This is a genomic window from Enterobacter sp. TMH.L2 (assembly GCF_050847315.1).
Lineage (GTDB): Bacteria > Pseudomonadota > Gammaproteobacteria > Enterobacterales > Enterobacteriaceae > Cedecea.
Window position 1 is genome coordinate 1,256,675 of sequence record NZ_CP193791.1, and the last position, 113,674, is coordinate 1,370,348.

The window sequence follows — 113,674 nt, forward strand, 5'->3', positions numbered from 1 at the left end:
CAGCGATGTGGTCCGCAAGTTCCCGGTGACCGAACTGGCAGCAGAGCAGCTAAACGACGAATCCCGCGAGCTGGGCTTCTACCTGCAAAAAGGCCTGTTTGAGGAATACGCCAGCTTTGGCCGCGGGCACGGGCACGATCTGGCCCCGTTTGACGAGTATCACAAAGCCCGGGGCTTACGCTGGCCGGTGGTCGACGGGAAAGAAACCCAGTGGCGCTACAGCGAGGGCCACGACCCGTACGTTAAGGCCGGGGAAGGCTTCAAGTTCTACGGTAAACCGGACGGGAAAGCGGTGATCTTCGCGCTGCCGTTCGAGCCGGCGGCAGAAGCCCCGGACCAGGAGTACGACCTGTGGCTATCTACCGGGCGTGTGCTCGAGCACTGGCATACCGGCAGCATGACGCGCCGCGTGCCGGAGCTGCATCGTGCCTTCCCCGAGGCCGTCACGTTTGTGCATCCGCTGGATGCCCAGGCGCGCGGTCTGCGCCGTGGCGACAAAGTGAAGGTGATTTCTCGCCGTGGTGAAGTGGTTTCCATCGTCGAAACCCGTGGTCGCAATAAGCCGCCCCGAGGCCTGGTCTACATGCCGTTCTTCGACGCCGCGCAGCTTGTGAATAACCTGACGCTCGACGCCACCGACCCGCTCTCCAAAGAGGCGGATTTCAAGAAGTGCGCCGTAAAGCTGGCGAAGGTGTAACGCGCAATGCCCTTCGGTCGCGGCATCGCTAAGTGTCCGGAGGGTGTTTTCAGAATAACAATTCGATGGAGCCTGGGAGCTAAATCATGAATAACCAAGGCCTGATGAAGGCGTTGTTTCAATGGGGAGCGGCATTCACTCTGGTTGTCAGCGGTGCGCTTTGGGCGGCAACTGGCGTGGATCTTAAGCAATCGCCTGAAGTGTCCGGCACCCCGGAAGGGGCTGTGCTGATGCCAAAGCAGCAGCAGCGGATGGCGCTGAACTACGTTAACCAGCCGCCGATGATCCCGCACAGCGTGGACGGCTACCAGGTCACGACGACCAGTAACCGCTGCCTGCAGTGCCACGGAGTTGAAAGCTACCGCACCACGGGGGCTCCGCGCATCAGCCCAACGCACTTTATGGATAGCGACGGCAAGGTGCTTTCGAACGTGGCGCCTCGCCGCTATTTCTGCCTGCAATGCCACGTGCCCCAGGCGGATGTTGCCCCGATTGTTGAAAATACCTTCGAGCCATCCAAAGGGTTTGGGAAATAAGTTATGGATAAATCAACTCGTCAACCCGGCATCATTAAACGCGTGTGGCAGTGGTGGCGCAGGCCGAGCCGGTTAGCGCTAGGCACGTTGCTGCTGATTGGCTTTGCTGCCGGGATAATTTTTTGGGGCGGTTTCAACACCGGGATGGAAATGTCCAACCGCGAAGAGTTCTGCATCGGCTGCCATGAAATGCGCAATAACGTGTATGAGGAATACATGGGCACGGTGCATTACAACAACCGCAGTGGCGTGCGTGCGACTTGCCCGGATTGCCATGTGCCGCACGAATGGGTGCCGAAAATGATCCGTAAAATTCAGGCCAGCAAGGAGCTGTACGCCAAGGCCTTTGGGCTGATAGACACGCCGCAGAAGTTTGACGATCACCGCCTGGCGATGGCGCAAAACGAGTGGCGGCGGATGAAAAACAATAACTCCCAGGAGTGTCGAAACTGCCATAACTTCGACTATATGGATTTCACCGCGCAGAAAACCGTGGCGGCCAAAATGCACGATGAGGCGATCAAAGACGGAAAAACCTGTATTGATTGCCATAAAGGCATAGCGCATAAGCTGCCGGATATGCGAGAGGTTGAGGCGGGGTTTTGATTAATATTCTGGATTTCTTATTTCTGTAAGCCAGGCATATTTCCGTTCACCCGTAGATCGATTCCCCATGTACGCTCAGAGCACGGTGAACGTGTCAGGTGGCATTACGCCATGCCCCCTGACAACCCCCGGCGCCCGGCGAGCTCATCGCCGCTGAAGCGGTAAACCCACCGGCTATCACCCAAACATTCGGGGTCGTTCGCGATTCGTTCCCGACGATCGCTCTCTTTCGCTGTTCCCGACAGCTCAACCCCGCCTGAGTTGGGTCATAGCCGGGGGCGATGAGAGCCGGGAACAAGGGCGTGGCTTTGAGACCTGAAGCAACGTTAACGTTCCGTGTGGCTGCGGGTATAAAGCGAGGCACGGTTCCGGCTTAAATCGCCTTCGTTTTCTCTCCGACTGGCCAGGGTCCGGCCGTCGGGAACGGCCGGAGGCTGAGAGCGTCGGGAACGCATCTCAGCCGACCCAGGACTGGGAGATAAAACGGAGGTCTGCCGCTTCAGCGGTCGATTTATTTGGCCGGGAGTCCGGGTTCTTAGGTGAGTGACGGTGACTCCCCTAAGACGTTCACCGGTGCGGGGGCTATATATAAAAAAGGGCTGGAAGTGAACGGAACTACTATCTGGTAAACATAAATAAAATCACCCCCAAAAAAACACACCCAACAAACAAACCTAACGCCACGCGACAACGCTCACAGAACGGCATATGATTGTCGGCTCCCTTACCGCCTTGTGGAGACCGTATGTCGTTACGTATCGAAGTCATCAAAGATAAAGTCCTGTCTGATAACTACTTCATCCTGCGCAATATTACCTATGACCTGTCTCGTAACGGGGCCGAAAGCGTGCGTCATAAGCGCGAAGTTTATGACCGGGGCAACGGGGCGACCATTCTGCTTTATAACCGCGAAAAGAAAAGTGTGGTGCTAACACGCCAGTTCCGCGTCGCGACCTGGGTTAACGGGAATGAAGACGGCATGCTGATAGAAGCCTGTGCCGGGCTGCTGGATGCCGACGAGCCAGAAGTCTGCGCCCGCAAAGAGGCGATGGAAGAAACGGGCTTTCAGGTAGGAGAGGTTGAGAAAGTCTTTGAGTTGTATATGTCTCCCGGCGGCGTGACCGAAATCGTCTATTTCTATCTGGCAGAATACAGTGATTCTCAGCGAGAAGGCGCCGGCGGCGGCGTGGAAGATGAAGATATCGACGTGCTGGAAATCCCGTTTAGCCAGGCAATGGCGATGGTGAAGAATGGGGAAATTCGCGACGGGAAGACAGTGATACTGCTTCAACAGCTACAGTTGCGCAATATTATGAGGTAAAACTCCATAAAATCATGTTATTGCGATTTTTAATATTGATATAAAGCTATCCGACAAATCCGATTGAGCAGGCTGTCTCGTGGGCCGAAGATAGGTCGCACCATCGTACGTTTTTCACGCTTCGCTTTTTAGGGCTGCCTTCAATGTTCTATCGGACATCCTCCTTGCTTATGCTTGCATTGCTGGTAGCCAATGCTGCATTTGCCGCGCCAGCGCAAAAGCAGTTTTCCGACTGGCAGGTGACCTGCAATAACCAGAACTTTTGCAGCACCCGTAATACCGGACTGCATCAGGGGTTGGTGATGACGATTACCCGGGGTGCCGGGGCTCGCACTGACGCCAGTTTGCGCATCGACCTGGGGAATATGGAGAGTGCGGACGTTAAAGTCTCGCCTGTAGCACCGAGGCTGCGGTTTGACGACGCGCCGCTTGCTATCCAGCCCAGCGAGTGGAAAGTGTCGCCTCATCATTTGATGACCAATAATCCGGAGGCGATTAACGGTCTGCTAGACGCTGTTATGAACGGCGATAAAATTACCCTTACCGACGGCAGGGGCATCATTTCACTCAGCGGGCTCAAAGCGGCGCTGCTCTTTATCGACAGCCAGCAAAAGCGTATCGGCAGCGAAACCGCATGGATTAAAAAAGGCGACGGACCTCCGCTCAGCGTGCCTCCGGCTCCACCGCTCAAAGAAGTGGCTGCAGCTACGGCACCAACAACGCCACTTTCACACGATGAACTGAACGACCTGTTGGATTACGGCACATGGCGGATGAATAACAGCCAGTGTTCGCTCGATCCGCAGCGCCGGGAAGTGCGCGTTTTCCCTCTGACTGACGATAAAGCCTTGATGCTTACCAGCTGTGAAGCAGGCGCCTATAACGTGGTTTATCTGGCCTGGGTCATCTCCCGGCAAAAGCCGTTTGTCGCCAGGACGATTCACCTGCGATTACCCTTTATACCGGACGGCGGCAGCGCTGAGCTGGAACTAATGAACGCGGGATTTGATGAGCACGATAAAGTGTTAACCACCCTGGCGAAAGGGCGTGGGCCTGGCGACTGCGGCGTGGCCACGCGCTGGCGCTATGACGGACAGCGCTTCCGGCTTGTGCGTTATGCCGCTGAATCTGCCTGTGATAGCTGGCATAAAGCGGGCGGCTGGCCGACGCTGTGGGTCACCAAATAGGGTGGATTCATGGAATAAGAAGAACCCTCTCCCCATGAGGAGAGGGCTGGCAGTGTAGGCTATTTCTTGCCGAGTGATTTTTTCGCTACGGCTACGATGTTTTCTACCGTAAAGCCAAAGAATGGGAACAGCTTCCCGGCAGGGGCGGATTCGCCGAAGGTTGTCATACCCACAATCCCGCCTTTGAGACCGACGTATTTGTACCAGTAGTCGGCTATACCGGCCTCTACCGCCACTCGAGCCCGTACGGCATAAGGCAGGACGGACTCCTGATACGCCTCATCCTGAGCATCAAACACGTCGGTGGACGGCATAGACACGACGCGAACCTTATGCCCTTCTTTGCTCAATGCTGCCGCGGCCTCGACGGTGATTTCAATCTCAGAGCCCGTGGCAATCAGGATGAGGTCTGGTTTGCCGTCGCTGTCCTTCAGAATATAACCCCCTCGGCCGATCGCTTTCAGTTGCTCGGGCGTACGGTCCATCTGGGCCAGATTCTGGCGAGACAGGATCAGCGCAGTTGGGCCGGTCTGGCGCTCAAGTGCGGATTTCCAGGCCACGGCGGCCTCAACCTGATCGCAAGGCCGCCAGGTGCTGAAGTTGGGCGTCAGGCGCAGGCTGGCTAACTGCTCGACGGCCTGGTGTGTCGGGCCATCTTCCCCAAGGCCGATGGAATCATGGGTATAAACCATGATCTGCCGCGCTTTCATCAGCGCCGCCATACGTGCCGCGTTACGGGCGTACTCCACAAACATCAGGAAAGTGGCGGTGTAAGGGATAAAGCCGCCGTGCAGGGCGATGCCGTTGGCAATGGCGGTCATACCGAATTCGCGTACGCCGTAGTGGATATAATTCCCGGCGGTGTCCTCTTTAATCGATCTCGAGCCTTTCCAGATGGTCAGGTTACTCGGGGCCAGGTCGGCGGAGCCGCCAAGCAGTTCCGGCAGCGACGGACCAAAGGCGTTAAGGGTATTCTGCGAAGCTTTGCGGGTGGCGATTTTGTCCGGGTTCGCCTGCAGTTGTTCAATGTAGCTTTGGGCTGTTTTCTGCCAGTTATCCGGCAGTTTACCTTCGGTACGGCGTTTAAATTCGGCGCTCAGGGTAGGGTGAGCTTTTGCGTAAGCGGCAAACTTCTCTTTCCAGGCGGCCTCCGCTTTTTCGCCTGCCTCTTTGGCGTCCCAGGCGTGATAGACCTCTTTTGGGATCTCAAACGGCGGGTATTTCCAGCCGAGCTGCTTGCGCGCCAGGGCGACTTCTTCTTCACCCAGCGGTGCGCCGTGAGCCTCTTCTTTGCCCGCTTTGTTTGGCGAACCAAAACCGATCACGGTGCGGCAGATAATGAGGGACGGTTTGTCCTTCACGCTCTGGGCTTCTTTGATGGCTTTTTTCAGCGCAGCCGGGTCGTGACCGTCAATCTCATGGATCACGTGCCAGTGATAGGCCTCGAAGCGTTTGGCCGTGTCGTCGGTAAACCAGCCATCGGTTTCCCCGTCGATGGAAATCCCGTTATGGTCATAGAAGCCGATCAGCTTGCCTAAACCCAGCGTTCCGGCAAGGGAAGATACCTCATGGGAAATGCCCTCCATCAGGCAGCCGTCGCCCATGAACACATAGGTGTAGTGGTCAACGATGTCATGGCCCGGCTGGTTAAACTGCGCGGCCAGCGTGCGCTCGGCAATCGCCATCCCCACGGCGTTGGCTAACCCCTGGCCCAGCGGGCCGGTGGTGGTTTCCACGCCGGGGGTATAGCCCACTTCCGGGTGACCTGGCGTTTTGGAGTGAAGCTGGCGGAAGTTTTTCAACTCGTCCAGCGGCAGGTCATAGCCGCTCAGGTGCAGCAGGCTGTAAAGCAGCATCGACGCATGGCCGTTCGACAGCACGAAGCGGTCGCGGTTGGCCCAGTGCGGGTTAGACGGGTTATGGCTGAGGAAATCATTCCACAGCACCTCGGCGATATCGGCCATGCCCATGGGCGCTCCGGGGTGGCCGGAATTGGCTTTCTGGACCGCATCCATACTGAGGGCGCGAATGGCGTTGGCAAGCTCTTTACGTGATGACATGTTTCACTCCAGGTCTTGTTAAAGTTTGGCGGCGAGCAGGTCTTCCAGTTTGCGTTGATCTATGGCGAACAGGCGGATCCCTTCGGACAGTTTTTCCACGGCCATAGCATCCTGGCTATGTTCCCAACGGAATTCCGCTTCGCTCATGGGGGCCGGACGGCGGAAGCCCTGTGAGAATGGGATCAGTTTACGGATAACTTCTTCTTCACTGTCCTGCAGCTGCTGCAGCAGGTTAGGGGCGATGGTCAGCCGGTCGCAGCCCGCCAGGGCGAGGATTTGTTCCTTACGACGGAAGCTGGCGCCCATGACGATGGTTTCATAGTTATGTTGCTTGAAGTAGTCGTAGATATTGCGCACGGATTTCACGCCCGGATCTTCTTCAACGATATACGGATCCATCGGTTTACGCGCCTGATACCAGTCGTAAATACGGCCCACGAACGGGGAAATCAGGAAAACGCCCGCTTCCGCACAGGCACGCGCCTGAGCAAAAGAGAACAGCAGTGTCAGGTTGCAGTTGATGCCTTCTTTTTGCAGCTCTTCCGCCGCGCGGATGCCTTCCCAGGTTGACGCCAGCTTGATGAGAATGCGGGATTTATCGATCCCCTGTTCGGCGTACAGATCCACCAGGCGACGAGCCTTGCTGATGCTCTTTTCTTTGTCGTAGGAGAGGCGGGCATCCACTTCGGTAGACACGCGACCTGGAATGCTTTTCAGAATTTCCGCACCGACATTGACCGCCAGTTTGTCACTGGCTTCGGCCACAATGTGTTCCCTGCTGCCGCCGCGCTGTTTGCCGTAGGCCAGCGCGTCATCAATCAGCGGCTGATATTGCTCAAGCCCCGCGGCTTTTAACAACAATGAAGGGTTGGTGGTGGCGTCTTCAGGCTGGTAGTGGCGAATAGAGTCGATATCACCGCTGTCTGCAACCACGGTGGTGTACTGTTTAATGCTGTCTAACTGATTCATTACTATCTCCTTGAAAAAGCAACGTCTTACCTGAGCGTTCCGTGTCGCTCGCCGTGAAAACTTACGCTTTGCATAACCCAAAAGCATAGCAGATGGGGGCGATGACGGGGCAGCCGCTAACATTGGTTCTATAGTTAGCTAACAATAATCACGCCTAATCTTAATAGTATGGCTACCTTCAAAGTTTGCGAAACGTGCCCGCGTGATACTAGGCGGCTGACGTAACAATAAAGAAGACCCAAAAAGGAACGATGCAATGGATGAACAACTGAAGCAAAGTGCCCTCGATTTCCATGAGTTTCCAATTCCGGGGAAAATCCAGGTTTCTCCGACCAAACCCCTTGCTACCCAGCGTGACCTGGCGCTGGCGTATTCGCCGGGCGTAGCGGCACCTTGCCTTGAAATTGAAAAGGACCCGCTCGCCGCCTACAAATACACCGCGCGTGGCAACCTTGTGGGCGTGGTTTCTAACGGTACCGCGGTGCTCGGGCTAGGCAATATCGGCGCGCTTGCAGGCAAGCCGGTCATGGAAGGTAAGGGCGTCCTGTTTAAAAAATTTGCCGGTATAGACGTTTTCGATATCGAAATTGATGAGATGGATCCGGACAAGCTTATCGACGTGGTGGCCGCGCTGGAACCCACTTTCGGCGGCATTAACCTGGAAGATATCAAGGCACCGGAGTGTTTCTACATAGAGCAGAAGCTGCGCGAGCGCATGAACATTCCGGTGTTCCACGACGACCAGCACGGCACCGCGATTATTTGTACCGCCGCGGTGCTGAACGGCCTGCGCGTGGTTGAAAAGAACATTACCGATGTACGGCTGGTGGTTTCCGGCGCGGGGGCTTCGGCAATCGCCTGTATGAACCTGCTGGTCGCGCTGGGAATGCAAAAACACAACATCGTGGTTTGCGACTCGAAGGGCGTTATTTATAAAGGCCGCGAAGAGAACATGGCCGAAACCAAAGCCGCCTATGCCGTTGAAGACAGCGGCAAGCGGACGCTGGACGACGTGATTGAAGGCGCGGACATTTTCCTCGGCTGCTCCGGTCCGAAAGTGCTGACTCAGGAGATGGTGAAGAAGATGGGCAAAGCGCCGCTGATTCTGGCGCTGGCTAACCCTGAGCCTGAAATTCTGCCGCCGCTGGCGAAAGAGGTGCGTCCGGAAGCCATTATCTGTACCGGCCGTTCGGACTACCCGAACCAGGTGAACAACGTGCTGTGCTTCCCGTTCATCTTCCGTGGCGCGCTGGACGTGGGTGCCACGGCAATTAACGAAGAGATGAAGCTGGCTGCGGTACATGCGATAGCCGAGCTGGCTCACGCTGAACAAAGCGACGTGGTGGCCTCCGCCTACGGCGAGCAGGAACTGACGTTCGGCCCGGAATACATCATTCCTAAGCCATTTGACCCGCGCCTGATCGTGAAAATTGCCCCGGCGGTAGCCAAAGCAGCGATGGACTCCGGCGTGGCCACGCGCCCGATTCAGGATTTCAATGCTTACAGCGAGAAGCTGGAAGAGTTTGTCTACAAAACCAACCTGTTTATGAAGCCGATCTTCTCCCAGGCGCGCAAAGAGCCGAAGCGCGTGGTGTTAAGTGAAGGGGAAGAAGCGCGCGTGCTGCATGCCACACAGGAGCTGATCACTTTGGGGCTGGCGAAGCCTATCCTGATTGGTCGTCCAAGCGTTATCGAAATGCGTATCAAAAAGCTGGGCCTGCAAATTCAGCCGGGCAAAGATTTTGAGATCGTGAATAACGAATCCGATCCGCGTTTCAAAGAGTACTGGCACGAGTACTACAACATCATGAAGCGCCGTGGGATCACTCAGGAGCAGGCGCAGCGGGCGGTGATCAGCAACACGACTGTGATCGGGGCGATCATGGTGCATCGTGGTGAAGCAGATGCGCTGATATGCGGGACAATCGGCGAATATCACGAGCACTTTGACGTGGTAGAGAAGCTGTTTGGCTACCGCGAAGGCGTGAAGGCTGCCGGGGCGATGAACGCGCTGCTGCTGCCGAGCGGCAACACCTTTATCGCGGATACCTATGTGAACGATGACCCTACGCCGGAAGAACTGACGGAAATCACGCTGCTGGCGGCGGAAACGGTGCGCCGCTTCGGCATTGAGCCGAAAGTTGCGCTGCTTTCCCACTCCAACTACGGTTCTTCCAACAGCAAAGCCGCCTGCAAAATGCGCAAAACGCTGGATCTGGTGCGTGAGCGTGCGCCTGACCTGGAAATTGACGGGGAGATGCACGGAGACGCCGCGCTGGTTGAAAGTATTCGCCATGAGCGTATGCCGGACAGCCCGCTGAAAGGCTCTGCCAATATCCTGATCATGCCGAACGTTGAGGCGGCGCGTATTAGCTACAACCTGCTGCGCGTGTCGAGTTCTGAAGGGGTGACCGTTGGACCGGTCCTGATGGGCGTGGCGAAGCCGGTTCACGTGTTGACGCCGATTGCTTCGGTGCGCCGCATTGTGAATATGGTGGCGCTGGCGGTTGTGGAGGCGCAAACCGCACCGCTGTGATTGAACTCCCTCTCTCCCCGGAGGGGCGAGGGGGAAAACCGAGTAAAGCGGATAATAGAGTCATCTTTCCCCAAAGGGATATGGGGTACAGCGAGCACTAAAAATCCCCTCTCCCTTTTAGGGAGAGGGTTAGGGTGAGGGCAAAAACGCGAAAGCTACACCCACTCCTTCACTGGCAGAAAATCACGATACAGCACAGCCTCCGGGCTGCCTTCTTCAGGCTGATAGTCATACTCCCAGCGCACCAGCGGCGGCATCGACATTAAAATCGATTCGGTGCGCCCGCCGGTTTGCAGGCCAAACAGCGTGCCGCGATCCCACACCAGGTTGAACTCAACGTAGCGCCCACGACGATACAGCTGGAAGTCACGCTCACGCTCGCCGAAGGGATGATCCTTGCGGCGTTCAACAATCGGCAGATAAGCGTCCAGGAATCCCTGTCCGACGGCCTGAATAAAGCGGAAGCCGTAGTCAAAGTCTGGCTTGTTCAGATCGTCGAAGAACAGCCCGCCGATACCGCGCTGCTCGTTGCGGTGTCTGATAAAGAAGTAGTCATCGCACCACTTTTTATAACGCGGGAAAACGTCGTCACCAAACGGCTGACACAGGTCACGCGCCGTGCGGTGCCAGTGCACCGCATCTTCTTCGAAGCCGTAGTAAGGCGTTAAGTCGAAGCCGCCGCCAAACCACCAGACCGGATCGGCGCCAGGTTTTTCGGCAATAAAGAAACGCACGTTGGCGTGGCTGGTCGGCACATAAGGGTTGTTCGGGTGTACCACCAGCGAAACGCCCATGGCCTGAAAGCTTCTGCCCGCCAGTTCCGGGCGGTGGGCCGTGGCAGACGCCGGCATGGCGTCGCCGTGAACGTGAGAAAAGTTCACGCCAGCCTGTTCGAACACCGCGCCGCCGCGCAAAACTCGACTGCGCCCGCCGCCGCCGCCTTCTCGCTGCCAGTTGTCTTCCTGGAAGACGGCGCCATCAAGGGCGGAAAGCTGCTGGCATATCGTATCCTGCAGGGAGAGCAGGAACTGTTTTACGGCGTGGATATCGGGCTCAGTCATAAAAATTAACGCTTCTTACCGTGGACTTTATGGTTATCAAACCAGTTGAAATAGCTCATCACGCCGGAGGCGATGGCGGTGGCAATCTTCTGGCGGAAGGCGGTGGTGCCGAGCAGCTTTTCTTCGCCCGGGTTAGTGATGAACGACGTTTCAACCAGCACGGACGGAATGGACGGCGACTTCAGAACGACGAAGGCTGCCTGTTCCGTGTTGCGGCTGTGCAGCTTATGCACCGGCTTTATCTGTTTCAGAATATGCGAGCCGAGCGTCAGGCTGTTTTTAATCGTGTCGGTCTGCACCAGGTCAAACAGCACCTGCTGCAGGTAGTGATCTTTGTCTTTCACTTTGCTGCCCGCTACGTCATCCGCGGCGTTCTCTCTGTCTGAAAGATATTTCGCCATGGCGCTACTTGCGCCTCGGTTAGACAGGGCGAATACGGAGGCACCTGCGGCGGTTGGACTGGTGAAGCCATCCGCGTGGATCGACATAAACAGGTCTGCGCCGTGCTGGTGGGCGATTTCAACGCGATCGTACAGCGGAATAAATTCGTCCGTGGTGCGAGTCAGCCTGGCATCGATCCCGTTGCTGCGCAGGATGCTGCGCACGTTTTTGGCAATGGCCAGCACCACGTGTTTTTCTTTCGAGCCGTTGTGGCCGATGGCGCCGGTATCAATCCCACCGTGGCCCGGGTCGAGCATAACAATGCGTTTTGCCCCGGATTTTTTGGCCACTTTACTGTGGGAATTGGTGGTTTTCAGCGATTTGGCTTCTTCCTTTGCCAGCGCTTGGTTCATACCGGTTAGCGTCAACGCTGCTAAACCCGTGAGCAGGACCTGGCGGCGCGTCGTAAGTTGCGTTAGCGATTTAATTTTGCTCATGCGGATGAATTATTTATCTTATGGAGTCCAGATGGGAAGTTATAACGTATCGGCTTCATGCAAACGACACTCTGGCGTCAGAAATGTATATCCATTCGTTTCATTTCATGACTGGTCGGAGATTATGCCATTTTTTTCGCGCTTTTGCGGCAGTTATTGGCTTAACGGACGGTTAACGCCATAATCAACCTTTTACGGCTTAAGGTGGCTAATACCATGGAAATTCGCGTTTTTCGCCAGGAAGATTTCGAAGAGGTCATTACCCTTTGGGAGCGCTGCGATTTACTGCGCCCATGGAATGACCCGGAAATGGACATTGAACGTAAGCTGCATCACGATGCGGACCTGTTTTTAGTCGCTGAGGTGGGTGGCGAGATCGTCGGTTCGTTGATGGGCGGGTATGACGGCCATCGGGGGTCAGCCTATTACCTGGGCGTGCACCCGGAGTTTCGGGGCCGCGGCATTGCTAACGCCTTGCTGAACCGGCTGGAAAAGAAGCTGATTGCCCGCGGTTGCCCGAAGATCCACATCATGGTGCGCGAAGAGAACGATCTGGTTATCGGCCTTTATGAAAAGCTCGATTACGAGCATCAGGACACCATTTTGCTCGGCAAACGGCTGATAGAAGATCAGGAATATTAATTTTCAAATGTGTTCATGCCATGTATTTGCCTGCTGATTATGATTCACAGGGCAACTTAAAAGCACCGCTGCTGTTCTGGGCGGTGTTGTTGTTACAGGCCCGCACCTGGGTTTTGCTGGTGCTGGCGGGGGCTTCTCGTCAGCAGGGCGATGCGCTGCTGGGCCTGTTTTATCCCGATCGCGATAACTTCTGGCTGGGGCTGATCCCCGGTATTCCGGCTGCGCTGGCCTTTTTGCTCAGCGGACGTCGCCACCTTTGGCCCCGGTTCTGGCGGGCATTTCGCTGGATATTGATTGCCGCCCAGGTTGGGCTGCTGGCGTGGCAACTGGCGCTGCTGGCCGGGGATGAAACGCTGACCGGTACCACCGTTGTTCTGCTGATTATCGATCTGTTCGCGCTTTGGTGGCTGCTGACTAACCGCCGGCTGCGGGATTACTTTGCCCTGAAAAACGAGTTAAGCGGCACTTTTTGACGTCCCCGTACTCCAAAGGCCGTTACCATTTTTTGAAAAGGAATGATCAATGAAATCTCTGCGCCTGATGATGCTAGGCCTGCCGCTGGTTCTGAGCGGGTGTTCCACGCTGTCCTCCGTTAACTGGTCTGCGGCTTATCCGTGGAACTGGTTTGGCTCTTCCGTTGAGGTGAGCGAGCAGGGCGTGGGGAAACTGACTTCAGCCACCGCGATGGATGAGAAGGCCGTGAGCGAGGGGTTGAATGACAATTATCGTCTGCGCAGCGGCATGAAAACTGAAAACGGCACCATCGTGCGCTACTTTGAGGCGATGAAAGACAAAGACGTTAAGCTGGTGGTGAACGGCGAAAAAGGCACCGTGAGTCGCGTAGATGTGATGGATGCTGACATCAAAACCGCCAGCGGCGTGAAAATCGGCACGCCTTTCAGCGATCTGTATCAGAAAGCTTTTGGGGTCTGCGAAAAAGCGACCGGCGACGATGCGGCAGGCGTTCTCTGCCAGGCGCCGAACAGCCAGCACATCAGCTATCTGTTTACAGGCGAGTGGCACGGGCCGGAAGGATTGATGCCGTCGGATGATACGCTGAAGAAATGGACGCTTAACAAAATTATCTGGCGTCGATAAAATTTGCGCCGGGTTTGCGCCGTCGCAAGTCGGCGTGAATAAATCAGGTTAGAATAGCCCGATAAATGCCTCCGTTCGGAGTCATCATAGTTATGTGCCACCTTTGGTGGCATTTTTTTAGGAGGAATCATGTCTCGGGTTCAAAGCGGCATTCTGCCGGAACATTGTCGTGCCGCCGTTTGGCTGGAAGCTTCTGTCCAGGGCGACTTCAGCGCGCTGAGCGCAGGGTGCAAAACCTTTATTGAAGCGTTGAATGCTTTCCAGGAACAATTCCCTGACGCGATGCTGGGGGCGACCGTTGGCTTCGGGCACGACCTGTGGCGCGACCTCAGCAAAGGCGAAGGTGCCGCAGAGCTGAAAAACTTTACGCCACTAGGCAAAGGCCTGGCGCCCGCGACCCAGCACGATGTGATGATCCACATTCTTTCTCTGCGCCATGACGTGAACTTCTCCGTGGCTCAGGCCGCGCTGGCCGCGTTTGGCGATGCGCTGAAAATTGAAGAAGAGATTCACGGTTTCCGCTGGGTAGAAGAGCGCGATCTCAGCGGCTTCGTTGACGGGACCGAAAATCCACAGGGCGAAGAAAATCGTCGCCAGGTGGCGGTGATCAACGAAGGCGTGGATGCCGGGGGCAGCTACGTGCTGGTTCAGCGCTGGGAACACAACCTCAAGCAGTTTAACCGCCTGAGCGTGCACGACCAGGAGATGATCTTCGGCCGTACCAAACAGGAAAACGAAGAGATTGACGGCGACGCGCGGCCAGCCACTTCTCACCTGAGCCGGGTCGATCTGAAAGAAGACGGCAAGGGGCTGAAAATTGTGCGTCAGAGCCTGCCTTACGGCACCGCCAGCGGCGTGCACGGTCTCTATTTCATCGCCTATTGCGCGCGTTTGCATAACATTGAACAGCAGCTGTTGAGCATGTTTGGCGACGCTGACGGGAAGCGTGACGGTATGCTGCGCTTCACTAAGCCGGTCACCGGCGGTTACTACTTTGCGCCGTCGCTCGATAAATTACTGAGCCTGTAATCCCCTCCGGCGTAGCGTTTGCTACGCCGCTTTCTTATATCCCTTTCTTCTTGTAAATCGCCAAACGGTATATAAAAGCGTTACAGCTTTATCGCTCGTTATAAATACACTGACTGTCATGAGTTTATGGCATTCATCACATTTATAAGGGCGAAGCATGGCAATCAGGTCAGTTAAAAAAGTATGGAACGCGCTCGCTGTCTCTTTGCTGCTGGCAGGCTCTGCCCATGCAACCGAGCTGCTGAATAGCTCTTATGATGTGTCCCGCGAGCTGTTTGCCGCGCTTAACCCGCCGTTTGAAAAACAGTGGGCGCAGGAGAATAACGGCGACAAGCTGACGATAAAACAATCTCATGCCGGGTCATCAAAACAGGCGCTGGCCATTTTGCAGGGCTTAAAAGCTGACGTTGTAACTTATAACCAGGTGACCGATGTGCAGATCCTGCACGACAAAGGCAACCTGATCCCGGCGGACTGGCAGAGCCGTCTGGGCAACAACAGCTCGCCTTTCTACTCCACCATGGCTTTCCTGGTGCGCAAAGGCAACCCAAAGAACATCCACGACTGGAGCGATCTTGTGCGCCCGGACGTGAAGCTCATTTTCCCGAATCCGAAAACTTCTGGTAACGCTCGTTATACCTATCTGGCAGCCTGGGGTGCGGCAGACAAAGCTGACGGCGGCGATAAAGCCAAAACCGAGCAGTTCATGACGCAATTCCTGAAAAACGTCGAAGTGTTTGATACCGGCGGCCGCGGGGCGACAACCTCCTTTGTCGAGCGTGGGCTGGGCGACGTGCTGATCTCTTTTGAATCAGAAGTGAACAATATCCGCAACCAGTACGCCAAAGACGGTTATGAAGTCGTAGTGCCGAAGGTCAACATTCTGGCCGAGTTCCCGGTTGCCTGGGTGGATAAAAACGTGAAGGCCAACGGCACGGAAAAAGCGGCCAAAGCCTACCTGAACTATCTCTATAGCCCTCAGGCGCAGACCATCATTACCGATTACTACTACCGCGTGAATAACCCACAGGTAATGGATAAGCTGAAAGATAAATTCCCACAGACCGAGCTGTTCCGCGTGGAAGATGCGTTCGGCGGCTGGCCGGAAGTGATGAAAACGCATTTTGCTACCGGCGGGGAGCTGGACAAGCTGTTAGCGACGGGGCGTAGTTAATGTTTGCCAGCCGTTCAAAACGCGTATTGCCGGGGTTTACGCTTAGCCTCGGCACCAGCCTGCTGTTTGTTTGCCTGATCCTGCTGCTGCCGCTGAGCGCGCTGGTGATGCAGCTGGCGCAAATGTCGTTCTCCCAGTACTGGGACGTGATTACCAACCCGCAGGTCGTGGCCGCCTATAAAGTCACGCTGCTTTCCGCCGCGCTGGCTTCCGTGTTTAACGGCGTGTTCGGCCTGTTAATGGCTTGGATCCTGACGCGTTATCAGTTTCCGGGGCGCAGCCTGCTAGATGCGCTGATGGATTTACCCTTTGCGCTGCCCACCGCGGTGGCGGGTTTAACCCTCGCCGGGCTGTTTTCTGTCAACGGCTGGTACGGCGAGTGGCTGGCGCAGTTTGGCATTAAGGTGACTTACACCTGGCTGGGTATTGCCGTCGCGATGGCGTTTACCAGCATTCCGTTTGTGGTGCGCACCGTTCAGCCCGTGCTGGAAGAATTGGGGCCAGAATACGAAGAGGCTGCTGAAACGCTCGGCGCGACTCGCTGGCAGAGTTTCCGCCGTGTAGTGCTACCGGAGCTTTCTCCGGCACTGATGGCGGGCGTAGCGCTTTCCTTCACCCGCAGCCTGGGGGAGTTTGGCGCGGTTATCTTTATCGCCGGAAACATCGCCTGGAAGACGGAAGTCACCTCGCTGATGATCTTCGTGCGCCTGCAGGAGTTTGATTACCCGGCGGCCAGCGCCATTGCGTCAGTGATTCTGGCGGCGTCGCTGCTGCTGCTGTTCACCATTAACACGTTGCAGAGTCGCTTTGGTCGACGCGTGGTAGGTCACTGATGACGGACGTCACTGCTTTGAAAAACTATACCCGCTCCCGCATTAACTGGGGAAAATGGGCGCTGATCGCCATCGGTGTGCTCGTCTCTTTCCTGATTCTGGTGGTGCCGGTCGCGTCTATTTTTGTAGAAGCCTTTTCCAAGGGGCTGATGCCCGCGCTGCAAAATATCGCTAACCCGGACATGCTGCACGCCATCTGGCTGACGGTGATGATTGCCCTGATTACCGTGCCGGTAAACCTGGTGTTCGGCACGCTGCTGGCCTGGCTGGTGACGCGTTTTAACTTCCCTGGCCGCCAATTGTTGCTGACGCTGCTGGATATCCCATTTGCCGTTTCCCCGGTGGTTGCGGGCCTGGTTTATCTGCTGTTTTATGGCTCTAACGGCCCGCTGGCGGGGTTCCTGGATGCCCACAACCTGCAAATCATGTTTGCCTGGCCGGGCATGGTGCTGGTGACTATCTTCGTCACCTGCCCGTTTGTGGTGCGTGAGCTGGTGCCGGTGATGCTAAGCCAGGGCAGCCAGGAAGATGAAGCCGCGATTTTACTGGGCGCTTCCGGCTGGCAGATGTTCCGCCGCGTGACGCTGCCCAATATTCGCTGGGCCCTGCTTTATGGCGTGGTGCTGACCAACGCCCGCGCCATCGGTGAATTTGGCGCGGTGTCGGTGGTGTCCGGTTCGATTCGCGGCGAGACGTTCTCGTTGCCGTTACAGATTGAGTTACTGCAGCAGGATTACAACACCGTTGGTTCGTTTACCGCCGCGGCGTTGTTGACCCTGATGGCAGTCCTGACCTTGTTCTTAAAGAGTGCGGTGCAGTGGCGTCTGAATAATCAGGAAAAACGCCTGAAGCAGGAGGAAAATCATGAGCATTGATATTGCCAATATTAAGAAGTCATTTGGACGCACCCAGGTGCTGAACGATATCTCGCTGGATATCCCTTCTGGTCAGATGGTGGCGCTGCTTGGTCCGTCCGGCTCTGGTAAAACTACGCTGCTGCGTATTATTGCCGGGCTGGAGCACCAGAACAGCGGTCGCATCAGCTTCCACGGCACCGACGTCAGCCGGATGCATGCCCGCGATCGCAAAGTCGGCTTTGTGTTTCAGCACTATGCGCTGTTCCGCCATATGTCGGTATTCGACAATATCGCCTTTGGCTTAACGGTGCTGCCGCGTCGCGAACGGCCTTCCGCCTCTGCGATCAAACAGAAAGTGACGAAACTGCTGGAAATGGTGCAGCTTTCCCATCTGGCCGACCGCTACCCGGCGCAGTTGTCCGGCGGGCAGAAGCAGCGTGTTGCCCTGGCGCGTGCGCTGGCGGTGGAGCCGCAAATCCTGCTGCTGGATGAACCGTTTGGCGCTCTGGACGCACAGGTTCGTAAAGAGCTGCGCCGCTGGCTGCGCGAGCTGCACGAAGAGTTAAAGTTCACCAGCGTGTTTGTGACGCACGATCAGGAAGAAGCGATGGAAGTTGCCGACCGCGTGGTGGTGATGAGCCAGGGCAATATCGAGCAGGTCGATACGCCTGAGCAGGTCTGGCGTGAGCCCGCGACCCGCTTCGTGCTGGAGTTCCTCGGCGAGGTTAACCGCCTGAAAGGCGTGATTCGTGGGAGCCAGTTCCACGTCGGCGCGCATCGTTGGCCGCTGGGGTTCACGCCGGCCCATCAGGGGGATGTTGATTTGTTCCTGCGTCCGTGGGAAGTGGACGTCAGCCGCCGCACGAATCTTGATTCACCTCTGCCGGTGCAGGTGCTGGAAGTCAGTCCGCGCGGGCATTACATGCAGCTGGTTGTGCAGCCGCTGGGCTGGTATGACGAACCGCTGACGGTGGTTCTGAAGGAACAGCAAATTCCGCAGCGCGGTGAGCGTCTGTTTGTGGGATTACAAAACGCGCGCCTGTATGAAGGTGCCAACCGTATTCAGGGTGTAGACCTGGCGCAGTCCGCCTGATAATTTACCCCGACAGGACACGCACTAGCGGCCCACCGAGGCCGCTTTTTCATTTATTGCGGGCAGGCAAGTGATCACTTTAGAAAGCACTATTGGCAATACTCCTCTGGTCCGGCTGCAGCGCAGCGGGCTGACGAACGGCAGCGAGATTTGGGTCAAACTCGAAGGAAATAACCCGGCAGGTTCGGTTAAAGATCGCGCGGCGCTGTCGATGATTGTTCAGGCGGAAAAACGAGGGGAAATACAACCCGGCGATACGCTGATTGAGGCAACCAGCGGCAATACCGGCATTGCGCTGGCGATGATCTCTGCGCTCAAAGGCTACCGTATTAAGCTGCTGATGCCGGACAACATGAGCATGGAGCGCAAGGCGGCGATGCAGGCTTACGGCGCCGAGCTGATTCTGGTCAGCAAAGCTCAGGGCATGGAAGGCGCGCGTGAGCTGGCTCAGCAAATGGCCGACCGTGGCGAAGGCAAGATCCTCGATCAGTTTAATAACCCGGATAACCCGCTGGCGCATTACACGACGACCGGGCCGGAGATCTGGCGGCAGACCGAAGGGCGAATCACGCATTTTGTCTCCAGCATGGGCACGACGGGTACGATAACCGGCGTGAGTCGTTTTATGCGCGAGCAAAGCAAGCCAGTGAGAATTGTCGGGCTGCAGCCGGAAGAGGGCAGCAGCATCCCGGGGATCCGCCGTTGGCCAGAAGAGTGGTTGCCGAAAATTTTCAACCCGACACTGGTGGATGAAGTCATCGACATGGCGCAGACCGAAGCCGAGCAGACGATGCGCCGCCTGGCGATGGAAGAGGGGATTTTCTGCGGCGTAAGTTCCGGCGGGGCAGTGGCGGGTGCGTTGCGCGTAGCCAAAGCAAATCCGGGGGCCGTAGTGGTCGCTATTATTTGCGACAGAGGCGATCGCTATCTTTCTACCGGCGTGTTCGGGGAAGAGAGCTACGTTCAGGGCGCTGGCATCTGACGCTGTAAGCCAGGAAAAGGTCGCCTGAGGCGATCTTTTCCTGAGAGCAGGCTTACTTCACAACCGGGTTTTTATGCAGGCTCAACGCCTTCATAAAGGTATCATCAAGCTGTAAATGCTGTTTCACCAGCTCAGGCGGCGTGCTGGCCAGCCACTGGTTAAGCGAAATATCCGCGTAATAGTCGCTTTTAAACAGTTCCAGGAAACGCAGGGTTGTGGTGCCGGTATTCTCGATATAATGCCCCATCGCAAAGGGAACGTAGCCGACATCCCCGGCGCGGTAATCAAAGGTTCTGGCCTGACCCGAAGAGGCGAAAACGCCCATTCTGCCTTCCCCTTCAAGATAGTACTGCCATTCATCGTTATTTGGGTGCCAGTGAAGTTCTCTCAGCCCGCCGGGCTCTATTTCCACCAGGGCTGCCGCAATAGTCTTCGACACCGGGAAATTAGATGAATCCGTTATTCTGACGGTGCCGCCAGGGGCTTTGATCGGATCCTGAGCCAGCATATGGTGGGTGAAATTAATCTCTGATTTAGCTGCGCCATTAATACTGTCTGAGGCAAGGCTGCCGGGTACTGTACCCGCGAAAATATATTCATCAGCAGGTGAAGGCAGTTTAGAAAATGTAGACACGGGCACCTGGAAGTTTTTTGCTAATATCTCCGGAGGGATATGTTTAAACCAGTCGGATAACAGGAACGTACTGTCTTCATCAAATCCGCCGTCGTCGAAAGCCAAAAGAAACTCACAGCCGTCAGGCCCGATACCCTGAATGGAGTGAGGAATGCCCGGCGGGAAATACCATAAATCACCGACGCCGATATCATCCACAAACCAGCCTCCTTTTGCATCGAAGGCCGTTACCCGCGCATTGCCGTAGGTCATGTAGGCCCATTCACCCTCTTTGTGCCAGTGAAGTTCGCGGATGCCTCCGGCATTCAGGCGCATGTCTACCCCGGCGATGGTGGTTGAAATCCCCAGCTCCCGCTTGGTGACTTGTCGGGTCCAGCCGCCGGTGCCTTTTCTGACATGGGCATCGCTGAAGGAGTAGCGCAGGTTCGGCAACGTGCCGCTGTCGGTAGCGGGCGGGTTAACAATGTCAGGGTTTTCAGCTTCCCAGATGGGGTCGTGAGGGCCCGGATCGCGCACGCTTGCCGGATAGGATTTTACTTTGTCATCGTGGGCATGGGCCTGCCCGGCCGCTAATACGACGGTACCGCCTGCGGCAAAGGCCATGAAGCTTCTTCTGGATATATCTTTCATATAATAGCTTCCTTATATTCATGCAGAGTGAGGTTTATTCTCCGGAGGGAACTTTTGTTATAGGTGAAATTATGGAGTTTAACCTTGTGGAATTGTAAGGCAGGCATGAGTCGACAATGTAAACAGCGGGTGGTGAAGATATATCCTTATGATGTAATGGATATTTTGTTGATGTGATGTTTAAGTGGTGGTTATTAATTTCCAGGTATCCAGCACTAATCGGTAATAATGTTTTCTTCATCATTCAGGTGATACATTTTCAAGGTGTAACGGCTGAAAGAAAATATTACTTTTGTCGTTAATTCGATAAATCTGAAGGATGGTAGCTGTATCTCTGCTATTACCGGAATAAAGAGGGCGCTCTTAGCATGGTTGTACCGCCCGGGTCTGGCTATAATGGCCGCTTCGCAATTCAGACCTTAGCTGTCTGGCGGGCAAGGGGAAAATATGAGTCAGGATAACGATATACAGTCTGTACTGTTTCACGATGCAGGCCGGGCGCTGCAGGCCGATATTGTGGCGGTGCAATCTCAGGTCGTTTACGGCAGCGTCGGGAACAGTATCGCGGTTCCGGCGATTCAGCAGCATGGCTGGCGGGTGATGGCGGTGCCAACGGTGTTATTCAGCAACACGCCGCATTACGATACGTTTTATGGCGGCGTGATCCCGGCGGACTGGTTTAGCGGCTATCTGCGAGCGCTCGAAGAACGGGATGCGTTGCGCGAACTGAAGGCCGTGACGACGGGTTACATGGGCAGTGCGGAGCAAATCCATCTGCTGGCGGAGTGGCTGCGTCAAAGACGCAAAAGCCATCCTGAGCTGTTGATACTTGTCGACCCGGTAATGGGGGACACCGACAGCGGTGTTTACGTCAAGGCGGGTATTCCTGAAGCTTATCGCACGGCGCTGCTGCCTCATGCACAAGGGATCACGCCTAATCTCTTTGAACTGCATATTCTGACCGGAATGCCCTGCGATACGCTGGAGCAGGCGGTGATGGCGGCCAGAAGTCTTCTCTCTGAAACATTGCGCTGGGTGGTAATAACCAGTGCGCCGGGGAACTGCGCGGATACTATTTCCGTGGTGACGGTGACCGCTGATGAAGCCGATGTGACCAGCCACGCTCGCGTGGTGACCGACCTGAAAGGCACCGGGGATTTGTTCTGCGCCGAGCTGGTAAGCCGAATACTTGCAGGCAAGCAGGTGGCGGTTGCCGCAGGAGAAGCTGCGCATCGGGTGTTTGAAGTGATGACCTGGACTCAGGGGCAGCGCTCAGATGAACTGATTCTTCCTCGCTGAATCGCAGCCAATAAAAAAGGCACCCCAGGGTGCCTTTTTCTCTGCATGAATCTTACTTCTTGATGCGGATAACCGGGGTTTCGCCCACGGTCACGCTACCTGTCAGTTTGATCAGCTCTTTGATTTCGTCCATGTTGGAGATAACAACCGGTGTCAGGGTAGACTTGGCTTTCTCTTCCAGCAGCGGCAGGTCGAACTCAATAACCACGTCGCCTTTCTTCACGCGCTGGCCTTCTTCAGCGATGCGCTTAAAGCCTTCGCCTTTCAGCTCAACGGTGTCGATACCAAAGTGAACAAACAGCTCAATGCCGCTATCGGATTCGATAGAGAAGGCATGGTTGGTTTCAAAGATTTTACCGATGGTGCCGTCAACCGGAGCAACCATTTTGTTGCCGGTTGGTTTGATAGCGATCCCATCACCAACGATTTTTTCAGCAAACACGACGTCCGGCACGTCTTCAATGTTAACGATTTCGCCAGACAGTGGAGCAACGATCTCAATGGTTCCGGTGTCGCTATTGCCTTTGTCACCGAACAGTTTACTAAATAACCCCATTAGCCTTCTCTCCTAAGCAGTAATTTGGGCAGCATCTCGTGAATTAGCAGATTGTTTTTTCTTCAATGAACTTGTTAACCAGCGTCATTAACTCGTCCGTTGTCGGTTGAGCAAGAGCCTGCTCTGCTAACACTTTCGCATCTTCGAAGTTCGTGTTACGAATAATCTTCTTGATACGTGGGATAGAAATGGCGCTCATACTGAATTCGTCCAGGCCCATCCCAAGCAACAGAAGTGTAGCACGTTCGTCGCCCGCAAGCTCACCACACATACCGGTCCATTTACCTTCTGCATGAGAAGCATCAATAACTTGCTTAATCAGAGTCAGTACGGACGGTGACATCGGCTGGTAAAGATGTGAAATCATATCATTACCGCGGTCAACTGCCAGGGTGTACTGAGTTAAATCGTTGGTGCCGATGCTGAAGAAGTCGACTTCTTTGGCCAGATGACGAGCAATCGTCGCAGCCGCAGGGGTTTCGACCATCACGCCGATTTCGATAGATTCATCGAATGCTTTGCCTTCGTCACGCAGTTCCTGCTTGAAGATCTCAATCTCTTTTCTCAGGGCACGCACTTCTTCAACAGAGATGATCATCGGGAACATAATGCGCAGCTTGCCAAAAGCAGAGGCGCGCAGGATAGCGCGAACCTGGTCACGCAGGATCTCTTTGCGATCCATGGCGATACGAATGGCACGCCAGCCCAGGAACGGGTTCTCTTCTTTAGGGAAGTTCATGTACGGCAGCTCTTTGTCGCCGCCGATGTCCATGGTACGGACGATAACCGCCTGAGAGCCACAGGCTTCAGCCACGGCTTTGTACGCGGCAAACTGCTCTTCTTCGGTTGGCAGTGAGTCACGGTCCATGAACAGGAATTCGGTACGATACAGACCCACACCTTCAGCGCCGTTACGCTCAGCACCGTCGATGTCACGCACGGTACCAATGTTGGCACACACTTCGACCTGGTGGCCGTCGAGGGTGATGGCTGGCAGGTCTTTCAGCTTAGCCAGCTCTGCTTTTTCAGAGGCAACCTGCTGTTGAACGGCGCGCAGCTCTTCGATCTGCTCGTTGGTTGGGTTAACGTAAACTTTGTTGTTAACCGCGTCGAGGATCAGATAGTCGTCGTTTTTCACGTCGGAGGTGACGCTACCGGTGCCCACAATCGCTGGCAGCTCAAGGGAGCGCGCCATGATGGAAGTGTGGGAGGTACGGCCGCCGATGTCGGTGATGAAACCCAGCACCTTTTTCAGGTTCAGCTGTGCGGTTTCAGACGGGGTCAGATCTTTGGCAACCAGGATAACTTCATCCTTAATTGCGCTTAAATCGATAATGTTCAGGCCGAGAATGTTCTGCAGAAGACGCTTACCGATGTCACGTACGTCAGCCGCACGTTCTTTCAGGTATTCGTCATCCAGCTCTTCCAGAGCCGTTGCCTGGCCTTCAATCACTTCGTATGCCGCAGCGTCCGCCGTGACCAGCTTGTCTTTGATAAGGGCTATGATTTCCTGCTCGAGCTCTTCGTCTTCCAGCAACATAATGTGGCCTTCGAAGATAGCTTCCTTTTCTTCACCGAAGGTCTCGCCAGCTTTAATTTTGATCGCTTCTAACTGCTCGGATGCTTTGGCGCGCCCGCTGAGGAAACGTTCAACTTCCTGCTCAACTTTGTCGGCAGAAATTTTCTTCCGGTCGATGACAATTTCATCTTCTTTCAGCAAAAGTGCTTTGCCGAAAGCGATACCCGGGGATGCTAAAATGCCTGAAATCATAACCCTACCTTACTTGTGACTGATATTTACGAAGAACCCAGAACTTACTCGAGTTCAGCCATCAGTTTTACTAAATGCTCAACGGCTTTCTGCTCATCTTCACCTTCGGCGGAGAGCGTCACTACGGTACCCTGAGTCAGGCCCAGAGTTTGCAGTTTGAACAGGCTCTTAGCGCTGGCGCTTTTGCCGTTGGAAGTCACAGTGATTTCGGAAGTGAAGCCTTTAGCTTCTTTAACAAACTGAGCAGCAGGGCGGGTATGCAGACCGTTCGGAGCGGTAATAGTTACTTCTTGCTGGAACATTGTATTTCCCCAACTTATAGGTTTAGTGTTGTGGAACTAAAGTCTAGCCTGGCGGCCACACTTTAGCCTGTATCGTTAGCGCCATCGTCAAAGGAACGGGGCACTGGATGCATGGGAATCGTGAAAAAAACGCCAACAGCGTGTTTCACAGATTCTTCATCATTATGCCGTGAAAACCAGATAGGCACCAAATCGTTAAATCGATTCAGCAGGCGCATCTCACAGCTTGATTAATTTCGCGCATCAAAATAATTGCTGGTTAAATACCAGACCTGCGGGGGTAAGCGCAATGCCGATGAGGGTGAAAGTTTGATGCAGACCACAAAAAAGCACCCTCACGGGTGCTTTTTTAAGCATATATCAAATACTGGCATTACTGTTGCAGTTCTTTCTCAGTGAACAGATCGGCAAACAAAGCAGTACTCAAATAGCGCTCCCCGGAGGACGGAAGGATAACCACAATATTCTTATTGGTAAAGGCTTCGTCTTCCTGAAGTTTCAGCGCGGCGGCCACGGCGGCACCGGAAGAGATACCCGCGAGAATACCTTCCTCATCCATCAGGCGGCGAGCGGTCGCAATGGCGTCGTCGTTGCTGATAGTGACTACTTTGTCGATAAGCTTCAGATCGAGGTTACCAGGGATAAATCCGGCCCCGATACCCTGAATTTTATGCGGACCAGGCTTCAGTTCTTCACCCGCCAGCGCTTGAGTAATTACCGGAGAATCCGTTGGTTCTACCGCCACGCTAATGAGCGAGGTTTTGCCTTTGGTATTTTTGATGTAGCGGCTGACGCCCGTCAGCGTACCGCCGGTACCGACGCCGGCGATAAACACATCCACTTCACCATCGGTATCTTCCCAGATTTCCGGGCCGGTGGTTTTTTCGTGAATTTCCGGGTTTGCCGGGTTGCTGAACTGCTGAAGCAGTAAGTATTTAGCCGGGTCGCTGGCGACGATTTCCTCGGCTTTCTGGATGGCACCTTTCATGCCTTTAGCGCCTTCGGTCAGCACCAGGTTTGCACCCAGCGCTTTTAACAGCTTACGGCGTTCGATGCTCATGGTTTCCGGCATGGTCAGCGTCAGCTTGTAGCCGCGCGCTGCCGCGACATAGGCCAGAGCGATACCGGTGTTGCCACTGGTAGGTTCGACTAACTCCACGCCAGGCTTCAGCACGCCGCGTTTTTCGGCATCCCAAATCATGTTGGCACCAATACGGCATTTGACGCTAAAGCTTGGGTTACGGGACTCCACCTTAGCCAGAATGCGTCCGTTGCCGATACGGTTCAGGCGAACCAGCGGCGTGTGGCCGATTGTCAGGGAGTTGTCTTCATAAATTTTGCTCATGGCTCGTCCTTAACTGTCTGAATTTTGGGATACCGGTCCAGCATACCCGCTCAGGAAATATGCGGAAGTAAGGAAATAGCATATCTATATGTGGAAGGGAAATAAGCCAATGCAACATGGAATAAGCCATAGCATAAGCCGCTTCCCTTCCTGAGAGCATTATTTCCACATGGCGTGTTTTGCCCGATAGCAGTCCACCCACATGGCCGTCGCGCCGCAGACGGCAACCGGCATGATAAACAGGTTCAGAACCGGGATCAGCGTGAACAGGCTCACCAGCGCGCCAAACTGCATGTTGACGATCTTTTGCTCGCGAAGCGCCACTCGCATCTGTTTGAACGGCACTTTATGGTTATCAAAAGGGTAGTCGCAGTATTGAATCGCCAACATCCATGCGCTGAATAAGAACCACAAGACCGGGGCGACGGTTTGGCCAATGCCGGGAATAAAGTAGAGCAGAAGCAGGACTAGCGCGCGCGGCAGATACCAGGCTAGCTTTTGCCACTCACGCTTCATGATGCGTGGCAGATCTTTCATTATATCGAGCACGCCCGTATCCGGCGGCGTTGCGCCCGTAAGGCGAGCTTCAAGCTGCTCTGCCAGCAGGCCGCTAAACGGCGCGGCAATCAAGTTTGCGATTGTCGAAAAGAAGTAACCAAACACCAATAACACCGAGAGCGTTACCAGTGGCCAAAGCACGTAGCTCAGCCATTGTAGCCAGTCTGGCACGTGGCTCATCATCGACGGGATCCAGACATCAAGACGCGTGAATAACCACCAAAAAGCGCCACCAAGCAAGATGATATTGACCAACAGCGGCAGCACGACGAAACGCTTGATGCCGGGTTCGCGAACCAGTTTCCAGCCCTGGGAAAAATAATACACGCCACTGCGCGGCGGGGTTCCGGAAGATGAAACCATAATCTGAGCAGACTCCTTATCAGGTCAATGCAGTTAGCTGCTTCGCTATCATAACTGACTGCATTCAGAAAAACTTGCCAGGAATTGGTCGAAAAATCAGCTAAAAGGTGCGCTTACGCTATCTTTATGGTGAGAAAACCGTGCTCGCACTTGCACTTGAGCAGATGGGCAAATACTCTTAGTGAGTAAATGTTTGCCGCGGTGGCAAGGTGTTAGAACAACAGAGAATATAATGATGCAGGATTTGCGTCTGATATTAATCATTGTTGGCGCAATCGCCATAATAGCCTTACTGGTTCACGGTCTGTGGACCAGTCGTAAGGAACGCTCGTCCGTGTTCCGCGATCGCCCTTTGAAACGTATGAAGTCGAAGCGTGACGAATACGAAGAAGAGGATGATGAGGAAGAAGAAGGCGTCGGTGAAGTGCGCGTGCGTCGTACTGCGCCCGTGCCGGAATCTGCCTCTCGTGAAGCGAATGCGCCACGTCAACCTCAGGCACCTCAGCACAACTATGAGCCGCCGTATGCGTCAGCAGAACCTCGTCCTGCCCCGCAATCGCGCCAGCCTGAGCCGGTTACCCCGCACCACGTTGAGCCCGCGCCTCAGCATGTGGAACCAGTGCGTCCTGTCGCACCTCCTGCGCCAGCTCCGGCGGCAGTGCCTGAGCCACAGCCGGTCGCTCCCGTTCAGCCTGCACCACAGTTCACTGCGGAACCAACGCCAGAGCCTGTGGCTGCTGAACCAGTGCCGCAGCCTGCACCAGTGAAAAAAGAGACGGTGATCGTGATGAACGTCGCTGCCCACGCGGGCACGATGTTAAACGGCGAGTTGCTGTTGAACAGCATTCAGCAGGCCGGTTTCAAGTTTGGTGAAATGAATATTTTCCACCGCCATCTTAGCCCTGATGGCAGCGGTCCAGTTCTGTTTAGCCTGGCGAATATGGTTAAACCTGGGTCTTTCGACCCTGAGAACATGGCGGATTTCGCCACGCCAGGCGTGACCATCTTTATGCAGGTGCCGTCCTACGGCAATGCAGCGCAAAACTTTAAGCTGATGCTGCAGTCTGCGCAGCACATCGCCGATGAAGTCGGTGGCGTGGTGCTCGACGATCAGCGTCGCATGATGACTCCGCAAAAGCTGCGCGAGTACCAGGACAGGATCCGCGAGGTTGTTGAAGCCAACGCCTGAATCCCGGCCTGAATCTTCCCCCTAAACCCCCGCCTGTCGGGGGTTTTTTATCATTGATGGTGCGATATGGACTCAATCGAACAACAACTTAACCACCTGCGAACCACGCTTCGCCATCATGAATATCTGTACCATGTGCAGGATAATCCCGAAATTCCCGATGCGGAATACGACAGGCTGATGCGCGAACTCCGTGCGCTTGAAGAAGCGCATCCGGAATTGATTACCCAGGATTCACCGACCCAGCGAGTCGGTGCTGCGCCGCTGAGCGAGTTCACCCAGGTACGCCATGAAGTGCCGATGCTGTCCCTCGATAACGTTTTCGATGAAGCAAGCTACCTGGCGTTCAACAAACGCGTGCTGGACAGGCTCAAAAGCAGCGATGCTCTGACGTTTTGCTGTGAACTAAAACTGGATGGTCTGGCGGTAAGCCTGCTGTATGAAGACGGTGTTCTTGTGCGGGCCGCGACACGCGGTGACGGCACAACCGGTGAAAATATCACGTCTAACGTCCGAACCATTCGCGCGATACCGCTTAAACTCCACGGAGACAATATTCCTCGTCGCCTTGAGGTGCGTGGAGAAGTTTTCTTGCCGCAGGCAGGATTCGAAAAAATCAACGAAGAAGCTCGCCGTACTGGCGGGAAAGTGTTTGCCAACCCTCGCAATGCGGCGGCAGGCTCGCTGCGCCAGTTAGATCCGCGCATTACCGCTAAACGCCCGCTGACCTTCTTCTGCTACGGCGTGGGGTTGCTGGAAGGCGGTGAACTGCCAGCCAGCCACATGGCGCGTTTGCAGCAGTTTAAGGCCTGGGGATTGCCGGTCAGCGACCGCATCCGTCTGTGCAGCACACCGGAAGAAGTGCTGGCGTTTTACCATCAGGTAGAGGCCGATCGCCCAACGCTGGGCTTTGATATTGATGGCGTGGTTATCAAAGTTGACTCGCTTGCGCTGCAGGAAACGCTGGGCTTTGTGGCGAGAGCGCCGCGCTGGGCCGTTGCGTTTAAGTTTCCAGCGCAGGAACAGATGACCACCGTGCGAGACGTGGAGTTCCAGGTAGGGCGTACCGGCGCAATTACGCCCGTCGCTCGTCTGGAGCCGGTGCAGGTTGCTGGGGTACTGGTAAGCAACGCGACGTTGCACAATGCCGATGAAATAGAGCGTCTTGGCCTGCGCATTGGTGACAGAGTTGTGATCCGTCGCGCCGGGGATGTTATCCCGCAGGTTGTTGGCGTGGTGGAGTCTGAACGCCCGGAAGACACTCAGGCAATCGTCTTCCCAACGCAGTGCCCGGTTTGCGGTTCAGACGTTGAGCGTGTGGAAGGCGAAGCTGTTGCCCGCTGTACCGGGGGCCTGATTTGTGGTGCCCAACGCAAAGAGGCGCTGAAGCACTTTGTGTCCCGCCGTGCGATGGACGTTGACGGCATGGGCGACAAAATCATCGATCAACTGGTGGAGAAAGAGTACGTTCACACGCCAGCCGATCTGTTCAAGCTGACGGCGGGTAAGCTTACCGGGCTGGATCGCATGGGGCCTAAATCGGCACAAAACGTTGTGGATGCGCTGGAAAAAGCCAAAGAGACAACTTTTGCTCGCTTCCTGTATGCCTTAGGTATTCGTGAGGTCGGAGAAGCCACCGCCGCAGGGCTGGCCGCGCACTTCGGCACGCTGGATGCGCTTATCTCGGCCAGCATTGAGGAGCTGCAAAAAGTGCCGGATGTCGGCATTGTTGTGGCGACGCATACCTTTAACTTCTTTGCCGAAGAGAGCAACCGGGATGTTATCCGTCAGCTTACCGAAGAGGCCGGGGTCCACTGGCCTGCGCCTGTGGTCGTCAAAGCGGAAGAGATCGACAGCCCGTTTGCCGGGAAAACCGTGGTGCTCACCGGCTCGCTGAGCATTCTTTCCCGTGACGAAGCCAAAGACCGGCTGACCGCGCTCGGTGCAAAAGTGGCCGGAAGCGTGTCGAAAAAAACCGATCTTGTCATAGCCGGGGAAGCGGCCGGCTCCAAGCTTGTCAAGGCGCAGGAGCTGGGCATTCAGGTTATTGACGAAGCGGAAATGATTCGTTTGCTGGGTGACTAAATGGACAAAGAACAGCTCATTGAGATAGCCAACACGGCCATGCCCTTTGGTAAATACAAAGGCCGGATGCTGATTGATTTACCGGAAGAGTATTTGCTGTGGTTTTCCCGCAAAGGGGAGTTCCCCGCGGGCCATCTCGGTGAGCTGATGGCCCTGACGCTGCTGATTAAAGTGGAAGGGCTGGACAACCTGGTCCGGCCCCTCAAGCGGCACTAGGTTCTGATGGCTGCGGCCTGTTTTTCACCGGCTGCAGCCGCTTTTCTTTGGTAACGCCGGGCCATACCGGCGCATATCATCAGCTGGATCTGGTGGAAGATCATCAGCGGCAGCACCATCATTCCCACGGCAGCAACCGGAAATAGAATATTAGCCATCGGGATCCCGTTGGCCAGGCTCTTTTTCGATCCGCAGAAAACAATCGTAATTTCATCCGCTTTGCTAAAGCCAAAGCGCCGCGCCACAAAGATATTTACCGCTATCACAATGGCCAGCAGCACGAGGCTGGAAGCTACGATAAACAGCAGCGAACCCGCGCCAACCTTATGCCAGATGCCGTGCGTCACGGCTTCACTAAAGGCGGAATAGACCACCAGAAGAATCGAAGTCTGGTCAGTTTTGCCGATCCATTTCTTGTTTTTTGCCACCCAGGCACCAATCCAGGGCCGCATCAGATGCCCGGCCACGAACGGCACCAGGAGTTGTAGCATAATGCTGCCCACCTGATGCAGGCTGCCGCTTGCACCCTGAACATGCATCACCAGGCCAACCAGCAATGGCGAAAGAAAAATGCCCAGCAGGCTTGATGCCGAGGCTGAACAAATAGCCGCCGCGACGTTGCCCCCGGCAATAGAGGTAAAAGCGATGGCCGATTGTACCGTGGCGGGCAAAATACAAAGATAAAGGAACCCGCTGTAAAGTTCGGGGCTGACATTGACCGGTTTCCACCAGCTAAACAACACGCCAAGCACCGGGAACAGGACGAATGTGCTGCACATCACCCACAGATGAAGCCGCCAGTGGCCGCCGCCGGAGATCACCGCCTCGCGAGACAGTTTGGCGCCATGCATAAAGAACAATAAGGCGATGGCGGCGGTGGTCAGCCCCTCGAAGAAACCGACAAAACTGCCTTGTGCCGGGAAGAAAGAGGCCAGCAGGACGGTACAAACCAGCGTTAACGTAAAGGGGTCGACAATGCGGAGCAATTTCATAGTCATTCCTCAAAGGTGAAGGGCGCTATTGTGTTTCTGCTAATTTCAGAAATAAAATTGATTTATTAAATACATTGATGAAGAAAATAGATGAACTATTCCCTGCGTCAGCTTCGCGTATTCGTGGCCGTAGCCCATGCCGGCAGTTTCAGTCGGGCAGGGGAGAGTATTGGTCTTAGCCAGTCAGCCGTAAGCCACAGCCTGAAGGAGCTGGAAGCCGAGCTGGGCGTGAAGCTGCTTGACCGTACTACCAGGGAAGTGGTGCTTACGCCTGCGGGAGAGTTGCTGGCTCCTCGCCTTGAGCGGCTGCTGGAAGAGCTGACCACAACGTTGCTGGATGCTCGCGTGGTTGGGCATCAGCTTAGCGGCACGGTTCGCGTGGCCGCCAGCCAGACGCTATCCGCGCACCTGATGCCGCAATCTATCGCTGCCAGTGCGGAGGCTTATCCGAATATTCGATTTATGCTGCATGATGCTTCCCAGCAGTGGGTTTTGCAGAGTATCCGCCAGGGCGAAGTTGATTTTGGCGTAGTTATCGATCCGGTTCAGGCTAGCGATCTGGAGTGTGAAACGGTGTTGTCTGAGCCTTTTCTGCTGCTGTGCCGCAGCGATCATCCGTTTGCTGAGAGGGAGCAGATTGACTGGCAGGCGCTGCAGGGGCAAAAGCTGGTGCTGCAAGATTATGCCTCGGGCAGCCGCCCGTTGATTGATGAGGCTTTTGTCCGGCAGGGGATCGAGGTGAACGTTGTTCAGCAGATTGGGCACCCCGCAACGCTGTACCCGATGGTAGAAGCTGGGATTGGTTTAAGCGTGTTGCCCGCGTTGGCGCTGCCTTTGCCACAAGGGAGACCGCTGGTGGTGAAGCGGTTAACGCCGGTCATAAACCGACAGCTGATGCTGGTCAGGCGAAAGAACCGATCGCTTTCCCGTGCGGCGGAAGCTATCTGGCAGGAGGTGCGGGAACAGGCCAGGCTTTTAACCCTGGCCCGGATTGGCGACCCGCTATTTATGGACGACTAGATATAAATATCAATCTGGTGATCGTCGGAAGGTTTGTTCACGCCTGTGGCCTTGATCTGCTGCTGTTCCTGCTTCTGCTGGGCTTCTTCAGCCTGCTTGCGCTGAAGCTGCGCCAACTGGGCCTGCAACATTTTAATCTCGGTCTGAAGTAACTCGACCTGTTTCTTTTTCTCTTCAGCTGGACGATCCGGCGTGCTGGAGACTTCTCTCAGTTTCTCCGTCAGCTGGGTAATTTTTTTGCTGATTTGGGCAATCTGCGAGGCTGTGCTGTTATCAGTGCCGCCGGAGGCAGAAGAGGACCCGGTAGCTGTGCCGGTGGTCAGCTGAGAGCCCTGAAGAGCATTACTGGATATTGTAGTCATCATAACTCCTTTGATGGAATGGTAAGGGAGTTATCGGCCTGGCGGCGAGGAAGTTGATAATTTTTTGACGATGGATTCTCAGATACTGCAGATAGCAAAAAGGCGCCTTTAGGGCGCCTTTCCACATTGGTGGGTCGTGCAGGATGATGTAGCCCTTCGGGCCGTCGCTAGCGACGCGCAAAATCAAAAGCGATTTTGTCGAACCTGCTGCAGGCTCGAACCCTGCCCGAATCGCAGATAGCAAAAAGGCGCCTTTAGGGCGCCTTTCTACATTGGTGGGTCGTGCAGGATTCGAACCTGCGACCAATTGATTAAAAGTCAACTGCTCTACCAACTGAGCTAACGACCCGATGGTGGGTGATGACGGGCTCGAACCGCCGACCCCCTCCGTGTAAAGGAGGTGCTCTACCAACTGAGCTAATCACCCAAACTTCGGTACTGCTAATTTTATAAGAGGAGATGGTGGGTGATGACGGGCTCGAACCGCCGACCCCCTCCGTGTAAAGGAGATGCTCTACCAACTGAGCTAATCACCCATCTCTAAATCTCTTACTTCACATTCCGGGTCACTCTAAAGAGTGGTGGGTGATGACGGGCTCGAACCGCCGACCCCCTCCGTGTAAAGGAGATGCTCTACCAACTGAGCTAATCACCCCCGGTTTGTGGAGTCGCATTATAGGGACAGTTGAAAATGAGTCAACGCATTTTCTAAAGTTTTTATTCGTTCGTCTTAAAATTAAACGATGCGATCAAGAAACAGGCATTGGCGTTTGATTTATCATCAAATTCTCTGCTTTACCGCTATCTACAGGCATCAACATTGAGGAATTAGCGCACAGTGATAGAATGTTGCCTGTTAATTTTCCCTGGCAATTGCCGCTTTGCCGGCAAATATGTGTAACTAAGGCCGTTTAATGAAAATCAAAACTCGCTTTGCGCCAAGCCCAACAGGCTATCTGCACGTTGGCGGTGCCCGTACTGCTCTCTACTCCTGGCTGTTTGCTCGTCATAACAAAGGCGAGTTCGTGCTGCGTATAGAAGACACCGACCTCGAGCGTTCAACCCCGGAAGCCATCGAAGCGATTATGGACGGGATGAACTGGCTGAGCCTGCAGTGGGATGAGGGCCCGTACTATCAGACCAAGCGTTTTGATCGTTACAACCAGGCCATCGACGAAATGCTTGCTGCGGGCACGGCGTATAAGTGCTATTGCTCTAAAGAGCGCCTTGAGGCATTGCGTGAAGAGCAAATGGCCAATAACGAGAAACCTCGTTATGACGGTCGCTGCCGCCATAGCCATGAGCACCATGCTGATGACGAACCGTGCGTTGTGCGTTTCGCCAACCCGCAGGAAGGTTCCGTCATCTTTGATGATCAGATCCGTGGCCCGATCGAATTCAGTAACCAGGAACTGGACGACCTGATCATTCGCCGTACCGATGGTTCCCCAACTTACAACTTCTGCGTAGTGGTGGACGACTGGGATATGGAGATCACCCACGTGATCCGTGGTGAAGACCATATCAACAACACGCCGCGCCAGATCAACATCCTGAAGGCGCTGAACGCGCCGGTTCCGCTTTATGCCCACGTTTCTATGATCAACGGCGACGACGGTAAAAAACTGTCTAAGCGTCACGGGGCGGTGAGTGTGATGCAGTACCGCGACGACGGCTATCTGCCGGAAGCGCTGCTCAATTATCTGGTGCGTCTGGGCTGGTCCCACGGTGACCAGGAAATCTTCTCTCGCGAAGAGATGATTGAGATGTTCAGCCTGAACGCGGTAAGCAAGTCTGCCAGCGCCTTCAATACTGAAAAGCTGCAGTGGCTGAACCACCATTACATCAATACGCTGGAGCCAGAGTACGTGGCAACGCACCTGCAATGGCACATCGAGCAGGAAAATATTGATACCCGTAACGGCCCGCAGCTGTCTGAGCTGGTGAAACTGCTGGGCGAACGCTGTAAAACCCTGAAAGAGATGGCGCAGACCTGCCGCTACTTCTACGAAGATTTCAGCGAGTTTGATGCCGATGCGGCGAAGAAACACCTGCGTCCGGTAGCGCGTCAGCCGCTGGAAGTGGTGCGAGACAAGCTGGCAGCGCTGAGCGACTGGACTGCAGAAAACGTTCATCACGCTATACAGGCTACTGCTGATGAGCTGGAAGTTGGGATGGGGAAAGTGGGGATGCCGCTGCGTGTCGCCGTGACCGGGGCTGGTCAGTCTCCTGGACTTGATGTCACCGTGCATGCCATTGGCAAACAGCGCTCCGTGGCGCGCATTAATAAAGCGCTCGATTTCATCAGCGAGCGTGAAGCTCAGCAGTAAACATCGCAAATGTAGATGCAAAAAGCCGGTGCTCAGTCACCGGCTTTTTTATTTACTTATTCTTTTGAATTCCGAGTAGCTTGAGCAAACCTTCGCTGCCTTCACTCTCAAGGATCTCGGTTATTTTATGCTGTTCTTCTTCGGATAAGGTACGCAGGGTGTTTAGCATCAGCTGTTCCAGCGGCGTTCGAAGGACGCTATAAGATGCCACTCTCTCACTCATTTTGCTGGTGTTGGAGAGAAACGTTTTCACCGGCTCGGAGATATAAACAAATCTTGCTTTACCACCCGGTACGCCTCGTTTTTTACTGGTTTCCCAGTTATGTTTTAGTACCCATTTATTAATTGTCTGGCGGGTGTAACCCGTCATCTCCGCCAGTTCATCGGCGGTCATTTTTTCCTTGAACATCAGTAATCCTTTATTTTTCCTGACGCCAACAAGACAATAGCCGGGCAATTATTCGTTATCGCTGATCCCCAACCGCGCAAGTAAACCGGCAATCCCGTCCCGCAGCAGCATGGCAGACATCTTTTTCTGTTCGCTGTCGGACATTTGCTGCACTGAGTTGAGCAGTAGATTTTCCAGGGTGGCGTCCGTTGTGCTGTAGCGGGCTGTATTTTCCGTCACTCGTCGGGTGCTATTGATAAATTCCCTGACCTGTTCATCTATATGGATAAGCCTCGCTTTTCCTCCCTGAACGCCGGGTTTAGGTGAGGTCTCCCAATTTTCTTTACGCACCCACTTATTGATGGTCTGGCGGCTGTAGCCGGTGATCACGGCCAGTTCTTCTGGTGTCATTCTTTCCTTGAGCACAGTGATTCCTTTTCATTGCGACCGAAACGGCTTTATTAGTGGTTCATTTTATTGAACTGACTAACGCGAAACTGTGACAGAATTAACTACAACGGGATGATATGCAACCGAGAATTGCCGAAGGCGATGGCTTTTTAGGCGATTGATCGCGGAAGAACAAATTGCCGTTGACACGCTATGTGGGGTTTCATATTATGCCGCCCGTCAACACGACAAGGTCTTTACGGTTTGGGGCTATAGCTCAGCTGGGAGAGCGCTTGCATGGCATGCAAGAGGTCAGCGGTTCGATCCCGCTTAGCTCCACCAAATCTTCACCAGCAGATTTGGTACCGTAAAATCAGCACCTGTCAGTGGGGCTATAGCTCAGCTGGGAGAGCGCTTGCATGGCATGCAAGAGGTCAGCGGTTCGATCCCGCTTAGCTCCACCAAAATTTGAACCCTCGCTTCGGCGGGGGTTTTTGCTTTTCAGACTCCAACACACCTGCTTTTGGCTACCCTCGGTAAAAAAACCTCAACTTATGTCCGCTTGTTCTATTATTTCTGCTGTAGGGTAAGTTCTGCTTTTGTGCAGGCCTGAAACTTGATTCGCTCAATAAATAAACGTAACCTTGCCAGCGAAAAACCCTTTTTAAGCAATCACATAAAATTAACACCAGGGCCTATGATTATTTACAAGATGATAAAAAAAATAGCGGTTGCCCTGGCGCTGTGTTTACTTCTCATTCCCTTTTCTCGTTATATTTCACCGACAACCGTTGTTGATGGACATAAAACCTACCTCGCCTATCTGCCGCTCAGCTTTATAATGGCAATGATTATTATTTATGGCCGGTCTGCGATTATTCCGCTCACGCTAGGGTCGCTGGTTGTTTACAGCTGGCTGCTTGATTTAGCCGTTGTGCCGCTGGTTGCTTTTATTTTCTGTCTGCTATTCCCCTTATTGATTGCCAGTTTAATTACCCGCCACTACGTGGGCCGTCGCTGGCGTTTTGGGCTGCCCAATAAAGGCATGGGGCAGCGTATTTTTTGGCTTGGTTTTGTCGCCCCGTTTACCATCAAACTGCTGATGTACCTCACAGGCAATGTGATTGAGTACCCACCAGAACTGGCGCCATTCTTTGGTGGCGGTTCCGTTATCTACATGATTGTTGATGTGCTGAATCTTGTCGTGGCCTCGCTCATCTTTACAACGCTTTTCTATTACCCGCTGCGTATGCTGTTGAACCCGCATTTTGCGGTCGGTTTCTGGCGGCGCTGTGTCCGGCACTACAGGCAGGATAAAAACCGTTTCTATACGCCGATTTGGCTGGTTGTCTGGATGGTGTATTTGCTGCTGATGTGTTCGCCGTGGCATAGCGAACTGATTGCCGGCTATCTGGTTCCGCTGGTCTTTGTGCTGCTTACCCTGGGGATCCGTCGCCTTGGTGCGAGGCCTGTTTCTCTGTTGTGGGGGATTTCGGCATGGGTATTATTGACTTACAACACGGGTTTTTTGCAGGGCGTAAATACGCAATATGCTCTTTCCTTTATTCTGTCAGTCTTTATCTCCTTTACCGTATGTCTGTTGTATATGGCCACTTCATACCATAAAAATGAATGGATGAAGCGTGTTTATCATCTCCAGGCGCAGACAGATCCATTAACGCAATTACCTAATTTACGCGCGCTTGAAGAACATATTCAGACCTTTCAAACCGGTGCACTTTGCTGCCTGAGAATGGCGAACTTTGAGTTTCTTAGCCGACATTACGGCATGATGATGCGTGTTTACTGTAAGAAAACCATTGCCAGAGAATTACAACCCTGGCTGCTGGAAGGGGAAAAAATATTTCAGCTGCCGGGCAGTGAGCTGCTTCTGTTTTTACGGGAAGGCGAAACAGAAGCCCGGCTTACCTATTTTGTTGAACACCTGAATAATAAGAAAATCCCCTGGCACAATGTTACCCTTGAAATTGAATATGGGGCTTCCTGGGGCATTGTGGATTCACCGAAAGAGCTGCAGCGCATGCTCGGGCAATTAAGCTATCTGGCTGAAAAAGCCAGCGACACGCAGCGCGTACTTGGCCTTGATGCCAGGCTGCAGGCGGTCTCCGGGCAAACAACCGAGCGGGTGCTGCTGCTGCAAAAGATTAAGCAGGCAATAGACGAAGAAGCCTTTCAGCTCTACGCGCAGCCCATTGTCGACTGCGAAGGGAAGGGCTATCACGAAATCCTCAGCCGCCTGGTGATTGATGGGCAGCACATCACCCCGGATAAATTTATTCCGATTGTTGCCGAATTTAACCTCAGCACCCGTTTTGACATGATGGTGATGAAGATGCTGCTGACCTGGCTTGCAAAGCACCCAGGCAACGTGCAGCAGACGCGCTTTTCGGTCAATCTGATGCCGCTCACGCTAATGCAAAAAGAGATTGCCCAGCAGATTATTGCCCAGTTTGACGTTTACAAGGTGCCGACCAGCGCGGTCGTCATTGAAGTGACGGAAGAGCAGGCATTTTCAAACTCAGAAACCTCTAACCAAAATATTGCCCTGCTGCGTGAGAAAGGTTTTAAGATTGCTATTGATGACTTTGGAACAGGCTACGCTAACTATGAGCGCCTGAAGAAGCTGCAGGCGGATATCATTAAGATAGATGGTTGCTTTGTCCGCGATATCACCGGCGATGTGATGGATAAGCTTATCGTGAAGTCCATTTGCGAACTGGCGGCGGCCAGAGAGCTCAGCGTCGTCGCAGAGTATGTCGAAACGGAAGAGCAGCGCGACATCCTGCTGCAGCTTGGCGTCCAATACCTGCAGGGGTATCTGGTGGGGAGACCCAAGCCTTTGCAGCAGCTTAAGCACTGACGCTCTCCTTTGCACCCTAAAAAGGAATCACCGTGAGCACGTCGCTGATTAGCCATATTCGTCTGCCGATGGTAAAAACACTGCGCATCACCCATGTGTGCTTTCTGTCGCTCTTTTTGCTGATCACCTTTCTTTTCTGGCAGCAGGGGGAGCTGTTCAACCACGGCTATCGCACCAGCCAGCTTAGCCATCTCGAAAGCGTGATCGCCAGGCTTGAAAGCAAATCTGAATATCAGATGGACAACCTGCGCTATCTCCGCCGCATGTTCATTGAAACGCTGAATGAGCCGCAGTTCACGCCGATCTCGCAGCTGGCTTCCCGGGCCAGCAATAAAGAGACGCTGTCGCCGCTGCATATCCAGAGCCTGCCGATCCCCGATAGCGTGCAACCTTTTAAAAACAAGCCGAAAGAAGAAAGGGAAAAACTCACGCAGCGGGAATATCAGGCCCTGCGCGACATTCAGGATCTCTTTCCGCTGGCAGGCGGGAGCAACCGTCTCTCTTCGAACATTTATTACATGTCGCGCTCCGGGGCATTTATTGCGTCGCTCTCCCCCGATGTGAACAAACTGCTTATCGAAAGTGCTAACCCGCTGGCGATGCAGGGATCGTTTGTGCTTGGCTCTCCGCTGTTGAACCCGCGCCGCGATCCGTTCTGGACCCGGCAAAATATTGCAGATACCGGCAAAACGCTGATTAATGGCTCTCTTCCGGTGGACTTTGACGACCGGTGGATTGGGCTGTTTGGTATCGCGGTCACCACCGAAACGCTTCGGCTATTTCTCTCCAGCGCTTTGCCGGAGGACACGCAAAGCGCCTATCTGCTTTTTGATGAGCAGATGAACCCGCTGACTCGCCCCGTTGGCTCGCAGAATGGCTATCGCCTCAGCGAGAAGCAGCGACAGGCAATTCTTGAAAAGTTGGTCGATGAATCCCGGGGCACCTTACGTTTTGGCTATGCTTATGCCACTTTCGGCCATGTCACGGGGACGGGGGCAATCCTTGTCAGCGTCCAGACCATCCGGCAGGGGCTACACGAGGACTTTGGGCGTTTTAGCGTGCTGCTGGTAGTGATGTGGCTGACGGTGATCCTTATTCTGTTTGGTTCACACCGCATGATTTGCCGGCTGATTAGCAACATGGGCCATTTGCAGCAGGAAATGCACCGGCATGCGCTGCACGATGATCTGACCGGCGTTCTAAATCGCCGTGGCTTCTTTGAAACAACCGGGCGTATCAGCCCGCAGTACGTGGATTACTCCCTGATTCAGCTGGATCTCGATCATTTCAAAAAAGTGAATGACCGCTTTGGGCATCAGGTTGGCGATCGGGTGCTTATTCACGCCACGCGCTGCATCCAGCAGGCGATCCGCACCCAGGACATTGTCGGGCGTATCGGCGGCGAAGAGTTTTGTGTCTACCTGCCTAATACCGATCTGCATGCGGCGATTGCCGTGGCGCAGCGGGTGCGCAAAATGCTGGTGAACACGCCGCTCAGGCTGGAGGACGAGTCTGAACTGCTGGTGACGGCCTCGCTGGGCGTGGCTTCCCATGAAGAAGCCCCAGACGGTGACCTGGAACACATCCAGAGTCAGGCGGATATTCGCCTGTATAGGGCGAAACAGCAGGGGAGAAACAGAGTGTGTTGGGGCGGCGAGGCTGAATCGCAGGCATAAAAAAAGCCGGTGACCAGCACCGGCTTTTTAATACGCAAAAATTAGATAACCAGCGCGGCGATAGATGCCGACAGGATACTCACCAGCGTAGAGCCGTAAACCAGCTTCAGGCCGAAGCGGGAAACCACGTTGCCTTGCTCTTCGTTCAGGCCTTTAATGGCCCCGGCGATAATACCGATAGAAGAGAAGTTAGCGAAGGACACCAGGAACACGGACAGGATGCCTTCCGCGCGCGGCGACAGGCTGCCGGCAATCTTCTGCAGATCCATCATCGCAACGAATTCGTTAGACACCAGTTTAGTCGCCATGATACTGCCGACCTGCAGCGCTTCTGCGGACGGCACGCCCATCACCCAGGCAACCGGGTAGAAGATATAGCCCAGAATGCCCTGGAAGGAGATACCCAGCACGGCAGCGAACAGCGCGTTCAGGCCAGAAATCAGGGCGATGAAGCCGATCAGCATGGCGGCAACGATAATCGCCACTTTGAAACCTGCCAGAATGTACTCGCCGAGCATTTCGAAGAAGCTTTGACCTTCATGCAGATTAGTCATCTGCAGATTTTCTTCTTTCTCATCCACGCGGTACGGGTTGATCAGCGACAACACGATAAAGGTACTGAACATGTTCAGCACCAGCGCGGCAACCACGTATTTTGGCTGCAGCATCGTCATGTACGCACCTACGATTGACATGGACACGGTAGACATAGCGGTCGCCGCCATGGTGTACATGCGGTTGCGCGACATCTTGCCGAGAATATCCTTATAGGCGATGAAGTTTTCTGACTGTCCCAGAATCAGCGAGCTTACGGCGTTAAAGGATTCCAGCTTACCCATACCGTTGACTTTAGAAAGCACGGTACCGATAGCGCGGATAACAATCGGCAGAATGCGAATATGCTGCAGAATACCGATCAGCGCAGAAATGAACACGATAGGGCACAGCACCTTCAGGAAGAAGAAAGCCAGGCCTTCATCGTTCATTTTGCCGAAGACAAAGTTTGTCCCTTCGTTAGCGAAGCCGAGCAGTTTCTCGAACATTTCGGAGAAACCTTTTACGAAGCCCAGGCCGACGTCGGAGGTCAGGAAGAACCAGGCCAGTAACACTTCGATCACCAACAGCTGAATGACAAAGCGAATACGAATTTGCTTGCGGTTAGGGCTAACCAGCAAAGCCAGCAGCGCGACCACAGCAAGCGCTAAAACAAAGTGCAAAACGCGGGACATATTTGCTCCAAATATGAGGCAGGTTTAATTTCGTTGCACATTCTATGTAACAAGCAATAAGAAAACGAGATCAATTCCACACTATAGTGATGAGCTGTGACGGAACGCAAAAATAGTGATCCACCATACATTTCTGCTATGTTAAGTAAAGAAGCTAAAAGTTACGTTAAGATGGCTCATCGACAGTTTACACGTTGGCCAAATGTTAATCCGTTAACCGGCATCCAGATTCACTATCTCACGCCTCCTGCACATCGTTTTCAGCTATCAGAGAAATCAATTTCCCCGCACTAAATGAACTTGATAACCATTCTCATTTTGATAGCATAAAACATAGCAAAGGCTATATCTCAGAGGCAGAAGATGACAAGCAGTCGCATTGACAGCAATACCGGACGTACCGCGCGTAAGCTGCGGCTGGCGTTGATGGGGCCAGCGTTTATCGCCGCTATCGGCTACATCGACCCCGGTAACTTCGCGACCAATATCCAGGCCGGGGCGAGTTATGGCTATCAACTGCTGTGGGTGGTGGTGTGGGCAAACCTGATGGCGGCGCTGATTCAGGTACTCTCCGCCAAGCTGGGGATCGCCACCGGCAAGAACCTCGCCGAGCAAATCCGCGATCATTACCCGCGCCCGCTGGTGTGGATTTACTGGGTTCAGGCTGAAATTATTGCCATGGCGACGGACCTCGCGGAGTTTATCGGGGCGGCCATTGGCTTCAAGCTGATTCTGGGCGTCTCTTTGCTCCAGGGAGCGGTGCTGACAGGGATAGCCACTTTCCTGATTTTGATGCTGCAAAGCCGCGGGCAAAAGCCGCTGGAAAAAGTTATCGGCGGGCTGCTGCTGTTTGTGGCGGCGGCCTACATCGTTGAGCTTATTTTTTCCCAGCCGAAGGTAGCTGAGCTGGGCAAAGGGATGCTGATCCCAAGTCTGCCGACGTCCGAGGCGGTCTACCTTGCTGCTGGCGTTCTGGGCGCGACAATCATGCCGCACGTGATTTACCTGCACTCTTCTCTGACTCAGCACCTGCATGCGGGCAACCGGGCAGAGCGCTATTCCGCCACTAAATGGGACGTGGCGATAGCGATGACGATTGCCGGCTTCGTCAACCTGGCGATGATGGCCACCGCCGCAGCGGCGTTTCACTTCACCGGGCATACCGGCGTTGCCGAGCTGGAAGATGCCTATAAAACGCTGGAACCGCTGTTGAGCCATGCCGCAGCCACGATTTTCGGGCTTAGCCTGGTGGCGGCCGGTTTGTCATCCACGGTGGTGGGCACGCTTGCCGGGCAGGTGGTGATGCAGGGGTTTGTCCGTTTTTATATTCCGCTGTGGGTTCGCCGGGCGATTACCATGGCGCCGTCCTTCGTGGTCATCATGATGGGGCTCGACCCAACGCGTATTCTGGTCATGAGCCAGGTGCTGTTGAGCTTCGGGATTGCGCTGGCGCTGGTGCCGCTGCTGGTGTTTACCAGCGACAAAAAGCTGATGGGTGATTTGGTTAACGTGCGCTGGGTTAAGCTGGTTGGCTGGGCGATAGTCGCGGTGGTGGTGGCGCTCAACCTGTGGTTAATTTTTAGTACGCTGTTTGGCAACTAATCTTGCCAAAGAAAGTGAGAAGGGCTGGATTATCCAGCCCTTTTTTATTTAATGACGGTGTCCGTGACCTCTGCCGCGATGGTCGTCGCGGTCGTTCCAGCCTTCGCGATAGCCGCGTTCATAGCTATTTCGTCCGCGGTCCCAGCCGCGATCCCAGCCACGGTGGCGATGCCAGCCGCGATCGCGCCATTCATAATTGCGGTGCCAATAATCACGGTCTCGCCATCTGCCGCCGTCCCAGTAATTACCGCGATAATCTTGATCGCCAATCTGTAATTTCACCGACGGCAGCAGGGTGATTTCACCCGCGTTTGCGACCATCGGCGCCGCGGCCAGTAAGGCAAGGGCAAGCATTAGTGACCTGAACATACTTTCTCTCCCTGGTTCTCAGAGCCGTGTTGCGGCTTGTTAACACAATCTTACAAACCGACAACCGGGCTGATGAATTACACAATTCCTAAATCATCGGCCATAGCACTTATTGCACAAGTCACTGGCGTGAACCCGGAGGGAAAGTTAAACGTTTACACTAAGATCGCCTCGATTTCTGCTCGTTCCTGTTCGCTGAAATGGCGCTGGCTTAGCATGCCCACGGCGTCCTCTATCTGGCTGGTTTTACTCGCGCCAATAAGCACCGAAGTCACTTTTTCATCGCGGAGTACCCAGGCCAGCGCCATCTGCGACAGCTTTTGCCCGCGTTTCTCCGCCAGCGCGTTGAGCTGCCGTACTTTTGCCAGCTTCTCTGCCGTAATCTGATCGGGGTTCAGGAAACGGCTGCCGCTGGCAGCGCGTGAATCTGCAGGGATGCCGCTCAGATAGCGGTCGGTTAGCTGGCCCCCGGCAAGCGGGGAAAAAGCGATGCTGCCTACGCCTTTTTCCTGCAGCAGATCCAGCAGGCCACCTTCGACCCAGCGCTCAAACAGGGAATAACGCGGCTGGTGGATCAGGCAAGGCGTACCGAGATCGTTCAGGATATCAATAGCTTTCTCCGCCCGATCGGCCGGGTAGTTTGAGATCCCGACATACAGCGCTTTGCCCTGGCGCACCACATGGTCGAGGGCGCGCATGGTCTCCTCCAGCGGCGTGTCAGGATCCGGGCGGTGATGATAAAAGATATCGACATACTCCAGCCCCGTGCGCTTCAGACTCTGGTCGAGACTTGAAATCAGATATTTGCGTGAACCCCAGTCGCCGTAAGGCCCGTCCCACATGGTGTAACCCGCTTTGGTGGAGATAATCAGCTCGTCGCGCCAGGCCTGAAAATCTTCCCGCAAAATGCGCCCAAAGTTGGCTTCAGCTGACCCAGGCGGTGGCCCGTAATTATTGGCAAGGTCAAAATGGGTAATGCCCAGATCGAAAGCCTTTCTCAGCAGCTGGCGGCTGGTTTCCAGCAGCGTTTCATCACCAAAATTATGCCAAAGGCCAAGGGAGATGGCGGGCAGTTTCAGGCCGCTGCGGCCGCAGCGACGGTACTCCATAGACGAATAGCGTTCAGGGTTGGGCTGCCAGGTCATTATTGTCATCCTTACAGGTAACAGAGAAATCAGTGTATACGTTTTCACAGCCCAGAATACGCCGTATTTCACTGTAAATTCCACGTGCCACCCCTTAAATCGGATATATTCTCGACACCGATCCCGGTTACTTAATACTCACAGCAAGCCCTCATAGAAGGAAAATCCTATGCGCTACTGTGTGGCAGACTATCTTGTTGACCGGCTTAACGAAGGCGGGATCGAGCACCTCTTCGGCGTCCCCGGTGACTACAACCTTGTTTTCCTGGATCACGTGATTGCGCATCCGAGGCTTGCCTGGGTGGGCTGCGCTAACGAGCTGAATGCGGCCTACGCCGCCGACGGGTATGCCCGCTGCAAAGGCGCGGCGGCGCTGCTGACCACGTTTGGCGTGGGCGAACTGAGCGCGCTGAATGGCGTAGCGGGCAGCTATGCCGAACATCTTCCTGTCATTCATATTGTTGGCGCGCCCAATAGCCGCGCCCAGCAGCGCGGTGAACTGCTTCATCACACATTAGGCGACGGGGATTTCCGCCATTTCCTGCGTATTGCCGAAGAAGTTTCCGTGGCACAGGCTTCGCTCACCCCCGCCAATGCCTGCAGCGAAATTGATCGCGTAATTCTTGAAGCGCTCAAGCAGCAGCGCCCCGGTTACCTGTTATTGCCGAGCGATGTGGCGGAGGCGCCAGCAACGCGGCCTTCAAAACGACTAATGGCTCCTGAAACGGTGGCTGAACCGGCAACGCTGGAAGCGTTTCGTCATTGTGCGCAGGCAAAAATTGCCGAAAGCCGCAGCGTAGCACTGCTGGCCGATTTTCTGGCCCTGCGTTATGGGCAGCAAAAAACGCTCCAGCAGTGGATGGCGAGCACGCCCATCCCTCACGCTTCACTGCTGATGGGGAAAGGGTTGTTCGATGAAAGCCAGCCTGGTTTTCTGGGCACCTACAGCGGGGCGGCCAGTCCGCCGCAGGTGAAGCAGGGGATTGAGAGCGCGGAGCTGGTTATCTGCGTGGGTGTGAAGTTTACCGATACCATCACCGCCGGTTTCAGCCAGAAGCTAAGTCAGCAGCAGACAATTGAGGTTCAGCCGGAGGCGGTGCGGGTAGGCGAGCGCTGGTTTAGCGGGATCTCGATGGCGCAGGCCATCGCCATTTTGCAGCCGCTGTGTGCTCAACAGGCTGCGTCCTGGCCGGAGGCCACGCAAAGGCCACCGCAGCTTCCCGTTTGCGACAGCGACCGGCTGGACCAGCACGCTTTCTGGCAAACCCTGCAGGACGCCTTACAGCCCGGCGATATCATTCTGGCCGACCAGGGCACGGCGGCCTTTGGTGCCGCGGCCTTAACGCTGCCCGCAGGTGTGACCTTTATCGTCCAGCCGCTGTGGGGATCGATTGGTTTTACGCTGCCTGCGGCATTTGGCGCGCAAACCGCATGGCCGAGCAGGCGTGTGCTTCTGCTGATAGGCGACGGCTCCGCCCAGCTGACTATTCAGGAACTGGGCAGCATGCAGCGTGACGGCCAGAAGCCGGTGGTCATGGTGCTGAATAACGATGGCTACACGGTTGAGCGCGCGATCCATGGCCCGGAACAGCGCTACAACGACATTGCCGCGTGGGACTGGACCCGCCTGCCGCAGGCAATGAACGTGGATAGCCTGGCCGAATGCTGGCGTGTCACGGAAACATCACAGCTTGCTGCCGTGCTGGAAAAGCTGGCCAGCCCGGAGAGGCTGGCGCTGGTGGAAGTGGTGCTGCCTAAGCAGGACATTCCCGAGCTGCTCAGAGCGGTCACCACCTCGCTGGGTAAACGCAACTCGGAAATGGAACATTAATTAGCGGTTTGGCCGCCCGGCCATCATCAACGGTTTACCCGCCAGCAGGAGCCAGGCGGGCAACATCACGATGCACAGCAAGGGCAGGAGTTTGACGTCCGGTACCACGGCCATCGCCATAAACAGGCTCAGCCAACCGTCGCGCGTGACCACCAGCACCATGCCAAGGACGGCGCAGGAGAGGGTAATCGCGGCAGGGACCGCCTCAACGTGCTGGTGCAGCATCATGCCTAACGCCACGCCCACAAACACCGCCGGGAAAATACGACCACCCCGGAAACCGCTGGCGGCAGCGATAATCAGCGCGGCCAGCTTCACCACGGCAAACAGCAGCAGCGACGACACGGAGAAATCGGCGATAGCCAGCTGCTGCATCTCATCCAGGCCTTTAAACATTGTCACCTCACCGCCGATTACCCCCAGCAGGCCTAGCAAAAAACCGCCTGCACCGAGTATAAGCACCGGATGTTTGAGCTGGTGCATCAGGCGGTGCAGCCTTGGCAGACACCAGACGCCCACCATGCCCATCGCAATGGCGATAGCCGCGACAACCGCCCCGCTGAACAGGTCTTCAATGTGCATTTCGGGGTAGCTGGCAACCGGCAGTGCAAAGTGCGGCTGAAAGAAAATGCTGGTGGTCAGCGCCCCGGCGGATGCGGCCATTAATGGCGCGAACAGTCTGTCCCACAGCGGGACTTCATTATTTCCGCCCAGGGTTTGCGAAAAGATCAGCGCCGCGGCCACCGGCGTGCCGAATAAAGCGCCGACGGTGCCCGCCGCGGCGAGAATAGTCCAGTCAAGCGGGCTGACCTTCGGCAAAACGCGGGCGCCAAGCGCCACCGCGAGCGCAATATTCACCGCCATAATCGGGTGCTCCGGCCCCAGGCTCACGCCACCGGCAAGGCCAATCACCAGCGCCATCACCAGGCCAGGAATAGCCATCGTTGGCACGGGCGCCCCGATAAGCGGTTCGGTCGCGGGATCGGGCCCGCCGTGGCCAGGCAAATAGCGGATAACCAGCCCAACCGCGACGCCGGTCAGGGTCAAAATAAGCAGTATCCAAAACGGGGACTGGGGATCGTACCCGCGCGCCGCTGGCAGCGTGGCCCACAGATATTCCTGCAGCGCAGCGGCAACCTTCATAACGACAATTAATACCAGGCTGGATAAGACGCCGATAATCAGAGCCGGAATGGAAAGTACCAGCATGGTTCTGGCTCGCGGATGGAGCATAGTCAATCCTTACAATAGGAAGTCGCACGGCGCAAAAACGGAAAGTCTTAAGCCGCATTGCAAATAGAGCTGAAACGGTAAAGCCAGAATGTGACCTGGTTCAACAATCGCGCCGCACCTGGATGATGGTCGTTGTTGTTTCGGCTGGCTAATTTTACAGTGTTGCCAGAACTTATTCTGACTTTAGCGGAGCTGTTTGAGAATGACAAAATATGCTTTGGTGGGAGATGTCGGCGGCACCAATGCACGTCTGGCGCTATGCGATTTGAGCACGGGTGATATTTCACAGGCAAAGACTTACTCCGGCCTTGATTTTCCAAGCCTGGAAGCGGTGATTCAGCACTACCTCAAAGAACATAACATCAGCGTGCAGTCAGGTTGCGTGGCGATTGCCTGCCCGATAAACGGGGACTGGGTGGAAATGACCAACCACACCTGGGCATTTTCCACCGCCGAAATGAAGCAAAACCTGGGCTTCGATCATCTGGAAATTATCAACGACTTTACCGGCGTTTCCATGGCCATCCCGGCGCTGAAAAAAGAGCATCTGATTCAGTTCGGCGGTGGCGAGCCTGTGGCAGGCAAACCGGTGGTGGTGTACGGTGCGGGCACCGGGCTGGGCGTTTCTCACCTGGTGCACGTCGACAAACGCTGGATCAGCCTGCCGGGCGAAGGCGGCCACTCAGATTTCGCGGCGAACAGCGAAGAAGAGGGCATTATCCTGGAGCAGCTGCGCAATGAACTTGGGCACGTCTCCAACGAGCGCATTCTCTCCGGGCCAGGTCTGCTGAATCTCTACCGCGCCATCGTTAAGGCCGATGGCCGTGAGCCGGAAAACTACCAGCCGAAGGACATCACCGAAAAAGCCGTGGACGATACCTGCACCGACTGCCGCCGCGCGCTGTCGCTGTTCTGCGTGATCCTGGGGCGTTTCGGCGGCAACCTGGCCCTGAACATGAGTACGTTTGGCGGCGTGTATATCGCCGGCGGTATCGTGCCGCGCTTCCTGGAGTTCTTTAAGGCTTCGGGCTTCCGCGGCGGGTTTGAAGACAAAGGCCGCTTCAAAGCGTTCGTGAAGGATATTCCCGTTTATCTCATCGTGCACGATCAGCCTGGGCTGCTGGGCGCCGGGGCACACCTGCGTCAGACGCTGGGTCACGTCCTGTAATACCGCGCGGGCGCACTGCGATTGCGCCCGCCAGTTTCCCTTCTCTACAGGCGCATTAGCTGCCGGAACTCTTTCACCTTACTGCGGCTCACCGGCACCTGAAAATCGAGATCTCGCAGGCGAAGAATATAGGTATTGTTAAACCACGGCTCTATTTCACGGATTTTGCTCAGGTTCACCACATAAGAGCGGTGGCAGCGGAAGAAATGGCTCTCCGGCAGGCGGCTGCAGAATTCGGTGAGGTTCATCGGCATGACGTAAGACTCACGGCGCGTATAGACGAAGGTCATCTTCTCGTGAGCTTCCGCGTAGTAAATATCGTTGATGTCGGTGACGATAATTCGCTCGTCTTTGATCAGGTTAATCGTCGTGGCGTCGCGGTTTTCATGGCTGGCGGCAGGCTGAGAGGTTTGCTGCTGATAAGCCACCTCTAGTTTTTGCAGCATGCCAATAATGCGTGACTCCTGATACGGCTTCAGAATGTAGTCAAACGCTTCCAGCTCAAAAGCTTCCACCGCATGCTCTTTCCAGGCAGTAATAAACACGATGAACGGCCTGTGGGCAAATTTGCTGATGTTCTGCGCCAGCAGCACGCCGTCCAGCGACGGAATATTGATGTCGAGGAAAATGGCGTCCACTTCATGATGCTGCAAATACTTCAGCACATCCATACCATCGTCGAAAGAGGCGACAATCTCCATGTCGCTGTGGTTTTTGATAAGCCAGCTCAGCTCCTGCTGCGCCAGAAACTCATCCTCTACGATAATGACCTTCATGCTTCTCTCCCTTCCAGTGGGCGCGGCGCGGCGGTGGGGACATAGCGCGGCACGTAAAAGGCGATTTCGGTCCCCGGCTCCAGGCGGCGGATGATCAGCCCTTCGCCGTAGAGCAACTGCACTCGGTGATGCACGTTCAGCAGGCCAATTTTATTCCCCGGCATTTCGTTATTCTCCACGCGCTCGACCACTTTAGGATCGATCCCGTGGCCGGTATCGCGCACGGCAATGCGCACCCGGTTGCCGCTCTCTTCAATGCTTATCGTCACCACACCCTTACCTTTACAGGGCTGAATGCCGTGCACAATGGCATTTTCCACCAGAGGCTGGATAAGCAGGCTGGGAATGCGGCAGTTGACCTCTTCATCAATGTTATAAATCACCGTCAGCTTGTCGCCAAAGCGCGCCTGCTCAATGGCAATGTAATCCTTGATTTGATACAGCTCCTTGCGGATATCAATTTGCTCGTCGTCGTTCAGCTCGATGTTATAGCGCAGGTAGCGTGACAGGTTGACGATAAGCTGGCGGGCAGTGTCCGGGTTCATACGGATTGAGGAGGATATCGCATTCAGCGCATTGAACAGGAAATGCGGGTTTATCTTGCTTTGCAGCGCCCGGAGTTCGGCTTTGTTGGCCATTTCGCGCAGCTGCTCCGCGCGGGAAACCTCAAGCTGGGTAGAAATAATCTGCGACAGGCCAACCGCCATTTCCTGCAGCGTGGAGGTGATCTGGTGGGCATGGCGGTAATAGATTTTCAGGGTGCCGGTCACCACGCCTTTTTCCCACAGCGGGATGATGATTAAGGAGTGAATTTCCGGCGTTCGCCAGGCTTCGTCATCGTTGCGAATGATGATGCGCCCCTCTTTCAGTGCCTGACGGGTGCGCGGGCTGAAAGCCTGGTCGTTCTCGTGATAGTTATTTTCCCCCAGCCCGACGTAGGCCAGCACTTTTTCGGTATCGGTAATGGCCACCGCATCCGCATCGATATCGTGGCGAATAATCTGGCAAACCTGGCGTAGCGACTCGCTGTTAACCTTGCGGAACAGCGGCAGCGTTTTGTTGGCGATATCCAGCGCCAGCTTGGCCTGGCGGGCGGCGCTGGCCTCTTTCTCGCCCTCGACGCTTTGCACCAGCAGGATAATAAAGCCGATTGACACCGAGCCGAGGATCATCGGCACGCCGATTTTGGACACGATATCAAGGCCCAGCGCGGTGCTTGGCGCCCAGAGCACCACCAGAATCATGGTCATCGTTTCACAGAGCATGCCGCCGATGATACCGACCCGCCAGTGCTTCTCTTTCGGCACTTTGCGGTTGATCCAGCCGGACATTATCCCGGCCAGGATGCTGGTGATAAAGCAGGGGATAGCGGTGATGCCGCCGATATCAATCAGGTAGCGGTGTGTCCCGGCGATAAGCCCGGTAATAATCCCCACCCAGGGGCCAAACAGGATCCCGCCGGACATCACCGCGATAATACGCACGTTGACCAGCGAGCCTTCAACCGGCACGCCTGACCAGGTACTGAACAACGCAAACATTGAGAAAATAGCGGTGACCGCCAGCAGCTCTTTAGGCGTATGGGCGCTTTTGTGCAGCAATTCGCGGAACAGACGAATTCGAATCAGGAAGAAAAGGCAAATAAGCATCAGCGCCGCGCGATCGAACACCGCCAGCAGCATAGTAAAAATTTCGTGCACGGGTCACTCGCGTGGCTCAGAGGGGAAGCGTCAATGATAAGGAAATTTGGCGGGGGTTTCCAGTTGAGGACACCCCTCACCCCGACCCTCTCCCCAGGGGGGCGAGGGAGAAAATACCAGATCAGAACAGCATGCAGTCTACTCCCTCCCCGCAAAGGGCAGGGAGAAAATAGGTGACGAGGAACATGGTTTATTGCCTCTCCCTTCCAGGGAGAGGGCCTGGGTGAGGATCATTACTTCCCGCCAAGCTGTTCCCGCCCAGCAGGCGTCAAATCCTGCGTGGTCGCACGACCAGCAAAATCCACCTCAAAATCATCGGCGGCGAAATCCGGCGGCGTTTTACCCTCAACAAATGCGTCCCACTGGCGCGGCAGATACCCGGCATTCTTCTCGCACCACGGCGCGGCGGCGATGTACATCACGTTGCTATCGAACTCACCGAGGTGCTCGTTCTCGACGGCATGAATCACATCGCAGTGCCAGAAAACGGTATCGCCCGGCTCCATATCGGGAATTGAGGAAATCCCAGTCTGTAAAAGGGGATGCCACTCTTTGTTAATGGATAATGCTCTGCCTGGCTTAGCTTCGCACAACGATTCCTCTGGTACATCGTCCTGAAGCGCCCGCAGCAGGATCCAGGCCATGGCATTCGCCACCGGCAGCAAATTTAGCGTGCCGCCGTGTTTGCGCTGGGGCGTGAGCGCCGTCCAGCCCTGGAAAGTACGGAACATCGAACAGACCGCAGGGGACGGGAACTCCCTTACTTCCGTTCTGCCTTCGGCGGCAAACGGATCGTAATCTTTCCAGTTACCGGAAAATACGTGGCGGTAAACGTGGCGGAAGTTTTCGTCCAGCCAGCGCTCAACCGATCCGCCGTCAACGTGCGGAGAAAGCCCCAGCGAGCTTGAGCGGGGCGGGCGACGGCGAGTGCGATCCGCGTAAGAAACGACGCGATTTGGATCGAAGTGTTGCCTGCCGTGGCTTTCCGTTTGCCACAGATTATTGAGGAACACCTGCACCGCTTTCATACGCTCATGCTGGCGGGCTTCGGTTTGTGGTTTAGACCAGTAAATGCCGTAAATCTGCGGCTTACTGTCGGCAAGCGTGCCGAAATAGTTGTCTTCCGCCGCATTTTTCAGGCGTTCGACAAAATGATTTCGTGCCAGATAATTGCCGATCTCTTCATTCCAGCCACGAGCTTGTTCCTGCGGGAAAACGCCCCGGATCGTGCAGCAGCCGCGCTGGCGAATCAGCGCTTTTTGTTGCTCGCTCACGCGGCCCTGAAGAATGTCGTCGGCGTCGAGCTGCGGAACAGGGTTCTCGCCGCGCGCCATTTCTTCGCGGATCGTTTCGATTTGCTGGCGAATATTGGCTTCAAGTTCGGTAAACGCCGATTGATAGTGGGGCAGATCGCGGCGCAGCTTTTGTTTTATCTCGCGGATAGCTTTTGGCAGATCGTTAATGTCCAGGTGCATAGGTGACGCCCTCTTTTAGAGAATAAGTTACTGAGTTGTTGCTACCTGGTTAATGTATGCCTGAATTATTAAATGAAATAGTGATGTGTTTCATTCGAAACTTCCCGTTTTGTGTCGCGGAAAAAATATTTTCATTTCCCCCTCGACAGGCGATTTTTATTCAGGCTATTTTCAAAACAGGCCACATCACGTGGCAGCGTCGCTCGGACGGTCCGGGCGCTCACGTTACTCTGAGGAATTTATGGCTGACTCCAGTCCAAAACGTCGTTTTTCGCGTATCGATCGCTTACCCCCTTACGTTTTTAACATCACTGCCGAGCTGAAAATGGCTGCGCGACGCCGCGGCGAAGACATTATTGATTTCAGCATGGGTAACCCGGACGGGGCGACGCCGCCGCACATCGTCGAGAAACTTTGCACCGTGGCCCAGCGTGAAGACACGCACGGGTATTCCACTTCGCGAGGCATTCCTCGTCTGCGCCGCGCCATTTCTCGCTGGTACAAAGATCGCTACGACGTGGATATCGACCCGGAAAGCGAAGCCATTGTGACCATTGGCTCGAAGGAAGGGCTGGCGCACCTGATGCTGGCGACGCTGGATCACGGGGATACCGTTCTGGTGCCGAACCCAAGCTACCCGATTCATATTTACGGGGCGGTGATCGCCGGGGCGCAGGTTCGCTCCGTGCCGCTGGTGGAAGGCGTGGACTTCTTTGCCGAGCTGGAGAGGGCGATTCGCGAAAGTTACCCGAAACCGAAGATGATGATCCTCGGCTTTCCGTCTAACCCAACCGCCCAGTGCGTGGAGCTGGCGTTTTTCGAGAAGGTTGTTGCCCTGGCGAAGCAGTACGACGTGCTGGTGATTCATGATCTGGCCTACGCCGATATTGTCTATGACGGCTGGAAAGCGCCTTCCATTATGGAAGTGCCCGGCGCGCGCGACGTGGCCGTTGAGTTCTTCACGCTGTCAAAAAGCTACAACATGGCGGGCTGGCGGATCGGCTTTATGGTCGGTAACCAGGAACTGGTCAGCGCGCTGGCGCGCATCAAGAGCTACCACGATTACGGCACCTTTACGCCGCTGCAGGTGGCGGCGATTGCTGCCCTTGAAGGCGATCAGCAGTGTGTGCGTGATATCGCAGAGCAATACAAACGCCGTCGGGACGTACTGGTAAAAGGGTTACATGAAGCGGGCTGGATGGTGGAGTGCCCGAAAGCGTCCATGTACGTCTGGGCAAAAATTCCCGAACACTACGCGGCAATGGGTTCGCTGGAGTTCGCCAAAAAGCTGCTGCAGGAAGCGAAAGTCTGCGTTTCACCGGGGATTGGCTTCGGCGACTACGGTGATACTCACGTTCGCTTCGCGCTGATTGAAAACCGAGATCGTATCCGTCAGGCCGTGCGCGGTATTAAGGCGATGTTCAGGGCTGACGGGCTGCTGCCACCGCTGCCGAAAAACGCGGCGGAAAACGCCGAATAATGAAACGAAAACAGGAGCCCTTTGGCTCCTGTTCTTTTTGCGCTGCTGTTTGTGAAGGCTTATTCAACCATCAGGAAGAAGGTGCCGGCCCACAACACAACAATCACAGAAATACCCATCAGAAAATATTTCACTTCACATCGCTCCGCGCTGACGCGCATCTCAACAGGTACATAATAAGCTGAAGCCGCAAACTGTTTTTAGGGTGCCGCTTCATCTGGTATTCGGAGGTAAAACCTTACCCGGACGGCGCTAATGTACTCCCAAATTAAAAATGAAAACAAGTGTCTCAAAATTGTGACAGTTGTCTGTTTTTTGAACTTTAATTAGGTGTGGGTGATCCCTTATTTACTTCATTAAAAACATTAAGATATATCGCTTTTTTAGTGATATTTCTCGTCTAAAAATAAGTATTTTTGCTTACGCTAAATTTTATTAATTTTTTTCGCTGAACAGGGGGAAAGATGATCGTTTCAAAAGAAAATGCGGAACACTATCTGTGGGGAACAGACTGTGATGGATGGCATCTGTTAAAAGATCCTGCTTTGAGCGTGATTCATGAACGTATGCCGCCGGGGCGGACGGAACAAAGGCACTACCATTCCGTGGCGCAGCAGTTCTTTTTTGTGTTATCCGGGGCATTGACGATGGAGCTGGAAGGAGAGCGCTATGTGGTTCCAGCGGGAAAGGGGATCCCGATTCCGCCGCAGGCAAAACATCAGGCTCGCAATGATTCCGATAACGAGGTTGAATTTCTTGTTATCTCGCAGCCGACGACCCGAGGCGACAGGGTGAATTTGCCAGTAACGGATTAATCGCGCTTTTCAGAGTTTGGATGCAATTCAGGCGGCGGTTAAGCAGGTATCTTTATACTCTCAGCAAATCGCCAGGGCGAACTTATTCCCCTTAATGAAAACGACCATGACAACGACCGAAACTGCTTCATCTGGCTCGCCGCAAACAACCTCCGTCCGCCTGCTGTTCGCGGCGCTTATGCTAGTCATGCTGCTGGCCGCGCTGGATCAAACCATCGTTTCTACGGCTTTGCCGACTATCGTGGGTGAACTGGGCGGCCTGGACAGGCTTTCCTGGGTTGTCACTGCGTATCTACTGGCTTCCACGATAGTCGTGCCGCTCTACGGCAAGTTTGGCGACCTGCTCGGGCGCAAAGTTGTATTGCAAACGGCGATTGTGGTCTTTCTTCTTGGCTCCGCGCTGTGCGGCCTCGCGCAAAATATGACGCAGCTTATTTTAATGCGCGCGCTGCAGGGACTGGGCGGCGGCGGGCTGCTGGTGGTCACCATGGCGGCGGTGGGCGACGTGATCCCGCCCGCCGAACGCGGTAAATATCAGGGGCTTTTTGGCGGTGTTTTCGGCCTGGCGACGGTCATTGGCCCGCTGATTGGCGGTTTTCTGGTTGAACATTTTTCCTGGCGTTGGATTTTCTATATCAACCTGCCGCTGGGGATTTTTGCCCTGCTGGTTATCGGCGCGGTGCTGAAATCCCAGACGGCGCGAATTAGGCATCAAATTGATTTTCTTGGCGCGGGCTACCTGACAATTTCTCTGACCTGCCTGATTTTATTCACCAGCGAAGGCGGCACGGTCATGGCGTGGACTGATCCGCAGCTGTGGTGCATCTTTGCGTTCTTTGTCGTGGCGCTCATTGGCTTTATTTATGAAGAGCGACTGGCGATTGAGCCGATGATCCCGCTGCACCTGTTCCGCAACCGTACTTTTTTATTGAGCTGCCTGATTGGGTTTATTATCGGGATGTCGCTGTTTGGCTCGATGACCTTTTTGCCCCTTTATCTGCAGGTGGTAAAGTTCTCAACGCCGTCCCAGGCGGGGATGCAAATGCTGCCGCTGATGGGTGGACTTATCCTGACCTCAATCATCAGCGGGCGCATTATCAGTAAAATAGGCCGCTACCGCATTTTTCCCATTATCGGAACGCTGTTAAGTTTTATCGCGATGGCGCTGCTCGGTACGCTAAAGCTGGAGACGCCGCTGACCACGCTTTATCTGTACGTTGGTCTTTTAGGGCTGGGACTCGGCATGGTGATGCAGGTATTGGTGCTGGCCGTGCAGAACAGCGTGGAAATAAAACTTATCGGGGTAGCGACCTCAAGCGCGACGCTGTTTCGCTCCATCGGTGGTTCAATTGGCGTGGCTGCGTTTGGCGCGGTTTTTACCTCCGTGCTGCGCAGTAATCTTGAGACGCTGATCCCGGAGGGGACTCAATTGCCGCGCCAGCTTGGTGCGCAGGCGGTACACGAACTGCCCGTAGCGATCCGTAACGATTATCTGCAGGCTTTTGGCTCAGCGATTCATTCCGTGTTTATAATTTCGGCGGGCGTTGTGGTGCTGGGCTTTGTCCTCGCGCTGCTGATGAAAAATGAGCCGCTGCGTAAAGGCTGACTATGAAAAAAAACATCGATTTAAACAGTGATTTAGGTGAAAGCTTCGGGCAGTGGACAATGGGGGATGATGCCGCGATCCTGCAAATTGTCAGCAGTGCCAACGTGGCCTGTGGTTTTCACGCCGGATCGCCTGCGGGCATGCTCGAAACACTTCGCGCCGCAAAAGCTCAGGGCGTTGCCGTGGGCGCGCACGTGGCGTATCCGGATCTCGTCGGGTTTGGCCGGCGCAATATGGATATTGCCAGCGACGAACTGACGGCAGACGTCATTTACCAGATTGGCGCGCTACAGGGGCTGGCACAGGCAGTGGGAACGCGCGTCCGGTATGTGAAACCGCATGGGGCGCTGTATAACACCATCGCGCATGACAAGCGCCAGGCCGAAGCGGTGCTGGATGCCATTCTGGCGTTTGACGCCTCCTTGCCGCTGGTGGTGCTGGCGGGCTCGCCCCTGCTGGCATGGGCGCAGCAAAAAGGGGTGGCGACCGTCAGCGAAGCCTTTGCCGACCGGGCCTATCATGCTGATGGTTCTCTGGTGTCAAGACGTGAACCTGGTGCCGTGTTACACGATGCCGGGCAGGTTGCCGCACGTATGCTGCAGCTGATTACTGAGGGTGGCGTGGAGTCAATCGAAGGCGTATTTACCCCCATCCAGGCCGACTCCATTTGTGTGCACGGCGATAGCGCGGGGGCGCTTGCTATGGCGCAGGCAATCCGCAATCTGTTTATTTCTCAGGAAATTGAGGTGCAGGCTTTTGCCAGATAAACGCGTTTTGCGCTGCAGGCGGAGTGCGGGGTGACCGGCTCTCCGCGAACATTGTGGCTGGCGCTTTTTCCATCTCTGAAATTGCTTTCATTCGCTCTTCTTCTGTCTTTTATTGTTAACAATACAATAACATTATATCTAACAAAATTGTGACAAAGCACAATATACATATAACTTAATATGTTTTATAAAATGTAGCTATTGCCTGCAACTATGCCCCCTAAAGAGAAAGACATATGGAACAGACATCTGCTACAAAAAATACCGATTCCCTGCCGGAGAAGGGCCAGCAGTTCAACCGCTCCATCGGCCTGGTGTCTAACTTTGCGCTCGGTTTTACCTACCTCTCGCCGTTGACCGCCGTGTATTCCCTGTTTGCGCTGGCGATAACCCTCGCCGGGCCGCCAGCCATCTGGTGGATCCTGATTGCCGCCTGCGGGCAGCTGCTGGTTGCCCTGGTGTTTGGCGAGGTGGCTTCGCAGTATCCCATCACCGGCGGGCTATATCCGTGGGCCAGAAGGCTGTGGGGGAAGAAATACGCCTGGATTGCCGCGTGGATTTACCTCTGGGCGCTGGTGGTGACCATTACGTCTATCGTGGAATACACCTCCACCTTCGTCGCCTCGCTTTTTCATTACGGCGATACGCCAATTGCGATGCTGCTCACTTCCGTGGTGCTGCTCACCATCATGATGGGCGTCAACATGTCCGGGACGAAAAACCTGGCGAGGGTCGCCCGCTTCGGCTTCTGGTGCGAAATTATCAGCGTGATTGCGCTCGGCATTTACCTGCTGATTTTCCACCGCAATCAGCCTTTCTCCGTGGTGTTTGACGCCATGGGCGCGCTGGCAAAAGACGGCAGCTACGGCACGGCCTTTATGTCGGCGTCGCTGATGGGGCTGTTTATGTTCTTCGGCTTCGAAGCCTGCGGCAACGTGGCGGAAGAGGTGAAAAACCCGGGGCGTAAGATCCCGGTGGCGATGATCCTCAGTATCGTTTTCGGCGCGATCTCTGCGGTGATCTCCATTCTGGGTTACCTGCTGTCATCCCCGGATCTGATGAACATTGTGAACGGCAAAATAGCCGATCCGATCCCGGCGATTCTGAACGATGCGCTGGGCGAGAAGGGCGCCACGCTGTTTATCGTGATTGCCATTGTGGCGATGCTCTCCTGCATCCTGTCGCTTCAGGCCGCGCTGAGCCGCCTGATCTTCTCGTTCTCCCGCGACAAAATGCTGCCGGGCAGCGAGTGGATGGCGAAGATCTCGAAGCATAGCGTGCCGGACAACGCGATGTTGGTGAGCTGCCTGCTGCCGATGGTGATTTGCGTCTGGGTCTACTTCCAGCCGGATAACCTTGCTCGCATCACCGCGTTTGCCGTGATAGGGATATACGTCTCCTTCCAGATGGTGATTCTGGCCGCGCTGCGCCAGCGCCTTAAGGGCTGGAAGCCTGCGGGAGAATGGACGCTGGGGGCATGGGGCACGCTGGTGAATGTGCTGGCGCTGGCCTACGGTATCGGCGGGATCTGGCTGTTGGCCCAGCCTGCGGACAGCGCAACCTTTATTGACCGCTGGACGGTGCTGATTGGCCTGGCGTTGGTCATCGGCTCGGGGCTGGTTTACATGACGATTGCCAGACCGTTCGGCCATTCTGATGCGCCTGAAAATGACGCCATTGAATACGCCAAACGGCTAAATCTTTCCCGCGAGTATTAATCCAAAGGGCCTTATGGCCCTTTTTTGTATGCATTTATCCACAGTATTAAAGGGTCTTATGACCCTTTTTTAATAAGCTCATATAACGTGCAGTATTCTGTGTTATAGACTTCAGCCGCCTCAGCGGTATTCAGTAATTCACCCACGCGGTATTTAGGATAAGTAGAGAAAATAATCCGCTTATCTAAATTAGTCAGCATGAGTCTGTGGTTATTGAACAGCGGAAGTAATTCTTCCTCGACTTCACTGACCAGCACATCAATTGCCGCCACGCCAATAAAACGCTGGTGCAAATAAACCGGCATCGCAGAGGTTAAGGTATAAGACGTATTACAAACGTAATCGACATAAGGGCCGTGAATATACGCCTGGCCGTTTTCCTGAGCATCTTTAAACCACTCAAAGGTCCTGAAATCCAGCCGCTGCTGGGTGGCCTGATCCAGGTCGAGATTCACCTTTTTCACGCCGTCGGCCTTTTTGTACCACCACTCCAGCATCCAGTACTCTTTCTCTTCCGTGCTGCCTGCAATGTGGCTGGCAAAGCCAGAGCCTGAGCAATAAGGCGTTTCGTTCAGCGTCTCTTTGATGTGTTCCTGGATGGCTCGCTTTACCGCGGGATCCAGCAGCAATTTATGATCGCCGCCGTGAAACGCTGCCAGCGTGGACTCAACCTGCCCGGCAAGCGCAATGGTTGCCTGGATGGTGGTGGTAAGGATGTCGTCAATCTTACGGGTAAAAGGGATGAGGCTTGCAGGTACATTCATGGCGATGCCCGTGTTGTTGTGTCAGTTTTATTTATATTTTAATTTGCTTTCAATGAGATAGAAGGTGAAGGTGTCGATGAGTTGCGTGGCTAATCGCACCGCCTCCTGCTCGTGATGGGTTTCTAGCGCGGCGATCAATTCGGTATAAACATCAATCACTTCCCGATGAATGGCTTCATCACGGTAAAGAATGGCCACCAGTGAAGCCCATTCGGCCTGCAGCAGCAGTTCCTGGTTGGCAAGCCTTGCGGACTGAGAACTGGCGGAAAGTGCCAGCAGGCAGCGCATATCTGCCTGAGTTTTTAGCTCCGGCGTGCTGGCCGATTTCAGTGCGGCAACAAACTCCCGCAGCCGGGTGATATCCGCGCTGGTCATGCGTCTGGAAGCCAGTTTGGCGCTGTGGCTAATTATGGCGCAATGCATTTCGCCGAGGTCAGAAATATAGTCTGAGCTGATGGTCTTAAAAGGGTGGAGCGGCGTCTGAAATTCGCCGCTATTTTCGCAAACAAAGCTGCCGCCATTTCGCCCACGAACGGTGTGGATTAAATTATTCGCCCGCAGAGTATTTAAGGCTTCGCGTATTGTTATGTGGGAAACGCCCATCATTTTGGCAAGGTCGGCTTCATTAGGAAGCTGCTCATTTGCCTCAAGCAAACCAGTAATAATTGCATTTGAAAGCCGCTGCACAATTTGATCGGATCGACTTGCCTGTCCTATAGGTGCGAATATTACTGCGTGAGTAATCATAGTGCTCTCTGATTAAAATTCCCTGAATCAACGGTTATTGATAGCACAGCCCGGGCCTTTAAGAAAGGCATCGACAGGCTACCAGAAACGGCGGTTTTCACCGCTTGCACGGCATTGCAATGTAAAAATATTGTTAAATTGTGGGGTCGATCATGTTGCTTTCAAGCGCAGATTGAAAAGTCGCCACTCAAAAGATATTACATAATATTGTTTATGTTTAATCTGAGGAAAAGGCGATGCAAACCCTGAAGCATTTTATCAACGGGCACTATGTGGCGGGCCAGCCAGCCACATTGTTTGACCTGGTCAGCCCGGTCAACGGCGAGGTTTATGCGCAATCCCCTGACGGCGGCGCGGAAGAAGTTAACCAGGCTTACGCGGCGGCAAAAGCGGCGTTCGCGGTATGGAAACATTCCCTGCCGTCCGAGCGGCAGCGTGCCTTGCTGAAACTTGCCGATGAAATTGAACGTAATGCCGCGCGGATTGTGGAGGTGCAAAGTCAGGAAACGGGGCAGCTTAAACACTTTATCGAGCGCGATGAAATCGCGGCGTCCTGCGACGCTATCCGCTTCTTTGCCGGGGCGGCCCGTTGCCTTGAGGGGAAAGCTTCCGGGGAATATGCCGCCGGGTTTACCTCAACCATTCGCCGTGAACCGCTGGGGATTGTCGGGCAGGTGACGCCGTGGAACTACCCATTCATGATGGCCGTTTGGAAAATCGCTCCGGCGCTTGCGGCGGGCAACACCGTGGTGCTGAAACCGAGCGATACGACGCCTATCAGCACGCTGATTCTGGCCGAAATTGCGGCACCTTTGTTCCCACAAGGCGCATTCAACGTGGTGCTGGGCAAAGCGGGGACGGGCTCGCTGGTGGTATCCAACCCGGAAGCCTCGTTGGTGTCGATCACCGGTTCCGTTCGCGCTGGGCTGCAGGTTGCCGCCTCTGCTGCCGCCAACCTGACCAAAGCGCACCTCGAATTGGGTGGCAAAGCGCCGGTGGTGGTGTTTGCCGATGCGGACATGAACAAAGCGGTCGAGGTGATTACCGCCGCCGGTTTCTCTAATGCCGGGCAGGATTGCACCGCTGCCACGCGTATCATCGTTGAAGCCTCCGCCTACGACGCTTTCCTTGAAAAGCTGATTCAGAAAACCAAATCAATCACCTTCGGCGAGCCGGACGATCGCGAGGCTTTGTATGGCGCCCTCAACAGCTGGAACCAGCTGGAGCAGGTGACGGGCTTTATTGAACGGCTGCCTGCCCATGCAAAAATTGAAACCGGCGGCAAAAAGGGCGCGGGCCCCGGCTACTACTTTGAGCCGACGATCATTTCCGGGCTGAAGCAGCGCGATGAGGCCATCCAGCATGAAGTTTTTGGCCCGGTGATGACTATCCAGTCTTTCAGCAGCGAAGAAGAGGCGCTCAGCAGAGCCAACGACGTGGAATACGGCCTGGCGGCAAGCGTCTGGACCAGCAGCCATAGCCGGGCGCAGCGCTTTAGCACCCGTCTCGATTTCGGCACCGTGTGGATCAACAACCATATCCCGCTTTGCGCGGAAATGCCCCACGGCGGATTTAAAAAGTCCGGCTACGGCAAAGACCTTTCGTCTTACTCCCTAGACGAATACACCCGCCTCAAACACATCATGTGCGATATCACTGAATAAGGATCCCAGCGATGAAAAGAGTTAATGCTGTTGCGCTGTCGCTGTTTTTCTTTTCAACCCTGGCGCTGGCCGAAAGCGCTCCGCTTTCCGTCGTGAAAAATTATATGGCCGCGTGGAATGCCCACCAGGCCGGGCAGGCGGCCCAGTATCTTGCCAGCGATATGGTTTATTACGACGCCGCCGTCGGCACACCGGTTGAAGGGAAAGAAAAAGCCGAGAAAGAGGTGATTGGCGCGTTTATTAAAGCGGTGCCGGACCTGCACTGGCAGATGACCAGCGAGCCGGTTTATAACCACGACACCATCGCTTTCCGCTGGACGTTCACCGGCACCAACAGCGGCGAGTGGGGCGGCAGCCCGGCAACCAACAACCCGATCAAGTTTGAAGGCGTGAGCTTTATCAAAGTCAGCCACGGCAAAATTACCTGGCAGGGCGATTACTACGACTCGAAGAAACTCGACGAAGAGCTCAAACCTCGGCAATAGCCCGCAGCACGCCGCTTACTGGTCGTTACCCGCGGGCGGCGCACCGGCAACCCGTTACCAGAAAAGACACTATAGTTAACAGGCTTATCGCGTAGCGAAGCGGCAGGGAGTTTGTTATCATTTGGTTAACAATATGTCTATACCCTAAATAATTCGAGTTGCAGGAAGGCACCAAGGCCGTGAATCCTCAGGCGCATAGATAACTATGTGACTGATGCAGGTAACGCACATGCAACTTGAAGTATGACGGGTATAAAGGACTGATAAAAAAGGTTATCTATGTCTATTACCCGACGTGACTTTCTTAACGGGATGGCAATTGCAATTGTCTCTGGTTTAACGCCTCTGGAACTGGTGAGGGCAAACGGCAAAGCACCCGGCAGCGCCGTGATAAATGCAGATTACTACCCGCCGGGGCTAACTGGTCTGCGCGGCAACCACCCTGGCTCGTTCGAAATGGCGCACGCCCTTGGGCGCGAGCACGAAAAATTCGACTTCGGTAAGCTGCCGGTAGAAGAAGAGTACGACCTGGTGGTGGTTGGAGGCGGGATCAGCGGCCTGGCGGCAGCCTGCTTCTGGCGCGAAAAAATGGGGAAGGAGGCCAAAATCCTGATCCTCGACAACCATGACGACTTCGGCGGGCACGCCAAGCGCAACCAGTTCAACGTCGGCGGCAAAACGCTGCTGGGCTACGGCGGCAGCGAATCATTCCAGTCGCCGAACAGCAACTTCAGCCCGGTGGTTCACGGCCTGATGGATTCCCTGGGCGTCAGCATCACGCGAATGAAAAGCAGCTTTGACGCTACTTTCTACCCGGACCAGAACCTGAGCCGCGGCGTGTTCTTCGACAAAAAGAACTTCGGTGAAACCAAAATCGTCAGCGGCGACCCGGGTCGCGCGGTGTCGGATGATATTCCGCCGGACAGGCTCAATGGCCGCAGCATCGAAGCCTTTATCAATGACTTCCCGCTGAGCGAGGCAGACCGCAAGGCGCTGCTGGATCTGCACGTCAACCCTGCCGATTACCTGCCGGGCATGACGGTCGAGCAGAAAAGTGAATGGCTGGATGTCCACAGCTATCATGAGTTCCTCGAGCAGAAAGTCGGCTTAAGCAAAATGGCGCTGATGTACTTCCAGCAGCGTACCAACGACTTTTTTGCCATCGGGATTGAAGGCGTGAGCTGCAGCGACGCGCGCGCCTGTGCGCTGCCGGGCATGGAGGCAATGGGGTTGCCGCCGCTGGATGGCGAAGCGCTGGCCGACCTTGAAGAGCCGTACACTTACCACTTCCCGGACGGCAACGCCGGGCTGACGCGCCTGATGGTGCGAAAACTGATTCCTGACGCGCTGCCGGGCAGTACGATGGAAGATTCCGTCACCGCAAGGCTGCACTACGAGCTGCTGGACAGGCCGGAAAACGGTACCCGCATTCGCCTCAACAGCAGCGTGATTAACGCCGCCAATGCCGATAACGGCGTGGTGGTGAGCTATATCAACAATCAGAGCGGCAAGCTGCACCGCGTGAAGAGCCGCAACGCCATTATGGCGGGCTACAACATGATGATCCCGTACATCGTGCCGGAGGCACCGGAGCAGCAGAAAGAAGATCTGCGCCTCAACGTCAAAGCGCCGCTGGTCTACACCAACGTGGTGGTCAACAACTGGCGTGCTTTCAAAAACACCGGCGTGCATGAATTCTATTCCCCGGCAGCGCCGTACAGCCGCGTGAAGCTTGATTACCCGGTCAGCATGGGCGAATACCATCACCCGCAAACGCCGGACGACCCGATGTGTATCCACATGGTGTATGTGCCGACTTATCCGGGCAGCAACATGTCTCCGCGCGAGCAGTTTCGCCGGGGCCGTGCATTCCTGCTCGGTTCTTCCTTTGAAGCCCATGAGCAGATGATCCGCTCTCAGCTGCAGGAGATGCTGGGCCACACTGGCTTTGACCACGAACGCGATATTGCGGCCATCACGGTCAACCGCTGGGCGCACGGCTATGCCTACTATGCTAACGCCCTGAGCGATGACATGGAGAAAATGCCGGAAATTATCAACCGTGCCCGCCAGCCGATAGGCCGCATCACGATTGCTAACTCTGACTCAGACTGGAGCGCTTACGCCCACGCGGCTATCGACCAGGCATGGCGTGCGGTCAACGAACTTGTGGCGATGGGGTAACCAGGAAATGAAACGTATTTTAGCGGCTATCTCGATCCTCTTTTCTGCCAGCGGCTACGCTGCCGTATCGCAAGGTGAGTATGTGGCGCGCGCGTCAGACTGCGTCGCCTGCCACACCGTAGACGGCGGCCAGCCGATGGCCGGAGGCAAAAAGTTTTCTACGCCGGTGGGGGATATCTACTCCACCAACATCACGCCGGACAAAACCCACGGCATTGGCGATTACAGCTACGAAGATTTCGAGAAGGCGGTTCGCCAGGGGATAGCCAAAGATGGTCACGCCCTTTACCCGGCGATGCCTTATCCTTCCTACGCCAAAATGACCGATGAAGACGTGAAGGCGCTGTACGACTACTTTATGAAGGACGTTGCCCCGGCGGCGACCGCCAATAAAGAGAATGATATTCCGCTGCTGCTGTCGGCCCGCTGGCCGCTGCGCGTGTGGAACGGCCTGTTCGTGGATGACGTGAAATCCGGCGGCGTGGTGGTTGAGGCCCGCGGGGATAACGCGGAGAAAATTAAACGTGGTGCTTATCTGGTGCAGGGGCCGGGCCACTGCGGCGCCTGCCATACTCCACGCGGCATGGCGATGCAGGAGAAAGGCTACGATGATTCCAGCCCGGAATTCCTGAGCGGGGCGATGATCGACGGCTGGTATGCGCCTTCCCTGCGCGGCATGAATATGTCCACCCAGGAAGTGAAAGACTTGCTGAGCAAAGGCCGTAGCCAGCATCACGCTATTGCCGGGCCAATGGGGGAAGTGGTCACCCAAAGTACCCAGTACCTGACGGATGCCGACCTGGAAGCTATCGCGCTGTATATCGCCAACTTCAAGCCGCAAAAACCAGCCGCCACGCCGGTGAATGCTGCCGTGGTTTCTCAGCCGTCCGACGGTAAAACCCTCTACATGCGCTACTGCTCAACCTGCCACAGCCCGGACGGGAAGGGGACTGACTTTAACGTGCCGTCGTTGGTGGGCAACTCGGCGGTGATGGCGAAAGATCCGTCCTCGCTTATCCGCGTGATCGCCGACGGGGCGCACACGCCGCAAACCCAGGGCACTATTCCGTTCATGATGCCCGGCTATAAAGGCGTGCTGTCGGACAAAGAGATGACCGATGTGGTGAACTACGTGCGTGGTTCCTGGGGTAACGGTGCGCCTGCGGCAACCGAAGCTGAGGTGAAGAAGATAACCGGCGAGGGCAAATAGTTCAGCCAGATAAGTTTAAACAGGGGCCTTGATGGCCCCTCTTTATCGGGGTTAGATTCGCCTGGCCTCGTGAAATTCGCTATCATCCGGCTCCACTCTCCAGCCGGGCAGCCCAATGTCTACGATTATTGATACGTTTATTGCCCCGCCTTGTTTTGATGAGATAGAAATTCTTTATCAGGACGAGCATCTGGCGTTGATCGATAAACCTTCCGGCTTGCTCAGCCTTTCAGGGAAAAATCCGCAGAATCTTGACTCGGTGCATCATCGGCTGGTGCAGATATTCCCCGGCTGCACGCTGGTGCATCGCCTGGATTTCGGCACCTCCGGGCTGATGGTGATTGCGCTGAATAAGGCGATCAATGCGTTGCTCTGCCAGCAGTTCAGCCAGCGTTCTGTTGCCAAGGTGTATACCGCGCTGCTTTGCGGGCATCTTGAAAAAGAGGAAGGAATGATCGACGCGGCGATTGCCAAAGATCCGGCGCTGTTTCCACTGATGTCGATTTGCGCCGTCAGCGGCAAACCTGCTCGCTCGCGTTACACGGTGATTGAGCGGATTTATCGGGAACTTGAAAATGGTGCTCGGCTGCCGTTAACGAGGGTACAGCTTGCGCCTGAAACCGGGCGGACCCACCAGCTGCGCATCCATGCGCAATATCTTGGCCACCCGATTCTGGGCTGCGATCTGTATGGCGGGCTGGCGTTGTCAGGCACTGAACGAGTGCCGCGGCTGATGCTGCATGCCAGCGAACTGCATTTTGTTCACCCGGTCAGCGGCGAACCGGTGGCTGCCAGATGCGACAGCCCATTCTGACGAGAAAATGTGTTGCGGCAGACATTACTCGTTGCCCCACTGATTCAGAAACTCAGCGATTTCGTCAATGCGCTGTTCGGCAAGGCCAGCCTCAACGGCCATCTCACCCTGCGCTTCCTCGCTGATTTCCTCGTTATTCATTAAGCGGGTAATCAGCAGCTGGAAATAGTGCGCCACGGCATCACGCTCATCCTCGGCAACGGGCTTTGCCGCTTCCGTCGAGTACTCGTCCGCGATGTCGTAATATTTCAGGTCGATTTCGTTGTTCATGGTCATCTCTGGGTTTGTTAGCCTGGCCGCGATAATAGCATTGTTCAGCGGGCAAAAGGGATCAGTGAGTTTCTTCCACACGCAGCGCTTCCTGCACCGCTGGCCGCGCGTTTATCGCCGTCATATAACGGGTAATAGCGGGCCACTGGTTAAGGTCGATTGATAACATTTTGCCCCAGCTCAGGACGGTATAAAGATAGGCGTCAGCCACGCTAAAAGTGGAGCCGGTCAGGTACACAGTTTTCGAGAGCGCATCCTGAACAAAATCGAGCCGCTTGAAGAATTTTTCACGGAAGATGGTTTTAACCTCTTCCGGCAGCGAGGCGTTGAACAGCGGGGCAGACGCAGTATGAAGCTCGCTGGTGATGAAGTTCAGCCATTCCTGCAATCTCACCCGCGCCCAGCTTCCTGCCAGAGGCGCTAGCCCTTTTTCCGGCTGGAGATCGGCCAGGTACTGCACGATAGCCGTGCCTTCCGTAAGGATCTCCCCGTTGTCCAGCTCCAGCGCGGCAACATAGCCTTTGGGCGTGACGGTGAAAAAGTCTCGCCCGTCGGCGGTGATCTTAGTTTTGTTATCCACTTTGATGAGTTCGAATTCCAGCTCTAATTCACGCAGGACAATGTGGGGCGAGAGCGAACAAGCTTTTGGGGCGTAATACAGTTTCATGGCATCTCCAACAAATTAAAAACAGCTGTACAGCGCGCGACCCGGCGCCTGGATGCACTATGATTTAGCCCGCCACCTCTGTAAAATTAATCATTCATTAAATAACTATTAGTTGAGATACTGATAACGATGATGAACCTTTTGCACTGGCGATTGCTGGTCGCGGTGGCCGATGCCCGCAACATTTCCCGTGCGGCGGAGGAGGTGGGCATGACTCAGTCAGGCGCCAGCCAGGCCATCGCGCAGCTGGAAGCTTCCCTGGGGTTCCCGGTTTTTACCCGCGAGCGCAGGAACATTGGCGTTACCGCGCTGGGGGAGCAGGTTATCGCTCATGCCAGGAGTATGCAGCTGCATCTCGAGGCGATCCGCTCGCTGACCGAGTCGTGTCGGGACTTAAGCGGGAGCCGTATTCGCCTCGGCAGCTTCCCGTCGGTGACATCGACGCTGCTGCCTGGCCTGCTGCGTGACTTCAGGCGTTTGCATCCCGGCATTGAGGTCGTGGTACTCGAAGGCATTGATGAAGAAGTCGAGCAGTGGATTGCCGCAGATACTGTCGAACTGGGTGTGGTGATGAACCCCGCTCCCGGCCGGGCTGACGTTATTCTCGGGCAGGATGCCTGGATGGCGGTGTTGCCTGCCAGCCACGCCATGGCGCGTGGGGCCAGATCCCGGGGAATAACCCTTGAAGCGTTGGCGGGGCAGCCCTTCGTGCTGGCGACTGGAGGCTGTGTGGTAAACGGCGGCAGTTTAATGGCAGAGGCCGGTTTGCGCTTGTCTGACGTACGCGTCACGGTCCGGGACTGGGTCAGCGCCTGTATGCTGGTGCGTGAAGACATGGGTGTGGCGATAGTGCCTGCGTCCACGTTGCCTGAAGATATGCGCGGCCTGTGCGTGGTGCCGCTGACGCCGGGGCTTCATCGCGAGTTTGGCCTGGTGTGTTCTTCGGCAGGAAAAACATCCCCGGCGGTTCAGGCCCTGGTAACCCGACTGCGTAAAGCGGGATGAGCTAAACGCCGAACAGCTTTCACTGCCCGGTGTTTATCTCCTTCGCCAGCGTTTGCAGCCTCGATTTCAGCCAGTTGGTCGCGCTCCGCTTCCCGCTTCGTTTGTGTGAATAAATTTTTATTTCAAACGGACGTATTTCGAACGGTAATGAAAAAATCTTTATATTCGTGGCTGGCATCAGTTTTTCAGCGGCAAAGCGCGGCAGCGCCATTAGCAGATTGCTTTCTGCCACAATAAACGGCGCGCTAAGCATAGATGGCGTCTTGATGGCTATTTGCCGCGTGTAACCCATTTGCTCAAGCTGCCTGTCCAACACACCTTGCTTCTCATTCCACGGCGTGACAACGATGTGCCTTGCGGCGAGATAATCCTCAAATGTCAGCCGTGTCCGGCTTGGGTGACTGATGACGACATACTCATCTGTAAACCAGCTAATTTCTTCCAGCTCCGGATGCCGGATATCTTCTGAGGTACTGAACCCCAGCGCCAAATCCACTTCGCCCGCCAGAAGCTCCGTCAGTGCCGGTGTATGAGGCAAGTAAAGTAACTCGAAGCTCAGGCCGGGCGCTTCATGCTGCAGTTTGTGCATCAGGGCAGGGAAAATGCAAAAAGCGGTAAAATCCGTAATCGCTATCTGCAGGCGCTCTGTCGTCCGGGATGCGTCAAACTCCGGCTGCTGAGTCAGCTCTTGATCCAGGTATTTCAACGTCGAAGCAATAGAAGGGGCGAGCTGCGTGGCATACACGCTCGGACACATCCGGTGCCCTTCCCGGTAAAACAGCGGGTCATTGAGCGAGGCTCTCAGTCTCGACAGCGCGTGGCTAAGCGCCGAGGTGCTCATCGCCAGTTCATCGGCCGCCAGGCGGACGGAACGATGGCGATAAATCGCGTCAAAAACAGGCAAAAGGTTTAAATCGAGACGCCTTAAGGTTGGATGCATAATATTCATCATCTGGTGATTTCATTGCACTTAATTCGCCTGACAATAACCTTTATGCTTGGGGCCAGCAACGTTAACGCCATCCAGAAATAACAGGAAAACCAATGAGTATGACGATTCGTCAGGCCCGCCCGGAAGACGCTCAGGCTATTTACGACATGATCTATGAGCTGGCCGTGTATGAAAAAGCCCCCCAGGAAGTGATCACCACGCCAGAGGAGATCCGGGCGACGCTGTTTGACGCAGGCAGTAAAACTGAAGCGTTGATCTGCGAGACAGAAGGCAAAATTATCGGTTACGCCGTTTTCTTCACCAGCTACTCGACCTGGCTTGGGAGGAACGGTATCTACATGGAGGATTTATACATCTCTCCTGAGTATCGCGGCAGGGGAGCGGGAAGGTCGTTACTGAAATATATCGCGCAGTGCGCGGTGCAGCGGCAGTGTGGCCGCCTGGAATGGTCTGTCCTGGACTGGAACCAGCCCGCGATTGATTTTTATCTGAGCATTGGGGCGTTGCCGCAATCGGAATGGGTTCGTTACCGGTTGGATGGTGAAGCATTATTGAAATTTGCCGAATAAAAACAGCATGATATTAAAACTCCTGCTGCGGCGGGATTTACGCAGCTGACAGCGCTTATTTGCAGAAATGTGATGGGTTGTTTTTATAGTAAGTAATTGATATTGATTAAATTAATAGGCCTGGTGCAGGGCTGGGCGTTTAGACATAAATATGCACACTTTATTTAAGTCGTGGCATCTGGTGTTCAAAATCTGCCCACGTTAGAGTGATGGTCTGGTTTTTAGCCTGGGTGACAAAATGAAAGTATTAAGTATCGTCGGTGCAACGCTGTTAGCGACCTCATTCCATGCCTCGGCATTCGTTTCTAATTCCTCGGTTCACCCTGAACAGACGGCGAATGTGAACAATAGCGCCGCCGATGGGCATGCGATTCCCTCCGAAGCCAACTACGACATCACCAAAATCATCCCGATTGCGGGCTGCAACTGCGCTTTTTGCACCGCTTTACGCAGCGCGAATCTTTAATCTGCTGTTGTTTTCAGGCCCGGTTTATCTCGAGGATAACGGGCCGCAATTCTGGTAGCTTGCCCGTACCCCCTAAATTTCGCATCATGGCCTGAATTACTTACCCCCAGGAGAAGGCCGGCGTGGTCGGAAGCAAAAAAAGAATAGTTGTAGTGGGAGCCGGGATCGTCGGGACTTCAATCGCATGGCATTTGGCCCGTCTTGAATTTGACGTCACTCTGATTGAACAAAATGAGCCTGCCTCCGGGGCGACAGGCAGCGCGTTTGGCTGGCTGACCGGTGCGGTCAGTGATGATGCGGCGGATGTGTTTCTCCGGCGAGCCGCATTTGCCGACTGGCGCAGACTGCAGGCCCAAATCCCTGACCTGCAGATTAGCTGGAGTGGTTCGTTGAAATACGACTCAGCCCCTCAGGTCTGCTTACCGGGCGAACGCCGGGTCGACAGGTCTGAAATAGCCAGCCTTGAACCTGCGATGGTATGTCCTCCCCCGGAAGCCCGCTATGCAGCAAAAGACGGAACCGTGGATGCCGCCGAGGCGACGCGTGCCATACTGGAACACGCCTGTAGGATGGGCGTCGTCCTGCACAAGCAAACGACCGTGACGGCTATCTCCACCACCGAAGGTAAGGTCACAGGCGTTCAGACCAGCCAGGGGCAATGGGAGGCGGATTGTGTGGTGCTGGCCTGCGGAGCAGGTATTCCCGCGCTGGCTCAGCGGATGGGGACTCACGTCCCCGTTGTGACATCCCCCGCTATATTGCTGCGGTTTGCCGTCCCTCAACGGGTAGTCAACACGCTCATCGCCGGGAACGAGATAGAAGTCAGGCATGCCCACAACGGAGATCTCCTGGCCGCCGAGGATTATCCGGAAAACGGCCTGGTGACAGAAACCGTGAGCGCCGCTCAGGCCTCAGTCAGAAATCATCTCCGGGGGGCAGAATCGGCCTCTTTGATGCATTACTCTGTGGGAGAGCGCCCTGTGCCTCAGGATGGGCATCCAGTGCTTGGTTTTACTGACGAGAGCCGGGGAGTGTATGTCGCTGTTATGCATCCGGCGGTGACCTGCGCGGCGACAATAGGACGACTGGTTGCTGAAGAAATACGCGACGGCAGGCGTGAAGAGATTCCCGCAAGCTATCGTCCTGCTCGCTTCAAACATAAGGTTTTGTAGTCAATTTTAAAACGACCGGGTGCGGATCTGCCTCTTTGATTCCGTCCGGCAGTGCTTTCCCCCGCTTTAGCAGAAAGAAGTATTCAGTCAGCAGACCGCCGTAACAGTAAAATCACTGGATATAAAAATATGTAAGGGCGGGGGAACGGGATGATTTCCGGCTAACTGCCTCATTTCTGATATTATATTGCCGTAAATCTATGCACGATTCTAAGTCCACTTTCAAATAATGATGAATAACCTGTATCAGGGGGTTTTGTGCGTTTTCGACCATCCTCTCGCTGGATAGTTATTTCCCCAGAAAATCATGTCTTGCTGTTTAATTTCTGCCATACAGAGGATGCTTTGCGTGGAAAATCATACTGGGCAACGCCGGGCGGAGGGCTTGAACACGGTGAATCATATGAACAGGCCGCTTTGCGAGAACTCTTTGAGGAAACGGGGTTAACAAGAATCACGGCAGGGCAGCAGGTAGCAGCCAGAAACTTCGAAATGATGCTGCCCAGCGGTGAAACGGTTCTTGCGGCAGAGCGTTTCTTTACCCTTCATGTGGATAAATCAGATATTGACCGTGCGAGGTGGACTGACAACGAAAAGAAAGTCATTCGGGAGCACCGCTGGTGGACAACGGAAGAACTCAGACAGACCAGTGAAATAATCTTCCCGCTTGATTTGATCCTCAATATGATTGAAAAAAATTAACCAGGCGGCCCGGCAAAACCAGGCTGCCTTAACTCAATGAATCGTTACCACATCAAATCATCAGGCACCACGAAGTCCGCATACGGATCGTCTTCGTCTTTGTCTTCCGGAGCCAGGTCGCTGCTCAGCACGATAAAGCTGGCATCGCGCTGTTTAATTTTATCGGCAACGCCTGCGGGAATAATGGCGTATTCGCCTTCAGGATTTTTATCTGAAATCAGGCGGGCGATGGCCAGGCGGCCTTTAATCAGCTGAGTCTGGGTTACTTTATCGACGTAGACTTTTTTAATTAAGTTATTGTCCGTGAAGTTATAGCCGATATCACCCTTCGAAATAACAATGCGGTTCATTTCGATCAGCTGCTTGATCTGCGCTTTATATTCTTTGGCTAAAGTGGCCTGCTTTTGCTGTTCGCTGAGTTCTTTATCGCGCTCAACCTGAGCCTGTTTGTTAGCTTCCACGGCTTCTCGCGCTTCACGAGCCTGCACGCGTGATTTCTTCGCGGTGCGCTGCACTTTAGCCACTTTTTTGCTGCTGACCAGGCCTGCTTTGAGCATCTGCTCTTGTAACGTAAGTTTTGTCATGTTCTTTTCGACGGCTGAGGGATCGTTGCAGGGATTATATCCTTAATGCTTCCGGTGATTCCATGCTGTGGATATGCAAAGCTCACCGCATTGATAGCAGAAGGTATTTTTAATGACGAGTCTGAAAGAAAGACAGAGCAGAAAGGTGAAATCTAATGGCGTTCCCTGCAGGAATCGAACCTGCAACTAGCCCTTAGGAGGGGCTCGTTATATCCATTTAACTAAGGGAACGCGGCGGGCGTAGTATACCCGCTTTTCGAGGCAGGTTAAGGGGTTGGCGGTCCGTTTGCCTGGAAGATGAACAATTTACCCGTCACATTTTCCGCTCTTCGCTGAGTTTCGGCTCATTTCCTCCTGCTTCCGCTTCGCCTCGGCCTTCTTCTTATTGCTCATATCGTTGCGGATCTGCGCGTGGCTGATCAGCGCGAAAATGAACGTTCCGCCGCAGATATTCCCGGCTAAGGTGGGCAGGGCAAACGGCCAGAAGAACTCGCTCCAGTGCAGCGTGCCGTTGAACACCAGATAAAGAATTTCGACCGAGCCGACCACGATATGGGTTAAATCACCCAGCGCAACCAGCCACGTCATCAGCACTATAACAAAGATTTTTGCCGAACCCGCGGCAGGGAACATCCACACCATGGTGGCGATGATCCAGCCGGAGATAATGGCATTGGCGAACATCTCACCGGGCGGGTTTGCCATCACCTTCATGCCGATATCGTCGAAGGCTTTGCGAGTGGCTTCGTCGAATATCGGCATAAATTCAAAGGCCAGCGCCGCCATCGCGGTGCCGACGATATTCCCGAACAGCACAATGCCCCACAGCCGCATCAGCAGCCCCAAATTGCTGGTGGTCGGGTGCTGCATCACCGGCAGCACGGCGGTGACGGTGTTTTCAGTAAACAGCTGCTGGCGCGCCATAATGACGATGATAAAACCAAAGGTGTAGCCAAGATTTTCCAGCAGAAAATTGCCGGGCACGCCGACCAGGTTGACGTGAAAAATGCCTTTCGCCAGCAGCGAGGCGCCCATCGACAAACCCGCCGCCACGGCTGACCAGAACAGCGCCATGCCGTCGCGCTCCAGCTCTTTTTGCCCGTCCTGGCGAATGTGCTCGTGAATCGCCATCGCGCCGGAGGGCAGGCGATCCTCGTCCACTTCTATTCTCTTGCCGCTCGATTTCTCATCGCTGTCCACTGCCAGCTCATCGGTCTTAGCTATTTCATCGGGCTCGATCTTGTCCATCAGGGCGGTTCCTGGTCGGAAAATGTTCACTTAAGCGTAGCGGTTTTTATCCCACGTTTTTGACGAATGGGAATAATCGCCCCAGATTTGATCTGAATAAGCCAATTAACCCTAATGGAGTAGCCGAAGGCGTCGGGGGTAACCTGAAGAAAACAGGGCGATATGATATGCTTAGCGTCACCCGAGACAAGGAGCGCCTCCTGATGCTAGAAGCCCGACAACTGACCTGCCAGCGTGACGATCGCACGCTGTTCAACGCGCTGTCGTTTAGCGTTGAGCCGGGAGAAATGGTGCAGGTGGCGGGCAAAAACGGCGCGGGGAAAACCACGCTTTTACGTATTCTGGCCGGACTGGCGCAGGCCGATGAGGGCGAAGTCTTCTGGCAAAATCAGCCACTTCGCCGCCAGCGCGATAATTTCCACGGTGACCTGTTGTGGATTGGCCATCAGCCGGGGATCAAATCCGTTCTCACCCCTTTTGAAAATCTCACCTTTTTTCATGCCGATGTAGCTGAAGAACAGCTGTGGGCTGCGCTCGAGCAAACCGGGCTGCTCGGCTTCGAAGATTTATCCGTCAACCAGCTTTCCGCCGGGCAGCAGCGCCGCGCCGCGCTCGCTCGTCTGTGGCTTTCCACGGCAAAGCTTTGGCTTCTGGATGAACCGTTTACCGCCCTGGACGCCGCCGGCATTGAGCGCTTGACCCGGCGCCTGCAGCAGCACGCCGAAGCTGGCGGGATAGTAATTCTCACCAGCCATCAGCCGCTAAGTTGCGCTATACGGCAGATTCATTTGCAGGAAGCTGTTTATGATTAGGCGCATTTTCTGGCGCGAACTGCAGGTCGTGTTTCGTCGCGGGGCTGAAATCGCCAACCCGCTGTGGTTCTTCCTGATTGTGATAACCCTGTTTCCGCTCGGCATTGGCCCGGAGCCGCAGCTCCTGGTGCGCATTGCGCCGGGGGTTATCTGGGTGGCGGCTTTGCTGGCCTCTTTAATGGCGATGGACAGGCTGTTCCGGGATGACTTTCAGGACGGCTCGCTGGAACAGCTGATGCTGCTGCCGGTGCCTTTGCCGCTGGTGGTGCTGGCGAAAGTGACCGCTCACTGGGTGGTGACCGGGCTGCCGTTGTTATTGCTTTCACCGCTGGCGGCCCTGCTGCTCGGGCTGGATTTTTATGGCTGGCAGGTGATGGCCACCACGTTGTTGCTGGGAACGCCGACGCTGAGCTTTCTCGGCGCGCCCGGCGTGGGGTTAACGGTTGGTCTGAAGCGGGGCGGGGTGCTGCTCAGCCTGCTGGTGTTGCCGCTGACTATCCCGCTTTTAATTTTTGCCACCGCCGCGATGGATGCCGCCTCGATGCATCTGCCGGTGGAGGGCTATATGGCAATTCTTGGCGCGCTGCTGGCCGGCAGCGCCACGCTAAGCCCGTTCGCTACGGCGGCGGCGCTGCGGGTAAGCGTTGCATAACTTTATTTTTTGTTTTGTGAGCAAAACCTATGTGGAAAACATTACATCAGTTGGCTAAACCCGAGCGGCTTTACCACTTTTGTGGCCGCCTGCTGCCCTGGCTGGCTATCCTCAGCGCGGTGCTGCTGGTGGTCGGCTGTGTCTGGGGCTTTGGTATTGCCCCGGCGGACTACCAACAGGGGCAAAGCTACCGGATCATGTACCTTCACGTCCCGGCGGCGATGTGGTCGATGGGCATTTACGCCAGCATGGCGATTGCCGCCTTTATTGGCCTGGTGTGGCAGATAAAAACCGCCGATCTGGCGGTGATGGCGATGGCCCCCGTCGGGGCGGCATTTACCTTTATCGCCCTGGTCACCGGCTCCGCCTGGGGGAAGCCAATGTGGGGCATATGGTGGATTTGGGACGCGAGGCTGACCTCCGAACTGGTGCTGCTGTTCCTCTACGTGGGTGCCATCGCGCTGTACAGCGCGTTTGACGATCGCCGTCTTGCGGGCCGTGCCGCCGGGATTCTGGTGCTGGTCGGCGTGGTGAACCTGCCGATTATTCACTTCTCGGTGGAGTGGTGGAACACGCTGCATCAGGGCTCGACCAATATGCAGCAGTCCATCGACCCTTCCATGCGTACGCCGCTGCGCTGGACTATCTTCGGCTTCCTCGCGCTGTTTATCACGCTCACCCTGATGCGCCTGCGTAACCTGCTGCTGTTACAGGAAAACCGCCGTCCGTGGGTGTTAACGCTTGCTAACGGCAAAGGAGCAAAATCATGACGTGGGCGTTCACACACTGGGGCGAGTTTTTCGCCATGGGCGGCTACGCCTTTTACGTCTGGCTGGCGGTGGCTTTTACGCTTCTGCCGCTGCTTGGGCTGATTTTTCATACCCGCTACCAGCACCGCGCCATTCTGCGGGCGGTGGCGCGCCAGCAGGCCAGAGAGCAGCGTATTCGTGTCGCTCGTCAGCGCCAGGAGGAAGTTTAAGTGAATCCGCGTCGTAAAAACCGGCTTTATCTGGCCGTGGCGGTGCTGGCCGGTCTTGGGCTGACAATAACGCTAGTGCTGTACGCCCTACGCAGCAATATCGACCTGTTTTATACCCCCGGCGAAATTATCTACGGCAAAGGCGAAAGTCATTTAATGCCGGAAACCGGGCAGCGCCTGAGGATCGGCGGCATGGTGATGCCGGGCAGCGTGAAGCGCGACAGCCAAAGCCTGAAGGTCAATTTCAAGCTGTATGACGCGCGCGGTGTGGTGGACGTGACCTACGAGGGCATTCTGCCGGATCTGTTCCGCGAGGGGCAGGGCGTGGTTGCCCAGGGCGTGATGGAAGGTGCCACGCTTATTCACGCCAAAGAAGTACTGGCGAAACACGATGAAAACTACACGCCGCCGGAGGTGAAAGCGGCGATGGAGCAAAATCACCAGCAGGCTCCGGAAGTGTATAAGGATAACGCCTCATGATGCCGGAAATCGGTGGGTTCCTGCTAAGCCTGGCGCTCGGCTGGTCTTTGCTATTAAGCGTTTATCCACTCTGGGGCGTGGCGCGCGGTGACAAGCGGCTGATGGCCTCCGCGCGGCCGTTTAGCTGGGCGCTGTTTATCACCCTTTGCGCATCATTCCTGATACTGGTTAACGCCTTCGTGGTGAACGACTTCAGCGTACTTTACGTCGCCAACAACTCGAATACCGAGCTGCCGGTCTGGTATCGCGTGGCGGCTACCTGGGGGGCGCATGAAGGGTCATTGATGCTGTGGGTGCTGATGATGAGCGGCTGGACGTTTGCCGTTGCTCTCACCGGGCGCAGCATGCCAAAAGAAGATCACGCCCGCGTGTTGGCTGTCATGGGCATGATTAACTTCGGCTTCCTGCTGTTTATTATTTTCACCTCCAATCCGTTTATCCGCACGCTGCCGGACTACCCGCTGGAAGGGCGAGATTTAAACCCGCTGCTACAGGACATCGGCCTGATCTTGCACCCGCCGCTGCTGTATATGGGGTATGTAGGTTTTTCTGTGGCGTTTGCTTTCTCGATTGCGGCGCTGCTGGGCGGCAGGCTGGACAGCGCCTGGGCGCGCTGGACTCGCCCGTGGACGCTGGCGGCATGGGCTTTCCTGACCGTGGGGATTGTGCTGGGTTCGGCGTGGGCTTATTACGAACTGGGCTGGGGCGGCTGGTGGTTCTGGGACCCGGTAGAAAACGCCTCGTTTATGCCGTGGCTGGCGGGCACGGCGCTTATCCACTCGCTTTCCGTTACCGAAAAACGCGGCAGCTTTAAAGCCTGGACGGTGCTGCTGGCGATAAGCGCCTTCTCGCTTTGCCTGCTGGGGACGTTCCTGGTTCGCTCTGGCGTGCTGGTGTCGGTGCATTCCTTTGCGTCCGATCCGGCGCGCGGCATGTTTATTCTGGCTTTCCTGGTGGTCGTTATCGGTGGTTCGCTGCTGCTGTATGCGGTCAAAGGCAGCAAAGTCCGCTCCCGCGTGAGCAACGATCTCTGGTCGCGCGAGTCTTTCCTGCTCGGCAACAACGTCCTGCTAATTGCCGCCATGCTGGTGGTTCTGCTGGGCACGCTGCTGCCGCTGGTGCATAAACAGCTTGGCCTCGGCAGCATTTCCATCGGGGAGCCGTTCTTCAATACGATGTTTACTGCGTTGATGGCCCCGTTTGCGCTGATGCTCGGCATTGGGCCGCTGGTTCGCTGGCGGCGCGACGAGCCGGGCAAGCTGCGCAAACATCTGCTGGCGGCGGTGGTTATCACGCTGATTCTGTCGCTGCTTTTACCGTGGCTGATGCAGGATAGCGTAGAGGCAATGACGGTGGTCGGCCTGCTGATGGCCGTCTGGGTCTTTGTGCTGGCGCTGATGGAGGTTTATCAACGCGCCACGCATCGCCACGGCTTCTGGGATGGGTTACGCAAAATTCCTGCCAGCCACTGGGGGATGGTTTCCGCGCATTTGGGCCTGGCGGTGACGGTGGTTGGCATCGCCTTTAGCCAGAGCTACAGCGTCGAGCGCGATGTGCGCATGAAGTCCGGCGACAGCATTGATATTCATCAGTACCACTTTGTGTTCCGGGAAGTGCGGGACATCACCGGCCCTAACTACCGCGGCGGTGTGGGCGTGATTGACGTCACCCGTCACGGCAAGCCGGAAGCCACGCTGCACGCCGAAAAGCGTTTCTATAACAGCAACCGGGCGATGATGACCGAGGCGGCCATCGACGGCGGTTTCACCCGTGACCTTTATGCCGCGCTGGGCGAAGAGCTGGACGATGGCAGCTGGGCGGTGCGCCTGTATTACAAACCTTTCGTGCGCTGGATTTGGGCGGGCGGGCTGCTGATGGCCCTCGGCGGGCTTTGCTGCCTGTGTGACCCGCGTTATCGCAGCCGTAAAGTTAAGCCGGAGGCCGCAGCATGAAGCGCCGCTATCTTTTTATTCCGCTGGCGCTGTTTCTGCTGCTGGCCTCGCTGCTGCTCTGGCAGCTGGCGCGCAATGCCCAGGGCGAAGCGCCCACGGATCTGGAGTCGGCGCTGATTGGTAAGCCTGTGCCGGTGTTTCGTCTGGAATCGCTCGATGAGCCGGGTAAAGAGTGGGGGCGGGAAGTGCTGGCGGACGGCAAGCCGCTGCTGCTGAATGTCTGGGCGACCTGGTGCCCAACCTGCCGCGCCGAGCACAAGTTTCTTAACGGGCTTGCCGCGCAGGGCGTCCGCGTCGTCGGCATGAACTATAAAGACGATCGCCATAAAGCGATTACCTGGCTACGCGATCTCGGGAACCCGTACAGGCTAAGCCTGTTTGACGGCAACGGCATGCTGGGGCTGGATCTCGGCGTGTACGGCGCGCCGGAAACCTTCCTGATCGACGGCAAGGGGATCATCCGCTATCGCCACGCGGGCGATCTGAACGATCGCGTCTGGCAGCAGGAGCTGAAGCCGCTTTGGGAGAAATACAGCCAGGAGGCGGGCTCATGATGCGCGCAATGTTCTTTTTGCTCGGGATGCTGTTTAGCCTAAATGCGGCGGCGGCCATTGATACCTTCACCTTTAAAGATGAAGCGCAGGAGCAGCAGTTCCGCCAGCTAACCGAGGCGCTGCGCTGCCCGAAATGCCAGAACAACAGTATTGCGGATTCCAACGCAATGATTGCCTCAGACATGAAGCTTAAAGTTTACGAGCTGATGCAGCAGGGCAAAAGCAAGCAACAGATTGTGGACTATATGGTGGAGCGTTACGGCCATTTTGTGACCTATGAGCCGCCGCTGACGCCGGCCACGGTGATCCTCTGGGTGTTGCCGGGGCTGTTTATTGTCGGTGGTGCGGCGGTGATTGTCTTACGCAGCCGCAGGCGGCAAAAGATTTCGCTCACGGAAGAAAATCCGGCGCTGAACGGCGGGATAACCTCAGGGAAAATCTCGCTGTGGGTTTTCTTGCCGGGGGGCGTGCTGCTGCTGGCGGTCAGCGCTGGCAGTTATCTGAAAACGTCCGGGCTGGCGCAGGTGCAGGCCTGGCGGCAGGCGACGGCCGAGACGCCAGCGTTGTTAAAACGTGTTCTTGACCCGCAGGCCGCGCCGCTGACTATGGAAGAGATGGCGCGTCTTGGGTTAGGATTACGCACGCGATTGCAGCAACAGCCTGATAATCTTGAAGGCTGGATGATGCTTGGGCGCATTGGCATGGTGCTGAATAACGCCACAACGGCGACACAGGCTTTTGCTCACGCCTATAAACTTGCGCCCACAAACGGCGAAGCAAAGCTGGGCTATGCTGAAGTATTGACCCGCTCTGCCGACGCTCAGGATAACCAGCTTGGTGGGCTTCTGCTCCGCGAAATGTTAAAAGATGACCACACGAATATTCGCGTGCTCAGCCTGCTGGCGTTCAATGCTTTTGAGCGCCAGAACTACCGTGAGGCGATTGGGGCGTGGGACATGATGCTGAAAATTTTACCGGCAAACGACCAGCGCCGCGCCGTCATTGAGCGCAGTATCGATCAGGCGAGGGCCCAGCTTGAACCGGGCACCACTGAAAGCGCAGACAAACAATAATAGGGAGACGCTAATGAATTTCCGCCTGACCGGACTTGCTCTGGCAACAACGGTATTAGTGGGATGTGCCAGTTCTGGTAGCCAGCAGCCTCAGGGGCGTTCGGACCCGCTCGAAGGGTTCAACCGTTCAATGTTCAACTTCAACTACAACGTGCTGGACCCGTATGTATTACGTCCGGTGGCCGTAGCGTGGCGTGACTATGTGCCGGTGCCCGCGCGCAACGGCCTGAGCAACTTCACCAGCAACCTCGAAGAGCCCGCCACGATGGTGAACTACTTCGTGCAGGGCGACCCGTACCAGGGGATGGTGCACTTTACGCGCTTCTTCCTGAACACCCTGCTGGGGATGGGGGGCTTCATCGACGTGGCCGGGATGGCTAACCCTAAACTTCAGCGCGTCGAGCCTCACCGCTTCGGCAGCACGCTGGGCCATTACGACGTAGGCTACGGTCCTTATGTGATGTTACCGGGCTATGGCAGCTTCACGCTGCGCGAAGACGGCGGTGATTTTGTCGATACGCTGTATCCGGTGCTTTCCTGGCTGACCTGGCCGATGTCCATCGGTAAATGGGCGGTCGAAGGTGTCGAAACGCGCGCCCAGTTGCTGGATTCCGACGGCCTGCTGCGCCAGTCAGCCGATCCTTATATCACCGTGCGTGAAGCCTACTTCCAGCGCCATGACTTCCTGGCTAACGGCGGCCAGCTTAAGCCAGAGGCGAACCCGAACGCGGCGGCGATTCAGGATGACCTGAAAGATATCGACTCCCAGTAAGTGCTACCTGGATGTGAAAAAGCGAACATTGATGTTCGCTTTTTTATTGTCATCACACTGACATAAAATGACACATCTTTACTCGCCAGCATTTTGTGTTGGTATGTTATAAAATAACAATCCAAAAATACTGCGCAACTCTTGCGCACCTCACGCTTAAAACATCATGCCACCTACCCGGTTACCCGAAGCTGAACTGCTGCCTCAGGCGCTGCCCGCTCGCTATTCGCTGGCCGGCGCGCAGGCCCGACTCGCCGCGCGTGCGGTGTTCGCCTTAACCTTCTTGCTGTTTATGATGCTCCTGCTGGCGCTGACGGTCAGTATCCTGGAGCCAGCTTCCCGCTGGGTCGCTTTACTCTGCAGCAATGCCGCAGCGCTTTTGTTATTGGTTGTTTCGCTGCACGCGACGCAGCGTATTTGCCAGTGGCGAAGCTTTAAGTTTTCCCCTCCGATTGAGCCTTCGGTTCAGGAGGAAGAAGCGCCCAAGAATCCTCTTTTAAGCTGGCTTACGGGCCTGGTGCCGTTAAATTTTGCCCGGGCTGAAGCTTTGTTTAAGGCAGAAGGCATCTGGTCCGGGGCGCTTGCCGCGCTGGCGTTCTATATTGCGTTTTCTGGCTGGAGTAGCCGCTACGTTCCCCTGCTGGACAATAATAACCGCTGGATAGCTGTAGCGTGCCTGGCAGGATCCGTCTTTGTGCTACTGGTGGCCGAACGGCATCTCAGTGCGGTATCGAAAGAAGCTTCCCCGGAAGCCGGGTCGATAGCGCCGCTGCTGCGCCTGGTGATGGCGGTACAGGTGCTGAGTTTACCGGGACTTGTCTGGCCACAGCTCAACAGTGCACTGGCGATAAACTTGCCCGCTGCGCTGGTACTGTTGGTTGCCGTCGAGTTTATGCTGCGCGGGCTGTTTTCTCTGTTCGCACCCCCCGGAGACGGCACGACAGAGCCCAGGCTTATCCCCAAAAGCCAACTGGCCGCCCAGCTAACCTGGCCGCCGCGCCCGCTCGGGTTTTTACAGCAGGAGCTGCACCAGCGGTTTGGCATCGATCTTCGCCAGGTCTGGGCCTTCAGCGTCCTGAAGCGCGCGTTTATCCCGATGGTGACCCTGATGGTGATCTGCGGCTGGTTGTTGACCGGGCTGCAGCAAATCTCAGCCACTGAACGCGGCGTGTATGAGCGCTTTGGCCGCTCTGTGGCGGTGCTGGAGCCGGGGCTGCATCTGGGGCTGCCCTGGCCGTTTGGTCGGGTGCAGTTGACCGAAAATGGGCAGGTGCATGAGCTGGCTGCCGGGGAAGATCCAGCCAGCCAAGCTCCTGTAAAACGCGCCGATGCCGAAGGCCCCGCGCCCGCCAGCGCCGACAGGCTTTGGGATGCCACCCACAACTTCGACAAAGCACAAATTATCGCCAGCCAGAGCGGGGATCGGCAAAGCCTGCAGATCGTTAACAGCGACGTGCGCTTTATGTGGCGTATTGGCTTGACTGATAACGCCGCGCTGGCGGCAACCTACCGGGCAGTGAACCTGTCTGATCTGGTGCGCAGCACGGCAAATGAGGTGTTGGTACATCAGTTCTCGTCTTTAACGCTGGATGATGTCCTGAGCGAGCGGCGTGACGACCTGGCCGGGCAGATTAACCAGGCCGTGCAGCAGCAACTGGATAACCTGCACAGCGGCGTGGAAATCCTTTCTACCGTCGTGGAGGCGATTCATCCGCCTGCCGGGGCGGCCGACGCTTTTCATGGTGTACAGGCCGCGCAGATTGCCGCGCAGTCGCTGATTCTGAGAGAGCAGGGAAGTGCGGCAGAAAAAGCCGCGATTGCCGCGACCAATGCTGCAGTGCGCGAAAACACGGCGCAGGTTAATGCTACCGAAGCGCTAAGCGAAGCTCAGGCAACGGCCACCCGCTTTGCCGCGCAGAAGAATGCTTACCAGCAGGCAGGGCAGGTCTTTATCGACGAGCTTTGGTTTAAACAGCTTCAGCAGGCCCTCAGCGGCCGCCCATTATTGGTCATTGACCAGCGAATTGGTGCCGGTTCGCCGCCCACGCTCGATCTGCGTGATTTCCCTACTTCTACCGATGCGGCGCGGCGTGACGCGCCCGCTAAACCCGCACAGGAGCTTTCCCGGTGAGCCATTCCCACTCTCATGGACATCATGATCACCACCACGGCCACGGCTGCAGTCATGGCCACTCTTCCGCCCCGGAAGGGGGTAAAAAAGGCGCCTGGAAGCGTATTACCGCCGCCGTTGTTTTGGTCGTTATTCTGCTTGCGGCTGCGAGCCTGGTGCAGGTGAGATCCGGTGAATCACTGGTGATCACCCGTTTCGGCAAACCCGTCCGCGTGCTGCTGGAGCCGGGGCTTGCCTGGCGGCTGCCTGCCCCTTTTGAAACGGCAACGGTGGTGGATCTGCGCCTGCGGACGACGTCCAGCGGGCTGCAGGATGTCGGCACGCGCGATGGCCTGCGGATCATCGTTCAGTCCTACGCGGTATGGGAAGTGGACAGCACGCCTGAACACGTGCAGCGGTTTATGCGGGCGGTGCAAAACCAGCCGGATGAAGCGGCCCGGCAAATTCGCACCTACTTAGGCTCAGCGCTGGAAACCACCGCCAGCGGCTTCACGCTTTCTCAACTGGTGAACACCGACGGCAAGCAGGTTCAGCTGGCGGAGTTTGAATCGCATCTTCAACAGCAAATCAGCCAGCCGCTGCTGCAAAGTTACGGCATCAGGCTGGTGCAGATGGGCACCGAACGCCTGACGTTGCCGGCCGTGACGCTCAACGCCACGGTTGACCGTATGCGAGCAGAGCGTGAAACCATTGCGATTGAGCGCACGGCGGAAGGTAAGCGCGCTGCGGCAGAGATTCGTTCCGCCGCCGATCGCGATGCTCGCATCACCGAAGCTCAGGCCTCAGTGAAAGCGGCGGATATCGAAGCCCAGGCCCAGGTACAAACGGCGTCCATCTACGGTAAAGCTTATGCCAGCGCCCCGCAGCTTTATAGCCTGCTGCGCCAGATTGACGCGCTTAGCGGCATGGTGAATGCGCAAACCCGACTGGTGCTGCGTACCGATGCCAAACCGTTCAGCCTGCTGGTTGACGGGCCGCAAATGGATAAAGCGGCGGATAAAAAACCATGACTAAACGGCAAAAACTTGAGCCCGGTGGGCCGTGGACGCAGTCGATTCGGCTGGCGTTTATCGCGATCTTTGTGCTGACGCTGTTTGCCGCCGGGGCGTGGTTGCTGTCGAATGTCCGGCAAATTCCGCCGGGCAGCAGGGCCGTGGTGCTGCGCTTCGGCGCTGAGCAGCGCGTGGCCGAGCCTGGCTTGCTGCTTGCCTGGCCCGCGCCGGTAAATGAAGTAGTGATGGTGCCAGGACCGGATCGGGTGATTGAACACCGGGTGACCGCGCTGCTGCGCTCGTCCGAAGCGCAAAGCCTGGATATCAACGGTGGCCCCGGCAATGATGCTGTTTCGGGCTCTGGTTTCTTGCTCACCGGTGATGCGGGCGTTGTGCAACTGGATATTAGCGTATTTTATCGGGTCAGAACGCCAACTGCTTACGTCTTACAGGACAAGCATGTCCTGCCGCTGCTGGACCGGCTGGTCGAGCGCGCGGCGGTCGCGGTTTGTGCTTCCCGCGATCTGGATACCATTCTGGTTGCCCGGCCCGAAATGCCCGGCAACGATATGAACGTGGCGCAGCAGCGCGAACAGCTGCGGAGCGACGTGCAGCGGAATATCGAACAGAATTTGCTGCGGCTTCAGCAGTCGGGGAGCGATGCGGGGATTACTCTTGAGCGGGTGACCGTGCAGTCTGCTTTACCGCTGACGACCGTGGCGGCATTCAATGCGGTCTTAACCGCCAGCCAGCAGGCCTCGAAAGCGATCGCGACGGCGCAAAGCGATGCCTCATTAACGCGGCAAAAGGCGGTTCAACAGGCCGACCAGATGCTGCAAACTGCCCAGGCAAAAGCGCAGGAGAGCGTGGCGAAGGCGCAGTCGGACACGGCGACAATTGCCCGTCTGGCCAGCAACCATGACGATCCTGATTTGCTGGGACGTATTTATCGCCAGCGAATAGCCGGGATCCTGTCCCAGGCCGGGTCGGTAATCACCGTGTCGCCGCAGGATGATGCGCATTTGATCCTGCAGGGTGTAGCGCAACAAGAGGCGACGAAACCATGACTTCTTCTGTACAAGCCGGTGGGGCGCTGACCCGCCAGGAGCAGCGGCATATTACCCGCCAGTTGATGCTGGCGCTGGTGGCCAGCGGGGCGCTGATTCTGGGGCTGCTTTGGCGGTGGCTGGCGCCTCAGCAGGTTGCCGTCGGCGATTTACTTTTGGGCGCAGCCTCGGTTGTTGTGGCTGTTCCGGTGCTGCGTCACGCGCTGCATAGCCTGCGCTACCCCAGCCTGCACGGATTGACCGACCAGCTTATCGCGCTGGCATTGCTGGGTGCCTGGGCGACCGGGGATCTTCTGACCGCCGCGCTGCTGCCGCTGATCATGATCGTCGGGCATATTCTCGAAGAGCGCAGCGTGATTGGGTCGCAGGAAGCTATTGCCGCGCTGAGCAAACTCACGCGCAGCAGGGCGCGGCGCTTAAGCACGGACGGTGAATTACAGGATATTGACAACCACGATCTCGAACCTGGCGATGTGGTTGAAGTGCGTGCCGGGGACCATATTCCTGCCGACGGCGTGGTGCTGGAAGGCAAAGCCAGCCTGGACACGGCACCGATTACCGGGGAGTCCGTACCGCAGGAAGTTGTGCCGGGTGCGGAAGTTTTCGGTGGGGCGATAAATCTGGATGGTCTGCTGCGCATCCAGGTTACGCGTACCGGAGAGACCTCGACGCTGGGGCGCGTGATCGCCCTGATGCAAAGCGCGGAACAGGCAAGCCCGCCGATAACGCGTTTGCTCGAGCGCCACGCGGCGCGTTATCTGCTTTTGGTGCTGATGATTGCCGCCAGCACCTGGTTCCTGACGCAGGATGCCCAGGCGATGCTGGCCGTCTTGGTGGCAGCCTGTCCCTGCGCGCTGGTGCTTTCCGCCCCGGCATCATCAATTGCCGGGCTGACGGTGGCCGCCCGCCACGGCATTTTAATTCGCGGCGCGGCCTTTCTTGAGGAGCTGGCGGAGATCAACGCCGTGGTGGTCGACAAGACCGGTACGCTAACGCACGGCAGGCTACACCTGCAGGCCGTGGCGCCTTATGGCGATACCGATCCCACTTTGCTGCAAACCCTGGCGGCCAGCCTGGGCGCGACCAGCAATCACCCGGTCAGCCGCGCGGTAAGCGAGATTGTTTCGCGGGAAGCCTGGCTGCCTCTCGAAAATGTGCGTGAGCATCAGGGGTTAGGCGTTTCCGCCTCTACACCGCAGGGAGAAGCGGTGCTTGGCAGGCGTGAGCTGTTAGCCTCCACTCTGACCGACTTACCTGCGGCCCCTGAGCACGATGGCCCGATTGTCGGGCTGGCGCTGGATGGCCGTTTTCTTGGCTGGCTGCTGCTGGCCGACAGCCTGCGAAGTGAGGCGGCAACGGCGATGGCCGAGCTGCGCGATCTTGGGCTAAACCGGCAGCTTTTACTGACCGGCGATCGCCAGTCGGTTGCGGACAAAATTGCGCACCAGGTGGGGATCGCTGACGTAGTGGCCGGGGCGCTGCCCGCGGATAAGCTGGCGCAGGTGAAACGGCAAATCGACAGCGGCTACCGGCCTATGGTTATCGGCGATGGTATCAACGATTCGCTGGCACTAAAGGCTGGCGTAGTGGGCGTGGCAATGGGGGCCGGTGGGTCCGACATCGCTATGTCTTCGGCGGATATTGTCTTGATCGGCAGCGATCTTCGCCGGCTGGGCACCTGCGTGCGCCTGAGCCGCCGCTGCCGCCGGACTTTGCAGGTCAACGTATTTATCGGCCTGGGCTGGACGCTGGCCATTGTCGCGATGGCGGCTTTTGGCTGGCTTGGCGCTTCTGGCGCAGTTATCGCTGCGCTGTTGCATAATCTGAGCACGCTGCTGGTGCTCGGCAATGCGGGAAGGTTATTGCGGTTTGAAGAGAAGCTGAGCGAGCAGGCATAAAAAAAGCGCCTTCTGATGAAGGCGCTTTACTTTTCGGGGCAGTAACTTAGAACGCGTAGTTGAAGTTAGCGCCGTACAGCCAGGCTTTACCTTCTGATTTGAAGGTGTATGGGCCTTCTTCGATATTGACTTTCTGACCGTGCATGTAGGAAACGCCTACGTCCACAGACGCGTCTTTGTTAAACGCATAGGTGGTACCGGCGCTCAGCCACAGGCGATCCTGGTCCGGAATGGAGATAGAACGCTTGTTAGCCGGCACCGGGCTGTCATCGAACGCGATACCGGTACGGAACGTCCAGTTGTCGTCCATGTAGTAGGTGGTACCCAGCGCGATGCGGTAAGCATCTTTGAAGCCTTCATCTTTATAGAACAGCGTCTGGCCGTTGCTGCCGGTTGCCTTCAGCTCCTGGAACTGGCTCCAGCTGGTGTAGGTCAGACTATAGTGAACGGCCCATTTAGGCGCCACTTTGTTATAGCCGGACAGTTCCCACATTTCTGGCAGGTGTAGACTCAGAGAGCCAGGAACGGTTGCACCGTTGGTTCCGGAAGGCAGACCAAAGTTAGACAGCAGCGGGTTAAACGCCGCAGGTAAACTGCTCTTATAGTCACCGTCAAAGTCGACTTTGACTTCTGAACGGTAGGTAAAGCCGTAGCGGTTGTTTTTATCAATTTCATACAGGATCCCGGCGTTCCAGCCGAAGCCCCATTTATCACCCTTCAGGTGGGCAATCTGAGTATCAGCGGGCAGTGTCCCGATAGCCTGGCGTTGAGCTGGAGTCAGTGGAGACGCAGGGTTGCCAGCAATCAACTGCGGCAGGTCGCCTGCGTAACGCTCAATCTTCGCTTTAGCATAAACCGCGTCGAAACCGAGGCCGAAGCTCCAGTTGCTGTTCAGGCGGTAGGCGCCGCTCAGGTTCATGTTCAGGGTCGTCAGGTCGGTGGTACCGCCCATCGAGCCTGCTGCGTAGCTGTCATTATATTCGGTGGCCAGGCCGTAGTTGGAGGTGACGGACGCACCCCAGCCAAACTGGTCGTTGATCGGCGCCACAAAGTGCAGGTTAGGGACCCATGCGGTTGGCGCGATGTTTTTCGCATCCAGGCTTTTGCCTGACGGCGAACGGCCGGAAATATCAACGTCCGGGTCAACGAAGATAGCACCAGCGGAGAAAGAAGGGCGATCGAACATCATGATGGTAGCGGGGTTGCGGCTTGCTGAACCCGCATTATCCGCAACTGCACCTTCCCCCGAATACGCTCGGCCAAGGCCAGAGGAAGAGAACTCGTTTAATTGAAAGCCGGCGGCGTACGCCTGGGAGGAGACTATTGCCACTGCAACCGCGAGGGCTGACTTTGTAAACAGGTTTTTCTGGCTCATGACCAAAACCTCATTGATTTATTTTTATGCAAACAATGTTACATACCGTAACAGGAGCGCGAATAGTAGGGACTGATCGGGTACAGAGAAATCAGACCAGTGGCGAGAGTATAGGTCTGACCAGCGAGGATGTTGCAAGTTTGTTTCTAAAGTTTTTCATGTTTGATCTTGAAAACGGGATCTGAGTGGCAAAATTGGGGGGAACTTCTCATCAAAGCGGGGATGTTATTTGTTTTAGATCATTTTTAAGTGTGATTTCCGTCACTTGTCGGTTTTGTGAGGATTATCAACTGGAGCAGATGCAACGGCGGGCGTAAAATAGCCACAATTATTTTAACCATTCTCCTATTTTAAGCCGCATTACAGAGGAAAGCGTGATGAGTAAAAATACCGCCGATGAAACCCCGGTTTGCTGCTGCATTGATGTCGGTTCCATTATCGACAACACAGATTGCATCGCCTCCTACAGCCGTGTATTTACTAGCAAAACAGAAGCCGATGAAGTCCTGGCTGCGTTAACGGCTAAAGCCCGTGACGTTGAGTCTGAACCTTGCCAGATTACACCGCGCTACACCGAAGTCGCCGACGGCGTGCAGCTGGATATTGATTTCCAGTTTAGCTGCCAGGCTGAAACGATGATCTTCCAGCTCGGCCTGCGTTAAATTCCCGCTCTCTAATTCCCCCGTGTAAAGCGGGGGCGTTCATTTCGTTATGTAATAATTCGTGTCGCTTCTCCCATTTTTCTCGCCCGCTGGTTGGCTGGATGTGAATTTTTAGTTAAGACTGTGATCAGGTCAGACCACTTTTTGTCTGTATTCACTTTTTTTAGCAGGGGAGCGTTATGAGTCAGGCACTGCCGTTGATTACCCGCCAGGGCGATCGTATTGCCATTGTCAGTGGTTTACGCACGCCGTTTGCCCGTCAGGCCACGGCTTTTCATGGTATTCCCGCCGTCGATCTCGGCAATATGGTGGTGAGCGAGCTAATGGCCCGCAGCGAAGTACCGCCCGAGGCGATTGAGCAACTGGTCTTTGGCCAGGTGGTACAAATGCCGGAAGCGCCAAACATTGCCCGTGAAATCGTGCTGGCGACCGGCATGAGCGTCCATACCGATGCCTACAGCGTCAGCCGTGCCTGCGCCACAAGTTTCCAGGCCGTTGCAAACGTAGCCGAAAGTTTGATGGCTGGTACCATTCGCGCCGGGATTGCAGGTGGCGCAGATTCCTCTTCAGTGCTGCCTATTGGCGTCAGCAAAAAGCTGGGCCGCACGCTGGTGGACGTGAACAAAGCGCGCACGCTTGGGCAGCGGCTGAAACTGTTTTCCAAATTACGTCCTCGCGATCTTTTGCCAGTTCCTCCCGCCGTGGCTGAATATTCTACCGGTCTGCGTATGGGGGATACCGCTGAGCAGATGGCGAAAACTCACGGCATCACTCGCGAACAGCAGGACGCGCTGGCACATCGTTCCCACGAGCGTGCCGCCCAGGCCTGGCAGGAAGGAAAGCTGGCCGATGAAGTGATGACGGCGTTTATTCCTCCCTATCGTCAGCCGTTCGCTGAAGATAACAACGTGCGTAAAGGCTCCAGCCTCGCCGATTATGCAAAACTCCGTCCGGCGTTTGACCGCAAGCACGGCACCGTGACCGCGGCTAACAGTACGCCGCTGACGGACGGCGCTGCGGCCGTGATCCTGATGACCGAATCCCGGGCAAAAGAGCTTGGCCTCAAGCCGCTCGGTTTCCTGCGCAGCTACGCGTTCACCGCCATTGATGTCTGGCAGGATATGCTGCTTGGCCCGGCGTGGGCGACGCCGCTGGCGCTTGAGCGCGCGGGCATTACGCTGAATGATTTGACCCTGTTTGATATGCACGAAGCCTTTGCCGCGCAGACGTTAGCCAACCTGAAAATGCTTTCCAGTGAAAACTTTGCCCGCAATGTGCTGGGCCGGGCTCACGCCACGGGCGAAGTCGATGACGCGAAATTTAACGTGCTGGGAGGGTCGATCGCCTACGGGCATCCATTTGCGGCGACGGGCGCAAGGATGATTACCCAGACGCTGCATGAACTGCGTCGCCGCGGGGGAGGCTTTGGCCTCGTTACCGCGTGTGCGGCCGGTGGGCTTGGTGCGGCAATGGTTCTGGAGGTGGAGTGATGGCACAGCAAGGCGCATTCGACTTACACATCCGACTGGATAACGTTGCCGTAGTGACCATCGACGTTCCGGGCGAAAAAATGAATACCCTGAAGGCTGAATTTGGGGCGCAGGTACACAGCATTATAAAAAAACTGCGCGACAACCCGAGCGTGCAGGGGCTGGTATTTATCTCCGGCAAACCGGACAACTTTATCGCCGGGGCCGACATCAACATGATAGGCGGCTGCAAAACGGCTGAAGAAGCCCAAGAGCTGGCGAGGCAGGGGCAGCAGATCATGGCAGAAATCGCCGCGCTGCCGATCCCGGTGGTGGCCGCGATTCACGGCGCCTGCCTGGGTGGTGGCCTGGAGATGGCGCTTGCCTGTCACGTTCGCATTTGCACCGATTCACCTAAAACGCTGCTTGGCCTGCCGGAAGTGCAACTGGGCCTGCTGCCGGGTTCGGGCGGCACTCAGCGTTTACCTCGCCTGATAGGCGTCAGCAATGCGCTGGACATGATTTTGACCGGCAAGCAACTGCGCCCGCGTCAGGCCCTGAAGCTGGGGCTGGTGGATGACGTGGTGCCCGAATCTATTTTGCTTGAGGCCGCTGTTGAGCTGGCGCTTAAAGGGCGGAAACCTTCGCGTGAACTGCCGGTAAAAGAACGCGTACTCGCCGGGCCGCTGGGGCGCTCGCTCTTGTTTAGCATGGTCAGCAAGAAGACCGAAGAGAAGACGCAGGGCAATTACCCGGCAACGGGCCGCATTATCCAGGTCATCCGCACCGGGCTGGAGCAAGGGAGCAAAAGCGGCTATGAGGCCGAGGCCAAAGCGTTTGGTGAGCTGGCCATGTCTCCCGAATCTGCCGCTTTGCGCGGCCTGTTCTTTGCCAGTACGGAGTTGAAAAAAGAGTATGGCGGTGAAGCAAAACCCGGCAAACTAAATTCTGTCGGCGTGCTGGGGGGGGGATTAATGGGCGGCGGGATCGCCTATGTGACGGCCACCAAAGGCAAGCTTCCGGTGCGCATTAAGGACATTAACAACGAAGGCATTAACCACGCGCTGAAATACAGCTGGGATCTGCTGGAGAAGAAAGTCCGTCGTCGCCATATGAAGCCTGCTGAGCGCCAGCGCGAACTGGCACGTATCTCCGGTGGAACCGATTACCACGGCTTTAGCCAGCGAGATATTGTGGTGGAAGCCGTGTTTGAAGATCTGGCGCTGAAGCAAAAAATGGTGGCTGAGGTTGAACAGTATGCCGCACCGCACACCGTTTTTGCCTCGAATACTTCTTCGCTGCCGATTGCCGATATTGCCGCTCAGGCAGCGCGCCCGCAGCAGGTTATTGGCCTGCATTTCTTCAGCCCTGTAGACAAAATGCCGCTGGTCGAAGTGATTCCTCATGCAGGGACTAGCGCGGAAACCATTTCCACGACCGTGCAGCTGGCGAAAAAACAGGGCAAAACACCGATTGTGGTAGGCGACAGCGCCGGGTTTTACGTCAATCGCATTCTTGCGCCTTATGTTAATGAAGCGCTGCGCTGCCTCACGGAAGGTGAGCCGATCGAGCGCATTGACGATGCGCTGGTGAAGTTCGGTTTCCCGGTGGGGCCGGTACAATTGCTGGATGAGGTTGGGATAGACGTCGGCACGAAGATTATCCCGATTCTGCAGCAGGCTTTCGGCGATCGCTTTGCCGCGCCTGATACCGTGGATGCAATCTTGAAGGACGATCGCAAAGGAAGAAAAAATGGTCGCGGTTTCTATCTTTATCCTGCAAAAGGGCGTAAAAGCAAGAAACAGCCTGACACAGCGATTTACACGCTATTAGGCGTGACGCCGAACGGGCGTCAGACCCCGGAACACATCGCCGAGCGCTGCGTCATGATGATGCTCAACGAGGCCGCTCGCTGCCTCGATGAGGGTGTGGTCAGAAGCGCACGTGATGGCGATATTGGCGGCGTTTTCGGCATTGGTTTTCCGCCGTTTTTAGGCGGGCCGTTCAGGTATATGGACAGCCTGGGGGCCGCCGATGTGGTGGCAAAATTACAGCGTTTAGCGAGCCAGTACGGGGAGCGGTTCAGCCCCTGTGAAAGGCTGATTATTATGGCTGAACAACACCTTAGTTTCTGGCCCGCGTTGACGTCGCAGCCGGTGACCGAGCTTGACGAAGCGCTGAGCTAAAACCGGTAAATGTACGCTGCAAGGTCATTTTGTAAACAGATATTGACTATACTTGCAGCATTGAGGTAAAAGACAGCGTTTCATTCGATGTACGGATAAGGCACAATGCCCGGCTGCCGTGAACCCCACTTTTTCAGCGTGCGGGTTCAGGCGTTCCTGGTTAACAAAAGCGGTGCAATATGCAAGTTTTTATCATGCGTCACGGCGACGCAGCACTCGACGCTGCCAGCGACTCGGTTCGTCCCTTAACCCAATGTGGGTGTGATGAATCCCGTCTGATGGCGACCTGGTTAACGGGTCAAGTGGCAAGTATCGAACGTGTTCTGGTGAGCCCTTACCTGCGAGCTGAACAGACCCTGGACGTGGTGCGGGAAGCGCTGAACCTCCCGGAAAAAGAAGACATCCTGCCAGAGCTGCGGCCCTGCGGTGATGTAGGCCTGGTGGGGGATTACCTGCTGGCGCTGGCAAGTCAAGGTGTTGAATCTGCGCTGGTGGTTTCCCACCTGCCGCTCGTGGGTTATCTGGTTTCCGAGCTTTGCCCGGAAGAGGCTCCGCCGATGTTTACGACTTCGGCCATTGCCAACGTCACGCTGGACCCGGATTCCGGTAAAGGTGTGTTTAACTGGCAGATGAGCCCCTGCAACTTCAAGGTGGCTAAGGCTATCTGATTGCTGTGAGCATGAAAAAAAGAGTCGCGAATGCGGCTCTTTTTGCTTTTAAGGTGCTCAGGATTTTCCCCCTCACCCTAACCCTCTCCCCAAAGGGGCGAGGGGACTGCTCCCGATCGTTTTCCCCCTCTCCCTCTGGGAGAGGGCCGGGGTGAGGGGAATCCCTTGCGCTGAGCTTATGGCAGCTCCGGCGGCTGCCACTCTTCAATTTCTATTAACACCAGCAGCGCGGCATCGCCGCCGTACTCTTTCGGCGCCTGATGAAACGCCACAATATGCGGATGCTGCGCCAGCCAGAGCGGCGTTTGCTGCTTTAGGACGTGTTTACCGTGGCCGTGCATCACGCAGGCACAAAAAACGTGCTCGCGGCGGCAGGCGGCAATCAGCGCGCCCAGCTCCTGTTTGGCCTGAAGCTGGGTCAGACCGTGCAAATCAAGAAATAGCTCCGGAGAATAATCCCCGCGACGCAGTTTCTTCAGTTCAAAATGACTCACGCCTTCGCGCACGTAGCGCATTGGCCCTTCGGTCGCCAGGCGTGGCTGAAACTCATCGGAAAAATAGTGGCTGGCATCGGCCTGCTCCTGCAGCAGACGCTTCACGGGCACTTCCGTTATTTTCTTGCGCACCGGGCGGTGGACAATCGTGTCCTGAGCCAGTTTTTTCGTGCCGCCCATCAGGCCGCGAAACAGCGCCTCATCTTCGGAACTGAGCGGTGATTTTTTTTTCATGTTTCTCTCATCTCGCATTCGCTTTGCGGCCAGTTTACCTGCTTTACCCGGCAGCAATAAAGAAAACGCAAATTTCGCGGCCTACCGGCGTCGATGGATGCTGATTTGTCGCCTCCTTCATGGCAAACTAACCGATTATTATTGAACTAGCGTGAGTCGCCTGCGGAGGGCACGTGGATAAAATTTTCGTCGATGAGGCAGTAAACGAGCTGCATACCATTCAGGACATGCTGCGCTGGTCGGTCAGCCGCTTTAGCGCCGCCAACATCTGGTATGGGCACGGCACCGACAATCCATGGGATGAAGCCGTTCAGCTGGTTCTGCCAAGTCTGTACCTGCCGCTGGATATTCCTGAAGACATGCGCACCGCGCGTCTGACCCCAAGCGAGCGTCACCGCATCGTCGAACGCGTGATTCGCCGCGTCAACGAACGTATTCCGGTTGCCTACCTGACCAATAAAGCCTGGTTCTGCGGCCACGAGTTCTACGTGGACGAACGTGTACTGGTGCCGCGCTCGCCGATTGGAGAGCTGATTAACAACCGCTTTGCCGGGATGATCGACCACGAGCCGCAGCACATTCTGGATATGTGCACCGGCAGCGGCTGCATCGGGATTGCCTGCGCCTATGAATTCCCGAATGCGGAAGTGGATATTGTTGATATTTCCCCTGACGCTATCGCCGTGGCCGAGCAGAACATTGCCGAGCACGGCCTGGACCACAACGTCACGCCGATTCGCTCTGACCTGTTCCGCGACCTGCCTAAAGTGCAGTACGACGTGATTGTGACGAACCCGCCGTATGTTGATGAAGAAGACATGGCGGATCTGCCGGGCGAATACCACTTCGAACCTGAGCTGGGCCTGGCGGCCGGCAGCGATGGTCTGAAGCTGGCTCGTCGTATTCTTGGCTGCGCGCCGGATTACCTGGCCGACGGCGGGATCCTGATTTGTGAAGTGGGGAACAGCATGGTACACCTGATGGAGCAGTACCCGGAGGTGCCGTTCACCTGGCTTGAGTTCGACAACGGCGGCGACGGCGTATTTATGCTGACTAAAGCGCAGCTGATTGACGCTCGCGAGTATTTCAGTATCTACAAAGATTAATTGCCGAACGTAGACGAGCCTTCGGGCTCGTTTTACTTCCCGCGCACAACACAATAACTAGAACGGTGATTAAGGAGCCGTGATGGCTGGTAACAGTATTGGACAGGTTTTTCGCGTAACGACATTTGGTGAATCTCACGGCATCGCGCTGGGCTGCATTGTTGACGGCGTCCCGCCGGGCATCCCGCTGACGGAGGCCGACCTGCAGCACGATCTCGATCGCCGCCGTCCGGGCACCTCGCGCTACACCACTCAACGCCGTGAGCCTGACCAGGTCAAAATTCTCTCCGGCGTGTTTGAAGGCGTGACGACCGGCACGAGCATTGGCCTGCTGATTGAAAATACCGATCAGCGTTCCCAGGATTACAGCGCCATCAAAGACGTGTTCCGTCCGGGACACGCGGATTACACCTACGAACAAAAATACGGCCTGCGCGACTACCGCGGCGGCGGCCGTTCTTCTGCCCGTGAAACCGCCATGCGCGTTGCAGCGGGCGCCATTGCCAAGAAATACCTTGAGCAGAAATTCGGCATTAAAATTCGCGGCTGCCTGACGCAGATGGGCGATATTCCGCTGGAAATCAAAGACTGGGATCAGGTTGAGCAGAACCCGTTCTTCTGCCCGGATCCGGATAAAATCGACGCGCTGGACGAGCTGATGCGAGGCCTGAAAAAAGAGGGCGACTCCATCGGCGCGAAAGTGACCGTTGTGGCTGACAACGTGCCGCCGGGCCTCGGTGAGCCGGTCTTTGACCGCCTGGACGCAGACATTGCCCACGCGCTGATGAGTATCAACGCGGTGAAAGGCGTGGAAATTGGCGAAGGCTTCGGCGTGGTGAACCTGCGCGGCAGCCAGAACCGGGATGAAATCACCCAGCAAGGCTTCCAGAGCAACCACGCGGGCGGCATTCTGGGCGGCATCAGCAGCGGTCAGCAGATCGTGGCTAACATGGCCCTGAAACCAACTTCCAGCATTACCGTGCCGGGCAAAACCATTAATCGCGAAGGCGAAGAAGTGGAGATGATCACCCGCGGGCGTCACGATCCTTGCGTGGGGATCCGCGCTGTGCCGATCGCAGAAGCAATGCTGGCTATCGTGCTGATGGATCACCTGCTGCGCCAGCGCGCTCAGAACGCTGACGTTTCTTCCCCGCTGCCTCGCTGGTAAGACGATGAACAAACTCCTGATCGGGATGCTGGCGCTGGCCGCCAGCGCCCAGGCTCTAGCGGCGACGCCGTGGCAAAAAATCGACCACCCGATTGCCGGTAGCGCGCAGTCTATTGGCGCGTTTTCCAACGGCTGCATCGTCGGGGCTCACGCGTTGCCGCTTGAGGACGCCCGCTACCAGGTGATGCGCCCGGATCAGCGTCGCTACTTTGGTCATCCCGATCTGGTGATGTTTATTCAGCGCCTGAGTAATCAGGTCAATCAGCTCGGCCTGGGGACAGTGTTGATTGGTGACATGGGCATGGCGGCAGGCGGGCGTTTTAGCTCCGGCCACGCCAGCCATCAGACCGGGCTTGATGTCGACATTTTCCTGCAACTGCCAAAAACTCGCTGGACGTCGGCGCAATTGCTGCGCCCTCAGGCTTTGGATTTGGTTGCTGCCGACGGCAAGCGCGTGGTGCCTTCGCTGTGGAAACCGGAAATCGACAGCCTGATTAAGCTCGCGGCTAAAGATAACGAGGTGACGCGCATCTTCGTGAACCCGGCTATTAAGCAGCGACTTTGCGAAGATGCGGGCGCTGACCGCGACTGGCTGCGTAAGGTGCGCCCGTGGTTTGCCCACCGCGCCCACATGCACGTTCGCCTGCGCTGCCCGGCTAACAGCCTTGAGTGTGAGGATCAGCCTCTGCCTCCTCCGGGAGACGGCTGCGGGGCCGAGCTGCAAAGCTGGTTCGCGCCGCCTGCACCGGGCAGCACGCCGCCGAAAAAGACAACGCCACCGCCGCTACCCGCCTCCTGTCAGGCATTACTGGATGAGCACGCTCTGTAAATGGAATGGTTTATGGTTTCCCCGCTGCTGCTGGTGGCGCTGTTTTTTGTCGCCATGCTGGCCGGGTTTATTGATGCCCTTGCGGGCGGCGGCGGGTTACTGACGGTCCCTGCTTTGCTGGCGGTAGGCATGTCTCCGGCTCAGGCCCTGGCAACCAACAAGCTACAGGCCTGCGGCGGCTCGGTTTCAGCCTCTCTCTATTTCATTCGCCGCAAGGTGGTCAGCCTTGCCGATCAGAAGCTCAATATTCTGATGACCTTTATCGGCTCTACCTGCGGCGCATTGCTGGTGCAGCACGTGAAGTCCGATATTTTGCGCCAGATCCTGCCGCTGCTGATTATCGGCATCGGGCTCTATTTCCTGCTGATGCCAAAGCTCGGGGAAGAAGACCGGCAGCGCCGCCTGCACGGTTTGCCGTTCGCGTTAATTGCCGGGGGCTGCGTCGGTTTTTATGATGGCTTCTTTGGCCCCGGCGCCGGGTCGTTTTACGCGCTGGCCTTTGTGACGCTTTGCGGCTTCAACCTCGCCAAATCCACCGCCCACGCGAAAGTCCTGAACGCCACCTCCAATCTTGGCGGGCTGCTGCTGTTTATCATCGGCGGCAAGGTGATTTGGGGCACCGGCTTTGTGATGATGGCCGGGCAATTTTTAGGGGCGAGGGCGGGTTCGCGCCTCGTCTTAAGTAAAGGGCAGCAGCTGATTCGCCCAATGATTGTCGTTGTTTCGGCGGTAATGAGCGCCAAGCTGCTGTATGACAGCCACGGACCGGAAATTCTCCATTGGTTAGGGATAGCCTGAAATGAATGATGTCACTATGAGCAAACAACACCATTACCAGGAACTGATTGACGTGTTCGATAGCTGCTTCCTGGCAGAGTTTAATACCCGCTTGATCAAGGGCGATGACGAGCCTATTTATCTGCCTGCGGATGACGAATTGCCGTATAACCGCATCGTCTTCGCGCACGGCTATTACGCCAGCGGAATGCATGAGATTTCCCACTGGTGCGTGGCGGGCGCAGAGCGCCGCAAGCTGGTGGACTTCGGTTACTGGTATTGCCCGGACGGGCGAGACGCCGAAACCCAGGGCAAGTTCGAAGATGTGGAAGTGAAGCCGCAGGCGCTGGAGTGGATGCTCAGCACCGCCGCGGGCTTCCCGTTTAACGTCAGCTGCGACAACCTGAGCGGCGATTTTGAGCCTGACCGCATTGCGTTTCAGCGCCGGGTTCATGCCCAGGTTATGACTTATCTGAAAGACGGGATCCCCGAGCGCCCGGCTCGTTTGATTGACGCGTTAAGGGCGTATTATGGCACCCCTGCGCTCGAAGCCGGGCAGTTTGCCTGGCCAGAAGACCTAAACTAAAAATCACCTGTATGAAGAGGATGTATGATGATCGCGGAATTTGAGTCACGTATTTTGGCGTTGATTGATGAGATGGTGGAGCACGCCAGTGACGACGACCTGTTTGCCAGCGGTTATTTGCGTGGGCACCTGACTCTGGCGGTAGCCGAACTGGAAAACGGCGACGACCATACGCCAGACGCGCTGCATGTGGTGGTGAGCGATAGCCTGCAAAAGGCGATTCAGGCCGGTGAGCTTTCCCCGCGCGACCAGGCGCTGGTGTTGGGCATGTGGGAAACGCTTTTCGAGAAGGCGAAGTTTTAACCCTCACCCTAACCCTCTCCCTAAAAGGGAGAGGGGATAAAAGCGTTACAGAGAAGCTGATGAAGGGAAGATCACTTCACCGCTTTTCCTTTCAATAGCTTCCTTACCCAAAGCCGATTCGGGTTTAGCGCCGCGAGCGTGACTGCATCCAGCGGAATAGGCTCTTCACTCATCTGCGCTGCCAGAATCTCAGAAGCCAGCGGCGCGCTACACAGCCCGCGTGAGCCCAATGCACCCAGCATATAAAGATTGTCGTAAACCGGTGCAGGCTCTGCGTTTGCACGATCCTCGGCCAGCCCGATATATTGCTCAAGCGTGGCGTCATAATCTGGCACACTGCCCACCATTGGAAGGTGGTCGCGTGAAGCGCAGCGCACGCCGCAGCGGGCTTCGTTGGCTGAAACGTCCACTTCTTTTGCCCATTCTGCATTCGGCAGACAGTCGAGCAGGCGCTGGCGATTATGCTGCTGATCTTCTGCATTCCAGGTCATTTCATCCCGGCCACGGTGATAGCTGGCGCCAATACAATGCTGCTGGTTGTGCGGGTTGACCGGCGTCAGATAGCCGTCGTAGCACAGCACCTGGCGGAGCTGGCTTAATCCCGGCGTGGTAGGAATATGGCTGACCTGGCCGCCGACTGAATAAACAGGCAGGTTCTGAGTTTGAGAAAACCGACTTATTTGATGTCCGTTGGCCAGCACGACGGCGGCATGCTGGGCGGTCTCTTGCTGAGCAAAATCTATCTTCCAGCCGCCTTTCGCGGCCGTTAAGTCGGTCACCCGGTATCCAAAATGAATCTTCAACCCTTGCTGTTCGGCTAGCGCAAGAGCGCCGGCGGTAAGCTGTGCCGGGTAGAGCCAGCCGCCCAGCGGATAGCTGATGCCACCGCACTGCGTGTCCACGCCACAGGCTTCCGCCACAGTATCAGCATCCACCGCCTTCGCCAGTAAGTCTGGCAGGTTCAGACCGAGCATCTGTTCGATTTTATGGGCACTTTTTTCATCCCAGGCGAGCTGGGTTACGCCGCACCAGGCATGATCAAAAGTTACCGGAAGGGCATCGTACAGTCGGCGCGCGAAGGTGAATGCCGCCGGGAAAAAGGTGGTTAGCGCCGCATCATGCGCGGTTAGCAGCGGGTAAAGTGCGCCCTGACGGTTGCCGGATGCGCCCTGGGCTGGGGCTTCATCCTCGCAATACAGGGTGACCTTCCAGCCTCGACGCAGCAGCGCCAGGGCGAGCAGGGCGCTGGCAATGCCGCCGCCAATAATCGCGGTTTCACGTTCACTTGTGCCAGGGCGAGCGTACCAGGGTGCGCGGGCAGGAGTATCCACGGGCTGTTGTAGAGATCCAACTAGCATTTCGCGTTTGCGGCCAAACCCTTTGCTGCGTGTCACGGTGAAGCCCGCTTCAATTAAGCCACGGCGTACAAAGCCTGCGGAAGTAAAGGTCGCCAGCGTGCCCCCAGGGCGAGCCATGCGAACCATGGCCTGGAAGAGCTGCTGTGTCCACATATCCGGGTTTTTGGAGGGCGCGAAGCCATCCAGGAACCAGGCATCGACCTGCTGATTAAGGGTGTCATCTAACTGAGATATCAGCTCGTTAATATCGCCAAACCACAGGTCAAGCGTGATGCGGCCATTGTCCAGCAGCAGGCGGTGGCAGCCGGGAATCGGCAGCGGCCATTGTTGCTGAAGCTCGGTGGCGAAGCGACTGAGCTCTGGCCAGTGCTGATGGGCCAGCGCCAGATCGGCGGCGGTCAGGGGAAATTTTTCAAAACTGATAAAATGCAGCCGTTTTAAGCAGGCATCTTCACGTTTCACACAAAATTCATCGAACGCCTGCCATAAAGTCAAAAAGTTAAGGCCGGTACCAAACCCACTTTCTGCGACCACAAAAAGCGGTCTTTCGTGGGTTGCAAAGCGTTCAGGGAGATGGTTTCCGCCGAGGAAGACGTATCGCGTCTCTTCCAGTCCGTTATCGTTAGAGAAGTAAACGTCGTCAAAATCTCGGGATACAGGTGTACCTTCTTCGTTAAAACCGAGGTTGGCGGATTGTATAGGGGAATGTTTCACGTAAGTTGCTCGTCTGACAGGCAGTGGCACGATCATAACGGCGTGAGCGGAGCGGCGCAAATTTCCGCACAATTTGGCTGATCGGACTTGTTCGGCTTACAACTGTACGCTATTGTGCGACACGAAATCCTACATAGTGCAGTGAACGAGGTATTTGAATGAAACGTGCAGTGATTACTGGCCTGGGCATTGTTTCCAGCATTGGTAATAACCAGCAGGAAGTCCTGGCATCTCTGCGAGAAGGACGCTCAGGGATCACTTTCTCGGAAGAGTTTAAAGACGCGGGAATGCGTAGCCACATCTGGGGTAACGTCAAGCTGGATACCACTGGTTTGATTGACCGTAAAGTGGTTCGTTTCATGAACGATGCCTCTATCTATGCCTATCTCTCCATGCGTGAAGCGATTGCCGATGCGGGCCTGAGCGAAGAGGTTTACCAGAACAACCCACGCGTTGGTCTGATTGCCGGTTCCGGCGGCTCTTCTAAAGCGCAGGTCTTTGGTGCTGACGCCATGCGTAGCCCGCGCGGCCTGAAAGCCGTGGGTCCTTACGTGGTGACTAAAGCCATGGGCTCTGCGGTTTCCGCTTGCCTGGCAACGCCGTTCAAAATTCATGGGGTGAACTACTCCATCAGCTCCGCCTGTGCAACTTCCGCCCACTGTATCGGTAACGCGGTAGAGCAGATTCAGCTCGGTAAACAAGACATCGTCTTTGCCGGCGGCGGCGAAGAACTGGGCTGGGAAATGGCGTGTGAGTTTGATGCGATGGGCGCGCTGTCCACCAAGTACAACGAAACGCCAGAAAAAGCTTCCCGTACCTATGACGCGCACCGCGACGGCTTCGTCATTGCAGGCGGCGGCGGTATGGTTGTGGTTGAAGAACTGGAGCACGCTCTGGCTCGTGGCGCACACATTTATGCTGAAATCGTTGGCTACGGCGCAACGTCTGACGGCGCGGACATGGTTGCCCCGTCCGGTGAAGGCGCGGTGCGCTGCATGAAGATGGCGATGCACGGCGTTGATACCCCAATCGACTACCTGAACTCCCACGGTACTTCTACTCCGGTAGGCGACGTGAAAGAGCTGGGTGCGATTCGTGAAGTGTTCGCCGATCGCAGCCCGGCGATCTCTGCGACTAAAGCCATGACCGGCCACTCTCTGGGCGCCGCGGGCGTACAGGAAGCCATCTATTCTCTGCTGATGCTTGAACACGGCTTCATCGCGCCAAGCATTAACGTGGAAGAGCTGGACGAACAGGCTGCTGGCCTGAACATCGTCACTAAAGCGACGGATGCAGCGCTGACCACCGTGATGTCCAACAGCTTCGGCTTCGGCGGCACTAACGCCACGCTGGTGATGCGTAAGCTGAACGCTTAATCGCCATAATCATTCGGAATGGGGCACCTGCGGGGGCCCCATTTTTTTGCCCATTGTTCAGCATTGACAGTCGGTTAACCGAAAGGCACTATGCATTCCCCTCCATTATCATTATTGATAATGCGTAAGCGTTTAACGTTAACCAACGCACCCTGCCATCTGAACACTCAGAGGAAAGGGCGCGGGGTAACTTGCGCCTTGCTCTGAATTTATGGAGTAAGCAGTATGTCTGCAGTACCTGATTCCACTCTTAAAACGTCGAAATCGGCAAATACATCGCTTTTCAGAATTACCTTTGCGGTCTTTCTTACCTATATGACGGTGGGCCTGCCGCTGCCCGTTATCCCGCTTTTTGTTCACCAGCAGTTGGGCTACGGCAACATGATGGTTGGCGTGGCGGTGGGCATTCAGTTTCTCGCCACCGTATTGACCCGGGGTTACGCGGGGCGACTCGCCGACCAGATGGGCGCTAAACGCTCCGTCCTGCAAGGGATGTTTGCCTGCGGACTGGCGGGCGCTGCCTACCTGCTCGCTGCGCTATTGCCGGTAGAGCCAGCGGTGAAGTTTGCCTTGCTGATCGTTGGGCGGCTGATTCTTGGTTTTGGCGAAAGCCAGCTGCTGACCGGCAACCTGACCTGGGGGTTGGGGCTGGTTGGCCCGGGGCGTTCGGGTAAGGTGATGTCCTGGAATGGGATGGCGATTTATGGCGCGCTGGCTGCCGGTGCACCGCTGGGGCTGATGCTTAACAGCCAGTGGGGTTTTGTGGCGCTGGGCGTGACAACCATTGCTTTGCCGCTGATTGGGCTGCTGTTTAACGGCACCGTGAAACCTGTTCCGGCCCATAAAGGCGAGCGGCCTTCGTTATTGACCGTGATCGGACTTATCTGGCAGCCGGGGCTGGGTCTCGCGCTGCAGGGCGTCGGCTTTGCGGTTATCGGCACCTTTGTTTCGCTCTATTTTGCCGCAAACGGCTGGGCCCATGCAGGCTTCACGTTGACGGCTTTTGGCGGCGCTTTTGTACTGGTGCGCGTGCTGTTTGGCTGGATGCCCGATCGCTACGGCGGCGTGCGCGTGGCGCTGTTTTCCCTTGCGGTTGAAACCGTGGGCTTGCTGCTGCTCTGGCACGCACCAGGAGCCTGGACCGCGCTGCTGGGTGCGGCGCTGACCGGCTGCGGTTGTTCGCTTATATTCCCCGCGCTTGGCGTTGAAGTGGTTAAGCGTGTTCCGCCTCAGGTGCGCGGCACGGCGCTGGGCGGCTATGCTGCATTCCAGGATATTTCATACGGTGTCACCGGGCCGCTGACCGGAATTCTGGCAACGTCTATGGGCTATTCGTCGGTGTTTATGGCCGGGGCCGTTTCTGCGGTGCTGGGGATTGCCGTGACGCTGGTGGCGTTCAGGAAGTAGGTTTGCTTGTTGCCCGTTTTTTCCCTCTCCTTTTGGGAGAGGGTTGGGGTGAGGAACTAGATCACCAGCCAGAGCAAAATCACCACCACGACCAGCGCGATCAACGCCAGACCAGGCCTCGCGCTCAGCGCCTTTATCGGCTCGATAATTGCGCTAAACATCGGGTTGTAGATCGGCTGAATATCACGCACTTCAATCGTAGTTGGCTGTCGCTCGGCGCGTTTTAAAAACACCTGATTGAGAATGTCCTGTACCTGCGCGGTCGTCAGTATCGTTTGCGGCGTGGCCTGGAAGCGCTGCTGGCTGTAATCCACCATCTCTTTCCACTCCTGCGGCTCAAGCGGCTGCTTTAGGGCCGCCTGCACGCTGTGCAAAGTAGGCGCAGACTGCTGGCTCAGCGTTTGCCTTGCCTGGAGCCAGGTTGTCAACAAAGCAAAGTGCTTAGCCGGAATGAGTTCACCGGTTTTCACGCCGGACAGCTCCAGCATTGACTGCCAGATTTGTTTGCCGGACTCGCCCGTTGCCGCGGCGAGTTTGGTGACAAGCTGGTTCAGGCTGTTGTGCTCGGCGGGGAGCAGCGGGCGGTCGGTGGCCGGGCGCTGCTGCGGCTGAGGGATGGCGAGCTGGTTGTTTTGCAGCAGCGTCAGCACGGTTTTGAGCTGGTCCGGCGTGAGCTGGCTCAGCGCCGTCTGGCCAAACTGCTGGCGGATAAAGTCGCTCACCGCCTGGCGGTTATTGCCCTGGGGCAGCAAATCGCTCAGTTGCTGAATGATCTGACGCGTTGCCAGCGTGGTTTGCGCACTGGTCAGGCGCTGATTCAGGTTTTGCTCAGCGGCGGGGAAATGCCGAGACAGCAGCGGCGTCTCGCTTTTGAGTCCCAGATCGTGCTTAAGGCCCGCCCACACTTCAGCGCTCTGCTGTTGGCTAAGCGCAATGATCCGGGTGATCAGGCGCTCCAGCACGGTACGTTGCTGGGTGGAAAGCGGCTGTTCGCCGGCGGCAGACGGTGCGGAGGGAGGTTCCCCCGGAGGACGCGGCGTGGCGCCCTGAATGGGTTGCATTATTAAATGATCCTTAAGTGCGACAAAACATTCGCAAGTAGTTCGTTATGCCCGGACGTCAGATTATGGCACACTATCCGGCCTTATCTCGACGATTAACAGACAGGTACTCAGGTGAAAATCCTCGTTGATGAAAATATGCCCTATGCCCGCGAACTTTTCAGCCGCCTGGGCGAGGTGACTGCCGTGCCGGGACGTCCGATTCCGGTGGATGCGTTAACGGATGCTGACGCGTTAATGGTTCGTTCGGTCACCAAAGTGAATGCCGAACTGCTGGACGGTAAAGGGATCAAATTTGTCGGGACGGCCACGGCCGGAACCGATCACGTTGATGAAGCGTATTTGCAAAGTGCCGGGGTGGCTTTCTCTGCCGCTCCTGGATGCAACGCGATTGCCGTGGTTGAGTATGTGTTCTCCTCCTTATTGATGCTGGCCGAACGTGATGGTTTTGAGCTGAAAAACCGGACAGTCGGCATCGTCGGCGTGGGTAACGTTGGTTCCCGTCTTCAGGCGCGCCTGGAAGCCTGGGGCGTGCGCACCTTACTGTGCGACCCGCCGCGAGCCGATCGCGGTGATGAAGGCGATTTCGTTTCGCTGGAAACGCTGGTGCAGGAAGCCGACGTCATCACCTTCCATACGCCACTGTTTAAATCCGGCGAGTATAAAACGCTGCATCTGGCGGACGAGGCGCTGATTAGCCGCCTGAAGCCTGGCGCTATTCTGATTAATGCCTGTCGTGGCCCGGTAGTGGACAACAACGCATTGCTGAAATGCTTAAAAGCAGGGCAGAATCTCAGCGTTGTGCTGGACGTCTGGGAGCCGGAGCCGGATCTCAACGTCGAGTTGCTCGACAAGGTCGATATTGGCACGGCGCACATTGCGGGCTATACGCTTGAAGGTAAGGCTCGCGGTACTACTCAGGTCTTTGAAGCCTTTAGCGATTTTATCGGCCAGTCTCAGACAGTGGCGCTGGATTCACTTCTGCCTGCGCCGGAGTTTGGCCGCATCACGCTGGCAGGCCCGCTCGATCAGCCCACGCTCAAAAGACTGGTGCATCTGGTGTATGATGTGCGCCGCGACGACGCGCCGCTGCGGAAGGTAGCCGGTCAGCCTGGTGAATTCGACAAGCTGCGTAAGAACTATCTGGAGCGCCGCGAGTGGTCATCGCTGTATGTGCAGTGTGACGATGTCGACGCGGCAGACATGCTGCAAAAACTTGGCTTTAGCGCGGCACATCACCCGCTTCGCTGAGCAATATCTTCTGGCTCCCTGGGGCGACGTCCTGGGGAGCATCTGTTCTATTTTCTGGAGTAAACCAACATGTCCGAAGGCTGGAATATTGCCATTTTAGGCGCCACCGGTGCCGTAGGCTCAGCTTTGCTTGAACTGCTTGCTGAACGTCAGTTCCCGGTTGGTGAATTGTACGCCCTGGCGCGCGGCGAGAGCGCCGGTGAAAATCTGCGTTATGAAGGCAAAACTATCCTGGTGCAGGACGCGGCAGAGTTTGACTGGACGCAGGCTCAGCTGGCGTTCTTCGTGGCGGGCGTTGAAGCCTCCGCTCGCTATGTGGAAGAAGCGACCAACGCGGGCTGTCTGGTGATTGACTCAAGCGGTCTTTTCTCGCTGGAGCCGGACGTGCCGCTGGTTGTGCCGGATGTGAACCCGTTCGTGCTGAGCGATTACCGTAACCGTAATCTGGTGGCAGTGGCGGACAGCCTGACCAGCCAACTGCTGAGCGCTTTGAAACCGTTGATTGAGCAGGGTGGCCTGTCACGCATTCAGGTGACCAGCCTGCTGTCTGCTTCTGCGCACGGCAAAGTGGCCGTAGACGCGCTGGCCGGGCAAAGCGCCCGTCTGCTGAACGGCATTCCTATTGATGAAGAAGACCTGTTTGGCCGCCAGCTGGCGTTCAACATGCTGCCGCTGGTGCCGGACGCCGAAGGCAGCGTGCGGGAAGAGCGTCGCCTGGTGAATGAAGTGCGTAAAGTGCTGCAGGACGATGGCTTAATGATCTCCGCCAGCCTTGTGCAGTCGCCGGTGTTCTATGGCCATGCCCAAATCGTCAACTTTGAAGCGCTGCGCCCGCTGGCGGCAGAAGAAGCCCGCGATGCGTTTGCTCAGGCAGAAGATATTGAGCTGTCTGAAGAGGGAGAATTCCCGACTCAGGTGGCGGATGCGTCCGGTAGCGGCCATCTTTCTATTGGCTGCGTACACAACGATTACGGTATGCCGGAGCAAATCCAGTTCTGGTCAGTCGCCGATAACGTTCGCTTTGGAGGCGCGCTGATGGCGATAAAAACCGCTGAGAAACTGGTGCAGGAGTATATGTACTGATGTCCGAAGTGCTAAGCGAAATTCCGCTTCATAAAATCGCGCTCGGCATTGAGTACGACGGCAGTAAATATTACGGCTGGCAGCGCCAAAACGAAGTGCGCAGCGTGCAGGAAAAGCTGGAAAAAGCGCTGTCTCAGGTGGCCAATGAGCCGATTAACGTGTTTTGCGCAGGGCGTACCGATGCGGGCGTTCACGCCACGGGCCAGGTGGTGCATTTTGAAACCAGCGCGGTGCGCAAAGATGCGGCCTGGACGATGGGCGTCAATACGAATTTGCCTGGTGACATCGCCGTGCGCTGGGTAAAAGATGTGCCGTCTGAGTTCCACGCCCGCTTTAGCGCCACGGCTCGCCGCTATCGCTACGTGATTTATAATCACCGCCTGCGTCCGGCCATTCTGCAGCAGGGCGTAACCCATTTTCATCTGCCTCTGGATGCGGATAAAATGCACCGCGCCGCGCAGAGCCTGCTGGGGGAAAATGACTTTACCTCGTTCCGTGCGGTGCAGTGCCAGTCCCGCACCCCGTGGCGCAATATGATGCACATCACGGTAAACCGCTACGGCGCTTACATCGTGGTGGACATTAAGGCCAACGCTTTTGTGCACCACATGGTGCGCAACATCGTCGGTAGCCTGATGGAAGTCGGCTGCGGTAACCAGGCTGAAACCTGGATGGCCGATCTGCTGGCAATGAAGGACCGCACTAAGGCCGCTGCCACCGCGAAGGCGGAAGGGCTGTACCTGGTGTCGGTGGATTACCCCGACCACTTTGCGCTGCCGCGTCTGCCGATGGGGCCGCTTTTTTTAGCCGATTGATTGCTGCTTAAGAAAGGATACTTTGATGGATTTCATCCGTTTTATCATCGACTTCATTTTGCATATCGACGTGCATCTGGCCGAGCTAGTGGCACAATACGGTGTCTGGGTTTACGCTATTCTGTTCCTGATTTTGTTCTGCGAAACCGGGCTGGTAGTTACGCCGTTTTTACCGGGTGATTCACTGCTGTTTGTGGCGGGCGCGCTGGCGTCGCTGGAAACCAACGACCTGAACGTGCATTACATGGTCATTTTGATGGTGATTGCCGCCATCATCGGCGATGCGGTGAACTACACTATCGGGCGGCTGTTTGGTGAGAAGTTGTTCAGTAATCCGAATTCAAAAATCTTCCGCCGCAGTTATCTCGATAAAACTCACGCTTTTTACGAGCGTCACGGCGGAAAAACGATTATCCTCGCGCGCTTCGTGCCGATTGTGCGAACCTTCGCACCGTTTGTCGCCGGGATGGGGCACATGTCCTATCGCCATTTTGCGTTCTATAACGTCGTCGGCGCACTGCTGTGGGTCTTGCTGTTCACCTACGCGGGCTACCTGTTCGGTAACCTGCCGGTGGTACAGGAAAACCTGAAGCTGCTGATTGTGGCAATTATCGTGGTGTCGATTTTGCCTGGCGTGGTGGAAGTTATCCGCCACAAACGCGCGGCGTCGCGGCAGTCAAAATAATACGTGGCAGCGGTTCGACCACTTTTTTATCCAAAGTAGCGGGCCGTTGTGTTTTAATGAGCACCATTTATGGTCTGGGGCAGGGAAAACTGCCGCAGAAAAGCTGGTATCGACCAGGTTCAAGCAGAAAGGTCATCAATGAGCTGGATTGAACGAATTCTCAATAAGAGCAATATTACTCCCACCCGCAAGGCGAGCATCCCTGAAGGGGTGTGGACCAAGTGCGACAGCTGCGGCCAGGTCCTGTACCGCGCCGAGCTGGAACGCAATCTTGGTGTCTGCCCTAAGTGCGATCACCACATGCGTATGTCGGCCCGCGATCGCCTGCATAGCCTGTTAGATGAAGGCACAATGGTGGAATTGGGGAGCGAGCTTGAGCCAAAAGATTTGCTGAAGTTCCGTGACTCCAAGAAGTACAAAGATCGTCTGGTTAGCGCGCAGAAAGAGACCGGCGAGAAAGACGCGCTGGTTGTCATGAAAGGCACCCTGCACGGTATGCCTGTTGTGGCTGCGGCCTTCGAGTTCGCCTTTATGGGCGGCTCAATGGGCTCCGTAGTTGGCGCGCGTTTTGTTCGTGCCGTTGAGCAGGCGCTGGAAGACAACTGCCCGATGGTGTGCTTCTCCGCTTCCGGCGGGGCGCGTATGCAGGAAGCGCTGATGTCGCTGATGCAGATGGCGAAAACCAGCGCTGCGCTGGCAAAAATGCAGGAACGCGGTCTGCCGTACATCTCCGTGCTGACTGACCCAACCATGGGCGGCGTTTCCGCAAGCTTCGCGATGCTGGGTGACCTGAACATTGCCGAGCCGAAAGCGCTGATTGGCTTTGCCGGTCCACGCGTTATCGAGCAGACCGTTCGTGAAAAACTGCCGCCGGGCTTCCAGCGCAGTGAGTTCCTGATCGAAAAAGGCGCTATCGACATGATCGTTCGTCGTCCGGAAATGCGCCTGAAACTGGCGAGCATCCTGGCGAAGTTCATGAATCTGCCAGCGCCAAACCCGGAAGCCCCGCGTGAGCCCATCGTGGTTCCGCCAGCACCGGAACAGGGTCAAGAGGCCTGATTCGCAACTAAGGGCAGGCCAGCAGGTTCTGCCCTTTTCTTTATGTGCATGTTAAGTGGGCATCATGGACAAAGACCTTATTCCTCAAGCCACGTCGCCCCTGGCCACGTGGCTTTGCTATCTTGAAAACCTTCATTCCACCACTATCGATATGGGCCTTGAGCGCATCAGCAACGTTGCGCGCAAGCTCGATGTGCTGAAACCTGCGCCAACGGTTTTTACCGTGGCCGGCACGAACGGGAAAGGCACCACCTGCCGTACGCTTGAAACCGCGCTGATGGCCGACGGCTATCGAGTAGGGGTTTATAGCTCTCCGCATCTGGTGCGTTACACCGAGCGCGTGCGTATTCAGGGTGAAGAGTTGCCTGAAGCCCTGCATACCGCCTCGTTTGCCGAAATTGAGGCCGCTCGCGGAGATATTTCCTTAACCTATTTTGAATACGGAACGCTCTCGGCCTTGCTATTGTTTAAGCAGCAGGCGGTAGACGTGGTGATTCTTGAGGTTGGCCTTGGCGGGCGTCTGGATGCCACCAATATTGTGGATTCCGATGTGGCTGTGGTCACCAGCATTGCGCTCGATCACACCGACTGGCTTGGCCCGGACCGTGAGAGCATTGGCCGTGAAAAAGCCGGCGTCTTCCGCAGAGATAACCCTGCGGTTGTGGGCGAGCCAGATATGCCGCAGACGATTGCCGATGTGGCGCAGGAGAAGGGCGCGCAATTACTGCGCCGCGGCGTTGACTGGGAATATGAAGTTAACGGCACAGGCTGGACGTTCCGGGACGCTAACGGCGAGCTTAAAGATCTGCCGCTGCCGCTGGTTCCACAGCCCAATGCCGCCACGGCGCTGGCCGCTTTACGTGCCAGCAAACTGAACGTGAGTGAAAACGCGATACGCTATGGCATCGAACATGCCACGCTGCCGGGGCGTTTCCAGATTGTGTCTCAGGCACCGCGCGTGATTCTTGATGTTGCCCATAACCCTCACGCGGCGGCTTATCTTGCGGGTCGCCTGGCGGCGCTACCAAAACAGGGTCGTGTGCTGGCGGTGATTGGCATGCTACACGATAAAGACATAGCCGGAACGCTTGCCTGTTTGTCGCCTCAGGTCGATAGCTGGTATTGTGCTCCGCTGGAAGGGCCACGAGGCGCAAGCGCAGAGCAGCTTATGGCCCATCTTGGTCACGGCAAAGCATTTGCAACCGTGGCGGACGCATGGCATGCCGCCATGGCGGAAGCAACGGCCGAAGATACCGTGCTGGTGTGTGGTTCGTTCCACACGGTGGCCCATGTAATGGAAGTACTGGACGCGGGGAGAGCAGGTGGCGAGTAAGTTTCAAAACCGATTAGTCGGAACCATTATTCTGGTCGCACTGGGCGTGATTGTGCTGCCGGGTCTGCTGGACGGGCAGAAAAAACATTATCAGGATGAGTTCGCGGCCATTCCTTTGGTGCCAAAACCTGGAGACAGCGACGAGCCCGATATGCTGCCTGCGGCTACTCAGGCTTTGCCAGCGCAGCCGCCGGAAGGCGCGGCGGAAGAGGTAAGGGCGGGCGCTTCCGTACCGCCGGGGTTGAACAGTGGGGCTATCCCGAATGAAGGCTCAGCGGGCGTTGACGAAGTGCCTGTCGCGCGCGAACAGCCTAAGCCGCAGCCTGTGCAGGAAAAACCAAAGCCTAAGCCGGTGGAAAAACCGCAGCCTAAACCTGCCGCTGATGATAACACTGGTCAGCAGCTTGCGATGGCCTCCGAACAGGCGTCGAAGGCGGAAAAAACTGCCGACAAAGCCCCGACCGGGCAAGCCTATGTGGTGCAGCTTGGCGCATTGAAAAATGCGGACAAAGTGAATGAAATTGTTGGTAAACTGCGCGGGGCCGGGTTCAAGGTTTACACCTCGCCGACCACGCCTGTGCAGGGGAAAATTACCCGTATTCTGGTCGGGCCGGATGCCTCGAAGGATAAGTTGAAGTCTTCGTTGGGCGAACTGAATTCCCTTTCTGGTCTGAACGGCGTGGTGATGAATTACTCGCCAAGGTAGTCGCCAGTGAGCCTCACCCCGGCCCTCTCCCTGGAAGGGAGAGGGGGAAAAATATCGCACCATACTGTTCCCTCGCCCCTTTGGGGAGAGGGTTAGGGTGAGGGGAAAAACGACGGCATAGCCTCGCTTCCCCCCGACGGAGTGAAGGCAAAACAGGCACTTTTTTAATGGCGTTGATGCTTTTTTCAACGCCATTATTTATTTACGCGGGGGAAGGAAATCCCTACGCAAACGTTTTCTTTTTCTGTTAGAATTCGCCCCGAACTGGACGTCAGGGCAATTTATCACGAGATTTTTTCATGATCTGGATAGATTACGCCATCATTGCGGTTATCGGTTTTTCTTGTCTGGTAAGCGTAATACGTGGGTTTGTGAAGGAAGCGTTATCGCTTGTGACCTGGGGATGTGCTTTCTTTGTCGCCAGTCATTACTACACTTATCTGTCAGTCTGGTTCACTGGCTTTGAAGACGAACTGGTACGTAATGGGATAGCTATCGCGGTGCTGTTTATCGCGACGCTGATTGTTGGTGCGATAGTCAATTATGTGATTAGCGCGCTGGTGCAAAAAACCGGCCTGTCGGGTACAGACAGGGTGTTGGGGATCTGCTTTGGCGCCTTGCGTGGCGTACTGATCGTCTCCGCC

Annotated in this window: 107 protein-coding genes and 7 tRNA genes (2 of these 114 cut by a window edge); 76 read left to right on the forward strand and 38 right to left on the reverse strand. The window is 55.8% G+C overall.

The window, feature by feature from the left end; genetic code table 11:
- The 5 genes from napA to ACREYP_RS06060 form a co-directional block, all read left to right on the forward strand.
- On the forward strand, positions 1 to 697 hold the 3' end of the coding sequence (gene napA / locus ACREYP_RS06040; RefSeq protein ID WP_498881190.1) for a nitrate reductase. The gene continues 1,790 nt to the left of window position 1, outside the view; 697 of the gene's 2,487 nt are visible here — the last part of the coding sequence; the start codon falls outside the window, past its left edge; the stop codon is at positions 695 to 697.
- A gap of 86 nt (positions 698 to 783) precedes the next feature.
- Positions 784 to 1,233, forward strand: coding sequence for a nitrate reductase cytochrome c-type subunit (napB, locus tag ACREYP_RS06045; RefSeq protein WP_336819208.1), 450 nt, complete (start codon positions 784 to 786; stop codon positions 1,231 to 1,233).
- 3 nt (positions 1,234 to 1,236) lie between these two features.
- Positions 1,237 to 1,839, forward strand: a complete 603-nt coding sequence (gene napC, locus ACREYP_RS06050; protein ID WP_008460173.1) for a cytochrome c-type protein NapC — start codon at positions 1,237 to 1,239, stop codon at positions 1,837 to 1,839.
- Positions 1,840 to 2,584: 745 nt separating this feature from the next.
- Positions 2,585 to 3,160, forward strand: a complete 576-nt coding sequence (gene nudK / locus ACREYP_RS06055; protein ID WP_336819309.1) for a GDP-mannose pyrophosphatase NudK — start codon at positions 2,585 to 2,587, stop codon at positions 3,158 to 3,160.
- Positions 3,161 to 3,303: 143 nt separating this feature from the next.
- On the forward strand, positions 3,304 to 4,347 hold the full coding sequence (locus ACREYP_RS06060; protein WP_336819308.1) for a DUF1176 domain-containing protein: 1,044 nt from the start codon (positions 3,304 to 3,306) through the stop codon (positions 4,345 to 4,347).
- A 59-nt stretch (positions 4,348 to 4,406) separates the two neighbouring features.
- Here the strand turns inward: ACREYP_RS06060 and tkt are convergent, their stop codons facing one another.
- Positions 4,407 to 6,407 carry a transketolase gene (gene tkt, locus ACREYP_RS06065; RefSeq protein WP_008459556.1) on the reverse strand — a complete coding sequence of 667 codons (2,001 nt, stop codon included), beginning with the start codon at positions 6,405 to 6,407 and terminating at the stop codon, positions 4,407 to 4,409.
- An 18-nt stretch (positions 6,408 to 6,425) separates the two neighbouring features.
- Complete coding sequence (gene tal / locus ACREYP_RS06070) at positions 6,426 to 7,376, reverse strand: transaldolase (RefSeq protein WP_336819307.1); 951 nt, start codon at positions 7,374 to 7,376, stop codon at positions 6,426 to 6,428.
- A gap of 256 nt (positions 7,377 to 7,632) precedes the next feature.
- On the opposite strand from tal, the gene maeB reads away from it, so the two are divergent.
- Complete coding sequence (maeB, locus tag ACREYP_RS06075; RefSeq protein WP_008459558.1) at positions 7,633 to 9,912, forward strand: NADP-dependent oxaloacetate-decarboxylating malate dehydrogenase; 2,280 nt, start codon at positions 7,633 to 7,635, stop codon at positions 9,910 to 9,912.
- A 155-nt stretch (positions 9,913 to 10,067) separates the two neighbouring features.
- Here the strand turns inward: maeB and hemF are convergent, their stop codons facing one another.
- Positions 10,068 to 10,973, reverse strand: coding sequence for an oxygen-dependent coproporphyrinogen-III oxidase (gene hemF / locus ACREYP_RS06080; RefSeq protein ID WP_498881191.1), 906 nt, complete (start codon positions 10,971 to 10,973; stop codon positions 10,068 to 10,070).
- Between the two features lie 5 nt (positions 10,974 to 10,978).
- Positions 10,979 to 11,851: an N-acetylmuramoyl-L-alanine amidase AmiA gene (gene amiA / locus ACREYP_RS06085; protein WP_008459562.1), complete on the reverse strand. Its 873-nt coding sequence runs from the start codon at positions 11,849 to 11,851 to the stop codon at positions 10,979 to 10,981.
- A gap of 216 nt (positions 11,852 to 12,067) precedes the next feature.
- Here amiA and ACREYP_RS06090 point away from each other — a divergent pair, with 216 nt between their 5' ends.
- The 9 genes from ACREYP_RS06090 to cysM all read left to right on the forward strand — a co-directional run bounded on the left by ACREYP_RS06090 (position 12,068) and on the right by cysM (position 19,559).
- Positions 12,068 to 12,493, forward strand: coding sequence for a GNAT family acetyltransferase (locus ACREYP_RS06090; RefSeq protein ID WP_008459564.1), 426 nt, complete (start codon positions 12,068 to 12,070; stop codon positions 12,491 to 12,493).
- A 20-nt stretch (positions 12,494 to 12,513) separates the two neighbouring features.
- A complete protein-coding gene (locus tag ACREYP_RS06095) occupies positions 12,514 to 12,966 on the forward strand; it encodes a DUF2919 family protein (RefSeq protein WP_166990720.1) in 453 nt (150 codons plus the stop codon).
- Positions 12,967 to 13,015: 49 nt separating this feature from the next.
- Positions 13,016 to 13,591, forward strand: a complete 576-nt coding sequence (locus ACREYP_RS06100) for an RpoE-regulated lipoprotein (protein WP_336706815.1) — start codon at positions 13,016 to 13,018, stop codon at positions 13,589 to 13,591.
- Between the two features lie 129 nt (positions 13,592 to 13,720).
- On the forward strand, positions 13,721 to 14,620 hold the full coding sequence (locus ACREYP_RS06105) for a Dyp-type peroxidase (RefSeq protein WP_498881192.1): 900 nt from the start codon (positions 13,721 to 13,723) through the stop codon (positions 14,618 to 14,620).
- A 157-nt stretch (positions 14,621 to 14,777) separates the two neighbouring features.
- Positions 14,778 to 15,794: a sulfate ABC transporter substrate-binding protein gene (locus ACREYP_RS06110; RefSeq protein WP_008459570.1), complete on the forward strand. Its 1,017-nt coding sequence runs from the start codon at positions 14,778 to 14,780 to the stop codon at positions 15,792 to 15,794.
- Entirely contained in the window at positions 15,794 to 16,627 is an 834-nt protein-coding gene (gene cysT / locus ACREYP_RS06115) for a sulfate/thiosulfate ABC transporter permease CysT (protein WP_008459572.1), read from the forward strand. The genes ACREYP_RS06110 and cysT overlap by 1 nt, the downstream gene beginning before the upstream one ends.
- A complete protein-coding gene (cysW, locus tag ACREYP_RS06120) occupies positions 16,627 to 17,502 on the forward strand; it encodes a sulfate/thiosulfate ABC transporter permease CysW (protein ID WP_008459574.1) in 876 nt (291 codons plus the stop codon). Before cysT ends, cysW begins: the two co-directional genes overlap by 1 nt.
- Complete coding sequence (gene cysA / locus ACREYP_RS06125) at positions 17,492 to 18,577, forward strand: sulfate/thiosulfate ABC transporter ATP-binding protein CysA (protein WP_008459576.1); 1,086 nt, start codon at positions 17,492 to 17,494, stop codon at positions 18,575 to 18,577. The genes cysW and cysA overlap by 11 nt, the downstream gene beginning before the upstream one ends.
- Before the next feature lie 70 nt (positions 18,578 to 18,647).
- The gene (cysM, locus tag ACREYP_RS06130; RefSeq protein ID WP_039295805.1) at positions 18,648 to 19,559 is read left to right on the forward strand and encodes a cysteine synthase CysM; all 912 of its coding nucleotides are present in this window, start codon (positions 18,648 to 18,650) and stop codon (positions 19,557 to 19,559) included.
- Positions 19,560 to 19,611: 52 nt separating this feature from the next.
- On the opposite strand, the gene ACREYP_RS06135 is transcribed toward cysM, so the two are convergent.
- Positions 19,612 to 20,823, reverse strand: a complete 1,212-nt coding sequence (locus ACREYP_RS06135; RefSeq protein ID WP_336819304.1) for a cupin domain-containing protein — start codon at positions 20,821 to 20,823, stop codon at positions 19,612 to 19,614.
- A 447-nt stretch (positions 20,824 to 21,270) separates the two neighbouring features.
- Between ACREYP_RS06135 and pdxK the strand changes: the two genes are divergently transcribed.
- The gene (gene pdxK / locus ACREYP_RS06140) at positions 21,271 to 22,122 is read left to right on the forward strand and encodes a pyridoxine/pyridoxal/pyridoxamine kinase (protein ID WP_336819303.1); all 852 of its coding nucleotides are present in this window, start codon (positions 21,271 to 21,273) and stop codon (positions 22,120 to 22,122) included.
- Between the two features lie 52 nt (positions 22,123 to 22,174).
- On the opposite strand, the gene crr is transcribed toward pdxK, so the two are convergent.
- The 5 genes from crr to cysZ form a co-directional block, all read right to left on the reverse strand.
- On the reverse strand, positions 22,175 to 22,678 hold the full coding sequence (gene crr / locus ACREYP_RS06145) for a PTS glucose transporter subunit IIA (protein WP_008459580.1): 504 nt from the start codon (positions 22,676 to 22,678) through the stop codon (positions 22,175 to 22,177).
- 43 nt (positions 22,679 to 22,721) lie between these two features.
- A complete protein-coding gene (ptsI, locus tag ACREYP_RS06150; protein ID WP_045783391.1) occupies positions 22,722 to 24,449 on the reverse strand; it encodes a phosphoenolpyruvate-protein phosphotransferase PtsI in 1,728 nt (575 codons plus the stop codon).
- 44 nt (positions 24,450 to 24,493) lie between these two features.
- Complete coding sequence (gene ptsH / locus ACREYP_RS06155; RefSeq protein ID WP_002913505.1) at positions 24,494 to 24,751, reverse strand: phosphocarrier protein Hpr; 258 nt, start codon at positions 24,749 to 24,751, stop codon at positions 24,494 to 24,496.
- 373 nt (positions 24,752 to 25,124) lie between these two features.
- On the reverse strand, positions 25,125 to 26,096 hold the full coding sequence (cysK, locus tag ACREYP_RS06160; protein ID WP_008459590.1) for a cysteine synthase A: 972 nt from the start codon (positions 26,094 to 26,096) through the stop codon (positions 25,125 to 25,127).
- Between the two features lie 159 nt (positions 26,097 to 26,255).
- Positions 26,256 to 27,017 carry a sulfate transporter CysZ gene (gene cysZ / locus ACREYP_RS06165; RefSeq protein WP_008459591.1) on the reverse strand — a complete coding sequence of 254 codons (762 nt, stop codon included), beginning with the start codon at positions 27,015 to 27,017 and terminating at the stop codon, positions 26,256 to 26,258.
- A gap of 232 nt (positions 27,018 to 27,249) precedes the next feature.
- Between cysZ and zipA the strand changes: the two genes are divergently transcribed.
- The 3 genes from zipA (at position 27,250) to ACREYP_RS06180 (ending at position 30,507) form a co-directional block, all read left to right on the forward strand.
- Entirely contained in the window at positions 27,250 to 28,206 is a 957-nt protein-coding gene (gene zipA / locus ACREYP_RS06170) for a cell division protein ZipA (RefSeq protein ID WP_336819302.1), read from the forward strand.
- Between the two features lie 66 nt (positions 28,207 to 28,272).
- Complete coding sequence (gene ligA, locus ACREYP_RS06175; RefSeq protein ID WP_336819301.1) at positions 28,273 to 30,291, forward strand: NAD-dependent DNA ligase LigA; 2,019 nt, start codon at positions 28,273 to 28,275, stop codon at positions 30,289 to 30,291.
- Complete coding sequence (locus ACREYP_RS06180) at positions 30,292 to 30,507, forward strand: DUF3820 family protein (RefSeq protein ID WP_039295779.1); 216 nt, start codon at positions 30,292 to 30,294, stop codon at positions 30,505 to 30,507.
- Here ACREYP_RS06180 and ACREYP_RS06185 read toward each other — a convergent pair.
- Positions 30,504 to 31,499, reverse strand: a complete 996-nt coding sequence (locus ACREYP_RS06185) for a bile acid:sodium symporter family protein (protein WP_336819300.1) — start codon at positions 31,497 to 31,499, stop codon at positions 30,504 to 30,506. The two genes, ACREYP_RS06180 and ACREYP_RS06185, sit on opposite strands and share 4 nt — an antisense overlap.
- Positions 31,500 to 31,589: 90 nt before the next feature.
- On the opposite strand from ACREYP_RS06185, the gene ACREYP_RS06190 reads away from it, so the two are divergent.
- Positions 31,590 to 32,519, forward strand: a complete 930-nt coding sequence (locus ACREYP_RS06190; protein WP_008459600.1) for a LysR family transcriptional regulator — start codon at positions 31,590 to 31,592, stop codon at positions 32,517 to 32,519.
- Here ACREYP_RS06190 and ACREYP_RS06195 read toward each other — a convergent pair.
- The 5 genes from ACREYP_RS06195 to ACREYP_RS06215 form a co-directional block, all read right to left on the reverse strand.
- Positions 32,516 to 32,881 (reverse strand): FlxA-like family protein, encoded by a 366-nt coding sequence (locus ACREYP_RS06195; RefSeq protein ID WP_008459602.1) that lies wholly within the window; start codon positions 32,879 to 32,881, stop codon positions 32,516 to 32,518. The two genes, ACREYP_RS06190 and ACREYP_RS06195, sit on opposite strands and share 4 nt — an antisense overlap.
- Before the next feature lie 273 nt (positions 32,882 to 33,154).
- A tRNA-Lys gene (locus tag ACREYP_RS06200) sits at positions 33,155 to 33,230 on the reverse strand.
- A gap of 2 nt (positions 33,231 to 33,232) precedes the next feature.
- Positions 33,233 to 33,308, reverse strand: a tRNA-Val gene (locus tag ACREYP_RS06205).
- A gap of 33 nt (positions 33,309 to 33,341) precedes the next feature.
- Positions 33,342 to 33,417, reverse strand: a tRNA-Val gene (locus ACREYP_RS06210).
- A gap of 43 nt (positions 33,418 to 33,460) precedes the next feature.
- Positions 33,461 to 33,536, reverse strand: a tRNA-Val gene (locus ACREYP_RS06215).
- A gap of 259 nt (positions 33,537 to 33,795) precedes the next feature.
- Between ACREYP_RS06215 and gltX the strand changes: the two genes are divergently transcribed.
- The gene (gltX, locus tag ACREYP_RS06220) at positions 33,796 to 35,211 is read left to right on the forward strand and encodes a glutamate--tRNA ligase (RefSeq protein WP_008459604.1); all 1,416 of its coding nucleotides are present in this window, start codon (positions 33,796 to 33,798) and stop codon (positions 35,209 to 35,211) included.
- Positions 35,212 to 35,263: 52 nt separating this feature from the next.
- Here gltX and ACREYP_RS06225 read toward each other — a convergent pair whose 3' ends face one another.
- Both ACREYP_RS06225 and ACREYP_RS06230 read right to left on the reverse strand, forming a co-directional pair.
- Complete coding sequence (locus tag ACREYP_RS06225; protein WP_498881193.1) at positions 35,264 to 35,620, reverse strand: MerR family transcriptional regulator; 357 nt, start codon at positions 35,618 to 35,620, stop codon at positions 35,264 to 35,266.
- A gap of 48 nt (positions 35,621 to 35,668) precedes the next feature.
- Complete coding sequence (locus tag ACREYP_RS06230; RefSeq protein ID WP_166990751.1) at positions 35,669 to 36,025, reverse strand: YfeC-like transcriptional regulator; 357 nt, start codon at positions 36,023 to 36,025, stop codon at positions 35,669 to 35,671.
- Positions 36,026 to 36,255: 230 nt separating this feature from the next.
- Between ACREYP_RS06230 and ACREYP_RS06235 the strand changes: the two genes are divergently transcribed.
- From ACREYP_RS06235 to ACREYP_RS06250, 4 genes are all read left to right on the forward strand, one after another.
- Positions 36,256 to 36,331: transfer RNA gene (locus ACREYP_RS06235), tRNA-Ala, on the forward strand.
- Positions 36,332 to 36,377: 46 nt separating this feature from the next.
- Positions 36,378 to 36,453: transfer RNA gene (locus ACREYP_RS06240), tRNA-Ala, on the forward strand.
- A 248-nt stretch (positions 36,454 to 36,701) separates the two neighbouring features.
- Entirely contained in the window at positions 36,702 to 38,870 is a 2,169-nt protein-coding gene (locus tag ACREYP_RS06245; RefSeq protein WP_498881194.1) for an EAL domain-containing protein, read from the forward strand.
- A 32-nt stretch (positions 38,871 to 38,902) separates the two neighbouring features.
- Complete coding sequence (locus ACREYP_RS06250) at positions 38,903 to 40,546, forward strand: diguanylate cyclase (RefSeq protein WP_498881195.1); 1,644 nt, start codon at positions 38,903 to 38,905, stop codon at positions 40,544 to 40,546.
- A gap of 41 nt (positions 40,547 to 40,587) precedes the next feature.
- On the opposite strand, the gene ACREYP_RS06255 is transcribed toward ACREYP_RS06250, so the two are convergent.
- Positions 40,588 to 41,775, reverse strand: a complete 1,188-nt coding sequence (locus tag ACREYP_RS06255; RefSeq protein WP_008459614.1) for a NupC/NupG family nucleoside CNT transporter — start codon at positions 41,773 to 41,775, stop codon at positions 40,588 to 40,590.
- Between the two features lie 363 nt (positions 41,776 to 42,138).
- Here ACREYP_RS06255 and ACREYP_RS06260 point away from each other — a divergent pair, with 363 nt between their 5' ends.
- The gene (locus tag ACREYP_RS06260; protein WP_008459616.1) at positions 42,139 to 43,377 is read left to right on the forward strand and encodes an Nramp family divalent metal transporter; all 1,239 of its coding nucleotides are present in this window, start codon (positions 42,139 to 42,141) and stop codon (positions 43,375 to 43,377) included.
- A gap of 48 nt (positions 43,378 to 43,425) precedes the next feature.
- Here the strand turns inward: ACREYP_RS06260 and ACREYP_RS06265 are convergent, their stop codons facing one another.
- Positions 43,426 to 43,746, reverse strand: a complete 321-nt coding sequence (locus ACREYP_RS06265) for a DUF2502 domain-containing protein (RefSeq protein WP_008459618.1) — start codon at positions 43,744 to 43,746, stop codon at positions 43,426 to 43,428.
- 155 nt (positions 43,747 to 43,901) lie between these two features.
- Positions 43,902 to 44,891 (reverse strand): L-glyceraldehyde 3-phosphate reductase, encoded by a 990-nt coding sequence (gene mgrA, locus ACREYP_RS06270; RefSeq protein WP_336819313.1) that lies wholly within the window; start codon positions 44,889 to 44,891, stop codon positions 43,902 to 43,904.
- Between the two features lie 169 nt (positions 44,892 to 45,060).
- Between mgrA and ACREYP_RS06275 the strand changes: the two genes are divergently transcribed.
- A complete protein-coding gene (locus ACREYP_RS06275; RefSeq protein WP_166990764.1) occupies positions 45,061 to 46,722 on the forward strand; it encodes an alpha-keto acid decarboxylase family protein in 1,662 nt (553 codons plus the stop codon).
- Here ACREYP_RS06275 and ACREYP_RS06280 read toward each other — a convergent pair whose 3' ends face one another.
- Complete coding sequence (locus tag ACREYP_RS06280; protein WP_166990767.1) at positions 46,723 to 47,955, reverse strand: ion channel protein; 1,233 nt, start codon at positions 47,953 to 47,955, stop codon at positions 46,723 to 46,725.
- A gap of 202 nt (positions 47,956 to 48,157) precedes the next feature.
- On the opposite strand from ACREYP_RS06280, the gene glk reads away from it, so the two are divergent.
- Entirely contained in the window at positions 48,158 to 49,123 is a 966-nt protein-coding gene (gene glk, locus ACREYP_RS06285; RefSeq protein WP_336819294.1) for a glucokinase, read from the forward strand.
- Positions 49,124 to 49,167: 44 nt separating this feature from the next.
- Here the strand turns inward: glk and ACREYP_RS06290 are convergent, their stop codons facing one another.
- The 3 genes from ACREYP_RS06290 to ACREYP_RS06300 all read right to left on the reverse strand — a co-directional run bounded on the left by ACREYP_RS06290 (position 49,168) and on the right by ACREYP_RS06300 (position 53,074).
- Positions 49,168 to 49,899, reverse strand: coding sequence for a LytR/AlgR family response regulator transcription factor (locus ACREYP_RS06290; RefSeq protein ID WP_008459626.1), 732 nt, complete (start codon positions 49,897 to 49,899; stop codon positions 49,168 to 49,170).
- On the reverse strand, positions 49,896 to 51,599 hold the full coding sequence (locus ACREYP_RS06295; RefSeq protein ID WP_034809573.1) for a sensor histidine kinase: 1,704 nt from the start codon (positions 51,597 to 51,599) through the stop codon (positions 49,896 to 49,898). Before ACREYP_RS06295 ends, ACREYP_RS06290 begins: the two co-directional genes overlap by 4 nt.
- 233 nt (positions 51,600 to 51,832) lie before the next feature.
- Entirely contained in the window at positions 51,833 to 53,074 is a 1,242-nt protein-coding gene (locus tag ACREYP_RS06300; protein WP_336819293.1) for a DUF1479 domain-containing protein, read from the reverse strand.
- 241 nt (positions 53,075 to 53,315) lie between these two features.
- Here ACREYP_RS06300 and alaC point away from each other — a divergent pair, with 241 nt between their 5' ends.
- Positions 53,316 to 54,554: an alanine transaminase gene (alaC, locus tag ACREYP_RS06305; protein ID WP_008459632.1), complete on the forward strand. Its 1,239-nt coding sequence runs from the start codon at positions 53,316 to 53,318 to the stop codon at positions 54,552 to 54,554.
- Between the two features lie 59 nt (positions 54,555 to 54,613).
- Here alaC and ypdK read toward each other — a convergent pair whose 3' ends face one another.
- Entirely contained in the window at positions 54,614 to 54,715 is a 102-nt protein-coding gene (gene ypdK / locus ACREYP_RS06310; RefSeq protein ID WP_034809579.1) for a membrane protein YpdK, read from the reverse strand.
- A 303-nt stretch (positions 54,716 to 55,018) separates the two neighbouring features.
- Here ypdK and ACREYP_RS06315 point away from each other — a divergent pair, with 303 nt between their 5' ends.
- From ACREYP_RS06315 to ACREYP_RS06330, 4 genes are all read left to right on the forward strand, one after another.
- Entirely contained in the window at positions 55,019 to 55,369 is a 351-nt protein-coding gene (locus tag ACREYP_RS06315) for a cupin domain-containing protein (RefSeq protein ID WP_336819291.1), read from the forward strand.
- Positions 55,370 to 55,475: 106 nt separating this feature from the next.
- Positions 55,476 to 56,975, forward strand: a complete 1,500-nt coding sequence (locus ACREYP_RS06320; RefSeq protein ID WP_008459635.1) for an MDR family MFS transporter — start codon at positions 55,476 to 55,478, stop codon at positions 56,973 to 56,975.
- Between the two features lie 2 nt (positions 56,976 to 56,977).
- Positions 56,978 to 57,742, forward strand: a complete 765-nt coding sequence (locus ACREYP_RS06325; protein WP_008459636.1) for a LamB/YcsF family protein — start codon at positions 56,978 to 56,980, stop codon at positions 57,740 to 57,742.
- Positions 57,743 to 57,978: 236 nt separating this feature from the next.
- The gene (locus ACREYP_RS06330; protein ID WP_336819290.1) at positions 57,979 to 59,460 is read left to right on the forward strand and encodes an APC family permease; all 1,482 of its coding nucleotides are present in this window, start codon (positions 57,979 to 57,981) and stop codon (positions 59,458 to 59,460) included.
- Positions 59,461 to 59,516: 56 nt separating this feature from the next.
- Here the strand turns inward: ACREYP_RS06330 and ACREYP_RS06335 are convergent, their stop codons facing one another.
- The gene (locus ACREYP_RS06335) at positions 59,517 to 60,224 is read right to left on the reverse strand and encodes a cache domain-containing protein (protein WP_336819289.1); all 708 of its coding nucleotides are present in this window, start codon (positions 60,222 to 60,224) and stop codon (positions 59,517 to 59,519) included.
- 27 nt (positions 60,225 to 60,251) lie between these two features.
- Complete coding sequence (locus ACREYP_RS06340; protein WP_166872048.1) at positions 60,252 to 60,971, reverse strand: FadR/GntR family transcriptional regulator; 720 nt, start codon at positions 60,969 to 60,971, stop codon at positions 60,252 to 60,254.
- Positions 60,972 to 61,207: 236 nt separating this feature from the next.
- On the opposite strand from ACREYP_RS06340, the gene ACREYP_RS06345 reads away from it, so the two are divergent.
- From ACREYP_RS06345 to ACREYP_RS06365, 5 genes are all read left to right on the forward strand, one after another.
- A complete protein-coding gene (locus ACREYP_RS06345) occupies positions 61,208 to 62,635 on the forward strand; it encodes a gamma-aminobutyraldehyde dehydrogenase (protein ID WP_498881196.1) in 1,428 nt (475 codons plus the stop codon).
- An 11-nt stretch (positions 62,636 to 62,646) separates the two neighbouring features.
- Positions 62,647 to 63,120: an ester cyclase gene (locus tag ACREYP_RS06350; RefSeq protein WP_008459641.1), complete on the forward strand. Its 474-nt coding sequence runs from the start codon at positions 62,647 to 62,649 to the stop codon at positions 63,118 to 63,120.
- 279 nt (positions 63,121 to 63,399) lie between these two features.
- The gene (locus ACREYP_RS06355) at positions 63,400 to 65,304 is read left to right on the forward strand and encodes an NAD(P)-binding protein (RefSeq protein WP_336819287.1); all 1,905 of its coding nucleotides are present in this window, start codon (positions 63,400 to 63,402) and stop codon (positions 65,302 to 65,304) included.
- Between the two features lie 7 nt (positions 65,305 to 65,311).
- Positions 65,312 to 66,514, forward strand: a complete 1,203-nt coding sequence (locus tag ACREYP_RS06360; RefSeq protein WP_336983440.1) for a cytochrome c — start codon at positions 65,312 to 65,314, stop codon at positions 66,512 to 66,514.
- 115 nt (positions 66,515 to 66,629) lie between these two features.
- Positions 66,630 to 67,328, forward strand: coding sequence for an RluA family pseudouridine synthase (locus tag ACREYP_RS06365; protein ID WP_008459644.1), 699 nt, complete (start codon positions 66,630 to 66,632; stop codon positions 67,326 to 67,328).
- A 24-nt stretch (positions 67,329 to 67,352) separates the two neighbouring features.
- On the opposite strand, the gene ACREYP_RS06370 is transcribed toward ACREYP_RS06365, so the two are convergent.
- Together ACREYP_RS06370 and gstA are read right to left on the reverse strand one after the other, a co-directional pair.
- Positions 67,353 to 67,598, reverse strand: coding sequence for a DUF2543 family protein (locus ACREYP_RS06370; protein ID WP_008459646.1), 246 nt, complete (start codon positions 67,596 to 67,598; stop codon positions 67,353 to 67,355).
- A gap of 61 nt (positions 67,599 to 67,659) precedes the next feature.
- Entirely contained in the window at positions 67,660 to 68,265 is a 606-nt protein-coding gene (gene gstA / locus ACREYP_RS06375; protein ID WP_336819285.1) for a glutathione transferase GstA, read from the reverse strand.
- A 129-nt stretch (positions 68,266 to 68,394) separates the two neighbouring features.
- Between gstA and ACREYP_RS06380 the strand changes: the two genes are divergently transcribed.
- Positions 68,395 to 69,270 (forward strand): LysR family transcriptional regulator, encoded by an 876-nt coding sequence (locus tag ACREYP_RS06380; RefSeq protein WP_498881197.1) that lies wholly within the window; start codon positions 68,395 to 68,397, stop codon positions 69,268 to 69,270.
- Between the two features lie 19 nt (positions 69,271 to 69,289).
- On the opposite strand, the gene ACREYP_RS06385 is transcribed toward ACREYP_RS06380, so the two are convergent.
- On the reverse strand, positions 69,290 to 70,222 hold the full coding sequence (locus ACREYP_RS06385) for a LysR family transcriptional regulator (protein ID WP_336819283.1): 933 nt from the start codon (positions 70,220 to 70,222) through the stop codon (positions 69,290 to 69,292).
- Positions 70,223 to 70,314: 92 nt separating this feature from the next.
- Between ACREYP_RS06385 and ACREYP_RS06390 the strand changes: the two genes are divergently transcribed.
- From ACREYP_RS06390 to ACREYP_RS06405, 4 genes are all read left to right on the forward strand, one after another.
- On the forward strand, positions 70,315 to 70,791 hold the full coding sequence (locus tag ACREYP_RS06390; protein ID WP_166872092.1) for a GNAT family N-acetyltransferase: 477 nt from the start codon (positions 70,315 to 70,317) through the stop codon (positions 70,789 to 70,791).
- Between the two features lie 238 nt (positions 70,792 to 71,029).
- The gene (locus tag ACREYP_RS06395; RefSeq protein ID WP_336819282.1) at positions 71,030 to 71,257 is read left to right on the forward strand and encodes a hypothetical protein; all 228 of its coding nucleotides are present in this window, start codon (positions 71,030 to 71,032) and stop codon (positions 71,255 to 71,257) included.
- Between the two features lie 122 nt (positions 71,258 to 71,379).
- Positions 71,380 to 72,429 carry an NAD(P)/FAD-dependent oxidoreductase gene (locus tag ACREYP_RS06400; protein WP_336819281.1) on the forward strand — a complete coding sequence of 350 codons (1,050 nt, stop codon included), beginning with the start codon at positions 71,380 to 71,382 and terminating at the stop codon, positions 72,427 to 72,429.
- A 258-nt stretch (positions 72,430 to 72,687) separates the two neighbouring features.
- Complete coding sequence (locus tag ACREYP_RS06405; protein WP_336819280.1) at positions 72,688 to 73,131, forward strand: NUDIX hydrolase; 444 nt, start codon at positions 72,688 to 72,690, stop codon at positions 73,129 to 73,131.
- Positions 73,132 to 73,175: 44 nt separating this feature from the next.
- On the opposite strand, the gene ACREYP_RS06410 is transcribed toward ACREYP_RS06405, so the two are convergent.
- The 3 genes from ACREYP_RS06410 to ACREYP_RS06420 form a co-directional block, all read right to left on the reverse strand.
- Positions 73,176 to 73,715: a DUF2058 domain-containing protein gene (locus tag ACREYP_RS06410; RefSeq protein ID WP_166862509.1), complete on the reverse strand. Its 540-nt coding sequence runs from the start codon at positions 73,713 to 73,715 to the stop codon at positions 73,176 to 73,178.
- Between the two features lie 156 nt (positions 73,716 to 73,871).
- Positions 73,872 to 73,946 (reverse strand) — tRNA-Arg (locus tag ACREYP_RS06415).
- Positions 73,947 to 74,021: 75 nt separating this feature from the next.
- A complete protein-coding gene (locus ACREYP_RS06420) occupies positions 74,022 to 74,963 on the reverse strand; it encodes a formate/nitrite transporter family protein (protein ID WP_008459658.1) in 942 nt (313 codons plus the stop codon).
- Positions 74,964 to 75,166: 203 nt separating this feature from the next.
- Between ACREYP_RS06420 and ccmA the strand changes: the two genes are divergently transcribed.
- The 13 genes from ccmA to ACREYP_RS06485 all read left to right on the forward strand — a co-directional run bounded on the left by ccmA (position 75,167) and on the right by ACREYP_RS06485 (position 88,325).
- The gene (gene ccmA / locus ACREYP_RS06425; protein WP_336819278.1) at positions 75,167 to 75,775 is read left to right on the forward strand and encodes a cytochrome c biogenesis heme-transporting ATPase CcmA; all 609 of its coding nucleotides are present in this window, start codon (positions 75,167 to 75,169) and stop codon (positions 75,773 to 75,775) included.
- A complete protein-coding gene (ccmB, locus tag ACREYP_RS06430) occupies positions 75,768 to 76,427 on the forward strand; it encodes a heme exporter protein CcmB (RefSeq protein WP_008459662.1) in 660 nt (219 codons plus the stop codon). The genes ccmA and ccmB overlap by 8 nt, the downstream gene beginning before the upstream one ends.
- 29 nt (positions 76,428 to 76,456) lie before the next feature.
- Complete coding sequence (locus ACREYP_RS06435; protein ID WP_336819277.1) at positions 76,457 to 77,197, forward strand: heme ABC transporter permease; 741 nt, start codon at positions 76,457 to 76,459, stop codon at positions 77,195 to 77,197.
- Positions 77,194 to 77,406, forward strand: coding sequence for a heme exporter protein CcmD (gene ccmD / locus ACREYP_RS06440; RefSeq protein WP_008459664.1), 213 nt, complete (start codon positions 77,194 to 77,196; stop codon positions 77,404 to 77,406). Before ACREYP_RS06435 ends, ccmD begins: the two co-directional genes overlap by 4 nt.
- Complete coding sequence (ccmE, locus tag ACREYP_RS06445) at positions 77,407 to 77,886, forward strand: cytochrome c maturation protein CcmE (RefSeq protein WP_498881198.1); 480 nt, start codon at positions 77,407 to 77,409, stop codon at positions 77,884 to 77,886. It abuts the gene before it with no gap.
- Positions 77,883 to 79,838, forward strand: a complete 1,956-nt coding sequence (locus tag ACREYP_RS06450) for a heme lyase CcmF/NrfE family subunit (protein ID WP_008459666.1) — start codon at positions 77,883 to 77,885, stop codon at positions 79,836 to 79,838. Before ccmE ends, ACREYP_RS06450 begins: the two co-directional genes overlap by 4 nt.
- Positions 79,835 to 80,392 carry a DsbE family thiol:disulfide interchange protein gene (locus ACREYP_RS06455; protein ID WP_166872115.1) on the forward strand — a complete coding sequence of 186 codons (558 nt, stop codon included), beginning with the start codon at positions 79,835 to 79,837 and terminating at the stop codon, positions 80,390 to 80,392. Before ACREYP_RS06450 ends, ACREYP_RS06455 begins: the two co-directional genes overlap by 4 nt.
- An 8-nt stretch (positions 80,393 to 80,400) precedes the next feature.
- Positions 80,401 to 81,465 carry a cytochrome c-type biogenesis protein CcmH gene (locus ACREYP_RS06460; RefSeq protein WP_336819312.1) on the forward strand — a complete coding sequence of 355 codons (1,065 nt, stop codon included), beginning with the start codon at positions 80,401 to 80,403 and terminating at the stop codon, positions 81,463 to 81,465.
- Between the two features lie 13 nt (positions 81,466 to 81,478).
- Entirely contained in the window at positions 81,479 to 82,237 is a 759-nt protein-coding gene (mlaA, locus tag ACREYP_RS06465; protein ID WP_008459669.1) for a phospholipid-binding lipoprotein MlaA, read from the forward strand.
- Between the two features lie 166 nt (positions 82,238 to 82,403).
- A complete protein-coding gene (gene hflK, locus ACREYP_RS06470; RefSeq protein ID WP_498881199.1) occupies positions 82,404 to 84,368 on the forward strand; it encodes a protease modulator HflK in 1,965 nt (654 codons plus the stop codon).
- On the forward strand, positions 84,365 to 85,378 hold the full coding sequence (gene hflC, locus ACREYP_RS06475; protein ID WP_498881200.1) for a protease modulator HflC: 1,014 nt from the start codon (positions 84,365 to 84,367) through the stop codon (positions 85,376 to 85,378). Before hflK (ACREYP_RS06470) ends, hflC begins: the two co-directional genes overlap by 4 nt.
- Positions 85,375 to 86,427 (forward strand): protease modulator HflK, encoded by a 1,053-nt coding sequence (hflK, locus tag ACREYP_RS06480; RefSeq protein ID WP_498881201.1) that lies wholly within the window; start codon positions 85,375 to 85,377, stop codon positions 86,425 to 86,427. The genes hflC and hflK (ACREYP_RS06480) overlap by 4 nt, the downstream gene beginning before the upstream one ends.
- Positions 86,424 to 88,325: a heavy metal translocating P-type ATPase gene (locus ACREYP_RS06485; protein WP_498881202.1), complete on the forward strand. Its 1,902-nt coding sequence runs from the start codon at positions 86,424 to 86,426 to the stop codon at positions 88,323 to 88,325. The genes hflK (ACREYP_RS06480) and ACREYP_RS06485 overlap by 4 nt, the downstream gene beginning before the upstream one ends.
- Before the next feature lie 46 nt (positions 88,326 to 88,371).
- Here ACREYP_RS06485 and fadL read toward each other — a convergent pair whose 3' ends face one another.
- A complete protein-coding gene (fadL, locus tag ACREYP_RS06490; protein WP_336819270.1) occupies positions 88,372 to 89,700 on the reverse strand; it encodes a long-chain fatty acid transporter FadL in 1,329 nt (442 codons plus the stop codon).
- Positions 89,701 to 90,077: 377 nt separating this feature from the next.
- Between fadL and ACREYP_RS06495 the strand changes: the two genes are divergently transcribed.
- From ACREYP_RS06495 to sixA, 4 genes are all read left to right on the forward strand, one after another.
- Positions 90,078 to 90,362 (forward strand): YfcZ/YiiS family protein, encoded by a 285-nt coding sequence (locus ACREYP_RS06495; protein ID WP_008459678.1) that lies wholly within the window; start codon positions 90,078 to 90,080, stop codon positions 90,360 to 90,362.
- Between the two features lie 179 nt (positions 90,363 to 90,541).
- The gene (gene fadI / locus ACREYP_RS06500; protein ID WP_008459679.1) at positions 90,542 to 91,852 is read left to right on the forward strand and encodes an acetyl-CoA C-acyltransferase FadI; all 1,311 of its coding nucleotides are present in this window, start codon (positions 90,542 to 90,544) and stop codon (positions 91,850 to 91,852) included.
- A complete protein-coding gene (fadJ, locus tag ACREYP_RS06505) occupies positions 91,852 to 94,017 on the forward strand; it encodes a fatty acid oxidation complex subunit alpha FadJ (protein ID WP_166872125.1) in 2,166 nt (721 codons plus the stop codon). The genes fadI and fadJ overlap by 1 nt, the downstream gene beginning before the upstream one ends.
- 179 nt (positions 94,018 to 94,196) lie before the next feature.
- Complete coding sequence (gene sixA, locus ACREYP_RS06510) at positions 94,197 to 94,685, forward strand: phosphohistidine phosphatase SixA (protein ID WP_008459681.1); 489 nt, start codon at positions 94,197 to 94,199, stop codon at positions 94,683 to 94,685.
- A gap of 176 nt (positions 94,686 to 94,861) precedes the next feature.
- On the opposite strand, the gene smrB is transcribed toward sixA, so the two are convergent.
- Positions 94,862 to 95,413 (reverse strand): endonuclease SmrB, encoded by a 552-nt coding sequence (gene smrB, locus ACREYP_RS06515; protein WP_008459682.1) that lies wholly within the window; start codon positions 95,411 to 95,413, stop codon positions 94,862 to 94,864.
- 173 nt (positions 95,414 to 95,586) lie between these two features.
- Here smrB and prmB point away from each other — a divergent pair, with 173 nt between their 5' ends.
- From prmB to ACREYP_RS06545, 6 genes are all read left to right on the forward strand, one after another.
- Positions 95,587 to 96,519: a 50S ribosomal protein L3 N(5)-glutamine methyltransferase gene (gene prmB, locus ACREYP_RS06520; RefSeq protein WP_008459683.1), complete on the forward strand. Its 933-nt coding sequence runs from the start codon at positions 95,587 to 95,589 to the stop codon at positions 96,517 to 96,519.
- Positions 96,520 to 96,601: 82 nt separating this feature from the next.
- A complete protein-coding gene (gene aroC / locus ACREYP_RS06525; protein ID WP_008459684.1) occupies positions 96,602 to 97,687 on the forward strand; it encodes a chorismate synthase in 1,086 nt (361 codons plus the stop codon).
- A 4-nt stretch (positions 97,688 to 97,691) separates the two neighbouring features.
- A complete protein-coding gene (gene mepA, locus ACREYP_RS06530) occupies positions 97,692 to 98,516 on the forward strand; it encodes a penicillin-insensitive murein endopeptidase (protein ID WP_008459685.1) in 825 nt (274 codons plus the stop codon).
- Positions 98,517 to 99,314 (forward strand): sulfite exporter TauE/SafE family protein, encoded by a 798-nt coding sequence (locus tag ACREYP_RS06535; protein WP_213712843.1) that lies wholly within the window; start codon positions 98,517 to 98,519, stop codon positions 99,312 to 99,314.
- Positions 99,315 to 99,330: 16 nt separating this feature from the next.
- Positions 99,331 to 99,879, forward strand: a complete 549-nt coding sequence (locus ACREYP_RS06540) for an elongation factor P hydroxylase (protein WP_008459689.1) — start codon at positions 99,331 to 99,333, stop codon at positions 99,877 to 99,879.
- A gap of 27 nt (positions 99,880 to 99,906) precedes the next feature.
- On the forward strand, positions 99,907 to 100,182 hold the full coding sequence (locus tag ACREYP_RS06545; RefSeq protein ID WP_008459691.1) for a YfcL family protein: 276 nt from the start codon (positions 99,907 to 99,909) through the stop codon (positions 100,180 to 100,182).
- Between the two features lie 71 nt (positions 100,183 to 100,253).
- Here the strand turns inward: ACREYP_RS06545 and mnmC are convergent, their stop codons facing one another.
- Positions 100,254 to 102,254, reverse strand: a complete 2,001-nt coding sequence (mnmC, locus tag ACREYP_RS06550) for a bifunctional tRNA (5-methylaminomethyl-2-thiouridine)(34)-methyltransferase MnmC2/FAD-dependent 5-carboxymethylaminomethyl-2-thiouridine(34) oxidoreductase MnmC1 (protein WP_336819266.1) — start codon at positions 102,252 to 102,254, stop codon at positions 100,254 to 100,256.
- A 158-nt stretch (positions 102,255 to 102,412) separates the two neighbouring features.
- On the opposite strand from mnmC, the gene fabB reads away from it, so the two are divergent.
- Together fabB and ACREYP_RS06560 are read left to right on the forward strand one after the other, a co-directional pair.
- Positions 102,413 to 103,630, forward strand: a complete 1,218-nt coding sequence (fabB, locus tag ACREYP_RS06555; protein ID WP_008459695.1) for a beta-ketoacyl-ACP synthase I — start codon at positions 102,413 to 102,415, stop codon at positions 103,628 to 103,630.
- 225 nt (positions 103,631 to 103,855) lie between these two features.
- Positions 103,856 to 105,037: an MFS transporter gene (locus ACREYP_RS06560; RefSeq protein WP_008459697.1), complete on the forward strand. Its 1,182-nt coding sequence runs from the start codon at positions 103,856 to 103,858 to the stop codon at positions 105,035 to 105,037.
- Between the two features lie 56 nt (positions 105,038 to 105,093).
- Here the strand turns inward: ACREYP_RS06560 and flk are convergent, their stop codons facing one another.
- Positions 105,094 to 106,098, reverse strand: coding sequence for a flagella biosynthesis regulator Flk (gene flk / locus ACREYP_RS06565; RefSeq protein ID WP_336819265.1), 1,005 nt, complete (start codon positions 106,096 to 106,098; stop codon positions 105,094 to 105,096).
- 114 nt (positions 106,099 to 106,212) lie between these two features.
- Between flk and pdxB the strand changes: the two genes are divergently transcribed.
- The 8 genes from pdxB to cvpA form a co-directional block, all read left to right on the forward strand.
- Positions 106,213 to 107,349: a 4-phosphoerythronate dehydrogenase PdxB gene (pdxB, locus tag ACREYP_RS06570; protein WP_336819264.1), complete on the forward strand. Its 1,137-nt coding sequence runs from the start codon at positions 106,213 to 106,215 to the stop codon at positions 107,347 to 107,349.
- A gap of 69 nt (positions 107,350 to 107,418) precedes the next feature.
- Positions 107,419 to 108,432 (forward strand): aspartate-semialdehyde dehydrogenase, encoded by a 1,014-nt coding sequence (locus tag ACREYP_RS06575; protein WP_336819263.1) that lies wholly within the window; start codon positions 107,419 to 107,421, stop codon positions 108,430 to 108,432.
- Positions 108,432 to 109,247, forward strand: a complete 816-nt coding sequence (gene truA, locus ACREYP_RS06580; RefSeq protein WP_008459710.1) for a tRNA pseudouridine(38-40) synthase TruA — start codon at positions 108,432 to 108,434, stop codon at positions 109,245 to 109,247. The genes ACREYP_RS06575 and truA overlap by 1 nt, the downstream gene beginning before the upstream one ends.
- A 25-nt stretch (positions 109,248 to 109,272) precedes the next feature.
- Entirely contained in the window at positions 109,273 to 109,932 is a 660-nt protein-coding gene (locus ACREYP_RS06585; protein WP_008459711.1) for a DedA family protein, read from the forward strand.
- Between the two features lie 138 nt (positions 109,933 to 110,070).
- Positions 110,071 to 110,991 carry an acetyl-CoA carboxylase, carboxyltransferase subunit beta gene (gene accD / locus ACREYP_RS06590; RefSeq protein WP_008459714.1) on the forward strand — a complete coding sequence of 307 codons (921 nt, stop codon included), beginning with the start codon at positions 110,071 to 110,073 and terminating at the stop codon, positions 110,989 to 110,991.
- Between the two features lie 64 nt (positions 110,992 to 111,055).
- Positions 111,056 to 112,324, forward strand: a complete 1,269-nt coding sequence (gene folC / locus ACREYP_RS06595; protein WP_336819262.1) for a bifunctional tetrahydrofolate synthase/dihydrofolate synthase — start codon at positions 111,056 to 111,058, stop codon at positions 112,322 to 112,324.
- Positions 112,314 to 113,030 carry a cell division protein DedD gene (gene dedD / locus ACREYP_RS06600; RefSeq protein ID WP_336819261.1) on the forward strand — a complete coding sequence of 239 codons (717 nt, stop codon included), beginning with the start codon at positions 112,314 to 112,316 and terminating at the stop codon, positions 113,028 to 113,030. The genes folC and dedD overlap by 11 nt, the downstream gene beginning before the upstream one ends.
- A gap of 299 nt (positions 113,031 to 113,329) precedes the next feature.
- Positions 113,330 to 113,674, forward strand: the 5' portion of a protein-coding gene (gene cvpA / locus ACREYP_RS06605) for a colicin V production protein (protein ID WP_008459721.1). The gene runs 141 nt beyond the window's last position; 345 of the gene's 486 nt are visible here — the first part of the coding sequence; the start codon lies at positions 113,330 to 113,332; the stop codon falls past the right edge of the window.

Bases quoted from the DNA above. Each gene is read 5' to 3' on its own strand.
- napB (WP_336819208.1), top strand. From the start codon at position 784: ATGAATAACCAAGGCCTGATGAAGGCGTTGTTTCAATGGGGAGCGGCA.
- napC (WP_008460173.1), top strand. From the start codon at position 1,237: ATGGATAAATCAACTCGTCAACCCGGCATCATTAAACGCGTGTGGCAG.
- nudK (WP_336819309.1), top strand. From the start codon at position 2,585: ATGTCGTTACGTATCGAAGTCATCAAAGATAAAGTCCTGTCTGATAAC.
- ACREYP_RS06060 (WP_336819308.1), top strand. From the start codon at position 3,304: ATGTTCTATCGGACATCCTCCTTGCTTATGCTTGCATTGCTGGTAGCC.
- tkt (WP_008459556.1), bottom strand. From the start codon at position 6,407: ATGTCATCACGTAAAGAGCTTGCCAACGCCATTCGCGCCCTCAGTATG.
- tal (WP_336819307.1), bottom strand. From the start codon at position 7,376: ATGAATCAGTTAGACAGCATTAAACAGTACACCACCGTGGTTGCAGAC.
- maeB (WP_008459558.1), top strand. From the start codon at position 7,633: ATGGATGAACAACTGAAGCAAAGTGCCCTCGATTTCCATGAGTTTCCA.
- hemF (WP_498881191.1), bottom strand. From the start codon at position 10,973: ATGACTGAGCCCGATATCCACGCCGTAAAACAGTTCCTGCTCTCCCTG.
- amiA (WP_008459562.1), bottom strand. From the start codon at position 11,851: ATGAGCAAAATTAAATCGCTAACGCAACTTACGACGCGCCGCCAGGTC.
- ACREYP_RS06090 (WP_008459564.1), top strand. From the start codon at position 12,068: ATGGAAATTCGCGTTTTTCGCCAGGAAGATTTCGAAGAGGTCATTACC.
- ACREYP_RS06095 (WP_166990720.1), top strand. From the start codon at position 12,514: ATGTATTTGCCTGCTGATTATGATTCACAGGGCAACTTAAAAGCACCG.
- ACREYP_RS06100 (WP_336706815.1), top strand. From the start codon at position 13,016: ATGAAATCTCTGCGCCTGATGATGCTAGGCCTGCCGCTGGTTCTGAGC.
- ACREYP_RS06105 (WP_498881192.1), top strand. From the start codon at position 13,721: ATGTCTCGGGTTCAAAGCGGCATTCTGCCGGAACATTGTCGTGCCGCC.
- ACREYP_RS06110 (WP_008459570.1), top strand. From the start codon at position 14,778: ATGGCAATCAGGTCAGTTAAAAAAGTATGGAACGCGCTCGCTGTCTCT.
- cysT (WP_008459572.1), top strand. From the start codon at position 15,794: ATGTTTGCCAGCCGTTCAAAACGCGTATTGCCGGGGTTTACGCTTAGC.
- cysW (WP_008459574.1), top strand. From the start codon at position 16,627: ATGACGGACGTCACTGCTTTGAAAAACTATACCCGCTCCCGCATTAAC.
- cysA (WP_008459576.1), top strand. From the start codon at position 17,492: ATGAGCATTGATATTGCCAATATTAAGAAGTCATTTGGACGCACCCAG.
- ACREYP_RS06135 (WP_336819304.1), bottom strand. From the start codon at position 20,823: ATGAAAGATATATCCAGAAGAAGCTTCATGGCCTTTGCCGCAGGCGGT.
- pdxK (WP_336819303.1), top strand. From the start codon at position 21,271: ATGAGTCAGGATAACGATATACAGTCTGTACTGTTTCACGATGCAGGC.
- crr (WP_008459580.1), bottom strand. From the start codon at position 22,678: ATGGGGTTATTTAGTAAACTGTTCGGTGACAAAGGCAATAGCGACACC.
- ptsI (WP_045783391.1), bottom strand. From the start codon at position 24,449: ATGATTTCAGGCATTTTAGCATCCCCGGGTATCGCTTTCGGCAAAGCA.
- ptsH (WP_002913505.1), bottom strand. From the start codon at position 24,751: ATGTTCCAGCAAGAAGTAACTATTACCGCTCCGAACGGTCTGCATACC.
- cysK (WP_008459590.1), bottom strand. From the start codon at position 26,096: ATGAGCAAAATTTATGAAGACAACTCCCTGACAATCGGCCACACGCCG.
- cysZ (WP_008459591.1), bottom strand. From the start codon at position 27,017: ATGGTTTCATCTTCCGGAACCCCGCCGCGCAGTGGCGTGTATTATTTT.
- zipA (WP_336819302.1), top strand. From the start codon at position 27,250: ATGATGCAGGATTTGCGTCTGATATTAATCATTGTTGGCGCAATCGCC.
- ligA (WP_336819301.1), top strand. From the start codon at position 28,273: ATGGACTCAATCGAACAACAACTTAACCACCTGCGAACCACGCTTCGC.
- ACREYP_RS06180 (WP_039295779.1), top strand. From the start codon at position 30,292: ATGGACAAAGAACAGCTCATTGAGATAGCCAACACGGCCATGCCCTTT.
- ACREYP_RS06185 (WP_336819300.1), bottom strand. From the start codon at position 31,499: ATGAAATTGCTCCGCATTGTCGACCCCTTTACGTTAACGCTGGTTTGT.
- ACREYP_RS06190 (WP_008459600.1), top strand. From the start codon at position 31,590: ATGAACTATTCCCTGCGTCAGCTTCGCGTATTCGTGGCCGTAGCCCAT.
- ACREYP_RS06195 (WP_008459602.1), bottom strand. From the start codon at position 32,881: ATGACTACAATATCCAGTAATGCTCTTCAGGGCTCTCAGCTGACCACC.
- gltX (WP_008459604.1), top strand. From the start codon at position 33,796: ATGAAAATCAAAACTCGCTTTGCGCCAAGCCCAACAGGCTATCTGCAC.
- ACREYP_RS06225 (WP_498881193.1), bottom strand. From the start codon at position 35,620: ATGTTCAAGGAAAAAATGACCGCCGATGAACTGGCGGAGATGACGGGT.
- ACREYP_RS06245 (WP_498881194.1), top strand. From the start codon at position 36,702: ATGATAAAAAAAATAGCGGTTGCCCTGGCGCTGTGTTTACTTCTCATT.
- ACREYP_RS06255 (WP_008459614.1), bottom strand. From the start codon at position 41,775: ATGTCCCGCGTTTTGCACTTTGTTTTAGCGCTTGCTGTGGTCGCGCTG.
- ACREYP_RS06260 (WP_008459616.1), top strand. From the start codon at position 42,139: ATGACAAGCAGTCGCATTGACAGCAATACCGGACGTACCGCGCGTAAG.
- ACREYP_RS06265 (WP_008459618.1), bottom strand. From the start codon at position 43,746: ATGTTCAGGTCACTAATGCTTGCCCTTGCCTTACTGGCCGCGGCGCCG.
- mgrA (WP_336819313.1), bottom strand. From the start codon at position 44,891: ATGACCTGGCAGCCCAACCCTGAACGCTATTCGTCTATGGAGTACCGT.
- ACREYP_RS06275 (WP_166990764.1), top strand. From the start codon at position 45,061: ATGCGCTACTGTGTGGCAGACTATCTTGTTGACCGGCTTAACGAAGGC.
- ACREYP_RS06280 (WP_166990767.1), bottom strand. From the start codon at position 47,955: ATGCTCCATCCGCGAGCCAGAACCATGCTGGTACTTTCCATTCCGGCT.
- glk (WP_336819294.1), top strand. From the start codon at position 48,158: ATGACAAAATATGCTTTGGTGGGAGATGTCGGCGGCACCAATGCACGT.
- ACREYP_RS06290 (WP_008459626.1), bottom strand. From the start codon at position 49,899: ATGAAGGTCATTATCGTAGAGGATGAGTTTCTGGCGCAGCAGGAGCTG.
- ACREYP_RS06300 (WP_336819293.1), bottom strand. From the start codon at position 53,074: ATGCACCTGGACATTAACGATCTGCCAAAAGCTATCCGCGAGATAAAA.
- alaC (WP_008459632.1), top strand. From the start codon at position 53,316: ATGGCTGACTCCAGTCCAAAACGTCGTTTTTCGCGTATCGATCGCTTA.
- ypdK (WP_034809579.1), bottom strand. From the start codon at position 54,715: ATGCGCGTCAGCGCGGAGCGATGTGAAGTGAAATATTTTCTGATGGGT.
- ACREYP_RS06315 (WP_336819291.1), top strand. From the start codon at position 55,019: ATGATCGTTTCAAAAGAAAATGCGGAACACTATCTGTGGGGAACAGAC.
- ACREYP_RS06320 (WP_008459635.1), top strand. From the start codon at position 55,476: ATGACAACGACCGAAACTGCTTCATCTGGCTCGCCGCAAACAACCTCC.
- ACREYP_RS06325 (WP_008459636.1), top strand. From the start codon at position 56,978: ATGAAAAAAAACATCGATTTAAACAGTGATTTAGGTGAAAGCTTCGGG.
- ACREYP_RS06330 (WP_336819290.1), top strand. From the start codon at position 57,979: ATGGAACAGACATCTGCTACAAAAAATACCGATTCCCTGCCGGAGAAG.
- ACREYP_RS06335 (WP_336819289.1), bottom strand. From the start codon at position 60,224: ATGAATGTACCTGCAAGCCTCATCCCTTTTACCCGTAAGATTGACGAC.
- ACREYP_RS06340 (WP_166872048.1), bottom strand. From the start codon at position 60,971: ATGATTACTCACGCAGTAATATTCGCACCTATAGGACAGGCAAGTCGA.
- ACREYP_RS06345 (WP_498881196.1), top strand. From the start codon at position 61,208: ATGCAAACCCTGAAGCATTTTATCAACGGGCACTATGTGGCGGGCCAG.
- ACREYP_RS06350 (WP_008459641.1), top strand. From the start codon at position 62,647: ATGAAAAGAGTTAATGCTGTTGCGCTGTCGCTGTTTTTCTTTTCAACC.
- ACREYP_RS06355 (WP_336819287.1), top strand. From the start codon at position 63,400: ATGTCTATTACCCGACGTGACTTTCTTAACGGGATGGCAATTGCAATT.
- ACREYP_RS06360 (WP_336983440.1), top strand. From the start codon at position 65,312: ATGAAACGTATTTTAGCGGCTATCTCGATCCTCTTTTCTGCCAGCGGC.
- ACREYP_RS06365 (WP_008459644.1), top strand. From the start codon at position 66,630: ATGTCTACGATTATTGATACGTTTATTGCCCCGCCTTGTTTTGATGAG.
- ACREYP_RS06370 (WP_008459646.1), bottom strand. From the start codon at position 67,598: ATGAACAACGAAATCGACCTGAAATATTACGACATCGCGGACGAGTAC.
- gstA (WP_336819285.1), bottom strand. From the start codon at position 68,265: ATGAAACTGTATTACGCCCCAAAAGCTTGTTCGCTCTCGCCCCACATT.
- ACREYP_RS06380 (WP_498881197.1), top strand. From the start codon at position 68,395: ATGATGAACCTTTTGCACTGGCGATTGCTGGTCGCGGTGGCCGATGCC.
- ACREYP_RS06385 (WP_336819283.1), bottom strand. From the start codon at position 70,222: ATGATGAATATTATGCATCCAACCTTAAGGCGTCTCGATTTAAACCTT.
- ACREYP_RS06390 (WP_166872092.1), top strand. From the start codon at position 70,315: ATGAGTATGACGATTCGTCAGGCCCGCCCGGAAGACGCTCAGGCTATT.
- ACREYP_RS06395 (WP_336819282.1), top strand. From the start codon at position 71,030: ATGAAAGTATTAAGTATCGTCGGTGCAACGCTGTTAGCGACCTCATTC.
- ACREYP_RS06410 (WP_166862509.1), bottom strand. From the start codon at position 73,715: ATGACAAAACTTACGTTACAAGAGCAGATGCTCAAAGCAGGCCTGGTC.
- ACREYP_RS06420 (WP_008459658.1), bottom strand. From the start codon at position 74,963: ATGGACAAGATCGAGCCCGATGAAATAGCTAAGACCGATGAGCTGGCA.
- ccmA (WP_336819278.1), top strand. From the start codon at position 75,167: ATGCTAGAAGCCCGACAACTGACCTGCCAGCGTGACGATCGCACGCTG.
- ccmB (WP_008459662.1), top strand. From the start codon at position 75,768: ATGATTAGGCGCATTTTCTGGCGCGAACTGCAGGTCGTGTTTCGTCGC.
- ACREYP_RS06435 (WP_336819277.1), top strand. From the start codon at position 76,457: ATGTGGAAAACATTACATCAGTTGGCTAAACCCGAGCGGCTTTACCAC.
- ccmD (WP_008459664.1), top strand. From the start codon at position 77,194: ATGACGTGGGCGTTCACACACTGGGGCGAGTTTTTCGCCATGGGCGGC.
- ACREYP_RS06450 (WP_008459666.1), top strand. From the start codon at position 77,883: ATGATGCCGGAAATCGGTGGGTTCCTGCTAAGCCTGGCGCTCGGCTGG.
- ACREYP_RS06455 (WP_166872115.1), top strand. From the start codon at position 79,835: ATGAAGCGCCGCTATCTTTTTATTCCGCTGGCGCTGTTTCTGCTGCTG.
- ACREYP_RS06460 (WP_336819312.1), top strand. From the start codon at position 80,401: ATGTTCTTTTTGCTCGGGATGCTGTTTAGCCTAAATGCGGCGGCGGCC.
- mlaA (WP_008459669.1), top strand. From the start codon at position 81,479: ATGAATTTCCGCCTGACCGGACTTGCTCTGGCAACAACGGTATTAGTG.
- hflK (WP_498881199.1), top strand. From the start codon at position 82,404: ATGCCACCTACCCGGTTACCCGAAGCTGAACTGCTGCCTCAGGCGCTG.
- hflK (WP_498881201.1), top strand. From the start codon at position 85,375: ATGACTAAACGGCAAAAACTTGAGCCCGGTGGGCCGTGGACGCAGTCG.
- ACREYP_RS06485 (WP_498881202.1), top strand. From the start codon at position 86,424: ATGACTTCTTCTGTACAAGCCGGTGGGGCGCTGACCCGCCAGGAGCAG.
- fadL (WP_336819270.1), bottom strand. From the start codon at position 89,700: ATGAGCCAGAAAAACCTGTTTACAAAGTCAGCCCTCGCGGTTGCAGTG.
- ACREYP_RS06495 (WP_008459678.1), top strand. From the start codon at position 90,078: ATGAGTAAAAATACCGCCGATGAAACCCCGGTTTGCTGCTGCATTGAT.
- fadI (WP_008459679.1), top strand. From the start codon at position 90,542: ATGAGTCAGGCACTGCCGTTGATTACCCGCCAGGGCGATCGTATTGCC.
- fadJ (WP_166872125.1), top strand. From the start codon at position 91,852: ATGGCACAGCAAGGCGCATTCGACTTACACATCCGACTGGATAACGTT.
- sixA (WP_008459681.1), top strand. From the start codon at position 94,197: ATGCAAGTTTTTATCATGCGTCACGGCGACGCAGCACTCGACGCTGCC.
- smrB (WP_008459682.1), bottom strand. From the start codon at position 95,413: ATGAAAAAAAAATCACCGCTCAGTTCCGAAGATGAGGCGCTGTTTCGC.
- aroC (WP_008459684.1), top strand. From the start codon at position 96,602: ATGGCTGGTAACAGTATTGGACAGGTTTTTCGCGTAACGACATTTGGT.
- mepA (WP_008459685.1), top strand. From the start codon at position 97,692: ATGAACAAACTCCTGATCGGGATGCTGGCGCTGGCCGCCAGCGCCCAG.
- ACREYP_RS06535 (WP_213712843.1), top strand. From the start codon at position 98,517: ATGGAATGGTTTATGGTTTCCCCGCTGCTGCTGGTGGCGCTGTTTTTT.
- ACREYP_RS06540 (WP_008459689.1), top strand. From the start codon at position 99,331: ATGAGCAAACAACACCATTACCAGGAACTGATTGACGTGTTCGATAGC.
- ACREYP_RS06545 (WP_008459691.1), top strand. From the start codon at position 99,907: ATGATCGCGGAATTTGAGTCACGTATTTTGGCGTTGATTGATGAGATG.
- fabB (WP_008459695.1), top strand. From the start codon at position 102,413: ATGAAACGTGCAGTGATTACTGGCCTGGGCATTGTTTCCAGCATTGGT.
- ACREYP_RS06560 (WP_008459697.1), top strand. From the start codon at position 103,856: ATGTCTGCAGTACCTGATTCCACTCTTAAAACGTCGAAATCGGCAAAT.
- flk (WP_336819265.1), bottom strand. From the start codon at position 106,098: ATGCAACCCATTCAGGGCGCCACGCCGCGTCCTCCGGGGGAACCTCCC.
- ACREYP_RS06575 (WP_336819263.1), top strand. From the start codon at position 107,419: ATGTCCGAAGGCTGGAATATTGCCATTTTAGGCGCCACCGGTGCCGTA.
- truA (WP_008459710.1), top strand. From the start codon at position 108,432: ATGTCCGAAGTGCTAAGCGAAATTCCGCTTCATAAAATCGCGCTCGGC.
- ACREYP_RS06585 (WP_008459711.1), top strand. From the start codon at position 109,273: ATGGATTTCATCCGTTTTATCATCGACTTCATTTTGCATATCGACGTG.
- accD (WP_008459714.1), top strand. From the start codon at position 110,071: ATGAGCTGGATTGAACGAATTCTCAATAAGAGCAATATTACTCCCACC.
- folC (WP_336819262.1), top strand. From the start codon at position 111,056: ATGGACAAAGACCTTATTCCTCAAGCCACGTCGCCCCTGGCCACGTGG.